Raw genomic sequence first — 110,835 nt, 5'->3', positions numbered from 1 at the left:
GCAGGTGCTTTTCGAGCGCGGCAAAGCCAAAGGTGGCGGCGTTGTCATGCTCGAACAGCGAGGCGCTGTTGACCACCGCATCCACGCCGCCAAAGTGCGCCACCACGCGGGGCAGCAGGTCACGCACGGCGGCCTCGTCCTCGAAATCAGCGTCAAAATGGGCGCTGGCGCTTGTCAGTTGTGTGCAAGCAGCTACGGTATCGATAGCATCCTGCTTGGATGAACGGTAGTGCACCGCCACCTGCCAGCCCCCCGCCGCCAGGGCCAGCGCAATGCTGCGGCCCAGGCGCTTGGCGGCGCCTGTGACCAGAACGGTGCGTGCGGGGGCGGGGTGGGACATGTGGGGTGGGAGACAATGCGGGCCGTGACCCAAAGACCCGACAGTTTAACGACCGCCCTGCACCAGCACATTGCCCAGGCCATTGCCGCCGAGGGTGGATGGCTGGGTTTTGACCGCTTCATGGCGCTGGCCCTGTACACCCCGGGCCTGGGCTATTACGCCAACGATTCCACCAAGTTCGGCGCCATGCCCGAGTCCGGCAGCGACTTCGTCACCGCACCTGAGATGACCCCGCTGTTCGGCCAGGCGCTGGCCGTGCAGGTGGGCGAGGCCCTGGCGCAGACTGGTACCTCCGAGGTGTGGGAGTTTGGCGCGGGCTCAGGCGCGCTGGCGCTGCAACTGCTGGATGCCCTGGGCGACCAGGTGCGGCGCTACACCATCGTCGATCTGTCGGGCAGCCTGCGGGCCCGCCAGCAGGCCAAGCTGGTGGCGCATGCCGACAAGCTGCGCTGGGTGGATGCACTGCCCGACCAATTCAGCGGCGTGGTGGTGGGCAACGAAGTGCTCGATGCCATGCCCGTGCAACTGCTCGCCCGCCACGGCGGCCAGCAGAATGGGGCGTGGCACGAGCGCGGCGTGGTGGTGCAGGCTGACGGCAGCTTTGCCTGGGCCGACCGCCCCACCGGCCTGCGCCCGCCCGTCGACATCGACGGCCCGCAGGATTACCTGACCGAGATCCACGCCCAGGGCGAGGGCTTCATCCGCACGCTGGCCGACCGGCTCACGCGCGGCGCGGCTTTCCTGCTGGACTACGGTTTTGGCGAGAGCGAGTACTACCACCCCCAGCGCCACATGGGCACCGTGATGTGCCACCAAGGCCACCAGGCCGATGGCGACCCGTTGGTGGAAGTGGGGCGCAAGGACATCACCGCCCATGTCAACTTCACCGCCATGGCCCTGGCCGCGCAGGAGGCCGGGTTGAACGTGCTGGGCTACACCACACAGGCGCACTTCCTCATCAACTGCGGGTTGCTGCAAAAAATGGAGCAACTACCGCAAGCACAGCGGGCGATAGCGGCCAAATTGATCATGGAACATGAAATGGGCGAGCTGTTCAAGGTGCTGGCCCTCGGCGCGGGCGAGGCGTGGGAGCCCGTGGGGTTCGTGCACGGGGACCGGTCGCACCGGCTGTAGTCAGGCCGTGGCGGGCCCGCCGGGCAACACCTTGCCTGTCGCGCTCCCCACCACCACGCCATCACTGCGGTCCTTCAGGCCCACGCCCGTCAGGGCCAGGTGCCGGGCCTCCTGGCACAGCCACCACAGGCGTGCTGCGGCAGCCGACGGCGCCAGCCCCTCGGCCCGCACGTTGGAGATGCAATTGCGCTCGGCATCGCTGCGGCCCACCTGCGGGTGCCAGGTGAGGTAGATGCCCAGGCTGTCGGGCGAGCTCAGGCCCGGGCGTTCGCCGATCAGCACCGCCACCAGGCGTGCGCCCAGCAGCGCGCCCACCTCGTCGCCCAGCGCCACGCGGCCCTGGGTGGCGACGACCACCGGGCCGATCCGCCAGCCCTGCGGCGCGGTGCGCACGATGGTTTCCACAAGGGGCACGGCGTTGCGCTCGACGGCCAGGGACGAGAGCCCGTCGGCCACGACCACAAGCAGGTCGCAGCGTGTGTGGCCGTCTCCCAGACCGCGCAGTCGCTCCGCATCCGCATCGCCAAGCCGCCGGCCGAGGTCGGGCCGCAGCAGGTAGGTGGCGCGGTCGGGCGCGGCGCTGGCCACTTGCAGCGTGCTGCAGCCCAACTCCCTGAGTTGCGCCGCCAACGTGTCCGCGTCGAGCTGCAGGTGCACGGCATCGCGCGCCTGGGCGTGGGCCAGGCCAAAGCTGAGCAGCTCGCGCGTGGGGACGGCCATGCCCGCGCGGCCCAGCGCCAGCCGCGCAGCGGTGTGGGCGCGCAGATCGTCCCAGGGGTCGGGCAGAGGGCCGGTGAGAGGGGCTGACTCGCTCATCTCTGCATCCCGATCTGCCGCAGGTGCGCGATGGCCGCATGCTGCTGCGCGGCGGGCAGCAGCCGGCCCGTGCCATCGGCCAGGTGCATGCGCTGCAGCCAGGCCTCGAACTCGGGCGCGCGTTTCAAACCCAGCACCTCGCGCAGGTACAGCGCGTCGTGGAAGGAAGTGCTCTGGTAGTTGAGCATGATGTCGTCGGCCCCCGGCACGCCCATGATGAAGGTCAGTCCCGCCACGCCCAGCAGCGTCATCAGCGTGTCCATGTCGTCCGAATCGGCCTCGGCATGGTTGGTGTAGCAGACGTCGCAGCCCAGCGGCACGCCCAGCAGCTTGCCGCAGAAATGGTCTTCCAGGCCGGCGCGGATGATCTGCTTGCCGTCGTACAGGTACTCTGGCCCGATGAAGCCGACCACCGTGTTGGTGAGCAGCGGCGAGAACGCACGCGCTACGCCGTAGGCCCGGGCCTCGCAGGTCTGCTGGTCCACGCCATGGTGGGCGTTGGCCGACAGCGCGCTGCCCTGGCCGGTCTCGAAATACATCACGTTGTTGCCCAGCGTGCCGCGCTTCAGGGACAGGGCGGCCTCGCGCGCCTCGTGCAACAAGGCCAGGTTCACGCCGAAGCCGGCGTTGGCTTTTTCGGTGCCGGCGATGGACTGGAACACCAGGTCCACCGGCGCGCCCTGCTCGATCATCTGCACCGTGTTCGTCACGTGCGTGAGCACACACGACTGCGTGGGGATCTGCAGCTTGGTGATGACTTCGTCCAGCATGTGCACCAGCCCCGTGAGGGCTGCAATGCTGTCCGTGGCCGGGTTGATGCCGATCACCGCGTCGCCCGCGCCGTACAGCAGGCCATCGACCATCGACGCCGCGATGCCGCGCAGGTCGTCCGTGGGGTGGTTGGGCTGCAGGCGCACGGCCAGGTGGCCGGGCAGACCGAGGGTGTTGCGAAAGCGCGTGACCACGCGGCACTTGCGCGCCACGGCGATCAGGTCCTGGTTGCGCATGAGCTTGCTCACGGCGGCCGCCATCTCGGGCGTCAGGCCCGGTGCCACGGCGGTCAGGGCGGCCGGGTCTGCGGCCAATAGCCAGTCACGCAGCCCGCCCACGGTGAGGTGGGCGATGGGGGCAAAAGCCGCCGCGTCGTGCGTGTCGATGATGAGGCGCGTGACCTCATCGACCTCGTAAGGCACCAGCGCTTCGTTCAGGAAGCGCGCCAGCGGCACGTCGGCCAGGCACATGCGCGCGGCCATGCGCTCCACCGCCGAGCCTGCGGCAATGCCGGCCAGCGTGTCGCCCGAGCGTGCGGGCGTGGCCTTGGCCATCACCTCGCGCAGGTCGCAGAACGACCAGCGCTGGCCGCTGACGGTGTGGTGGTAGGTCGCAGGCATCGGCAAGGATGGAAGTGGGCCCAGTGGCGATGATGGCATGTGCGTGCCGCAGAGCGCCATAGCGGGTGGGAGCCACAGGGCACGTTAGCTGTTTTGGTTGTTAACAACTGAGAAAACCTTCGTTCCCTGAATAAGCAACGCGGCCTAGAGTGCGGACGTCGGGGCACGCCTGTCCCCATTCCCCACGAGGCTCCCATGTCGGCTGTTCCGTCATTCCCATCCCTTTCCGCCACCGATGGCGACGCGCCACCGCAAGGTCTGGTGATCCGCACTGTGGCGGGTTCTGCCGGCCCGCTGGGGGCCGAGGTGCTGGGCCTGGACCTGTCGCGCCCGCTGGGCCGCGAGGACTTCGCGCGCATCCACCGCGCGCACCTGGACCACCATGTGCTGGTGTTCCGCGACCAGCGCATCACGCCGCAGCAGCACATCGACTTCAGCCGCCTGTTCGGGCCGCTGCAGATCCACGTGCTCAAGAACTTCCAGCTCGCGGACCACCCCGAGATCCTGATCGTCTCCAACATCAAGGATGCGGCCGGCCAGCCCATCGGCCTGGGCGATGCGGGCCACTACTGGCATTCGGACCTGTCGTACAAGGACAAGCCCAGCCTGGGCTCGCTGCTGCACGCGCAGGAGCTGCCGGGCGAGGGCGGTGACACCCTGTTCGCTGACCAGCATGCCGCCTACGATGCCTTGCCCGAGGCGCTCAAGGCGCGCATTGCACCGCTCGAGGCCGAGCACAGCTACCTGGCCAAGTACGAGGAATTGCGCGCGCGCAGCCCCTGGCGTCCCAAGCTCACCCAGGCGCAGATCGACGAGGTGGCGCCTTCCATCCACCCCGTGGTGCGCACCCACCCCGAGACGGGCCGCAAGGCCCTGTTCGTGAGCGAGCACTTCACCACGCGCATCGTCGGCCTGCCCGAGGACGAAAGCCAGGCCCTGCTGGCCGAGCTGTTCGCCGCCAGCGTGCGCCCCGAATTCACCTACCGCCACCCGTGGCAGCCGCACGACCTGGTGTTCTGGGACAACCGGTCTGTCATGCACCTGGCGGCGGGCACGCCAGACACCGAACGCCGCAAGCTGTACAGAACCACGATCGAAGGCGACCTGCCTTTCTGAGTTTGCTCTGTTTTTGATAGCTTTCAGCGCTTGTTGGATAAGCGCTGGGGCCATATTTTGTTTGATTTTTGATTTGAAGGACTTCCATGACCACCTCCACCCACCACCGTTTTGACCGCCGAAGCCTCGGCCGCAGGACCGCCGCGTGGCTCGCTGCCACGGGCCTGCTGCTGGCCGGTGGGTTGAGCGCCACGGCCCATGCAGCCGAAGGGCAATTGCGCATCGCACAGCAGTTCGGCATCGTCTACCTGCTGCTCAACGTGGCGCAGGAGAACAAGCTCATCGAGAAGCACGGCAAAGCCGCGGGCGTGGACATCAAGGTTGAGTTCCTGCAGCTGTCGGGCGGCTCGGCCGTCAACGATGCGCTGCTGTCGGGCAACATCGACATCGCCGGTGCCGGCGTGGGCCCGCTGTTCACGCTGTGGGACCGCACCAAGGGCCGCCAGAACGTCAAGGGCGTGGCCTCGCTGGGCAACTTCCCCTACTACCTGGTGAGCAACAACCCGGCCGTGAAGACCATTGCCGACTTCACCGACAAGGACCGCATCGCGCTGCCGGCCGTCGGTGTTTCGGTGCAGTCGCGCGTGCTGCAGATGGCCTCGGCCAAGCTCTGGGGCGACAAGGAGTTCAACCGCCTGGACAAGAACCAGGTGGCGCTGCCGCACCCCGATGCGGCGGCCGCCATCATCAAGGGCGGCACCGAGATCACCGGCCACTTCGGCAACCCGCCCTTCCAGGAGCAGGAACTGGCCGGCAACCCGAAGGCGAAGATCGTCCTCAACTCGTACGACGTGCTGGGCGGCCCGGCATCGGCCACCGTGCTCTACGCCACGGAGAAGTTCCGCGCCGAGAGCCCCAAGACCTACAAGGCTTTCGTCGATGCGCTCGACGAGGCCGCCAAGTTCGTCGCCGCCAACCCCGAGAAGGCGGCCGACATCTACCTCAAGGTGTCGGGCGGCAATACCGACCGGGGCCTGCTGCTCAAGATCATCCAGAACCCTGAGGTGCAGTTCAAGGTGCGTCCCGAGAACACGCTGGGCATGGGCCAGTTCCTGCACCGCGTGGGTGCCATCAAGAACCAGCCGACCGCGCTCAAGGACTATTTCTTCGAAGACGCGCACACGGCGTCGGGCAACTGAGTGGGCCTCCTGGCATGAGCGAGCACACCCTCCGCATGGGCCCCTTCTCGCCGCCGCTGCAGAGCGAACGCAATGCGCTGGAGGACGAGGCGCAGGCACTGGCACTGGGCTGGGCCATGGGCGAGGGCCGTGCCTCCGCCGCGCCCACCCGCCCCAACGCCGCCTTGCTGCAGGTGCAGGGCGTGAGCATCGACTACCGCACGCGCGAGCGCGTGGTGCGTGCCACGCACCGCGTGGGTTTCGACGTGTTTGCGGGCGACCGCTTCGTGCTGCTCGGTGCCTCGGGCTGCGGCAAGTCCACCTTGCTCAAGTCGATTGCCGGCTTCATCGCGCCCAGCGAGGGTCAGATCCTGCTCGGCGGCCGCGCGGTCACGCGGCCCGGCCCCGACCGGGTGGTGGTGTTCCAGGAGTTCGACCAGCTGCCGCCGTGGAAGACCGTGCGCGAGAACGTGATGTTCCCGCTGCTGGCCTCGCGCAGCGTGAGCCGCAAGGAGGCGGCCGAACGCGCGGCTTTGTACATCGACAAGGTGGGCCTGTCCAAGTTCGCCGACGTGCATCCGCACCAGCTCTCGGGCGGCATGAAGCAGCGCGTGGCCATTGCGCGCGCGCTGGCCATGCAGCCCCAGGTGCTGCTGATGGACGAACCCTTTGCCGCGCTCGACGCCCTCACGCGCCGGCGCATGCAGGAAGAACTGCTCTCGCTGTGGGACGAGTTCCGCTTCACGCTGATCTTCGTCACGCACTCCATCGAAGAGGCGCTGGTGGTGGGCAACCGCATCGCCATCCTCTCGCCGCATCCGGGGCGGCTGCGCGCCGAGGTCAACAGCCATCAATTCGGGCTGTACAGCCTGGGCGGCACCGAGTTCCAGGCCACGGCCCAGCGCATCCACCGGCTGCTGTTCGACGAACCCGCCGCCGGTGCCGTGCCGGGATCGGTGCAGGCCGATACCGAAGCTCTGGCACCTGGCCGCCGTGGTGGCGTGCCGCTCATTCCCCCACAGCGGCCTGCCGGTTCGCTGCCCTTCCAGATTTCCGTATGAGTGCCTCCCTGCTGACCCCTCCCGTGCGCCCCGAGTTCGAGCGCAGCCTGGAGCCGCTGGGCGGTATCGCGCCCGTGTTGCCCCTGCCCCTGGTCGCGCGCATCTGGCAGCAGGCGTGGGTGCGCAAGCTCGTGATCCTGGCGGTGCTGGCCGTGCTATGGGAGGTGGTGGCGCGCTGGCAGGACAACGACCTGCTGCTGCCCACCTTCCTGCAGACCGCCAAGGCGCTGGTGGAGGGCCTGGCCTCGGGCGAGCTGATCGGCAAGACGGCGATCTCCCTGTCGGTGCTGCTCAAGGGCTATCTCGCAGGCATCCTCGGGGCCTTCGTGCTCACCACGCTGGCCGTGTCCACCCAGTTCGGGCGCGACCTGCTGTCCACGCTGACCTCCATGTTCAACCCCTTGCCGGCCATCGCGCTGCTGCCGCTGGCGCTGCTGTGGTTCGGCCTGGGGCAGGGCAGCCTGGTGTTCGTGCTCATCCACTCGGTGCTGTGGCCGCTGGCGCTCAACACCTATGCGGGTTTCCAGTCCGTGCCCGAGACGCTGCGCATGGCGGGCCGAAACTACGGCCTGACCGGCATCCGCTACGTGCTGCAGATCCTGGTGCCGGCCGCGCTTCCCTCCATCCTGTCGGGCCTGAAGATCGGCTGGGCCTTCGCCTGGCGCACGCTGATCGCGGCCGAGCTGGTGTTCGGCGCGTCGTCGGGCAAGGGCGGGCTGGGCTGGTACATCTTCCAGAACCGCAACGAGCTCTACACCGACAAGGTGTTCGCGGGCCTGGTGCTGGTGATCCTGATCGGCCTGGCGGTGGAGAGCCTGGGTTTCCACACGCTGGAACGGTTGACGGTGCGGCGCTGGGGCGTGCAGCGCTGAAGGGGTCGGCGCCAGCCCGGCGCTCGTGGCGCGGGATGCCGTGAGGGCACGCCGCATGCCCGCGCCGGGGGGGGCGACCGGGCCTGCAGCCCTACACTGTGGGCATGATCCGCTGGCTTCTCGTCATCTTCCTGGCTCTGATGTTGCTGAGCTGGCTGTCGCCCCTGCTCAGGCGCATGGGGTTTGGCCGCCTGCCCGGCGACCTGCGCTTTCGCTGGCTGGGCCGGGACTGGGACGTGCCCTTGGCGTCGACGCTGCTCCTGAGCTTTGTGGTGAGCCTGCTCACGAAGTTGCTCTGACCCCCTGCGGCACGCGCACCGGGGCAGAATGTGCCGCCGCGCGTGGCGGCTTCAGTCGCCTGCCGCCTGGAGCGCCTGCAGGAACGACCTGCGCCACCAGTGCACGTCATGTTCGCGGATGCGGGCCATGAGCTTTTGGTGGCGAGCCTGGCGCTCGGCCAGCGGCATCTGCAGCGCCTGCTGGATGGTGTCGGCCATGCCCTGGGTGTCGTAGGGGTTCACCAGCAGCGCTTCCTTGAGCTGCTCGGCCGCTCCCGCGAAGCGGGACAGCACCAGCACCCCCGGGTCGTCCGGGTCTTGCGCCACCACGTATTCCTTGGCCACCAGGTTCATGCCGTCGCGCAGCGGCGTGACCAGGCCCACGGCGGCGGCGCGGCACAGGCCCGGCACCCGCTTGCGCGCCACCATGCGGTGGATGTAGCGCACCGGCATCCAGTCCAGCTCGCCATAGTCGCCGTTCACCGCGCCGCACAGCCCCTCCAGCTCCTGGCGCAGGTCGGCATAGGCATGCACGTCGTCGCGCGAGGGCGAGGCGATCATGATCATGGTGGCGCTGTTGCGGTTCTCGGGGTAGCGGTCGAGCAGTTCCCGGTAGGCGCGCACGCGGTGCGGTATGCCCTTGGAGTAGTCCAGCCGGTCGATGCCCAGCAGCAGGCGCCGGCGCGAGTACTCGTCGCGCATGTTCTCGTAGGTTTCCACCGCGTCGGGGGCCTGCGTGAGGCGCGTGAACTCGTCCACGTCGATGCCGATGGGAAAGGCCTTGACGTGCACCGTGGCGCCAAAGGCGCGCAGGCGCTGGGCATCCACCTCCTCGGCACTGCCTTCGTTGCGCACGTAGCGCGTGAAGTGCGACACGTCGGCTTCGCTCTGCAGGCCCACGAGGTCGTAGGCGAACAGCGAGCGCATCAGCCATTCGTGCTGCGGGATGGCTGCCATGATGAGCGGCGGCGGCATGGGGATGTGCAGGAAGAAGCCGATGCGCTGCCTGCAGCCCATAGCACGCAGCTCGGCGGCCAGCGGAATCAGGTGGTAGTCGTGCACCCAGATGATGTCGTCGTCGCGCAGCAGGGGCAGCAGCTTGCGCGCGAACATCTGGTTCACGCGCCGGTACCCCGCGATGTAGCGGGTGTTGAAGTCCGCCAGGTCCAGCCGGTAGTGGAACACCGGCCAGAGCACGCTGTTGCTGTAGCCGTGGTAGTACGTGTCATGGTCTTCGCGGCACAGGTCCACGGTGGCGAGCGTCACGGGGCCCGCCTGGCGGGTCTGGAGCTCGCCTTCGCCGGGCGTGCCCGCCTCCGCGATGTTGCCGCTCCAGCCAAACCACAGGCCGCCCGTGCGGTTGAGGGTGTCGCCCAGTGCCACGGCCAGACCTCCGGCTGCGGGTTTGCGGGGGTCTGCGATGCGGTTGGATACGACGACGAGGCGGCTCATCCCCCGATCATCGGCGGGGTTGGGGCGCGCCGCCTGTCGGACACGGCCTCAAATCACGCTGTCCCAGGGCGCGGACAGGCGCACGGCGGCGTTGATCACGCCCACCATCGAATAGGTCTGCGGGAAGTTGCCCCACATCTCGCGCGTTTCGGGGTGCGTGTCTTCGGACAGCAGGCCCAGCGGGTTGCGCGTGGCCAGCATGGTCTCGAAGATGGCGCGGGCCTCGGCCTTGCGGCCGATGCGCGCCAGCGCGTCGATGCGCCAGAAGGTGCAGATGTTGAAGGCGGTCTCGGGCTTGCCGAAATCGTCGGCCGCCTCGTAGCGGCGCATGTAGGGGCCGTCGCACAGGCTCTTTTCCATGGCCTCCACGGTGCTCACGAAGCGCGGGTCCCTGGGGTCGATGAGGCCGACCTCGGCCATCAGCAGCACGCTAGCATCGAGTTCATGGCCGCCAAAACTTTCGGCGAACGCCTGGCGCGCTTCGCACCAGGATTTGTCGAGGATCTCGGCGCGCATGCGGTCCGCATGCTGCTGCCAGTGGCTGGCGCGGTCTGCCAGTTGCAGGGTGGCGGCGATCTTGGCCAGCCGGTCGCAGGCCGCCCAGCTCATCAGCGCGGACGAGGTGTGCACCCGGGCGCGCGTGCGCAGCTCCCACATGCCCGCATCGGGCTGGCCATAGACGCGCACCGCGTTCTCGCCCACCTGTTCCAGCCGCGTGAATTCGGCCAGGCCCGCGCGGTGCAGCAGGCGGTGGTCGTGGAAGGCCTGGGCCGCGCCCAGCACGATGTTGCCGTACACGTCATGCTGAAAATGCTCGGCCGCCTGGTTGCCCACGCGCACGGGGCCCATGCCCCGGTAGCCCGCCAGCTGGGGCACGAGGCTTTCGGGCAGGTCGTGCTCCAGGCCAATGCCGTACAGCGGCTGGATGTGGCCGTCGCCGCCTTCCACCACCACGTTGCTGAGCCAGCGCAGGTAGTCCTCCATGGTGCCGACCTCGGAGATGCTGTTGAGCGCGCGCACCACGAAGAACGCGTCGCGCAGCCAGCAGAAGCGGTAGTCCCAGTTGCGCCCGCTGTAGGCGGATTCGGGGATGCTGGTGGTCATGGCGGCCACGATGGCGCCGGTGTCCTCGTACAGCGAGAGCTTGAGCGTGATGGCCGCGCGGATCACCGCGTCCTGCCACTCCAGCGGCACGGCCAGGGCGCGGGTCCAGTTGCGCCAGTACGAGGTGGTTTCCTGCTCGAACAGGCGGGCGGTGTCGGCGATGCCCTCCACCAGCGTCTCGTCGGCTCCCAGCAGGAAGTTGTGTTCGCGCGTGAGCACGAAGGCCTGGCCCGACAGCACGTGCGAGACCGGCGCATCGGTGGACAGGCGCAGCGTCATGCCCTCGCCCACATAGCGGATGTGGTTGCTGCCGCGCGTGATCCGGGGTTCCGTCTGCCCCCAGTCGTAGCGCACCTTGAGCGCCACGCGGATGCGCGGCGCGCCCTGGATGGGGCGCACCCGGCGTACCAGCGTCATGGGCCGGAAGTAGCGCGAGCGGCTGTAGAAGCGCGGTGCGAAGTCGGTGATCTCGATGCCGTGGCCGGCCTTGTCGAACAGCTGCGTGCGCAGGATCGCGGTGTTGGGCTCGTACCACTGGTGGGCCGAGGCCAGGTCTTCCAGTTCGACGGCGAAGTGGCTGCCCTCATCGCCGGGCTGCAGCAGGGCGTTGAAGACCGGGTCGCCGTCGAACCGGGGCAGGCAGCACCACACCATGCGGGCGTGGTCGTCGATCAGCGCGCTGATGGCGCAGTTGCCAATCATGCCCAGGTTCAAGGACCCGGGCTGGGGTTCGGTGGCTGGCGTGTTCATCGTTCGCGCTCCCAGGTGGTGCGTGCAGAAGACAGCCAGCCGCGCAGCGCGGCGGATGTCATGCAGCGGTGTTGTGCCATGGTCGGCCCCTCGCCGACCTTGATGCCCCATCCCCCCAGCGCCTGCACGGCGGCAAAGCCGGCCTCATCGGTGACGTCGTCGCCCACGAAGACCGGCGTGCGGCCCGCGAACGGCGGCTGGGTCATGAAGTCGACGATGGCCTGGCCCTTGTGGACGCCACGGGGCTTGACTTCAAAGACACATTTGCCGCGCAGCAGTTCCACGCCGTCCACATGCTGCATCGCGCGCACCAGGGTGTCGTGGCACAACGCTTCCAGCGGGGGGGCCAGGCGGTAGTGCAGGGCCACGCTGGCGCGCTTGGCCTCCACCAGCAGGCCGGGGTGCCGCGCCGCGAGGTTCCGCGCGGCCTGCAGGACGGGCGCCAGGTCCGGCGGCTCGATGGCGGGGTGGGAGGTGTCGCCCAGGCGGTATTGCGCCCCGTGTTCGCTGGCCAGCGGCAGGCGCAGCGGCGCGAGGAATCCATCGATGTCGGACTCGGGCCGCCCGGTCACGATGGCCAGCGCCCCCCCCAGATGGGCATGCAGGGACGCCAGTGTGGGAACCAGGCCGGAGGCTACGCGCACCGCCTCGGGGCGCGGTGCCAACTCGGTCAGCGTGCCGTCGAAATCGAGAAAAAGCGCATGGGCAGTTGTCAGTAACGGGAGCAGCTGCATGGGGCACGACCTTAGCAGATGGCGCTAAACCGCCTCCCGTGGAAGGGGGCTTTGGCCGTGGTAATCGTGCGTAACTTCCTGCCACTGGCCGTGCGCGGGTTTGCGCCAGGCGAAGAGTTGCCGGCCGCGGCTTGAAATGCCACGCCTTGGCCGCACTGTGCAGAAGGAAGCGATCCCCTTACCCCTCCACCCACCACGTCCACCGCATGACCGACGCCCTGCACATCGTCTGCCCGCACTGCCACACCACCAACCGCGTGCAAGGCGCCGACCTGGCCAGCGCGCCCGACTGCGGCAAATGCCACCAGCCCCTGTTCGCGGGCGCGCCGCTTGCGCTCGACGCCGACACTTTTGATCGCCATGTGGGCCGAAGCCACATCCCGGTGCTGGTCGATTTCTGGGCGCCGTGGTGCGGGCCATGCCGGCAAATGGCCCCGGCGTTCGCGCAGGCCGCCCGCGAGCTGGAGCCGCGCGTGCGCCTGGCCAAGCTCGACACCGAAGAGCACCAGGCGATCGCGGCGCGCTATGCGATCCGCAGCATTCCGACCATGATCCTCTTCCAGCAGGGGCGCGAGGTGGCGCGCATCTCGGGGGCGCTTGGCGCGGCGGACATCGTGCGCTGGGTGCGGACGGCGGTGGGCTAAAAAAAAGCCCACGCGTCAGCGAATTCCGAGCGCCCGGTCGAGCGACATCTTGCCCGCGCCGCGCCCCGCCAGGTACAGCAGCAACCCCGCCCATGACAGGTGCGTGGGCCAGGCATCGGGGTAGACAAACACCTGGATGACCAGCGTCATGCCGAGCAAGGCCAGTGCGGACAGGCGCGTGCACAGGCCCAGCACCAGAAGGACAGGGAACACGTGTTCGGCCACGGTGGCCATCTGCGCAGCCAGCTCCGGCGCGATCAGGGGCAGCCGGTACTCCTCGCGGAAGAGCGCATGGGCGCTGTCGGAGAGGGTGAACCAGCCCTCGACCTTGGTGCGCGCCGACCGCCAGAAGATGCCCGCCACCGCCACCCGGTTGACCAGGGCCAGCAGGCCGTGCGGGGTGAGGCGGGCGACGGCATCGGCCAGCCGTGCCAGCAGCACGCGGGGGCCTTTGGCGGGGGCGGTGGGGAGGTGGGTGGTTGTTGCCATGGGGGCTCCTCAGCCTGTGTGTGAAGGGGGCTGGACCAGGGCGCCCGCGTCCAGCAGGGCGCCCATCAGCGCGGCAAGATCGGTGGCGGGGTCGGTGGCCAGTGCGCAGGTGGCGGCAGCCTCCAGGGGCAGGCCCCCGGCACAGGCGTCCAGCAGGGCCATCCCCGCACGCGATAGGGGGCGCCATGCCACTTCGGCCCGGGGCCGGGTGAGCAGGCCGCCATCACCCACCCAGGCCAGGTGCGTGGGGATGTCCAGGCCATCGCGGTGCCTTTGCCACAGGGCGTAGGCGGGGTGTTCGTCGCACCAGGGCCAGCGCGCTGCGGGGTGCGGCCGCAGCCGCATGCCGGGCAGCGCACCGGGCGCTTGCCGGGCCCACCAGCCACGGTCCACGGCGGTGGCATCCGCCGCCAGGTGGCATTCGGTCCAGCAGCGGTCCAGGCGCGCCACCGCGGGCAGGTAGGGCAGCCCGGCGGCCGGTTCGAACCCGGCCAGAAAACCGCCAAACCCCGCGCCGTAGTCCATCAGCAGCCCGTCACGGGGCGGCCGCGCACGGGCATACACCCCCGCTGCCGCGCGGAACCAGTCTTCGCCCACCAGCTGGCACACCGTGGGGTAGCTGGCCTGCAGGGCGTCGATGCAGCCCTTGAGCACGGTGTTGCGGTACACGGCAAAGCCGGGCTGGGCCTCCAGGGCCGCTGACCACGCGGTGGCCGGGGCACGGCCGGTGCCGAGCAGGGCGGCCGAGAAACCGTCCTGAAATTCGGTCAGCTGCATGCGGCCTCCCCGGCGTGCGCGGCCATGAGTGCGTGGTGGGCCTGGTCGCGCTCGCCCAGCAGTTCACTGAAGCCGGGCAGGTTGCCATCGCGCTCGATGAGGGTGGGGATGGGACCTGTGCGCTCGATCACGCGTTGGTACAGCGCCCACACGGCGGGGGCCACCGGGGCGTCGTGGCTGTCGATGAGCAAGGCGTTGCCATGCACCGGGTCGGCGTGGTGGCCCGCCAGGTGGATCTCGGCCACGGCGTGCAGAGGGAACGCCTCCAGGTACGCCTGCGCGCAAAAGCCCAGGTTGCTCGCGCTGACATGGACGTTGTTCACGTCCAGCAGCAGGCCGCAGCCGGTGCGGCGCACCAGCTCGGCCAGGAATTCGGTTTCGGCCCAGTCGTGGCCGTCGATGTGCAGGTAGTGCGTGGGATTCTCGATGGCGATGGGCCGCTGCAGCACGTCCTGCGTGCGGGCGATGTTGCCGGCGATGCGGTGCAGCGCCGCGTGCGTGCGGGGAAACGGCAGCAGGTCGGGCAGGTACTGCCCGCGCCAGCGGGACCACGCCAGGTGTTCGGACACCAGGACGGGTTCAACGCGCCGCGCCAGTGCGGTCAGGCGGGCCAGGTGCGCTGTGTCGGGCGGTTCATCGGCAGCGAGCGACAGGGACACGCCATGCAGCGCCACGGGGTGGCGCGCGCGGATGGCTTCCAGCCAGGCCAGGCGCGGGCCGCCGTCGGCCAGGTAGTTCTCGGGGTGCACCTCCCACCACAGGCCGGGGGCGGTGCACCGCAGCGCCTCGTCGTAGTGCAGGGGCTTGAGGCCCAGGCCGGCGGTGGGAAGCGCCATGGCCTCAGGCCTTGGCGGGTGTCAGCGAACCCATGCCCTTGGGCGTCTTGATCGATGCGCAGGTGCCCGCGGGCACGAACTTCCAGGCGTTGCCCTGGTAGTCCATCTTCGAGGTGCCGGCGCAGGTGGTGCCGGGGCCGGCGGCGCAATCGTTCTTTCCGGCCATCGAGACGCCGTAGCACTTCTCCATAGCGGGCTTGGCGCCGTCCATCGGGGCGGTCTGGGCGATGGCGGCGCCAGAGGCCAGGGCGGCAAGGGCCAGGGCGCCGAGGCTGAGGGTGCGTGTGGTCATGGTGGGATCTCCAAGGGTTGAGGGTTGCATCCGACCGGGGCGCTGCACGAAGGTGGATTCCAGCTGCCCGATCTGCGTTGTAATTCGCGCAGTGCGGCGGGCCGGTTACGGCGCTGCGCAAAAAAATGCGGTGGCAGTGCAAGAAAATTTTTTGCGGTGCCTGTAACCCGTTGGCCCCGGCATACGAATTGCCTGCAGGGAGACGCCATGGAGATTGTGGAAGAGCGCCTGCGCGGTTTGCTGCTGCAGGGGCTGGATGCCGATGCAGCCGCTTACCAGCGCTTTCTGAAGGAGCTGAGCGCGCACCTGCGCGCCTTCCTGCGCCGCCGCCTGGCGCAGCGGCCCGATGAGGTGGAGGACCTGGTGCAGGAAACACTGCTGGCGGTGCACAACCAGCGCCACACCTACCGGCCCGAGATGCCGGTGACGGCCTGGGCGCATGCGATTGCGCGCTACAAGCTCATCGATTGGCTGCGTTCGCACGCCGTGAAGGAAGGGCGCAACGACCCGCTGGACGATGCCAGCGAGCTGTTTGCCAGCAGCGACAGCGAGGCCGCCGAAGCCCGGCGCGACCTGGGGCAGCTGCTGCGCACCTTGCCGGACAAGCAGCGCCTGCCGATCGAGTACGTGAAGCTGGAAGGTCTGTCGGTGGTCGAGACGGCGCGCCTCACGGGGCTGTCGGAGTCGGCCGTCAAGGTCGGCGTGCACCGGGGGCTCAAGGCCCTGGCCGCCAGGATCAGGGATATGACTCACGCAAAACAGGGCTTGCGCAAATCGCCCGCCACGGCCGACGGGTCGTTGGCGCGTCCTGATTTGCGCAAGTCCCAGGAGGAATGGCATGAAAACCGATGAATTGATCCACCTGCTGGCCGCTGATGGCGGACCGGTGCGGACCACCGCGATAGAGCAACGGTTTGCCGTGGCCGCCGCCGTGGGCATTGCCGGTGCCGGGGTGCTGATGCTGGGCCTGTTCGGCCTGCGCCCGGACCTGCCGGCGACCCTGGCGCAGCCCATGTTCTGGGGCAAGCTGGTGTTTGCCGCTGCACTGGCCGCCGCCGGGCTGGCGCTGTTGCGCCGCATGGCCCGGCCGGGCATGGCGGTGCGGCCTGCGGCGCTGCTGCTGGCGGTGCCGCCGCTGCTGCTGTGGGCCCTGGCCCTGCTGGCCCTGTCACAGGTGACGGCGGCGGAGCGGGTGCCGCTCATCCTGGGCAGCACCTGGCGCACCTGTCCGTTCAATATCGCCGCGCTGTCGGTGCCTGCGCTGGCCGCGGGCTTCTGGGCCCTCAGGGGTGCCGCACCCACGCGCCTGGCCTGGACGGGCGCGGGTGCCGGCCTGCTCGCGGGCGCGCTGGGCGCGCTGGTGTATGCCCTGCATTGCCCCGAGATGGCCGCGCCGTTCCTGGCGGTCTGGTACCTGGCGGGCATGGCCATCCCGACGGCGCTGGGGGCCGTGCTGGGGCCGCGCCTGCTGCGCTGGTAGCCGCTATCGGCGCAGGCCCGGCGGCGGGCCGCCGCTCAGGCCGCCACCCGCCTGTTGTAGGCGCGAAAGACCGTGTCCAGCGTCCACCCCAGCGATTCATACAGCGCCTGCGCGGCGGTGTTGGTGTGCGCCGTGGTCAGGTCCATGCGCACCTTGCCGTGGGCGCGGGCCGTGGCCTCGGCGGCCACCAGCAGGCTGCGCCCGGCGCCCGCCTTGCGCGCCGTGGGGGCCACGAACAGGTCGTACAGCGTGTAGATGGGCGCCGCCTCCACCGAGCAGAACGTGGGGTACAGCTGGCAAAAGCCCACTGCCGCCCGGGACGCGTCCTGCGCCAGCAGGATCACCGACTCTGCGCGCTCCAGCCGCTCCGCAATGAATGCCCGTGCTCCGGCGAGGTCCGGCGCCTGCTCGTAGAACTGCCGGTAGGCATCAAACAGCGGGGCGATGGTGTCGGTATCGGCCGGGGTGGCCAGGCGGATGTGCACAGTGGTCATGGAGGCGTGGAGAGGGCGGCGGGGCGCGAAAATGCGCCCCCGGGGCTGGCAAGAGGCGCACCCCGGAGGGGGTGCGAGCGGACGCGGATTGTAGGCAGGGTTCTGCCCGCGCTGTGGCGGCGTTTTGCGCGGGGTCAGTCAGCCTCGCTGCGGGGGTGTTGCCACCGCGCCACCGCCGCCACCCGCGCCTGGTGGATCAGCGTGCCCACCTGCGGGCCGCTCAGGCCCTTGGCCGCCGCCTGCGCGGCAATGTCGCGCGTGGCCACCGACTGCACGGCACCCAGCACGGCCAGGAGCCGGGGGCGTTGCGGGTAGGCCGATTCCTCGAACCCCAGGCGCCCGCGCGCATCGCATTCGCAGGCCAGCAGGATGTCGGCAAAGCGCGCAGGCTTGCGAATGGCGTCGCAGCGCTCCAGCAACCGCACCAGGGCGGCGGCCGACAGCTCGTTGCTGCGGTGGATGTGGCCGTGCTCGCGGGCCACTACCTCGGCCGTCTCGCGGCAGTCCACGGGCACGCGCAGACGCTCGGCCACGTCCTTGAGCAGCGCGGCGCTGCGCTCCTCGTGCCCGATGTGGCGCGGCAGCACGTCGGCGGGCGTAGTGCCCTTGCCCAGGTCGTGCGCCAGGCAGGCAAAGCGCACCGTCAACGGGGATTGCAGGCGGGCGGCCATGTCCAGCACCATCATCAGGTGCACGCCCGTGTCCACCTCGGGGTGGTACTCCGCCCGCTGGGGCACGCCCCACAGGCGCGCCACTTCGGGCAGCAGCACCTGCAGCGCGCCGCACTCGCGCAGCACCTCGAACATGCGCGACGGCTTTTCTTCCATCAGCCCGCGCGCCAGCTCCTGCCACACGCGCTCGGCCACCAGGTGGTCCGCCTCGCCATGCTGCACCATCTCGCGCATCAGCTGCATCGTCTCGGGCGCCACCGTGAAGTCGGTGAAGCGCGCCGCAAACCGCGCCACGCGTAGGATGCGCACCGGGTCTTCGCGAAAGGCATCCGTCACGTGGCGCAGCACCCGCGCCGCGATGTCTCTGGCACCAAGATAGGGGTCAAATAGGCCTGTGGCGCTTGTCCCATTGGCGCTGCTAGCTATCGCATTGATAGTAAGGTCGCGGCGCGACAGGTCTTCTTCCAGTGTCACGTCGGGCGAGCTTTGCACCACAAAACCCCGGTAGCCGCGCCCACTCTTGCGCTCGGTGCGGGCCAGCGCGTATTCCTCGCGTGTCTCGGGGTGCAAAAACACCGGGAAGTCTCGGCCCACTGGCAGGTAGCCCAGCTCCAGCATCTGCTCGGGCGTGGCACCCACCACCACCCAGTCGTGGTCATTCACCGGCCGGCCCAGCAGCTTGTCGCGGACCGCGCCGCCCACCATGTAGATTTGCATCGGTGTAGTTTAGGACGAGCACTCGGCCGTATATTCCAGCCCACCATGTCCCTATCGTCCGAACTCACCATTGCCCAGCTCAACCCCGACGGCAGCGTGCCCGTGCCCACGGCGCCCGACGCAGCGGCCAACGCCGCCGCCGAGGCCCTGCAGCGCGAGGCGCAGCTCGAAGCCTTGAAAGCCAAGGTGGACGACCTGCAGGAGATCCTGGCCAAGCCGCTGAACGAAATCCTGGCCGACCGCGACAAGTTCAAGGAAGCGATGGCCGCGTGGGATGCCTTTGGCGCGATGTGGATGCTGTCGCAGCGCGCCATGAAGCGCGTGGCGCTGGACCTGGCCGCGCAGCAGGGGGTGAGCGAGGAAGAGGTGGTGGCGCGTGCGCTGGCCTATGCCAACCAGGTGCTCAACGCGCAAGAGGAGGACCTGGGCGGCACCGTCGCCCCGGCGCAGTTGGCGCACATCGCGCGGCACAAGCCGTTTTTGCGCAAGCAGTTTCGGTAGCGGGGCCGGGCTGCCCGTGCCCGTTCAGCTGAACACCGGCCTGAAAAAACTCCGCTCGTAGCTCACGATGCACCCCGTCTCCTCGGCATAGCGAAACGCCGCCTGACATTCTGCATCCTGCATCGACTGCTGGCGGTACACCTCGTACGCCGCAAGGCTGTCAAAGGTGAACAATGCCAGTGCGATGTTGTTGGCGCCCTCGCTGGGCATGAAGTAGCCGTGGTGCTGGCCGCCGAACTTCTCGACCAGCGGTATCCACAGTTTTCCGTAGTGCTCAAACTCCTTGAGCTTGCTGGTGTTGAGCACGTAGCGCAGGTAGATGGTGACGGCCATGGCGGTGCTCAGCCTTCCGTGTGGCGCAGGCGGTAGGGCTCTTCGAAGTCCAGAAAGTCCTTCTCGGCCAGGGCGTCGTCGATCCAGGCCTTCACGCCGGGCAGGGCGCGCACGCGCTGCACATAGGCGGCGATGTGGGGTGGCACGGGCAGGGCGTAGGTGTGCAGGCGCATGCACACGGGGGCAAAGTAGGCGTCGGCCACGGTGAACTCGCCAAACAGCATAGGGCCGCCATGTTCCTGCAGCAGCGCGCTCCACATGTCCACCAGGCGCTGCACATCGGCGCGCACGCCGGCCTGGTCGCGCCAGATCAGGGCGCCGGTGTCGGCCAGGTTCGCCTCGATGTTCATGGGGCAGTGGCTGCGCAGGGCGGTGAAGCCGCTGTGCATCTCGGCGCAGATGCTGCGGGCGCGTGCACGGGCCTTGGCATCGGCGGGCCAGAGCTTTTGGACGGGGTGGGCTTCGGCCACGTACTCGGCAATCGCCAGGGTGTCCCACACCACCAGGTCGCCGTCGACCAGCACGGGCACCTTGCCCGTGGGGTTCACGGCGCCAATCGCGCGCTTGAATTCTGAATTGGCGTCGAAGCTGTCGAAGCGCACGCGCACTTCCTCGAACACGATGCCCGCCTGCTTGAGCAGCACCCAGGGGCGCATGGACCAGGATGAGTAGTTCTTGTTGCCGATATAGAGCTTGAGCATGGGGCACCTGCCGATGGAAATCAGAGAAAAGAAAGCCAGCCCGCCATGCTAGCGGCAGTGGCGCGCGCCAGCGATGCGAAAACGCGGCCTCACTGATGCGCGGCACGCATCACGGGCCGTGCGGGCCCTGTTGGCGGGTCAGACCGGCCAGACCACGCCGTTGTCGTTCAGGATGGCATCGAGCGGCAGGTCGAACGCTTCGGGCTCGAAGTCGTCCAGGTAGCCATGGGTGAAGCCCAGGCCCACGGTGAACGGCTTGGGCTGCAGCGTGGCCAGGGTGCGGTCGTAGAAGCCGCCGCCATAGCCCAGCCGGTAGCCGCCCGGCGCGTAGCCCACGCAGGGCACGAAGAGCAGGGTGGGCACGATGACCTCGGTGTCCTTGGGCTTGGGGATGCCGTAGGCGTCTTCCTCCATGGGGCAGCCAGGGTACCAGGCGTGGAAGGTGAGGGTCTTGTGCAGCTTGTTCACCACCGGCAGGCCGATGCGGCGCAGCTGGGGTTCATCGAGCAGCTCGCCGTCTTCCTTCCAGCGGTGCAGGGCGGGCAGGGGGTCGAATTCGCCCTTGATGGGCCAGTAGGCGCCGATCACGGTGTCGGGCCGGTTGACCAGCCAGATGCGCATCACCTGCTGTAACAGGTCGGCCCGCTGTAGGCGGTCGGGCAGGTTGAGGCGTTCTTCTATCAACGCGCGCCGAAGGGCTGCTTTGTCCATCAGATAATTCCCCCATGCAATTTCTCAGAGCGATTCTGACACCCCTTGTCGCGGCCAGCCTGCTGGCCGCCACCGCGCCCCTTGTCATGGCGCAAAACCGTGGTGACGATACCCTGCTCGAAATGCAGCAGGCCTTCCGCAAGGGAGACCGCAAGAAACTCGAGCAGCTCCTGCCCGCCGCACGCGGCCATGCGCTGGAGCCCTGGGCGGCCTATTGGGAGCTCAAGCTGCGCCTGGGCGAGGCGTCGCCATCGGAGATCCAGTCCTTCCTGCAGCGCTACGCGGGCAGCTACCAGGAAGACCGCCTGCGCAACGACTGGCTGCTGCTGCTGGGCCAGCGGCGCGACTGGGGCCAGTTCGCCGAGCAGCATCCTGGCTACCGCATGTCGGACGACCGCGAGGTGCGCTGCTACGCACTGCTGATCGACCAGATCAAGGGAACGGCCAGCCCCACGGTGGCCGAGGACGTGCGCAGCAACTGGTACGCCCAGCGCGATGGCGACGACGGCTGCACCCACGCGGCGCGGGAGCTGCATGGCTACAAGAAGCTGTCGGCCCTGGACATCTGGCGCAAGGCCCGCCTGGGCGTGGAGGCCAACCGCCCCCGCGTCGTGCGCACGGCGGTCGAGATCGTCTCGCCCGAATCGCTGCCGCAGGTCAAGGAGGTGCTCGACGCGCCCGCCAAGTACCTGCTCTCGCGCGCCACGGCCGCCGGCAAGGCCAGGCAGGAACTGGTGCTGCTCGCGCTCCTGAAGCTGGCCACCACCGACCCGGAAGGCGCTGCCCACCAGCTCGACAGCAAGTGGGGCGTGCACCTCTCGTCCGAGGAGCGCAACTGGGCCTGGGCCGTGATCGGCAAGACCGCCGCGCAGAAGCTGGCCAGCAACGCCCACGGCTACTTCGCCAACGTGACGCGCGACAGCGACCTGAACGACGACCTGCTGGGCTGGAAGGTGCGGGCCGCGCTGCGCGCCGGCCAGTGGAAGACAGTGGGCAAGGCCGTGGACGCCATGGGCCCCGAGGCGCGCCAGGAAAGCACCTGGGTGTACTGGAAGGCGCGCTCGCTCCTGGCGGGCCGCGTGACCGACGCGGAGCGCGCCGAGGCGCGCCAGCTGCTCGAAGGCATTGCCAGCACGCGCGGTTTCTACGAGCAGCTGGCGCTGGAAGAACTGGGCCAGCGCATCACCGTGCCGCCCGCGCCCGCGCCGCTCACGCCGGAAGAAAAGGCGGCAGCCCGCGCCAACCCGGGCCTGAACCGCGCGCTGTACGCCATCCTGCTCGGCCTGCGCAGCGAGGGCGTGCGCGAGTGGAACTACACCACCAACCTGCACCAGAGCGGCGGCATGGCCGACCGCGAGCTGCTGGCCGCCGCCGACTTCGCGTGCCAGCGCGAGGTGTGGGACCGCTGCATCAACACCAGCGAACGCACCAAGGCCGTCGTGGATACCACCCAGCGGTTCCCCACACCGTTTCGCAGCGCCGTGGTGGAGCGCGCCACCGGCATCGGGCTGGACCCGGCGTATGTCTACGGCCTGATCCGCCAGGAAAGCCGCTTCATCATGGATGCGCGCTCCCACGTGGGCGCCTCGGGCCTGATGCAGGTGATGCCCGCCACCGCGCGCTGGACGGCCAAGAAGATCGGCCTCGCCAACTTCACGCCCGACCAGATCAACGACCGCGACACCAACATCACCATCGGCACGGCCTACCTCAAGCTCGCGCTGGACGATTTCGCGGGCTCCATGCCCATGGCGGCGGCCGCCTACAACGCCGGCCCGGGGCGCCCGCGCAGCTGGCGCAACGGCCCGGTGCTGGACGCCGCCATCTGGGCCGAAAACGTGCCCTTTGCCGAAACGCGCGACTATGTGAAGAAGGTGCTGTCCAACACCACCAACTACGCCGCCATGCTCACAGGCCAGCCCCAGTCGCTCAAGAGCCGCCTGGGCACCATCGGCCCGCGCGATGCGTCCGCGCCCGAGGTGAACAAGGACCTTCCCTGACACGGGGAGGGGGTGGCTGCCGCATGGGATTGCTATAAAAACATGAGCTGCCGGCGCTTTGGTGAAAAGCGGTGGAGCCCATTGGAATCAAAAACTACGGAGGGAAGCGAGATGAGAGATGCCAAAAAGATGGCGGCCCGTGCCGCCATGGCGGTGGCGGTGATGGCCATGGTCCTGGGCACCGGTGCCCAGGCGCAGCCGGTCTACAAATGGGTGGATGCCGAGGGCAAGACCCACTATGGCTCCCAGCCGCCGCCGTCCAAGCAGGATGCCGAGCCGCTGAAGCTGCAGGGAACCAACGGAACCGGTGGCGCCGGTGCGAGCGGCAAAGGGGGCGGCAAGCCCGGCAGCGTCCAGTACAACGCGGACGGCACCAAGAAGATTCCCAAGGACGTGCAGGAGTTTGCCGAGGGGGCCACGAAGGCCCTGGGCACGGTCGACAGCAAGCAGGTGCCGCTGAACTGCCAGGCCGCCGTGGGCAACATCCACGACCAGGCCGACTCCATGCTGGAAGTGGGGCAGAAGAATGTGCGCGATGGCTACATGGCCCAGGCCGACTTCGACAAGACGGCGCCCAAGATCCGCGAGGCGAAGGGCAAGTACAGCGTGTCGGACTGCCAGGGCGCGTCGGGCAACAAGAAGTCGTTCTACCAGTGCATGTCCAGCAGCTACAACCACGTGATGGGGTGCGACAAGCAGTACAAGCATTGAGCCTGCCGTGAGGCGCCGCGCGCCTTCCCGCAGGGGGGGCCCGCGCTGGCCGGACGCCGCCGGGCCACGTGCGGTGGCGCGGCCGCCTGCAGCCGCCCCCGCGCTGCTTACACGTTGTGCAGCACCTCGCCCTGGCGCAGCGCGGCGCCGGAGCGCACCAGGTCATCGGCCAGGCTGCGCAGCCACTCGGCCTGCGTCTGCTCCGCGAAGTGGCGCTCGCGCAGCATCCCGAAATAGGGCGTGGCCTCGGCCCAGGCCGTGAGGTCGGCCATGCTGATCTGCTGCCACTCCAGCAGCTTGTACTTGAGCAGCACCTTCGCGGCGTAGAGCGCGTGCTTGGCCGGGTTGCGCACGAAGCCGTCCAGGCGCCGGCGCGCGCCGTCGATGGCGCGGGGCGCATCGGCAAACACCGGCCCGTGGCCGGGGATCACCACCTGGGGCGAGAGTTTCTCGATCACGTCCAGCGTGGCGCCCACCTCGGCAAAGGCATCGTCGCCTTCCAGCTCGGGAAACACCACGCCAAAGCCGCTTTCCCAGAGCGCATCGGCCGAAATCAGCACGCGGCCCTGGGGCTCGAACAGCACCACCGAATGCGGGTCGTGCCCCGGGGCGGCATGCACCTGCCAGGGCTTGTCGCCCAGCAGCACGCAGGAGCCGGGCGTGAGCAGCGTGTCGGCCCGAAAGGGCGGGCATTCCTGGCCCGTGGGGGTGTAGCTCAGCGCATAGGCGTCCCATTGGCGCACATGGTCCGCCTGGCCGGGCGGGATGGCCGTGAGCACGCCCGGCCAGGCCTTTTGCAGCGCGGCGTTGCCGCCGCAGTGGTCGCTGTGCAGGTGGGTGTTGAGCACGCGGTCCAGCGGGCGGCCGGCCAGCGCGTCACGCACCAGGGCGACGGTCTGCTCGGCATGGCTGCAGTAGCCCGTGTCCACCAGCGCGGTGTCGTGGTGGCCGATGAAGAGAATGTTGTTGGCCGACAGCCAGCCGCGTTCGAGGACGGTGATTTCGGGGGGCAGGAGGTCGTGGGGCGCGGTGGTGGGCATGGGGGCGGGAATTCGATGGCGTCGGTGGCGGGCATGCGTGCCGCGCCGTGGGCTGCTGCCCAGCGTACCGCAGGTCGTGCCTGCCCGAAGTCCTCCAAAACCCGCAGCTCGGCCTGCGATGGCTGCTGCGGCCGGGTGGCGGTAACTGGCAGCGCGTCGCTACTGCGGCAGGCTCACTTGTGATGCAGCATTGCGCGTGGTGAAGTACAGCTTCGAGTCGCGCACCGCGACGCCCACAGGCGTGTGGATCACTCCTGGGAGATCTCCGCCCACGAATCCTCTTTGCCCTGCTTGGCCCACCAAGGTCGTCACCTGGCCCTCTGCGGAGAGCTTGCGGATCACGCTATTGACGGGGTCGGTGAGGTACAAATGGCCCTTGGAGTCCACGGCAAGACTGGCCGTTGCGCCATCCTCCCCGTGGCTGGAGCCGAAGTCCTGGCCCAGGTAGACCCCGCCGGCCGTATAGGTGCTGTAACTGGCGACAGCAAAGCGTGCGCTACCGGCAGGGCCATCCGCCAGGCCCGCAGGCAGATCGGCTCGACCGGCGATGGTGCTCACCATGCCTGCCGGGGTGATCTTCCGGATGGTGGGGCCAATGCCGGTGAACGCGTCGTTGAGTCCATCCACCACATACAGGTTACCTGCCTGATCCAGAGTCATGTTCCCCAGGATGGCAAAGCGTGCGGTGCTCCCCGGCCCATCTACATGGCCCAAAGTGCCGGGACTGCCGGCCAGCACGCTGACCGAGCCCGCCGCAGTGATCTTGAGGATGACGCCATTGACGCCACTTGCGTACACGTTGCCAGCGTCGTCGGCAGCAATCCCATTGATGCCTGCAAAGTAACTGTAGGTCCGACCGCCCGATACAAAGGGGGCGATCCATGTGGACACATCTGCCAATACAGCGCCCTGGCCTGCGGGGGTGAACCGGTAAATGAGATTGGGCGAGTCCCGCATGCTGGCCGTCGACGCAACGTAGATGTTGTCTTGTCCGTCCACCGCCATGGCCCGCCAGGAAGGGGCTTCAGCGCCTACGGGCCACTGAAGCGCGCGGGTCCTCGTGGTGCCATCCGGGTTGACGATGCGCATCCGCGATTTGTCGTAGTCACTCACATACAAAGAGCCAGACTTCGCCAATGCCAGGGCCAGAGGTGCCCTGAACCGTGCATCCACGCCGGGTCCATCGGGCGGGGGGCCTTCGAGATCTGGTTGCGTCGGCCTACCGGCAAGGATGGTGCGGGTGCCGTCGCGCTGATACTTCTGGACCCACGTGGATAGGCCGTTGGAGAGGCTGGCAACGAAGTTGCCGCTGCGATCAATCACCAGGCTGGTGCCGCCCAGCGCCTCAGGAGCATTGGTCGCTACTGTGGATGCTGTTCCGTTCTTGGCGATGTGGCGAATGGTGGCGGAACGGAGTCCATCCAGCGCGTAGAGCTCGTTGGCAGCATCGATTGCCAGGTCCTGGAGGATGCCGAACCGGGCCGTTGTTGCATCACCATCGGTTGTTCCTTGGATGTCTTTGTCGCCGGAGATGTGGGTCAGTTCGCCAGTCGGGGCATATTTCTTGATGGAACTGCCATCCGTGACGTAGATGGTGCCGGAGGCATCCACGACGAAGCTGGAGCGTTCCGGTATCGGCAATGCAGCGTCCAGCGTACTCGTCAGACCCGCGGGCGTGATTTTGCGAATTTTCGGATAGGTGTAGGAGCTTTGGCCGACATAGAGATTTCCGGCGCTGTCCAGCTTCAGCCCCCGGGGGGCGCAGACTGTCGAGTCCTGTGGCGCACCGTCTGTATTGCCACACACCCCGGCCTTGCCCGCGAAGGTGGTGACTGCGCCTGTGTTGTCGATCTTGCGCACCAGGTGGTTGGCGGTGTCCGCCACGTAGGTATTGCCTGCTGCGTCCGACACGATCGCCGATGGATAGTAGAAGCGGGCTGTAGTACCCGGTCCATCAGCGTATTGCCCCTGTATGGACGGGGATGGTTCGGGGCTTTTGCCGCCAGCCACCGTGCTGACCATGCCGGAGGCCGTCAACTTGCGGATGGCGTGGTTGCCCGTGTCGGCCAGCAGCAAGTCGCCCGTGGAGGAGAGCGCCAGTGCAGGCGCACTGGCAAAAAGTGCGTCAGCAGCGGGGCCATCTAGATAGCCAGAGCCGCTGGTGGCCCCAGCGAGCAGGCTGAGCGAAGCCTTGACTGCGGGTGGTGTAACCGGCGTACCCTGATCGCTTCCGCCGCCGCACGAGATGATTAGAACGGACGCACCTAGAAGTAAGGCCAGCCAGGTACGGGCAGCCGGGCGCTTTCGCGACATGGTTTTCATGGGCGGATTCTCCCGATGCGTGTAAAAAAGCCGCACCAATGTGGTGCTTTGTCTGTGAAATGATTATGCGTAGACATTAAAAAAACGTGACCGCTGTTTCAATCCGTTGCAAGTCGACTCTGGCGCCTTGTGGGCCTTGGAGAACTGCAGACCTGAAAAAGCACCCCTCAGATCTTGTAGGCTGGTCGTCTATCACAGCCTGAGGTTGAGGCAGCGGGCATCAGAACGTCACGCCTGCCACCAGGATCACGTTGGCGTACGGCGTGCACTCCCCCGTGCGCACCATCACGCGGGCCTGCTGGGTCAGGCGCTTGAAGTCGTCGTGGGGCACGGCCTGCGGCTCCACCGGGAGCTGGCACCAGCCGGGCAGATGGCCTGCGCCGCGCTCCACGGCCTCGGTGGCGATCACGGCCTTTTCCACCTGCATCTCCGACAGCACCACGCGCAGCACGTCGGCCACGGCCGGGATGCCCGGGGTGAGTGCCAGGTCGATGCGGCGGGGGCCGGGCGGGATGGGCAGGCCCACGTCGCCGATCACCAGCATGTCGCCGTGGCCCAGGCTGGCGATGGCGTGGGAGAGTTCGGCGTGCAGCAGGGTGGTGCGTTTCACAGGGCGATCCAGTCGGGAGGCAGGGGGCTGTGCGCCACGGCGGCGCGGGTGGGGATGGAGGGCTGGGCGCCCGGCTGCGTCACGCACAGCGCGGCGGCGCGGATGCCGTCGCGCACGCCGGCATCCAGGGGCTCACCGCGCGCAAGCGCCACGGCCAGCGCGCCCAGGAAGGTGTCGCCCGCCGCCGTGGTGTCCACGGCCCGCACCACCCTGCCGGGGTGGTGGCGGCTGCCGGCAGCGTCGGCGGCCACGGCGCCTGCCGCGCCCAGCGTCACAACCACCTGGGCTGGGCCCTTGGCGCGCAGGGCTTGCGCGGCCTTGGCTGCTTCCACGGGCGTGGTCACGTTCTGGCCTGCCAGCGCCGTGGCTTCCAATTCGTTCACCACCAGCGTGTGCACCAGCGGCCACAGGGCTTCGGGCAGGGGCTGGATGGGCGAGGGGTTGAGCACCACAGGGCAACCAGCGGCATGCGCCATCTCGGCGGCGGCCAGGACCTGGGGCAGGGGCGTTTCAAACTGCAGCACCAGGCCGCCTGCGCCTTGCAGTGCGGTGCCCAGCGCGGCGGCATCCAGCACAAAGCGGCCATTGGCGCCCGGCACGACCACGATGCGGTTTTGCCCGCTGGCCTCCACGGTGATGGCGGCCACGCCGGTGGTGGTTTCTGTGTCGGTTTGCACGCCGCCGTGGTCGATGCCGTCGGCGTCAAGCCCCGCGCGCAGCGTGTGGCCGTAGCCATCGTCGCCCACGCGGCCAAACAAGGCCACCCGGGCGCCCTGGCGGGCGCAGGCCACGGCCTGGTTGCCGCCCTTGCCGCCGGGCACCAGGTGCAGGGCGTCGGCCAGCACGGTCTCGCCGGGGCCGGGGGCGTGTTGCACCTGCAGCACCAGGTCCATGTTCAGGCTGCCGACCACGGCGATGCGCGGCACGCGCGCGGCGGAGGCGCTCATGCGCGGGTCTCCAGGACGGGCGGCGCGGTGGAGGCGCGCACGCGCAGCTCGGGCTGCAGCATCACCTTGCGCGCGTCCTGGCGCTTGCCGTCGATGCGTTCGAGCAGCATGTCCACCGCCAGCGCGCCGATGCGCTGCTTGGGCTGGGCCACGGTGGTCAGCGGCGGGCTGGTGAAGGCGGCCAGCTCGATGTCGTCGAAGCCCACGATGGACAGCGCCTCGGGCACGCGCAGGCCCCGTTCATGCGCGGCGCACAGCGCGCCCATGGCCATGAGGTCGTTGCAGACGAAGACGGCGGTGGGCGGCGTGTCCGCGCGCAGCAGGGCGTGCATGGCGTCGTAGCCGCCCTGGCTGGTGAAGTGGCCGTTGCACAGCATGGGCGCCTCGCCGCGGGCATCCGCAGCCGCGGACAGGGCGGCGCGCCAGCCCGCGATGCGCTGCTCGCTCGGCACCAGGCCCTCGGGCCCGCTGATGCAGGCGATGCGGCGGTGCCCCAGGTCCAGCAGGTGCTGCGTGGCGAGCTGCCCGCCTTGCATGTGCGCGGTCTCGACGAGGTCGCAGGGCTGCTCGGCGATCTCGATCTCGCGGTCCACCAGCACGGTGGGGATGGACAGGCCCGCCAGCTGTGTGGGCAGGGTGGCGTCATGCCCGGTGGAGACGACGATGAGTCCGTCGATGCGCCGCTCGGCCAGCACCTGCAGGTAGGTGCCCTGGCGGTGCGCCTCGTCGTTGGTGTTGCACAGGATGAGGTTGTAGCCCGCGCCGAAGCAGCGGTCTTCCACGCTGTGCACGATCTCGGCGAAGTAGGGGTTGGAGCTGTTGGGGATCAGCATGCCCAGCGTGCGCGTGTTGTTGCTCTTGAGGCTGCGCGCGATGGCGCTGGGCACGTAGCCCAGCGCGCGGATGGCTTTTTCGACGCGCTCGCGCCCCTCGGGGCTCACGCGGCGCGTGCCGTTGACCACGTGCGACACCGTGGTGACCGACACGTCGGCGTGGCGCGCAACGTCCTTGATAGTGGCCATGGGAAGAAGAAAAAAATTGGGAGGGGAGGAAGTCGGTGGGCAAGGAGGGAGGGGTGTCAGGCGGCGGCGCGGCGCTGGCGCAGCGTGTCCACGATGACGGCCGCCACGATCACGAACCCCGTGATGATGCGCTTGCTGGGCTCGCTCGCGCCCACCTGGGCCAGGCCCGCCTCCAGCACCGCGATGATGAGCACGCCAAACGCGGTGTTCACCACCGAACCGCGCCCGCCCATGAGGCTGGTGCCGCCAATCACCACGGCGGCGATCACCTGCAGCTCCATGCCGGTGCCGGCGTTGGGGTCGGCGGCTTCGAGCCGGGCCGACTGCATCAGCCCCGCCAGCCCCGCGAGCAGGCCGGTCATGGCAAACACGATGACGCGGATGGGGCGCGGGTCCACGCCCGCCAGGCGCATGGCTTCCTCGTTGGTGCCGATGCCCACCACGCAGCGGCCGAACACGGTGCGCGACAGCACCAGCTGCGCCACCACCACCAGCACCACGGCCAGCAGAAACGCGAACGAAATGCCGCCAAAGAAGGGTGCCGACAACCACGAGATGGCGTCGCCCACGTACTGTGTGCGCGAATCGGTGACCACATAGGCGCTGCCGCGCACGGCTTCGAGCATGCCCAGCGACACGATGAACGAGGGCAGCCGCCAGGCCACCGAGATGGCGCCCGTGATGGTGCCGCACACCAAGCCGGTGGCCAGCGCCAGGGCTGCGGCGGCGGGCACCGTCCAGCCCCATTGCAGGATGGCGGCGGCCGAGGTGGCGGCGGCCAGCGCCATCACCGAGCCCACCGACAGGTCGATGCCCGCGATGATGAGCACGAAGGTCATGCCCACCGCCATCACGGCCAGGGCCGGGATCTCGTTGGCGATGGTGATGAAGGTCTCGGCGCTCCAGAAGTAGTCGGACAGCGACGAGAACAGCGCCACCATGCCCGCCAGCACGGCCAGCAGGCCCAGGTAGGTGCCCAGCTGGCTGCGCCAGACGGAGGAGGCGGAAGGTGCCGCCGCGGGGGCGGCAGAGTGTGCGGGGGCGTTCATGCGGTGACAGGAGAGGGGGTGGAAGGGGTGGTGCCGGTACGGCCGCCGGGCTCGGAAAACGCGGCCGCCAGCAGCGATTGCTCGGACCACTCGCCGCGCTCGAACACGGCCACCAGGCGGCCCGCGCTCATCACGCCGATGCGGTCGGCCATGGCCATGAGTTCGCGCAGGTCGGACGACACCATGAGCAGCGCGCGGCCTTCCGAGGCCATGCGGTCGAGTTCGCCATACAGCTCGGCGCGCGCGCCCACGTCCACGCCGCGCGTGGGTTCGTCGAGCAGCAGCACGCGGCCCTGGCGGTGCAGCCAGCGGGCGAACACCACCTTTTGCTGGTTGCCGCCCGACAGCTGCCCCACGGGTTGCTCGGGGCTGCGGCAGCGGATGCCCAGCGTGCGCACAAAGCCCTGCACCAGCCGGCTTTCGAGCCCGCGCAGCAGCCAGCCGCCGCGCGAGACGGCCGACAGGTCGGACAGCGTGGCGTTGATGCGGATGGGCTGCGCCAGCAGCAGGCCCTGCGATTTGCGGTCTTCGGTGACCAGGCCCACGCCGGCGGCGATGGCCTGCAGGGGGGATGCGAAGCCACGCGCAATGGTGCGTGGTGTGGCGAGGGGCGCCTTGGCCCCCTGGTTTGCTATGTTTTGTGTAGCTGCTTGCGCTTGTCCATCAAGCGCTGGGGGCTGTTTTTGCTCAAATTCCGGGTGCAGCGTGATGCTGCCCCGGTCTGCCCGGTCGGCGCCAAACAGCAACCGGACCAGCTCGGTGCGGCCGGAGCCGACCAGCCCGGCAATGCCCAAGATCTCGCCCGCGCGCAGTTCCAGGCTCACGTCCTGCACGGCGGTGCCCCGGCCCAGGCCCCGGGCGCCCATCACCACCGGGCCGGCGGGGCGGCGCGGGCGGTGCTCCAGGTCGCTCACCGACCGGCCCACCATGCGCTGCACCAAGTCGTCCTCGCTCATTCCGGCCATGGGGCGCGCGTCCACCAGGCGGCCGTCGCGCAGCACGGCCACGCGGTCGGCGATGCGCCGCAGCTCTTCGAGCCGGTGCGACACGTAGATGATGGCCACGCCGCGCGCGGTGAGGTGCGCGATCTGCTCGAACAGGTAGTTGGTCTCGCGCGGCGTGAGCATGGCCGTGGGCTCGTCGAGCACCAGGATGCGCGTGTCGTCCTGCAGGTTGCGCGCGATCTCCACCATCTGCTGCTGGCCGATGCCCAGCTGCGACACCGGCGTGGCGGGGTCGATGCCGCGCAGGCCAATCTTGTCCAGCTGCGCGCGCGCGGCCGTGTGCAGCGCATCGCGCCGCAGCCAGCCCAGGCGGTGCGGCAGGCGGCCCATCAGCAGATTCTCGGCCACGGTGAGCGTGGGCACCAGGCCCAGCTCCTGCATCACCATGCGCACGCCCTGGCGTTCGGCGTCGCGGCGGGAGCCGGGGGTGTAGGTCTGCCCCGCCAGGCGCATGCCGCCCCGCGTGGGCGACTCCAGCCCGCAGATGATCTTGGAGAGCGTGCTCTTGCCCGCGCCGTTCTCGCCCGTCAGCGCCAGCACCTCGCCCGCGTTCAGCGCCAGCGTCACGCCGTCCAGCACCGTGGCCGTGTAGTCCTTGCCCACGGCGTCGATCGTGAGCAGGGGAGTGGCCAGGGCGGGGGCGGCGGTCGTGCGGGGCATGGCGGGCGAAGCGGGTGCGGCTGGGGTCGGGGTGCGTCTTACTTGCTGCCCTTGGTCACGAGCACCACGTCGGTCTTCACCAGGGCGGGCAACTGCGCCTGGGGTGTCTTGGCGGCCAGGGCCTTCTGCGCCAGCTCGATGCCGAACACGGCCTGCTTGGCGGCGTACTGGTCGGCGGTGGCCAGCACGCGGCCGTCGGCCAGCATGGGCTTGATGGCGCCGATGTTGTCGTAGCCCACCACCTGCACCTTGCCGGTCTTGCCGGCGGCCTTCACGGCGGCCACGGCGCCCAGGGCCATGCTGTCGTTGCCGGCCAGCAGCGCCACCAGGTCGGGGTGCTCGCGCATCATGCCGGCGGCCACGGTGTTGCCCTTTTCAATTTCCCAGTTGCCGGACTGCACGCCCACCACGGTGATGTTGGCGGCCTTCATCGCGTCCTGGTAGCCCAGCGTGCGCTGCTGCGCATTGAAGGTGGTGGACACGCCTTCGATGATGCCCACCTTGTCGCCGGCCTTCAGTGTCTTGGCCAGGTGGTCGCCCACCAGCTTGGCGCCCGCGCGGTTGTCGGGGCCCACGAAGGGCACGGTGATGTTCTTTTCCTTCAGCGCGTCGGCATCGAGCTGGTTGTCGATGTTGACCACCAGGATGCCCTTGTCGATGGCGGACTTGACCACGGGCACCAGCGCCTTGGAGTCGGCCGGGGCCAGCACGATGGCGCTGACCTTCTGCGCCACGGCCTGCTCGATCATCTTGATCTGCGCGGCGGTGTCGGTCTCGTTCTTGATGCCGTTCGCCACCAGCGTGTACTCACTGGCGTGCGCCTTCTGGTGCGCCTTGGCGCCGTCTTCCATGGTGCGGAAGAACTCGTTGGCCAGCGACTTCATGACCAGGGCGATCTTGGGCTTGTCCTGCGCGAACGCAGGGCTGGCCAGCAGGCTGCCCACAACGGCAAGGGCGGCGGCGGTCTGAACGGAACGGCGGGTGAACTGCATGGTGTCTCCTGTTGGAATGGGGCTTCAAGCGCCAGCGGCGCCCACAAAAACGCTTCGGGCGACCCGCCAAAGCGATGCCGCGGCGCGAATCATATCTAAAGCAAACGTTTGCGCAAACGTTTGCTAGTTGGTGAAAACCCTGAAATAGCACGCAATGGCCTGCCGGGGAGAAAGCCGGGAACGGCTCTGCCGCCGTGCCGCCCTGCGCGGAGCCCGGCCCTGGCTTCGCGGCGCTTGGAGGGGGTGGATGGGAGGAGGGGCCCCGCAGAGAAGAGCAAGGGCCGGGCCGTGGCGCCAGGGCGTGGAAACCTGCGCGCTGCCTTGCCAGAAACACCGCGCAAGGCCCGCCCCGCCGCGCCGGTGTTGTGCCCTCTTTCCCTGGCGTGAAGCGCGTGAGGAGAAGGGGGAAAGGAAGGAGAAGAGGAAAGGGGGCGGAGCCGCTCAGGCGGCGGTTCTCAATTCCCGTCGCAGGATCTTGCCCACGTTGCTCTTGGGCAGCTCGTCGCGGAACTCGATGTACTTGGGCCGCTTGTAGCCGGTGAGGTTCTCCTGGCAGTAGCGGGCCACGTCTTCCTCGCTGAGCGTGGGGTCGTTCTTGATGATGAACACCTTGATCGCCTCGCCCTGCTTTTCGTCGGGGATGCCGATGGCCGCGCATTCCACCACGCCGGGGCACAGGCTGATGACCTGCTCCAGCTCGTTGGGGAACACGTTGAAGCCGCTCACCAGGATCATGTCCTTCTTGCGGTCGATGATGCGCGTGTAGCCCTCGCTGTCCATGATGCCGATGTCGCCCGTGCGCATGAATCCATCGGGCGTGAAAGCCTTGGCGTTCTCCTCGGGCTGGTTGTAGTAGCCCGTCATCACGTTGGGGCCGCGGATGCAGATCTCGCCCGGGTCGCCCTGGGGCACGCTGTGGCCGGCGTCGTCCTTGATGGCGATGTCGATGCCCGGCAGCGGCAGGCCGATGGTGCCGCTGAAGGTGGTGTTGTTCACCGGGTTGTTGGTGCCGATGGCGCAGGTCTCGCTCATGCCCCAGCCTTCGATCATGGTGCTGCCCGTGACCTTTTGCCACTGCTTGGCCGTGCCTTCGCTGGCGGCCATGCCGCCGGCCTGCGACACGCACAGGTGCGAGAAGTCGAGCGTGCGGAACTGCGGGTTCTGCAGCAGCGCGTTGAACAAGGTGTTCACGGCGGGCAGCATGTGGAAGGGGCGCTTCTTGAGCTCGGCCACGAACTTGGGAATGTCGCGCGGGTTGGGGATCAGCGTGAGGCTGGAGCCCTGGCGGATGGCCAGCAGGCACAGCGTGAGCGCGAAGATGTGGTACAGCGGCAGCGCGGCGATGGAGTTGGCCTTGCTGATGTCGCCCACCTTCGACAGCGCGGGCGTGAACCAGGCCTCGGCCTGCAGCGTGGCGGCCACGATGTTGCGGTGGGTGAGCACCGCGCCCTTGGACAGGCCCGTGGTGCCGCCCGTGTACTGCAGGAAGGCGATGGAGTCGAGCGTGGCCTGGCTCGGGGCCAGGGACTTGTGCTCGCCCAGCGACAGCGCCTTCTTGAAGGTGACGAGCTTGCGGCCGCCGGTCAGGGGCAGCTCGTAGGCCGGCACCATCTTGGCCAGGTGGCGCACCGCGAAGGTGATCCAGGCGCCGAACGCGGCGCCCAGCAGGTCGCCCATCGAGGTCATCACCACGTGCTGGATGGCGGTGCGGTCCACCACCTCGGCCAGCGTGTGCGCGAAGTTCTCCAGGATCACGATGGCCGTGGCGCCCGAGTCCTTGAGCTGGTGCTCCAGCTCGCGCGCCGTGTACAGCGGGTTCACGTTCACGCAGGTGTAGCCCGCGCGCAGCACGGCCGCCATGGTCACGCCGAACTGCGGGATGTTGGGCAGCATGATGGCCACGCGCGCGCCGGGGGCCAGGCCCAGGCTCTGCAGGTAGGCGCCCAGCGCGGCCGAGCGGCGCTCCAGTTCGCCATAGGTCATCCACCGGTCCATGCAGACCGAGAAGGGGCTCTTTGCGTGCTTGCGGAAGGATTCCTCCAGCAGGTGGGCCACGGAGCGGTATTGCTCGGGCTGCACATCGTGCGGTACGCCCGGGGGGTAGCTCTTGAGCCAGATCTTTTCCATGCGCTTGTTTCCTTGTGCTCGCCAGTGAAAGGGTGGGCACAGATTGTGGAAGCGCGGGCGTGCAGTCAGCTACCGGGCTTGTCCTAGGGTGCGCGCCAGTTGGGTCTCGCAGGTGACAGGATCGGCATCGAACAGCTGCGCCATCAGCGCGCCTTCGCGCTCCTGGATGGTGGCCAGGAACTGCTCGACCCCGCCGCGCTGGCGCGCGAGCTGGCCAAAGGTGTCGAAGCCCGCCTCCAGGAACCGCTGCAGCGCGCCCATGCCGGCCGCCTGGGCGGGCGCGCGCATCATGCGCAGCATCATGCGCAGGCCGGGGGTGCGGGTCAGGCGGGCGAGGTCGGTGCCCATGGCCAGCACGCGCTGCAGTTGCTGCTGGCGCGCATGGCGCTGCCCCACGGCGCGCCAGGCGGCGGTGTAGCGGGCGGCGTCCGGCATGCCGCCCCCGCCGGAGGCGTCGAGCCAGGCGCGGCCCATCTCCTGGTCGAGCCCCTCGGTCTGCGCATGCAGCACGGCCAGCGCCACGGCGGTGGCCACCACGGGCTGGGGGAACATGGTCTGCAGCGTGCCCGCGATGCGGCCGAACTGCAGGTCGCGCTCGGTGTAGTCGGTGTCGCTGTACAGCTCCTCGAGGAAGAACCGGGCCGCGGGGCCGAACGAGGGCGAGCCCATGAGGTCGGCATAGGTGCCCCTGAAGCGCCGTGCCTGCAGGGTCTTGACCTGGCCCACCGCCGCGCCCAGTGCGGCATCGCCGGTGCGGTGCAGGCGCAGGGCCGTGACGTCGGCGATGCAGTCGCGGATGGTCTGGGCGGCATCCATGGGGCGGGGTCCTTTCTACGTGCGGGGGGCGCCAGGGCAGGGCCCAGACCGCACAATGCGGCTGGTCAATTACAACATCTGCCCATCACCACCATGATCGCGCGCTGGCAACGAACCCTGCTCCTGTTCATCCTGCTGACCATGGCCGCCTGGCTGGTGTGGCAGTGGCCGCATTCGCCCTTGCGTGCCGTGCTGGGGGCGTTGCTGCCCCTGGGGATATACCTCGCGGTGATGGCGGTGGAGTTTGTGCTGATGCACCTCACCAACCGCCAGGACGCAGCGCCCCGTGCGCGCCTCTCCCAGGTGCTGGCCGCCTGGTGGGCCGAGGTGTGGGTGGCATTGATGGTCTTTGGCTGGCGCCAGCCGTTTCGCCACCAGTCATTGCCCGACTGGCTGCCTGCGCAGCCGACCGGAAAGCGCGGCGTGGTGCTGGTGCACGGCTTCATGTGCAACCGGGGCCTGTGGTTGCCGTGGTTCGTGCCATTGCAAGCCCGGGGCCATGCCCATGTGGCGGTGAACCTGGAGCCGGTGATGGGCTCGATTGACGAGTATGCCGACATCATCGAAGAGGCCGTGCGCAAGGTGACGGCGGCCACGGGCCAGGCGCCGGTGTTGCTGTGCCACAGCATGGGCGGGCTGGCGGTGCGGGCCTGGCTGCGCGCGCACCAGGCGGATGGGCGGGTGCACCGGGTGTTGACGCTGGGCACGCCCCACGGCGGCACGTGGCTCGGGCGCTTCAGCCGGGCGGTGAATGGGCGGCAGATGAGCCTGGCGGGGGACTGGGTGGTGGCGCTGCAGCGGGCCGAGCCGGCGGGGCGGGCGGCGTTGTTCACGTGCTGGTATTCGAACTGCGACAACATCGTGTTCCCGGCGAGCACCGCGGCGTTGCCAGGGGCGGACAACCGGTTGGTGGAGGGCGTCGCGCATGTGCAGATGGCGTTTGACCCTGGGGTGATGGAGGCTTGTCTGGAGGAGATAGGTCGAGGGTGATTCTGTGAGTTTTTTTGACTGCTTGCGCTTTTCTATAAAGCGTTGATAGCTATCAATTTTGTAGTTTTTGTTAGGTGTGCTGATTTGGCCGTATGCCTTTGCTGAGGGCGGGAGCCGGGTTGTCGCCCCGGCAGGCGAGTAACTTTCTTTTGCTTCGCCAAAAGAAAGTCACCAAAGAAAAGGCGACCCCCAGTCTGCGACCCCTGCGCTTTGCTCCGGGGCAAACCTGCGTCGTGTCGGTTGCGGGGTGCGCCGTGGAACTCGCTTTGCGCTGCGCGCGCCGCTCGGACAGCCACGGCGAGTCAGAGCACGAAGTATGGGCGCTGCGACGCCCATGCCACCCCGCAACCGCCCCGCCGCAGGCGCAGCCAGCAGGGGGTGGACAGCAGAACATCCAAACAACCGAACAGCCGGACATCCCTTCGGGCCATCGCTGCGCTCGGCCCAGTTTGCGCAGCGCGTGGCGCTTGCGCCCGCGAGAGGGGGCCGAGCGAAGCAATGGCCCGTGTGGATGTCCGTTTCTGGGTTCCCTTCTGCGCGTGCCGAGAAGCGCAGGGCAGGGGGTGCGTGCGTGTGCCGAAGGACACACGCACTTCGTGTACTGACTTGCCGCAGTTGTTTGAACGGAGCGCGTAGCGCGCAGTGAGTTCTGCGGCGCACCCCCTGTCCGAGCATCGCAGGTTGCCCGTAGCGTAGCGAAGGGACGCGCGCAGTAGGGTCGCCCTTTCTTTGGTGACTTTCTTTCGGCGACGCGAAAGAAAGTTACTCGCATGCCGGGCGACTCCGGCCTCCGCCCTCAACCCAGGCACAGAGACCGATACATCCACAACCTCCGACAGCCTCGGCCAAGTATTGCTGGGTGCAAAAGGGGTGCTATCAAAGACGTAGCTGTCAATGCATGATTCACTAGCGCTAGCAGCCAATATCACCAAAAATCAAGCCGCCACAGCCTCCCGCTCATCCGCCGCAAACTCCGGCAACCCCCGCAGCCGCTCATAGATCGGCGCAAAGTCCGCCGCCGTCATCTCGAACAGCTGCTCGAAACTGTCGATCACGAAATACGTCTGCTGGTACGTATCGATCTTGTAGCGCGTGCGCATGGTGCGCTCGAGCTGCAGCGCAATGCGCTGTGGCTCCGGGCTCTGCACGGAATACGCCAGTTCGCCCGAAGAACTCAGAATCCCCGCGCCGTACGCCCGCAACTGCCCCGCCTCGCGGATCAACCCGAACTCGATCGTGTACCAGTACAGGCGACTCAACATCTCGCACGACCCCAGCCCCTGCGCCTTCAGCCCGCCCTGGCCATAGCGCTGCACATAGTCCGCGAACACCGGGTTGAACAGCAGCGGCACGTGGCCGAACAGGTCGTGAAAAATGTCCGGCTCGACGATGTACTCGAACTCCTCGGGCTTGCGGATCCAGTCCGTCACCGGGAACTTGCGGTGGGCCAGCAGCGTGAAGAAGGGCACCTCGGGGATCAGGCCGGGCACGCCCACCAGCTCCCAGCCCGTGGCCTTGTAAAGGCGCTCGTTGACTTCCTCAAAACGCGGAATGCGGTCGCTGGCGCCCAGCGAGGGCAGGGCGTCGATGAACGCCTGGCTCGCCAGGCCCGGCAGCAGTGCGCGCTGGCGCTCGTACAGGCGGCGGTAGGTGTCGTGGTCTGCGGCGGTATAGGCCGCGTAGTCCTGCGGGCAGGTGTAGTCCTCGCTGGCGCGCGAGTAGTCGCCCCGGGGTGGGCGGGTGGATTGGCCATAGACGACGGGGGCTTGTCCCATTTTTTGCTCCTTGGCCGTCCTGGTGCGGCGCGCCGGGTGGCGCGCACCTGCCCGGGCGGCGGTTATTCGATCTTGATTTTTGCGGCCCGGATCAGGAACTCGTACTTGCTGTTTTCCGAGCGTACGAACTGCGCGAACCCGTCGAGCGTCAGCTCTTCGGGCGTGATGCCCATCTTCTTGAACTTCTCCTTGCCAGCGGGCGACTGCATGGCCGCCGAGAACGCGTTGGCGTAGCGGCGCGCGTCGGCGTCCGGCAGCGAGGCGGGCGCGAACAGGCCAAACCAGGTGGACACGTTGAAGCCCTGCACGCTGTCGTTGATGCTGGGCACGCTGGGCAGCGACTCGTTGCGGCTGAGCGTGGTCACGCCCAGCGCCAGCAGCTTGCCCGACTGGATCTGTGGCAGCGCCGAGGCCAGGTTGTCGAACACCATCAGCACCTGCCCCGACTCCAGCGCCGCCAGGGCGGGCTTGGAGCCCTGGAACGGCGTGTGGCCCATGCGGGTGTTGGTGAGCGACTTGAACATCTCGGCCGAGATGTGGCCGATGCTGCCGTTGCCGCCCGAGCCGTACTTGGCCTGGTCCGGGTTCTTCTTGAGGTACTGCACCAGGTCCGGCGTTGTCTTGATGCCCAGCCTGGCGGCCTGCTCCGCGTTCACCACCAGCACATTGGGCGTGCGCGCCACCAGCACGAGGGGCTTGAAATCCTTGAGCGGGTTGTACGGGAAGTTCTTCTTGTACAGCCAGGGGTTGACCGCATGCGTGGCCACCGCGCCCATCAGGATCTGGTTGCTGGTCTTGGGTGCCTTGGCCACCTGGTCGGCCCCGGTGCCCCCGCCGGCGCCAGGCTTGTTCTCCACGGTGATGGAGCCCAGCTGGGCTGCGGCGCCTTCGGCCACGATGCGTGCCGAGGTGTCCAGCGGGCCGCCGGCAGGGTAGGGGACCACGATGGTGAGGGGGGCGGACGGGTTCTGCGCCTGCGCCGCCGTGGCGGCGCAGAGCAGGACGAGAACAACACTGGACAAGGTGCTACGGAGCGACATCGGGATCCTTTTGAGTTCCGGGGAGCGCGCAGTATAGGCATCTGGTCAGGGTTAACCCGGGATGTCTGATGTCTTAGGTGTTGAGCACCCCACGGCGGATCTGGTCGCGCTCCAGCGATTCGAACAGTGCCTTGAAGTTGCCTTCGCCGAATCCGTCGCGGTAGTCGCCTTCGCGCTGGATGAACTCGAAGAACACCGGGCCCAGCATGGGCGTGGAGAAGATCTGCAGCAGCAGGCGCGGCGTGCCGTCGGCCGTGGTGCCGTCCAGCAGGATGCCGCGCGACTGCAGCTCGGGCACGGGCTGGCCGTGGCCGGGCAGGCGGGTGTCCAGCATCTCGTAGTAGACGTCGTTGGGCGCGGTGGCCAGCGAGACGCCGGCCATGCCCAGCTTGTCCACCACGTCCTGCAGGTTGTCGCAGATCAGCGCGATGTGCTGGATGCCTTCGCCGTTGAACTGCATCAGGAATTCCTCGATCTGGCCGCCGCCCTGCTTGGACTCTTCGTTCAGCGGGATGCGGATCTTGCCGTCGGGCGCGGTCATGGCCTTCGACGTCAGGCCCGTGTACTCGCCCTGGATGTCGAAGTAGCGGATCTCGCGGAAGTTGAACAGCTTCTCGTAGAAATTGGCCCAGAAGCCCATGCGGCCCCGGTACACGTTGTGCGTGAGGTGGTCGATCAGGTTCAGGCCGTGGCCCACGGGGCGGCGGTCCACGCCTTCGATGAATTCGAAGTCGATGTCGTAGATGGACTTGCCGTCCTCAAAGCGGTCGATCAAATACAGCGGCGCGCCGCCGATGCCCTTGATCGCGGGCAGGCGCAGCTCCATGGGGCCGGTGGGGATCTCGATGGGCTGGGCGCCCAGCTCCAGCGCGCGGTTGTAGGCCTTGTGCGCATCCTTCACGCGGAAGGCGAGGCCGCAGGCCGACGGGCCATGCTCGGCGCCGAAGTAGGCCGCCTGGCTGTGGGGCTCGCGGTTGAGGATGAAGTTGATGCCGTTCTGGCGGTACAGAACCACGTCCTTGGAGCGGTGCTTGGCCACCAGGGTGAAGCCCAGCTTCTCGAACACGGCTTCCAGCACGCCGGGCTGGGGCGAGGTGAATTCGACGAACTCGAACCCCATCAGGCCCATGGGGTTGTCCCAGGCTTCCAGCTGGGTGGCGGTTGTTGGGGGCAAGGCGGCGTTCATGGGGTGTCTCCGGCATTCGTTGAGGAATGCCATGGACTGTAGGCGTGCCCTGCCTCATGTTTCTGGCGAAATCAAGAGGCTTTGGCCTTTGATTTGCAGGAATGTTGCGAATGGTCAAAAAATGGCGCAGGACAGGCGCGCCACCCGGGCGCACCGTCGAATGGCACCGGCGCCCTGCGCTCAGGAGCCCGGCGTGGCCGGCGGGAGCTTTCGCAGCGCCAGGGCGGCATCGAGGCGCTGCTGCTCCTGCGGTGAGAACAGCTGCTGGCGCAGTGATTCCAGTGCCCTGCCGTCGCCCGGCTGGGCACGGGCCTGGCTGTATTGGTCCAGGCGCTGCTGCCAGCTTTGCTCCTCCCGGTCCAGCTGGGCCATGGCGTGGGCCGCGGCCTCGCCGTACTGCGCGCTGCGCGCGGCGTGGCGGGTGCGTTCGTCGGTGTTTTGTGCGTTGAACGCGGCGGTCTGGGCGGCCGCGCTCAGGTGTTCGGTGGCCGCTGCGCGCTCCGCGCGGCGCGCCTGGGGCAATTCGTTCTCTGCATCGCGCAAGGCCTGGGTGCGCTGTTCGGCGGTGAGCCGGGGGTTGCGCTCGATCTCCAGGCGCGCCAGCGTGTAGCGGTCCAGGTCCGCCTCGCGGGCGAACAGGGCGTCGTGCTCGGGGCCGTCAAAGAACTGCTGGCGCACCTTGTGGCGCGCCTCCAGCGCTTCGCGCAGCGCGCCGGGGTCGGTCGGGTCCGGGGGCGTGCGCAGCTGGCCCAGCGCCACGCGGTAGTCCACGTAGCGCTCGGCCAATGCCAGTGCCCGGGTGGCCAGTGCCGCCGGGAAGTGCTTGCCCACCAGGCCCGCCAGGCGCTGCTTGAGCGTGGCGGGGTCCGCCGCGCCGCCGTCCTGCGCCTCCATCAGCAGCGCCTCCAGCGTATCGCGCAGGCCGTGCACCAGCAGGGGGTCTTCGTGGCGGTCCGGGCCGGCGGCGCGGCGGGCGGCGAAGAAGCTGCTCTCCATGGGCCGTGCCGAGCCCGACGGGTTCTGGCGCGCGCTGCCGGCCTGCGGGCCGGCGCCGCCGGCGCCTGGATGCGGGTCCTCCGCGCCCTGCAGGCCGTGCGGGGCCGTCCACCAGACCACGGCGGCCGTGGCGGCGGCCAGGGCCACTGCGGCGGCGAAGGCGCGGGACCTTTTTTCCACGGCTTACAGGCCCTGCGTCTTGAGGCGGTTGGCGTGCTGGCGGTACAGCGTCACCGGGTCGGTGGAGAACCAGTCGCGCAGGCCCAGCAGCTGGTTCACTTCGTCCAGGTGGTTCTGCCGGTGGTCGCCCAGGTGTTTGCCCAGGCGCGACGAGCAGGCGGAGACCAGGCCGTCGTTGGCCTCGCCAAAGACCAGGCTGAGCACGCTCAGCAGGCCATCGCTGGCATCGAGCACGTTGGTCAGGGGCTGCGTGCCCGTCCAGGAGTAGTAGCGCACGCCGTTGGCCAGCTCCGCACCGCTGCCGCAGCCGCTGGGCAGGGCCTGCGGAAAGCGGCGGTTGAAGTCCGCGAGCCCGGCGGTGGTCAGCGAATCGAGCGCGGCGGTCGGCATCTGGGGCAGGGCCGAACCCCCGGACGTGAGGTTGATCAGGCTGACCAGCGCCCTGGCCGCGCCGCTGGCCACGGCCTCCGACACCGAACCGGCGGGGGCCACGCCCCGCAGGATGTCCGCCACGCGCGATCCCTTGTTGACCCCGCCCACCGAGGTGACCGACGCCACCAGCTGCGGCGCGACGCCCGCCACATAACGCGTGGTGGGTCCGCCATGGGAGTGACCCACGAGGTTGACCTTGGCCGCTCCGGTGATCGCCAGGATGGTCTTGACCTGCGCCAGCAGCTGCTCGCCCCGGACCTCGGTGCTGTTCGCGGCGGACACCTGCGCCACGTAGACCTTCGCGCCGCCCTGGCGCAAGGCGTCGGGAATGCCATAGAAGTAGTCGATGCCCAGGGCCGAGTCGAAGCCGAAAAGGCCGTGCACCAGCACGATGGGGTAGCGCGTCTGCGTGTAGCCGCTCTGGGCCTGGGCGCTGGCCCCCAGGAGCAAGAGCCCGGCGCTGGCCGCCAGCGCGAGGCGCCGCAGAAAGCGGCTGAGGAATCCGGTCATGTGGTTGTCTCCGTTGGATATGGTTTTTGTGCCTGCAAAAAACGAACGACCGTGCGTTTTTGCGGGATTCATTCTTCTGGTCCCGGCGTGGTGTCACTATCGGGACATACCCCAGCATGCAATCTGGCAAGCGAAAAATGCGCGGATTCCATAAAATCCTGCGCTATGCAAGCCTCAAGCGCACTCGACAAGCTGGACAGGGCCATATTGCGCCGTCTGCAAGAAAATGGCCGGGAGACGTATGACGTCATCGGTGAGCAGGTGGGCCTGTCGCCCAGCGCGGTGCTGCGCCGCGTCAAGCGCCTGGAGGAAAGCGGGGTGATCGACCGCTACGTGGCGCTGGTGCCCCCCGAGGCCGTGGGCCTGGGGCTGACCGCCTACCTCAATGTGCGACTGGAAAAGCACACCGAAAGCCACAAGCGCAACCCCATGGACCTGTTCCGCGCCAGCGTGCAGACGTGGCCCGAAGTGGTGGAATGCGCATCGCTCACGGGCGAGATGGACTACCTGCTGCGCGTGGTGGTGGCGGACATGGCGCACTACAGCCGCTTCATCATGGACACCCTGCTCAAGCACCCCAGCGTGCAGGACTGCAAGACCAGTTTCGTGCTCGACCGGGTCAAGGCCACCACCGCCGTGCCGGTGTGATGCCCTCGCGCCCCGGGACGCTTGCCGCGCGATGGCCGCCGCTATACCCTTGCGGGCGGCCGGCACCCGGCGCTGCGGGGGCCGGGATGGGTCGCGCAGAAGACATCCGTGGGCCCTGGCGCAAGGCAATTGCTATGGATTTGGTAGCTTCTCGCGCCCATGGACAAAGCGCCGAGAGCTATTTTCTGCCTTGATTTGAGGCATCTCACTACTTTGCTGCAATGCAGCAATTTGTACTGGAAATAATGAGGGAAAACCCTTATATTTACAGCCATGTTCGCAACGAAAGACTGGCTCAAGGCATCCTGGCACGCAGGCAGGGACATGCTGCGCCCGGTGACGGGCGGCCCGTCTCCCCATGACACCCACGCAAAGCAGGAGGTGCCCATGATGGTTCCCATCCGCGCCCTGGGCCCGTCCTACCGCGAGCGGATCACCCAGCATCTGCTGAAGCTCGAACCGGCGGACCGCTATCTGCGCTTCGGCTACGCGGCCAATGACGAGCAGATCCGCCGGTATGCCGAGCACCTCGATTTCAACCGCGACGAGATCTTCGGCATCTACAACCGCCGCCTGGAACTCATCGCGATGGCCCACCTGGCGTTCTCGGAGCATCCCGAGCACAAGCACTGCGCCGAGTTTGGCGTTTCCGTGCTCAAGCAGGCGCGGGGCCGTGGTTTTGGCGCACGCCTGTTCGAGCGCGCGGTGATGCATGCGCGCAATGAAGGCGTGAACATGGTCTTCATCCATGCGCTGTCCGAGAACACCGCGATGCTCAAGATTGCCCGCAAGGCGGGCGCCACCGTGCGCCGCGACGGCTCGGAGTCCGAGGCCTACCTCCAGATCCAGCCCGCCAGCCTGGACACGCGCATGGCCGAGATCGTGGAGCAGCAGTTTGCCGAGGTGGACTACCAGATCAAGAAGCAGGCCAAGCAGTTCTGGGATTTCCTGGCGGGCGTGCAGGAAGTGCGCAGCGGCGTGCAGCACGCGCGCCACCAGTCCGCCGAGTGACCAGCGGCGGGCCCGGGCCGCAAGGCGCGGGCGCCATGGCGCGCTGTCACAACAATCCGCTATCCTAGGGGCCTGATTCACTACCCGCACGTCCTCAGTGTCTGACCCGCACCCTGCGCACCCCGGGCGCTTGCCCGAGAGGGAAGACAAGCGCACCTTCCTGCAGAAAGTGGCCGAGTTCATCCATCCGGGGCCGGACTCCACGGAAGAGCTCATCGAAACCCTGGCCGAGGCCGAGGACAACGAGGTCATCGGGGCCGAATCGCGCGTGATGCTCGAGCGCGTCATCCGCATGGCCGACATGACGGCGGGCGACGTGATGGTGGCCGCGCCGCGCATGGACCTCGTCAACATCGACGCGCCGTTCGACGAGCTGCTGCACCTTGTCATCAACACCGCGCATTCGCGGTTTCCGGTGTACCAGGGCGAGCGCGAGAACATCATCGGCATCCTCATGGCCAAGGACCTGCTCAAGCTGCAGCGGGCGCCCGAGCTGAACATCCGCGCGCTGCTGCGCCCCGCCGTCTTCGTGCCCGAAAGCAAGGGCCTGAACGACCTGCTGCGCGAATTCCGCGGCAACCGCAACCACCTGGCGATCGTGATCGACGAGTTCGGCCGCGTGGCCGGGCTCATCACCATCGAGGACGTGCTCGAGCAGATCGTGGGCGAGATCGAGGACGAGTTCGACATTCCCGAGGACGACGGCGACATCTTCGGGCTGGCCGACCGCACCTACCGCGTGAGCGGCGACACCTCGGTCGAACGGGTTTCCGAGGCGTTCGACGTGCTGGTCCAGGGCAGCGACCCCGACGAAACCTTCGACACCATCGGTGGCCTGATCGCCCACGAAATGGGCCATGTGCCCAAGCGCGGCGAGCACCTGCAGCTGGGCGGGCTGCACTTCGTCGTGCTGCACACCAAGGGCGGCGCCGTGCGCTGGTTCAAGGTGTCGCGGGTCGAAGATGCCAGCGCCGGCGGCTGATGGCCCGCGCGCGCACGACGCCGGGGCTGCCGCTGGCCCTGCAGGCGCTGCTGGCCGTGGCTGCCGGCGTTGCGCAGGCGGCCTCGCTGGCCTGGCCGTGGAGCGGCGAGCCCCTGTGGTGGCTGCAGATCGCCTCCATGGCGGTGCTGGCCTGGCTGGTGCGCCCGCAGGCCACCGCGTCCGTGGCCTGGCGGCGCGGTGCCGCCATCGGCGGCCTGTTCGCCACGGCCTGGCTCGCGGGCACGTTCTGGTGGCTTTTCATCTCCATGCACACCTACGGCGGGCTGGCCGCGCCGCTGGCGGTGGCGGCGGTGCTGGGCCTCGCGGCGTTCCTGGGCAGCTACTACGCGGTGATGCTGGGGCTTTTTTGCCGCCTGGCGCTTGCCAACAGGGCGCTGACAGCTATTGTTTTCGGAGCGTTCTGGCTGCTGGCCGAACTGGCGCGCGGCACGCTGTGGACGGGTTTCCCGTGGGGCGCGGGCGGCTATGCCCACGTTGACGGGCCGCTGGCGGTGCTGGCGCGCATCCTGGGCGTGTACGGCATCGGGGCGGTGGCTGCGATGCTGGCGATGCTGGCCGTGCAATGGCGCCCGGGGGATCTGCGCCACTGGCGCCTGTGGGGGCTGGCCGGCGTTCTCGCGGCGGGCCTGGCGGGCGCCACGCTGGAGCGCCATTGCGCGGTGAACCTGTGCCACACGCCGTCGGCCCGCACGGCGCCGCCGATGACCCTGGAACTGTTGCAGGGGAACATCCCGCAGGACGAGAAGTTCCAGCAGGGCAGCGGCGTGCCGATGGCGCTCAAGTGGTATGCCGACGCGCTGCGCGACGCCAGGGCCGACCTGGTGGTGGCGCCCGAAACCGCCATCCCGCTGCTGCCCCAGCAGCTCATGCCGGGCTACCTGGAAGGCATCCAGCAGCGCTACGCGCAGGGCTCCCAGGCGGCGCTGCTGGGCATTCCGCTGGGCAGCGAAACGCTGGGCTACACCAATTCGGTGCTGGGCATGGGCCCCGGCCACCAGAAGACGCCGTACCGCTACGACAAGCACCACCTGGTGCCGTTCGGCGAATTCATCCCGCCGTTCTTCAGATGGTTCACGGCCATGATGGACATCCCGCTGGGCGATTTCAACCGCGGAACCGTGGGCCAGGCACCGTTTGCCTGGGCAGGCCAGCGCATCGCCCCCAACATCTGCTACGAAGACCTTTTTGGCGAGGAACTGGGCGCGCGGTTCGCCAACCCGGCGCAGGCGCCGACGGTGTTCGTCAATTTCAGCAACATCGGCTGGTTCGGCGACACCGTGGCCATCGACCAGCACCTGCACATCAGCCGCATGCGTTCGCTGGAATTCGAGCGCCCCATGGTGCGCGCGACCAACACGGGCGCCACCGCCATCATCGACCACCGGGGCGTGGTCACCCACCAGCTGGCGCGGCACACGCGGGGCGTGCTCAAGGGCGAGGTGTGGGGCCGGGGGATGGATGCCGCCAGTGGCTGGCACATCACGCCGTACGCGTGGTGGGTGTCGCGCTGGGGGCTGGTGCCCCTGTGGATCTTCGGGGGGCTGGCCCTGGTTTTTGCCCTGGTGGCGAGGCGGTGGCAGACGGTGCGCGGGAATTGATCCAGGTCATGTGCTGCCGGGGTGTCCCGGTGCCTTGCCGGGCCAAAACCGGGATGTGTCTTTCTCTGCCTTGATAATGGAGCCCCACAAGCGGGGGCTTGTGTTTGCATACAACGATGATTTGAAGCGGGCCCACCGCTGTTCTGGAGCACGACTGAAGATGGCTGATTCCTTTTCCTACGAACAACTGATCGCCTCGGGCGAGGGCCGGCTGTTCGGCGCTGACAGCGGGCGCCTGCCGCTGCCGCCCATGCTGATGTTTGACCGCATCACGCACATCGACAGCGATGGTGGCGCGCACGGGCTGGGAAAGATCCGCGCCGAACTTGACGTGCGCCCGGACCTCTGGTTCTTTGCCTGCCACTTCCAGGGCGACCCGGTCATGCCCGGCTGCCTGGGGCTGGACGCCATGTGGCAGCTCATCGGCTTTTACCTGACCTGGCTGCAATTGCCTGGCCGCGGCCGGGCGCTGGGCGCGGGCGAGGTCAAGTTCACCGGCGAAGTGGGCCCGGACGTGAAGCTCGTCACCTACGAAATCGACATCAAGCGCGTCATCAAGCGCAAGCTGGTCATGGCCATTGGCGATGCCCGGCTGCTGGCCGATGGCAAGGAAATCTACGTGGCCAACGACCTGCGTGTGGGCTTGTTCAAACGCGAGGAAGATGGCGCCGCACAAGGAGCCGCAGCATGAAACGCGTGGTGATCACGGGCGCGGGAATTGTCTCGTGCATCGGCAACGACATGGGCACCGTCACGCAGTCGCTGCGGGAGAGCCGCTCGGGCATCCGTGCCATGCCGCAGTTCACCGAGCTGGGCATGCGCAGCCAGGTGGCGGGCGTGCCGCAGATCAACCTCGAAGAGCTGATCGACCGCAAGCAGCTGCGCTTCATGGGCGATGCGGCAGCCTATGCGCACATCTCGCTGGCCAACGCGATCGCCGAATCGGGCCTCACGCCCGAACAGGTGTCGCACCCGCGCACCGGCCTCATCATGGGCTCGGGCGGCGGCTCGCCCGCCAACCAGATCGAGGCGGCGGACATCCTGCGCAGCAAGGGCATCCGCCGCGTGGGGCCCTACCAGGTCACGCGCTGCATGAGCTCCACCGTGTCCGCCTGCCTGTCGACCAACTTCGGCATCAAGGGCATCAACTACTCCATCACCTCGGCCTGCAGCACCTCGGCCCACTGCATCGGCGCGGCCGCCCAGCAGATCGCCTGGGGCATGCAGGACGTGATGTTCGCCGGCGGCGGCGAGGAGGTCACCTGGGGCATGGGCCTGCTGTTCGACGCCATGGGCGCCATGTCCAGCGCCTACAACGCCACGCCCGAGAAGGCCTCGCGCGCCTATGACGCCAACCGCGACGGCTTCGTGCTGTCGGGCGGCGGCGGCGCCGTGGTGCTGGAGAGCCTGGAGCATGCGCAGGCGCGCGGCGCCACCATCCTGGGCGAGGTCATCGGGTTCGGCGCCACGTCCGACGGCGCCGACATGGTGGCCCCTTCGGGCGACGGCGCGATCGCCTGCATGCGCCAGGCCATCTCCACCGTGAGCGAACCCATCGACTACATCAACACCCACGGCACCTCCACGCCCGTGGGCGACGTGCCGGAGCTGCGCGCCATCCGCGAGGTGTTCGGCGACGCGATTCCGCCGTTCTCGTCCACCAAGTCGCTCACCGGCCACTCGCTGGGTGCCACGGGCGTGCAGGAGGCGATCTACTGCCTGTTGATGCTGCGCCAGGGCTTCATCGCGGGCTCGGCCCACATCGAGACGCTGGAGCCCGCCGCCGAGGGCATGCCCCTGGTGCGCGAGACGCGCGATGCGCCCATCCGCACGGCACTGTCCAACAGCTTCGGCTTCGGCGGAACCAACGCCAGCCTGGTGCTGCGCCGCTGGGATAACTGAGCCGCGAGGTTTTCAGCGCAACCCGCCATCCTGCGAGGGATGGGCGGGTTTTTTCATACCGCCTTTGCCGAAAGGGCTCGGTGCAGCAGCCCCGGCAGCATGGCCAGCATGCGCGTGGCGGGCAGGCCCTGGGGCAGGGCGCGGGCGTGGTAGCTGTACAGCGACATGGGCGGCAGCTCGTGCAGCTCCAGCGCCACCATGGTCCCGGGGTCGAGCTGGGTGGCGGTGAGAAAGTCGATCACCGTCCAGCCCATGCCCCGGCGCACCAGGTCCAGCGCCAGGCGCGAGGTCTGCACCTGCAGGCCCGGCCCCGCGGGCGTGCCCAGGCGCTGTGCGAGGTCGTCGATGGACTGGCGCATGGGGTCGTCCCCCACCAGGCGGATCACCGGCACCTGCGCCAGCCGGGCGCTGGGCGCCACGGCGCGCGGCGCGCGCGTCCACACGGACTGCGCCACCGCCAGGTACATGCGCCCGCTGACCAGCAGATCGCTGCGGATCTGCGGGTGCGGGTGCTTGTAGAAGCCCAGGCAGAAATCCACGCTGCGAGTGAGCAGGGCCTGCGTCATCTGGTCCTGGTGGATGGTGCGCACTTCCACGCCCACCTGCGGGTAGCGCAGCGCATGCTCCTGCAGCACCAGGGGCAGGAACTCGTGCGTGATCGAGGGGATGGCCGCCAGGCGCACGTCGCCCGTGTCGCTGGTGCCCAGGTTGCGCGCCGTGCGGCGCAGGGCGTCGAGCTGGCGGTGGATGCCCGTGGACTCGGTGGCCAGCACCTGCGCCTCGGGCGTGGGCGTGAGGCCGGCCGGCGTGCGCACGAACAGCCGGTAGCCCAGCTGCAGCTCGGTGTGCGCCACGGCCTTGCTCACGGCCGAGGGCGTGATGCACAGCAGCCGTGCCGCGGCGCTCATGTTGCCGGTTTGCAGAACGGCCTGGAACACCTCGAGTTGCCGCAGGTTCATGGCCAGGGTCCGGTAGCAGGGGTATGAGTGAAATTCACAAGAAGAGGCTGATTATTCCCTAACGATGTGTGTGACTCTCTCATACGATCCGGCACCGCCAACGAGCGGCCGGGTTGTCAGCGCATTCCGCTGGCGGCCTCTTCATAACAACTGTCTGGAGATTTCTGTCATGCGCATTTCCCCCCCCGTGCACCGCTGGCTGGCCGGCCTGCTGCTGTCCGCCGCCTCGGCCGTGGCCATGGCCCAGGCCGCCAAGCCCCATGTCGTGGTGCTTGCCACGGGCGGCACCATCGCCGGTGCAGGCGCCTCGGCCGCCAACAGCGCCACCTACGCCGCGGCCAAGGTGCCGGTCGACAAGCTGCTGGCGGGCCTGCCGGAGCTGGCCAGCGTCGCCAAGGTCTCGGGCGAGCAGGTGTTCCAGATCGCCTCCGAGAGCTTCACCAACGAGCACCTGCTCAAGCTCGGCCAGCGTGTCTCGGCCCTGTCCAAGCAGGCCGACGTGGACGGCATCGTCATCACCCACGGCACCGACACCCTGGAAGAAACCGCGTACTTCCTGAACCTGGTCGTGCGCACGAACAAGCCCATCGTCGTAGTCGGCTCCATGCGCCCCGGCACGGCCCTGTCGGCCGATGGCGCGCTGAACCTGTACGACGCCGTGAGCGTGGCGGCCAGCAAGGACGCCGCCGGCAAGGGCGTGCTCGTCACCATGAACGACGAGATCCAGAGCGGCCGCGACGTGAGCAAGACCATCAACATCAAGACCGAGGCCTTCAAGAGCCAGTGGGGCCCGCTGGGCATGGTGGTGGAGGGCAAGAACTACTGGTTCCGCGCGCCCGTCAAGCGCCACACCGCCAATTCCGAGTTCAACATCGACGAGATCCAGGCCCTGCCCGCCGTGGACATCGTGTACGGCTACGGCAACATGAACACCACGGGCATCGAGGCCTACGGCAAGGCCGGCGTGAAGGCGCTGATCCACGCCGGCACGGGCAACGGCTCGGTGGCCGCGCAGGCGGTGGATTCGCTCAAGGCGCTGCGTGCGGCGGGCGTGCAGATCGTGCGCTCGGCCCGCGTGCCCGACGGTTTCGTGCTGCGCAACGCCGAGCAGCCCGACGACAAGTACGACTGGGTGGTGGCGCATGACCTGCGTCCACAAAAGGCCCGCATTCTTGCCATGGTGGCGCTCACCAAGACCAACGACAGCAAAGAGCTGCAACGCATCTTCTGGGAGTACTAGTCTCCCCCTGAGGCGCTGCGCGCCTTCCCCCTAAGGGGGGCGCACCTGGTGGACTGGCGGAGCCAGATCCACGGGTGCTCTCGCGATGGCCGCGCGTCCAGTTGGACGTTGGGTTGTGCGAGTCGAGCGACGGATTTTTATTGATTTGGCGTGCTGCTGTGCGCCGATGGTTGCCTGCAAGGGCGGCACCTGCACGCGGTGGCTTATGGGCGGCGCGGATGGGTTGGAAAGGCTGGGGCTCCACGAGGGCTCTGGCCTTTTTTCATGGGGCGGGCGGTTTCGACCTCTGGCTGCTGGCAGCGACTGGCGGTGGCGTCGCGTTGTTTGCAGGGCGGCCTTGCTGCGGCGCCGTAAAATGATCGGTTCGCGTGTGCGATGCCCGTCCGTGCTGCCTGGGGTGGTCGGCAGGCCTTGCGTCCACGCCTTGCATCGTTTTCTTTTCTCCTCCTACTTGCCCGGCCCTGGCTTGCCAGTGCCACAGACGCCATGTTGACATTCCAGCAAATCATCTTGAAGCTGCAGTCCTACTGGGACGCGCAGGGTTGCGCTCTTTTGCAGCCCTACGACATGGAAGTGGGTGCCGGCACCTCGCACACCGCCACCTTCCTGCGCGCCATCGGGCCCGAGCCCTGGAAGGCCGCCTATGTGCAGCCCAGCCGCCGGCCCAAGGATGGCCGCTATGGAGAGAACCCCAACCGGCTGCAGCACTACTACCAGTACCAGGTGGTGCTCAAGCCCGCGCCGGCCAACATTCTGGAACTGTACCTGGGCTCGCTTGAAGCCCTCGGTTTCGACCTCAAGAAGAACGACATCCGCTTTGTCGAAGACGACTGGGAGAACCCCACGCTGGGCGCCTGGGGCCTGGGCTGGGAGGTGTGGCTCAACGGCATGGAAGTCACGCAGTTCACCTACTTCCAGCAGGTGGGTGGCATCGACTGCAAGCCCGCCACGGGCGAGATCACCTACGGCCTGGAGCGCCTGGCCATGTACCTGCAGGGCGTCGACAACGTCTACAACCTGAAGTGGACCGACACGCTGAGCTACGGCGACGTGTACAAGCAAAACGAGGTGGAGCAGTCCACCTACAACTTCGAGCACAGCGACGCAGACTTCCTGTTCACCGCCTTCAATGCGCACGAGAAGCAGGCCAAGTACCTGATGGAGCAGCAGCTGGCGCTGCCCGCCTACGAGCAGGTGCTCAAGGCCGCGCACAGCTTCAACCTGCTGGATGCGCGCGGCGCCATCAGCGTGACCGAGCGCGCCGCGTACATCGGCCGCATCCGCAACCTGGCCCGTGCCGTGGCGCAGAGCTACTACGAGAGCCGCGAGCGCCTGGGCTTCCCCATGGCGCCGCGCGAGTGGGTGGAACAGATGACGAAGAAGGCTGCGTGAGAGAAATGACGATGACAACCCAAAACCTTCTCGTTGAACTGTTTGTCGAAGAGCTGCCGCCCAAGGCGCTGCAAAAGCTGGGCAATGCTTTCGCCAACGTACTTTTTGATCAGTTGAAAGTTCGTGGACTGACTGCAACCGATTCGGTCGTTACTTTTTTTGCTTCGCCTCGTAGATTGGCTGCGCATGTGACCAATGTGTTGGAGCGTGCAGCGGACAAAGACGTTTTGGTGAAGCTGATGCCAGTCTCTGTTGCCATTAAGGAGGGTAAGCCGACTGATGCCCTGAGGAAGAAGCTTGCGAATGAGGGGCGAGCACACTTGGCTGATCTGTGGCCGAACGCTGTGGATGGCCCCGACAGTCTGGTTGTGCAAAGCGACGGCAAAGCGGATGCGGTTTATCTGCGTGGCGTCGCAATTGGCGGGACACTGCAGGTTGGGCTTGAGTTCGCCTTGAATGAAGCGATCGCCAAGCTTCCAATTCCCAAGGTCATGAGCTACCAGCTCGAGACCGACTGCGAACTGCCCGGCTGGACCAGCGTGAACTTCGTGCGCCCCGCGCACGGCCTGGTCGCGCTGCACGGCAGCACCGTGGTGCCGGTGAAGGCGCTGGGCCTCACGGCGGGCAACAGCACGCAGGGCCACCGGTTTGAAGCCGCCGTGTCGCCGGTGGTGCTGCAGGACGCCGACAGCTACGCCGCCACGCTCAAGAAGGACGGCGCCGTGATCGCCTCCTTTGCCGAGCGCAAGGCCGAGATCGTCCGCCAACTGGCCGCAGCCGCCGCCCAGGTGGGCAACGGCGCGCGCCCCATCGAAGATGAGGCCCTGCTCGACGAAGTGACCGCGCTGGTCGAGCGGCCCAACGTGGTCACCTGCTCGTTCGAGACCGAGTTCCTCGATGTGCCGCAGGAATGCCTGATCCTCACGATGAAGGCCAACCAGAAGTACTTTCCGCTGCTGGACGCCGCGGGCAAGCTCACCCACAAGTTCCTGGTGGTGAGCAACATCAGCCCCGAAGACACGAGCTTCGTGACCGGCGGCAACGAGCGCGTGGTGCGCCCGCGCCTGGCCGACGCGAAGTTCTTCTTCGACCAGGACCGCAAGAAGACCCTGGCCTCGCGCGTCGAGGGCCTCTCCAAGGTGGTCTATCACAACAAGCTGGGCACACAGGGCGAGCGCGTGGAGCGCGTTAGGTCAATAGCCAAAGCCATTGCCACGCAATTGGGCGATGCTGCGCTGGTCGCTGATGCCGACAAAGCCGCGCAATTGGCCAAGACCGACCTCGTGACCGACATGGTGGGCGAGTTCCCCGAGCTGCAGGGCATCATGGGCGGCTACTACGCCCTGAACGACGGCCTGGGCGAGACGGTGGCCCACGCCATCGAAGACCACTACAAGCCCCGTTTTGCCGGTGATACGCTGCCGCGCAACACCGCCGGCGTGGTGGTGGCGCTGGCCGACAAGCTCGAAACCCTGGTGGGCATGTTCGGCATCGGCAACCTGCCCACCGGCGACCGCGATCCGTTCGCGCTGCGCCGCCATGCGCTGGGCGTGATCCGCATGCTGGTCGAAAAAGACCTGCCGCTGCAGCTCAACGACCTGCTCGCCGGTGCGGTGCCCGCCTTTGGCGACAAGATCACCGACGCATCCGCGCAACTTGCCGACTTCATCTACGACCGCCTCGCCGGCAGCCTGCGCGAGCAGGGCTACCGCGCGCAGGAGGTCGACGCCGTCATGGCCCTACGCCCGCAGCGCCTGGCCCTGGTCGAAAAGCAACTCGCAGCCGTGCGCGCCTTTGCCGCACTGCCCGAAAGCCCGGCCCTGGCCGCGGCCAACAAGCGCGTGGGCAACATCCTGAAAAAGGCCGAGGTCGAGGGCCCGGTGGATGCCCACGTGAACCCCGACCTGCTGCAGGAAAAGGCCGAGCAGGACCTGTACGCCGCGCTGCAGCGCTTCGTGCCCGAGGCCAACGCCCAGTTCGACGCGGGCGACTACACCGCCAGCCTGCAGACCCTGGCCGTGCTGCGCGCGCCGGTGGATGCGTTCTTCGACGACGTGATGGTCAACGCCGAGCAGCTGGATGTGCGGATGAACCGCCTGGGTCTGCTCAAGATGCTGCACAACGCGATGAACCGCGTGGCCGACCTCTCGCGCCTGGCCGTTTGACCGGATGGCCCAAGCTGATAGGCTGGCGATTCTCACAAGGTAACCAAGCCCCATGAAACTCGCCATCCTCGACCGCGACGGCACCCTCAACCCGCTGGGGGAGGACTACATCACCTCCGCCGACGAGTGGACCGCCGTGCCGGGCGCGCTCGAAGCCATCGCGCGCCTGAACCATGCCGGCTGGCATGTGGTGGTGGCGACCAACCAGCCGGGGCTGGGCCGGGGGCTGTTCGACGTGGTGGCCCTCAATGCCATCCATACCAAGATGCACCGGCAGGTGGCCGCCGTGGGGGGGCGCATCGACGCGGTGTTCTACTGCCCGCACGCGGCCGACGAGGAGTGCGCCTGCCGCAAGCCCGCCCCGGGCCTGCTGGAGCAGATCAGCGACCGCTATGGCGTGGAGCGGCAGGACGTGCGGGTGGTGGGCAGCTGTGCCGCCCATCTGCAGGCCGGCGCCGCGCTGGGCGCGCAGCTGCACCTGGTGTGCACGGGGCAGTCGGCCCAGGTGCACCCCGGCGGGCCGCTGCCGGCGGGCATTCCGGCGGGCACGCTGGTGCACGCCAGCCTGGGGGATTTCGTGGACCAGCTGCTGCCCGCGGTGCAGGTGCCGGCGGCAGCGCTGGCGGCCATTCCCCTGCCCCTGCACGGCAGTGCCCCATCGTCTTGATGCTATTAATTTAATAGCTGCCAGCGCTTGATGATCAAGCGCTGGCAGCCGAAAACTCCTAAAAATGGCTTTTATCCGTTCCGTCATTCACCTTCTCTGGATGGGCATCACCGTCGTGCCCTATGCGCTGGCCATCATGCTGGGCACCCTGCTGGGCGTGCGCGGAGGGCCGCTGTACCGCATCGCACGGGCATGGCTGTCGCTGTGCATCAGCGGTGCCCGGGTGATCCTGGGCGTCCGCGCCCATGTGACCGGCATGGAAAACCTCCCGCAGGGCGAGAACGCCGGGGCCGTGCTGCTGGTCAAGCACCAGTCCACGTACGAAACCTTCCTCATGCCCACGATCATGCCGCGCCCGCTGGCCTACGTGTTCAAGAAGGAGCTGCTCTACGTTCCCTTCTTTGGCTGGGCGATTGGTCGCCTGGACATGATCCACATCGACCGCAACCAGCGCACGCAGGCGTTCAACAAGGTGGTGCAGCAGGGCAAGGACCTGCTGGCCAAGGGCATCTGGATCATCATGTTCCCCGAGGGCACGCGCATCGAGCGCGGGCGCAAGGGCAACTACAAGACCGGGGGCACGCGCCTGGCCATCGACACCGGCGCGCCCGTGGTGCCCATCGCCGTGACCTCGGCCAAGGTCTGGCCGCGCAAGGCCTTCATCAAGCGGCCCGGCGTGGTGGACGTGTCCATCGGCAAACCCATTTCCAGCGTGGGCCGCCAGCCCGACGAGCTGATGCGCGAGGTCGAGGCCTGGATCGAGGCCGAGATGCGCCGCCTGGACCCCGAGGCCTATGAGAACACCCCCTGAGCTGCTCCTCCTGATGTGCCGCGCCGCGCGGGAGGGGGGGCGCCACCAGCGCATGCCGGCAAGGCGCCGCCAGCGTGGCGGGGCGGCCCTGGCGCGGCGGCTGCTGGCCTGGGCAGCGCCGGTGGCGGATGCCCTGGATGGCTGCTCGCCGCTGGGGAGCTATTGATTCCATGCACCGGCTTGTGCAATTGGCGCTCGACCTTTTCGACCCGCCGGCCGCACCGGTTGCGGCATCGGCGGCGCAGGCTTCAGGTTTCAAGCCTGGAGCGCCGCTGGCGCAGAATGATCAAGCGCCGGTAGCTCCTAGAACGATAGCAAGCAGGCCTGCGGCACCGGCGGTGCCCTTGCCGTCCCTGCTGTCCCCGGCCGAGTTCCGCCACCCGCAGGCCAGCCGCGAAGTGCTGCTGGGCGACGCCGTGGTCGCCTATGCGCTGCAGCGCGCACGGCGACGCACCATCGGCTTCACCGTGGGCGCGGATGGCCTGTCCGTGCGCGCGCCCAGCTGGGTAACCCTTTCGGCGGTGGACGCCGCGCTGCGCGACAAGTCGGACTGGGTCCTGCGCAAGCTGTCGGAGGCCCGCGAGCGCCAACAGCGCATGGAGGGCGGCCGCATCCTCTGGGCCCATGGCGCGGTGTTGCCGTACCTGGGCGAGCCGCTCACGGTGGTGCTGGACCCAAGCCATGGCTTTGCCGGCAGGGGCGGGGCGCTGGTGCCGTCCGCGCCGCCCTCGGCCGGGGAAGAGGGCATTGCCGTCACCCGCAGCCTGCACATCGGCCTGCCCCACAGTGCCAGCGCCGCCCAGATCCGCGACGCCGTGCAGGCCTGGCTCATGCGCGATGCACGCCGCCACTTCACCGCGCGGCTGGACCACTTCGCCCCGCTGCTGGGGGTGCGCTGGGCCAGCCTGCGCCTGTCTAGCGCGCAGACCCGCTGGGGCAGCGCCAAGGCCGACGGCTCCATCCGCCTGAACTGGCGCCTGCTGCACTACCGCCCGGCCATCATCGACTATGTGGTGGCCCACGAGCTGGCCCACCTGCGCGTGATGGACCACAGCCCGCGCTTCTGGGACACCGTGGCCACCGTGGTGCCCGACTACGCGGTGCTGCGCAGCCGCCTGCGCGATGAACCCGCTCCCCTGTGGGAGTGACGCATTCGCCCCTGTGGCGGGCCGTGGGCCCGTCCCGTGGACCGGTTAACCGAGATGAAAGGAGCTAGCTGATGACCATCCCGCAAACGATCACTCCCGCCGAAGGCTACGCGGGCGATGTCACGCCGCAGCAGGCCTGGCAGTGGATGCAGGCCGGCCAGGCCGTGCTGGTGGACGTGCGCAGCGACGCCGAACGCGAATGGGTGGGACAGGTGCCCGGGGGCGCCGCCGTGGCCTGGAAGCAGTGGCCAGGCATGGCCCTGAACGCCGGATTCGACACCCAGCTGCGCGCGGCCGCACCCGCCGGCGCCACGCTGGTGATGCTGTGCCGCAGCGGCGTGCGCTCCATCGCCGCGGCGCGACGCGCCACCGAACTGGGCTTCACGGCCTACAACATCCTGGAAGGTTTCGAGGGAGATGCCGACGCCCAGGGCCAGCGCGGCAGGAAGGGCGGCTGGCGCTTTCACGGGCTGCCCTGGCGGCAAAACTGAGAGACGACCCGCCGGTGCGCGCGATGGGCGCGCCCAAAAAAAAGCGGGCCTGGTGGCCCGCTTGCCCGTCAGGACGTCTTGCCCTGCTCAAAGCGGCGGAATGCGCAGCTTCTGGCCGGGGTAGATCTTGTCGGGATGGGTCAGCATGGGCTTGTTGGCCTCGAAGATCGCGGGGTACTTGTTGGCGTCGCCATAGAACTTCTTGGCGATGGCGCTGAGCGTGTCGCCGCGCACCACGTCGTGGTACTGGGCCTCGGGCTCGGGATTGGTCACCTCCATCAGGTTCTCGACGCTGGTCACGCTGGCCACGTTGCCGCAGCACAGGGTGACTTTTTCCTTGGCGCCTTGCGTGGGGGCGGTGCCCTTCACGGTGACCTTGCCCTGCGTGCCGTCGAACGCCACCTGCACGTTGCTGGCGCCCAGGTTCTGGGCCGCGATGTAGGTCTCGATGGCCTTGGCCGCCTTGGCATTGAGTTCATCCTGCGTGGGCGCAGCGGCCGTGGCTGCCTGGGCCTCCTTGCCGCCGAACAGCTTTTCGCCGGCTTCCTTGATGAAACTGAAAAGACCCATGTCGTACCTCCTAAAGTTGCAGAAACAGGAACGACCACTGTAGCGTGCAAAGCGTGGCGCTGGTGTGTCGCACAGGCGCGCGAAACGATTTTTGACATTCTTTCCGCGCCATCCCGCCGCCGGCGCCTGTCGCCGCGGGTACGCGGGGGCGCCGCAAAACTCGGGATAATCCCCCGCATGACATTTCTGGCCATCGACGTCGGCAACACCCGTCTCAAATGGGCGTTGTACGACGCTCCCCGCCCCGGGGCTGCGCTGCTGGCGCATGGCGCCGAGTTTCTGGACCACATCGACCGCCTGGCCGAGGGCAGCTGGGCGCCCTTGCCGCACCCCCAGCGCATGCTGGGGTGCGTGGTGGCGGGCGACGCCGTCAAGCGCCGGGTCGAGGAGCAGATGGAGATCTGGAACGTCGAGCCCTCGTGGGTGGTGTCGTCGGCGCAGGAGGCAGGCCTTGCCAACGGCTACGACCATCCCTCGCGCCTGGGCTCCGACCGGTGGGTCGCCATGGTCGGTGCGCGCCACCATGTGCTGCGCCAGGGCCCGGCGCGGCCGCTGGTGGTCGTCATGGTGGGCACGGCGGTCACGGTGGAGTGCATCGATACCGAGGGCCGGTTCATGGGCGGGCTCATCCTGCCGGGCCACGGCATCATGCTGCGCGCGCTGGAGTCCGGGACCGCCGGGCTGCACGTGCCCACGGGCGAGGTGCGCATGTTTCCCACCAACACCAGCGATGCCCTCACCAGCGGCGGCACCTATGCGATCGCGGGAGCCGTGGAGCGCATGGTGCAGCACGTCATCCAGCACTGCGGCGAGGAGCCGGCGTGCCTGATGACCGGCGGCGCGGGCTGGAAGATGGCGCCCAGCATGACGCGCCCTTTCGAACTGGTGGACAACCTGATCTTCGACGGCCTGCTGGAGATTGCCTTGCGCCGCTTTGCCGGCTGACCTGGAGCGCGCGGGCTTCGCGGCCCGGCCGCATTCCGCGGCGCCACGGGCGGTCCTGGATTTTCAGGACGGGCGCGGCCAGGCCAGGGGGTGTTCCGAATTCAATCTTCCAGTTCGGCGCGCGCCATCTCCACGTCCAGGCGCTCCATCGCATCGGCGGGTTCGCTGGCGGCGGCCTTTTCGTAGAACCCGGTGGCTTCCTTCATCTTCTTGTCGCCTTCGAGCATGACCAGGGCGTTGGCGTATTCGATCATGCAGATGGCCGAGCCGGGGTTGAGCTTGAGGGCCTCCTGGAACAGCTTGAGTCCGGTGTCCTTCTTCGCGCCGTAGGTCATGCCGCCAATCAGCGAGCCCACCTTGTCGATCACCTCGGCATGGAATGCGCCCAGCGCGATGCGTGCATCGGCGTGCTTGGGCGACAGCGCGATGGCCTTTTCCAGCGATTCCTTCACCTTGCCGCCCAGGCCCTGCGCCAGCGCCTTGGCCACGCTGATGCCCTGGCTGTAGCGGCCCAGGGCGTAGGCGTGCCAGTACCAGGCATTGGCGTTGCCGGGCTCCGCCGCGGCCTGCGCCTCGGCGCGCTCCGCCACCTGGGTGAAGAGGTCGAGCCGGGTCTTTTCCCTTTGCTCCAGGTAGTTGGCGTAGATGGAGGCAGCCTTGTTGGCCACCGTGATGCCAGGGCCGCCAGCCGCCAGGCCGGCCGCCGCTGCCTTCTCGAAGTCGCCGTTGTGGAACATCGCCCAGGCTTCGAGCACCGCGGTGTCCTTGGGGCAGGGCTCGGCATCGCCGCTGTGCAGCCGGGCCCAGTGCTTCTTGACGCTCGCGGCGTCGAACGCATAGTCGCCTGCGTGGGGGAAGGGGGTCCATTTGGCCATGGTGTGTGTCTCCTGAAGTTCTTGTGGGAGGGGGGGCCTGTCGTGCTGCCGTGAGGCGGGTGCTTGCTGCCTGCGCCTATCCCGGCGCAGCGGCGTAAGCGCCCACCAGCTCCAGCAGATGGGCCCGCTGGCTGCTTTCGAGGTAGGGCATGAGCAGGTTCAGCACATGGTGGGCGCCGCGCAGGAGCGCGGCCTGGGCGCTTTCGGGCTCCAGCGCGCGGCGCGGGTCGCGCACGTACTCGAAGCTCAGCCAATAGGTCAGCACCACCACCATGCTGGTGGCGGTGGCTTCCAGCTCGCGCGAGTCGATGTGCAGGCTGTCCGCGCGGCCCATGCCATCGAGCATGGCGCGCACGGCCCGGGTCTTGTTCTTGAGGATGGCCTGGAAGTGGGTTTCCAGGCGCCGGTTCTTGGACAGCAGGTCGTTCAGGTCGCGGTACAGGAAGCGGTACTGCCAGATCAGCTCGAACAGCGTGTGCATGAAGAACCAGGCATCCTCCACATTGCGCACGCCGTCACTGGCCGTGAGGAGTTCGGTGAGCGAGCGTTCGTAGCGGTCGAACAGCGCGTTGATCAGCTCATCCTTGGCGGGATAGTGGTAGTAGAGGTTGCCCGGGCTGATGCGCAGCTCGGCGGAAATCAGGGTGGTGGAGACGTTGGGTTCGCCGAACCGGTTGAACAGGTCCAGCGTCACTTCCAGAATGCGTTCTGCGGTGCGGCGTGGCGCTTTCTTCACCATGTGTGCGGGCCCCTTCGCGTCGTTTTGCGTCGTTGTTTCGATGTCTCTGGTGGTTACTCTAACCGACACAGAAATGCTGCACTGCGGCATCGCGTCTGCATATCAGCGCCGCTGTAGCCCTGCCGTGGGCGGCCTGGCGCGAAGGCGCGGGCTCCGGCCAAAAAAAGGCGGCCAACACGCTCTCGCGCATTGGCCGCCTTTTTTCAGGGGCGGCACGGTGGTGTTGCCTGCCGCCTGCCTGATGTGCAATCAGCTGCCCGACGGGGTGTTGGCGCCGGTGTCGGCTGCCGCGCGTGCGGCAGGCTTCTTGGCGGCGGCCTTCTTGGCCGGAGCGGCCTTGGCGGCGGGCTTTGCAGCCGCCTTGGCAGGGGCCGCCTTTTTCGCGGGGGCCTTCTTGGCCGGGGCCTTGGCGGCGGGTTTTGCGGCAGCTGCGGCCTTGGCGGGGGCTGCCTTGCCGCCCTTGGCCAGTGCATCCACGCGGGCGCTCAGTGCCTGCAGGTCGCGGGCCGATGGCACGCCCAGCTTGGACAGGGCCTTGGCGACGCGGTCTTCAAAGATGTTCTCGAGCTTGTCCCACTGGCCCTGGGCCTTGGAGCCGATGTCGCTGGCCATGGTGGTCACGCGGCTGGTGGCCTCGGTGATCTTTTCTTCGGCCACGGCCTGGGTCTTGCGCTGGATGGTCAGGCCTTCCTTGACCAGGGCTTCGAACACCCGGCCGCCTTCTTCCTGCGCCTTGGAGAAGGCGCCCAGGCCCGCCAGCCAGATCTGCTGGGCGGAGTCCTTGACGGTGCTGGACAGTTGGGCGTTGCTCTTTTTCTTGTCGGCGCTGAGTTTCTGCAGTTTCTTGACCATGGGGCCTCCGTTGTGCGGTTGGGTGGGTTTGCCAGGGCGGATTGCCTCTGACGCATGGCCGCACTGTACGCCGCGCGGCGCGCAAGGTGTAGGCGCGCGCTCCTAAAAATGTAGAGCGTGCCGTCTAGCCCGCCCCGGGCTGCGGGCCCTAGGATCGGCGCGGGTTTCTGCTGAATCGGTGCGCGCAGGCCTTGGGCAAGAATGAAGCTATCTCACAGGAGTTTTCCATGCAGTATTTCGTGACGGGGGCAACGGGTTTCATTGGCAAGCGGCTGGTCAAGAAGCTGCTGGAGCGCAAGGGCGCGGTGGTGCATTTCCTGCTTCGCAAGGAAAGCGCGGACAAGGTGGCCGACCTGCGCAGCTTCTGGGGCGTGGGTGCCACGCGCGCCATTCCCGTGTTTGGCGACCTCACCGCGAAGAAGCTGGGTGTGGCTGCGGAAGACGTCAAGAAGCTCAAGGGGCAGATCGACCACTTCTACCACCTGGCCGCCGTGTATGACCTCTCCGCCGACGAGGAAACCCAGGTCGCCGTGAACATCGAGGGCACGCGCAACACGGTCGATCTGGCCAAGGCCATCGATGCCGGGCACTTCCACCACGTCTCGTCCATCGCTGCCGCGGGCCTGTATGAAGGCGTGTTCCGCGAGGACATGTTCGAGGAGGCCGAGGGCCTGGACCACCCGTACTTCCAGACCAAGCACGAGAGCGAGAAGATCGTGCGCCAGGACTGCAAGGTGCCCTGGACGGTGTACCGCCCCGCCATGGTGGTGGGCGACAGCACGACCGGCGAGATGGACAAGATCGACGGCCCGTATTACTTCTTCAAGCTCATCCAGCGCCTGCGCCAGCTGCTGCCGCCCTGGATGCCCACCGTGGGCCTGGAGGGCGGGCGCGTGAATATCGTGCCGGTGGACTTCGTGGTGAACGCGCTCAACGTCATCAGCCACCAGAAGGACATCGGCAAGAAGTGCTTCCATCTGGTGGACCCGGTCGGCTACCGCGTGGGCGATGTGCTCGACATCTTCAGCCGCGCCGCGCATGCGCCGCGCATGAACCTGTTCGTCAACGCCGCGCTGCTCGGCTTCATCCCCAAGAGCATCAAGAAAAGCCTGATGGCCCTGGCGCCCGTGCGCCGCGTGCGCAATGCCGTCATGAAGGACCTGGGCCTGCCCGAGGACATGCTCACCTTCGTGAACTACCCCACGCGCTTTGACTGCCGCGAAACGCTGGCGGCGCTCAAGGGCTCGGGCGTGACCTGCCCCAACCTCAAGGACTACGCCTGGCGCCTGTGGGACTACTGGGAGCGCAATCTTGATCCCGAGCTGTTCATCGACCGCACGCTCAAGGGCACGGTGGCGGGCAAGGTCGTGCTGATCACCGGGGGGTCTTCGGGCATCGGCCTGGCGGCGGCGCACAAGTTCGCCGAGGCGGGTGCGACCACCATCATTTGCGGGCGTGACCAGGACAAGCTCGACGAGGCGTGCGCGGAGGCCAAGGTCAAGGGCTACGCCTTCATCGCGTATTCGGCCGACATCGCCGACATGACCGATTGCGACCGCTTCGTGCAGCTGCTGATCGACAACCACGGCGGCGTGGACTTCCTGATCAACAACGCAGGCCGCTCCATCCGCCGTGCCATCGAGTCGAGCTACGACCGCTTCCACGACTACGAGCGCACCATGCAGCTCAACTACTTCGGCTGCCTGCGCGTGACCATGGGCTTTCTGCCCGGCATGGTGGCCAAGCGCAAGGGCCATGTGGTCAACATCAGCTCCATCGGCGTGCTGACCAACGCGCCGCGCTTTTCGGCCTATGTGGCCAGCAAGGCGGCGCTGGATGCCTGGACACGCTGCGCATCGAGCGAGTTCGCCGACCAGGGCATCACCTTCACTACCATCAACATGCCGCTGGTGCGCACGCCCATGATCGCGCCCACCAAGATCTACAACAACGTGCCCACGCTGAGCCCCGAGGAGGCGGCCGACATGATCGCCCAGGCCTGCATCTTCAAGCCGGTGCGCATCGCCACGCGCCTGGGCATCACCGGCCAGCTGCTGCATGCGCTGGTGCCCCGCGTGGCGCAGATCACGATGAACACCAGCTTTCGCATGTTCCCGGATTCCACCGCCGCCGCCAAGGGTGACAAGGGCGCCAAGCCGCAGCTGTCGGCCGAGGCGGTGGCGCTGCAGCAGATGATGCGCGGCATCCACTTCTGACGACCGTCCGGCCCGCGCAGATGCCCATGCGTTGAACTCTGTTACCTGGTGGCCGGGCAGGGTGGGATAATCGCGGGTTCTGCCGAGCTGGCATTTCACACAGCCCTCCCTATGATTCTGGTTACTGGCGGCGCGGGTTTCATTGGCGCCAACTTCGTTCTTGACTGGCTTGCTGCCTCCAGCGAGCCCGTGGTCAACCTCGACAAGCTCACCTACGCTGGCAATCTGCACAACCTGGACAGTGTTCAGGGTGATGCGCGCCACATCTTCGTGCAGGGCGATATCGGCGACACCGCCCTGGTGGCCCGCCTGCTGGCCGAGCACAAGCCCCGCGCCGTGGTCAACTTCGCGGCCGAGTCGCATGTGGACCGTTCCATCCACGGGCCGGAAGACTTCATCCAGACCAACATCGTGGGATCGTTCCGCCTGCTGGAGGCCGTGCGCGCCCACTGGAGCGCGCTGCCCGAGTGCGAGCGCGCGGCGTTCCGCTTCCTGCATGTGTCCACCGACGAGGTGTACGGATCGCTGGCCCCCACCGACCCGGCCTTCGCCGAGACACGCGGCTTCGAGCCCAACAGCCCCTACAGCGCCAGCAAGGCCGCCAGCGACCACCTGGTGCGCGCCTGGCACCACACCTACGGCCTGCCGGTGCTCACCACCAACTGCAGCAACAACTACGGTCCCTATCACTTCCCCGAGAAGCTGATCCCGCTGATGATCGTCAACGCCCTGGCCGGCAAGAACCTGCCCGTGTATGGCGACGGCATGCAGGTGCGCGACTGGCTGTACGTGAAGGACCACTGCAGCGCCATCCGCCGCGTGCTCGAAGCCGGTGCGCCCGGCGAGACCTACAACGTGGGCGGCTGGAACGAGAAACCCAACATCGAGATCGTGAACATGGTGTGTGCGCTGCTCGACGAGCTGCGCCCCCGTGCCGACGGCCAGAGCTACCGCACCCAGATCACCTATGTGAAGGACCGCCCCGGCCACGACCGCCGCTACGCGATCGACGCGCGCAAGATCGAGCGCGAGCTGGGCTGGAAGCCTGCCGAAACCTTCGACACCGGCATCCGCAAGACGGTGCAGTGGTACCTGGAGCATGCCGACTGGGTGGCCAGCGTGCAGACCGGTGCCTACCGCGACTGGGTGCAGACCCAGTACGCGCAGGAGGCACCAGCCGCAGCCGTTGCGGACGCCAGCGCATGAACATCCTGCTCTTTGGCAAGGGCGGCCAGGTCGGGTGGGAGCTGCAGCGCAGCCTGTCCTTGCTGGGCACGGTAACGGCCCTGGACCATGACAGCACCGACCACTGCGGCGACTTTGCCAACCCGGCAGGGGTGGTCGACACGGTGCGCGCCCTGCGCCCCGACGTCATCGTCAATGCCGCGGCCCATACCGCCGTGGACAGGGCCGAGAGCGAGGCCGACTTTGCGCGCACGCTCAATGCCACCACTCCCGGCGCCATCGCGCAGGAGGCTGCGCGGCTGGGCGCCTGGCTGGTGCACTACAGCACCGACTATGTGTTCGACGGCAGCGGCCGCCGCCCCTGGGTGGAGACCGATGCGCCTGCCCCGTTGAGCGTCTACGGCCGCACCAAGCTCGAAGGCGAGCAGCTGATCGCAGAGGCCGGTGCCAAGCACCTGATCCTGCGCACCAGCTGGGTCTACGCCGCGCGCGGCGGCAACTTCGCCAAGACCATGCTGCGCCTGGCCCAGGAGCGCAATCGCCTGACCGTCATCGATGACCAGTGGGGAGCCCCCACCGGCGCGGACCTGCTGGCGGATGTGACCGCCCATGCACTGCGCCACCTGCAGCAGCGCCCGCAGGACGCCGGGCTCTACCACTGCGTGGCGGCCGGCGAGACGAACTGGAACGAATACGCAAAATACGTTCTTGCGCAAGCACAGCTTGTACAACCTGCTATTGAAATCAAAGCAAAAGAAGTGGCGCCAGTTCCGACAAGCGCATTCCCCACCCCTGCGGTGCGCCCTCACAACTCGCGCTTGAACACAGGCAAGCTGCAGGCCGCCTTTGGCCTGCAGATGCCGCCTTGGCAGTCTGGCGTGGCGCGCATGCTGGCTGAAACTCTCTGAACGGCACCTGACCATGACGCAACGCAAAGGCATCATCCTCGCCGGAGGCTCTGGCACCCGGCTGCACCCGGCCACCCTGGCCATCAGCAAGCAACTGCTGCCGGTCTACGACAAGCCCATGATCTACTACCCGCTGAGCACGCTGATGCTCGCGGGCATCCGTGACATCCTGGTCATCAGCACGCCGCAGGACACCCCGCGCTTCGAGCAACTGCTGGGCGATGGCAGCCAGTGGGGGCTGAACCTGCAATATGCCGTGCAGCCCAGCCCGGATGGCCTGGCCCAGGCCTTCATCATCGGTGAAGCATTCCTGGACGGCGCGCCCAGTGCCCTGGTGCTGGGGGACAACATCTTCTACGGCCATGATTTCCATGAGCTGCTCGGCAATGCACAGCAGCGCACGGTGGGTGCCAGCGTGTTTGCCTACCATGTGCACGACCCGGAACGCTATGGCGTGGCTGAATTCGACGCACAGGGCAAGGTGCTGTCCCTGGAGGAAAAGCCCGCCCAGCCCAAGAGCAGCTATGCCGTCACCGGCCTGTACTTCTATGACAGCCAGGTGGCACAGATGGCAAAGAGTCTCAAGCCGTCGCCACGGGGTGAACTTGAAATCACCGACCTGAACCGCCTGTACCTGGACCAGGGCCAGCTGAATGTCGAGATCATGGGCCGTGGCTACGCCTGGCTGGACACGGGCACCCACGAGAGCCTGCTGGAGGCCAGCCAGTTCATTGCCACGCTGGAGCACCGCCAGGGCCTCAAGATCGCGTGCCCTGAAGAAATCGCCTGGCGCTCGAACTGGATCGACAGTGCCCAGCTCGAGCGCCTGGCCCAGCCTCTGTCCAAGAACGGTTACGGCCAGTACCTTCAGCGCCTGCTGAACGACAAAGTTTATTGAACCGCCATGCATTCCATCCGCCAATCCATCCCTGATGTCGTACTGATCGAGCCCAAGGTGTTCGGCGACAGCCGGGGGTTCTTCTACGAGAGCTTCAACCAGCAGGCCTTCCAGGAGGCTACCGGCGTCCAGTGCGACTTCGTGCAGGACAACCACAGCCGAAGCAGCCAGGGCGTGCTGCGTGGCCTGCACTACCAGCTGCCTCCCAGGGCCCAGGGCAAGCTGGTGCGGGTGGTGCGGGGCGCGGCGTTTGATGTCGCCGTTGACATCCGCAAGGGATCGCCCACCTTTGGCCAGTGGGTCGGAGCGCTGCTGACGGAAGACAACCACCGGCAGCTCTGGGTGCCGCCGGGGCTTGCCCATGGTTTCCTGGTGGTGTCCGAATCGGCTGATTTCCTCTACAAGACCACCGATTACTACAGCCCTGAGCACGAACGCTGCATCCGCTGGGACGATCCACAGCTGGCCATCGCCTGGCCTGCCGTCGATGCCGCCATCCAGCTGTCCGCGAAGGACCAGGCGGGACGCTGGTTCGCCGAGGCGGACCTTTGAGCTTGGCACCGACGCAGGTGCTTGCGACCGGCGCCCGCACAAATCCGGCCGCGCTGCGGATCGCCATCCTCGGAGCCCGGGGCATTCCGGCGAGTTATGGGGGGTTCGAGACATTCGCCGAACAGCTCGCTACCCGCCTGGTGGCGCGGGGCCATGAGGTCACCGTGTATGCGGAAACCGGCGAGTCGTCGGTGCAGGACACTTTCTACCAGGGTGTTCGCGTGCGGCACAAGCGCCGTCCGCGGTGGGGGGCGGCATCGGTCCTGGCCTACGATTGTGCTTGCCTCTGGGATGCCTGCCGTGGCTACGACCTTGTCTACATGCTGGGCTATGGCGCTGCATGGGCCTGCTGGTGGCCCCGGGTGTTCGGTGTCCCGGTCTGGATCAACGTGGATGGGCTCGAATGGGCCCGCAGCAAATGGGGCCGGGGCGCGCGCCTGTATTTGCGTTGCATGGAATGGGTAACCACCAAGGCCGCGACGCGCCTCATCGCCGACGCCGAGGCCATTGCGCAGCGGTTCCGCCAGACCTATCCCCGGGGGGCGCCGTCGAGCTTCATCGCCTACGGCGCGGAACTGGTCGAGGGGCGGCAAGTGGACCCTGCCGTGCTTTCCCTCTGGGGCCTGCAAGCCCATCGGTACATGCTGGTGGTGGCGCGGCCCGAGCCAGAGAACCATATCCTCGAGATCATCCAGGGCCATGTGATGCACGGCGGAGACTGGCCACTCGTCATCGTGGGGGATGTCTCGGGTGCCACGGCCTACCAGCGGCAGTTGCAGCAGCACGCGAGTGAGCGCGTGCGGTTCATCGGGGGCATCTACGACGGCGGGCAGCTGGCGAGCCTGCGCGTGCATGCCGCCTGCTACCTGCATGGCCATTCGGTGGGGGGGACGAACCCTTCGCTTCTGGAGGCCCTGGCCTGTGGAAACTGGGTGATCGCGCACGACAACCCGTTCAACCGCGAGGTTGCGCGCGATGCGGCCGACTATTTTGCGACCCCCGAGCAGCTCGCGCGCAGTCTGGATCTGGTGGTGCGCGAGTCGGACGCCCTGCGGCCCCGGCGCGCCCAGCGCGCGCGGGGCATTGTGGCGGAGCACTACACCTGGGATGGCATCACGGATGCCTATGAGGCGCTGATGGATTCGGAATGCCGCCCTCGCAGCGCGGCGGTAGGCACGAGGGCGCCGTGATCTCCCACGCGGATGGGCCCATTTCCTTGCCCGCTGGATCCGGCGGGGCTGCCAGCACGGCGCTGCCGCTGGTGGATGTGCTGCTGGCAACCTACAACGGGGCCAAGTACCTCGAAGGCCAGCTCGACTCGATCTGGGCCCAGACCCACAGGAACTTCCGGCTCCTGGTCAGCGACGATGGCTCCTCGGATGCGACGCTGGCGATCCTGGCGCGCTACAAGGAGCGCTTTGGCGAGCGGCTTGTGGTGCTGCCCCATTCGTCGCGTGGCCATGGGGTTGTCCTCAATTTCGAGAATCTCATGGCAGCCAGCCTGCATGACGGGCTGGCGGAATGGGCCGTGTTCTCGGACCAGGACGATGTCTGGCTGCCCCGGAAAATAGAGGTTTCGTTGCAGGAGATGATGCGGATGGAGGAGGAAGGAGGGCGTGGCCTGCCCTGCCTGGTCCATGGCGATCTGACCGTGGTCGACGAGAGCCTGAATGTGATCTCCGATTCGTTCGCCGCGTACCAGAGGATGGATCCCCGGCAATGTTCCCCGCTCTCCCTGCTCAGCGTGAACGAGGTGACGGGATGCACGATGATGGTGAACCGCACCCTGCTGCAGATGGCCTTGCCCATGCCGCCCCATGCCATCATGCATGACTGGTGGTGTGCGCTGGTGAGCGGGAGTGGCCGTCGGAGCTTCCTTCGCACCCCGCAGATCCTGTACCGCCAGCATGGCGCCAATCAACTGGGCGCCAAGGACCGCAGCCTGGGGACGCGCTTGCTGCGCTTTTTCACCAACGGCCGCGGGGTCGTCAGGCGCGTCAGGTCGCTGGGAGAGGGCACCTATCTGCAGGCCCGGGCGCTGCAGCAGCGGTTGCGAGCCCTGGGGCTGGACGAGGGCTACGTGTCAAAATACCTGGCGTGGAGGGACGGGCCGCTTGTGGCGAGGATTGTGGGATATCGCCAATATTATGTGGGTCCCGAGCTGGATCGATTAAGCCGCTGTTTGTTGTGGTTCAAGTGATTCGCCCCTGCGGGTGATGCAAATCATGCCTGGGTATTTTGGTTGTTGAAAGAATGTTCAAAGGCGTCGGTAATGAAGCTCTCGGCTGAAGTAGGTGAAGTGGAAAGCGTTGATGTCGCTGCGCCCAGGCTCGGGGAGATGCTCCTTGCGGACCAGAAATTGTCGCGCAACGACCTGGAGAGGGCGCTGGAGGTCCAGCGCTCCATGGGCGGACGCCTGGGCCGCCTGCTCATCAGCCTGGGACTGGTTTCCGAGGTCGACGTGTACGCCGCACTATCCAGGCAGATTGACCTGCCTCTGGTGCGCCAGGACGCCTTCCCCAAGGAAAAGCCCGCCACGTCGCGGCTCAATACCAGCTTCTTGCTGGCCAACAACCTGCTTCCCCTGGGCAATGCGGAGGATGCGGAATCCGTGCCGGAGTTTGCATCGGTGGATCCCCGGAGCGCTGCGTTGCGCGATGCATTGCGCCTGGTGTTCGGGGATGTGCCGAAGATATTCTTTGGCCTTGAAACCGAAATATCCAGCCAGCTCAACGAGTGGTACGTCCAGGACCCCGAACAGAACGAAGAAACCGGGGGCGACCAGTTCGAGGCCTCCGAATTCATCGAGCACCTGCGGGACATGGCCTCGGAGGCCCCCATCATCCAGCGGGTGAGCCACATCCTTTCACAGGCAGTGGCAGCCCAGGCCTCGGACATCCATATCGAAACCTACGAAGAAAAATCGGTGGTCCGCATTCGGGTGGACGGCGAGCTGTATCCCATCGACGAGATCGACAACAAGGATGCCCCCGCGGTCGTGTCCCGCATCAAGATCCTCTCGCAACTGGACATTGCGGAACGCCGGATGCCCCAGGATGGCCGCACCAAGCTGCGCGTGCATGGAAAGGAAATGGACTCGCGCGTGTCCACCATCCCCACCATGTTCGGCGAATCCGTCGTCATGCGGTTGCTGGAAAAAAACTTCGACCTGCTTTCACTGGAAAGCCTGCATTTCACGCCGCCCACGCTGAAAACCATGCGCCAGCTTCTGAGCGTGCCGCATGGCATCTTTCTGGTGACAGGGCCCACGGGGTCGGGTAAATCCACTACGCTGTATGCCTCGATGCAGGAGCTGGAGGGCGAAAACCTCAAGATCCTGACGGTGGAAGACCCGGTGGAGTACCGGTTGCAGTGGCTCAACCAGGTGCAGGTGCAGCCCCAGATCGGACTGACCTTTGCCAAGGTGCTGCGCTCTTTCCTGCGCCAGGATCCGGACGTCATCATGATCGGCGAAATGCGCGATGGCGAAACTGCCGAAATCGCCGTGCAGGCCGCGCTGACGGGTCACCTGGTCATGTCCACGCTGCACACCAACAGTGCGCTCGGCGCCATCGTCCGCCTGATCAACATGGGGGTGGAGCCCTATCTGATCACGGCATCCGTGGTCGGCGTGCTGGCGCAACGCCTGGTGCGCAAGCTGTGCGAGGAGTGCAAGACCCCGCTTTTGCCGGACCAGGCGCAGGCCGCGGCGGCATCCCTGGGGGTGCCTTTGCAAGAGGGGCAGGTCATTTACAAATCCGTGGGTTGTGCCGCCTGCCGGGGCACGGGCTATCGGGGGCGGATCGCCGTCCATGAACTGCTGGTCCTCACGGAAGACGTCAAGAAGGTGGTCCTTGAAAGGGGCTCCAAGCTCAGCAGCGAAGACGGCGCCTATGCCGGGGGGAACTTGTTGCAGGATGGCGCCACCAAGGTCTTCAAGGGTCTGACAACGGCAGAAGAAGTCCTGCGCGTCGCTCGTCAAAATGATTGAATTTCAATACGATGGCATCACGTCCGACGGCAAGGCCTGCCAGGGGACCGTCCGCGCGCTGAATCTGGAAAGTGCGCGGCTGCGGCTTATCGGGCAGGGCGTGACACCGGTGCGCATCGCGGATGGATCGGGTGCGGTCTCCCAGGATGAGCCGCAAGGCCGGGGCGCAAAGCTCAAGCGCAGCGAAATACTGCTGTTCAGCCGTGAAATGGCACACCTCAAGCAGGCCAACATGCCGCTCGACAAGGCGCTGGTCATGCTCAAGGAGACGGCGAACACGGAGCGGCTGAAAGCATTCATTGCCAAGGTGGAGGAGGGGGTGCGGGGCGGGAAATCGCTGTACCAGTCTCTGCTGCCTTTCGAGCGGGACCTGGGGCGCCAGTATCTGGTCCTGATACGGGCCGGGGAAACCTCTGGTTCGCTGCATGTGGTCCTGAAGGAACTCACGGTCCAGCTCGAGGCCGAGGACAAGCTGCGCAACTACGTCATTTCTTCCATGACGTACCCGGTCATCTTGCTGGTGGTCGCTGTCTTGTCCGTCGTTCTCCTGCTGGCGTTCGTGGTTCCCCAGTTCCGGGAAATCTTCGACTCCATGGGCGACAAGCTGCCCTATTCGACCCGGCTGGTGGTCGACCTCAGCGATCTGATCCGCTCCCACTGGATGGCGATCCTGTTAGGCTTGGCGGTTGCGCTGTTCCTGGGCTCGCGATGGAGCGCAACGCCCACGGGGCGGTTGCGTCTCGACAGCGTGCTGCTGGACCTTCCCCTGTTCGGCAAGGTGTTGCGGAACCTGCAGTTCGCCATCTATTTCCGGACCTTCGGCATTTTGCTGCAGCGGGGCGTTCCGATGGTGGATGCCTTGCGCATTGCAGTGGATACGTTGACCAATACCGCGCTGCGCAAGGATATCGAGCCGCTGGTCGGTATCGTGAAAACCGGCAAGCGGCTTTCCACGGGTTTTTCGTCTCCGTACTTTGCAAAATCCAGCACTCCGCAGCTCATTCGCGTGGCAGAGGAAACCGGCCAACTGGATATTACGCTGCTGGGCTTGGCGGATCGCTACGAGGATGAGGGCCGCCGGACCATGGGGCGTGTCTTGGCGGCCATGGAGCCTTTGATAATTATTATTCTGGGGGCCTTGGTTGCATTCATCATTATTGCAATCCTGGGCGGTGTCTTGTCGATTAACGACACAATTTGATTTTGATTGTTTAAGAGATTTGATATGAATGTAAAGAATTCTGGCAGCAACGGAATGGCGCGGGCGAAGCGTTCGTCGGGCTTCACACTGATCGAATTGCTGGTGGTGCTGGTGATCCTCACGCTGCTTGCAGGGCTGGTGGGCCCGAAGGTGCTGGATCAGCTTGGCGGCGCCAAGTCCAAGACCGCCCGTATTCAGATTTCTGAAATCGAACAAAGCCTGGATCTCTTCAAACTGGATGTGGGCCGTTACCCCAACGACGCCGAGGGGCTGCGCGCCCTGGCGGACCGGCCCGCGACAGCGCCGGGCTGGAATGGGCCGTACCTGAAGAAGGGCTTGCCCTCTGACCCATGGGGTGCCGCCTATCTTTACAAGAACCCGGGCCGCAACGGGGGGCCGGACGTGTTTTCCCTGGGGGCCGATGCCAAGCAGGGCGGGGATGGCGAAAACTCGGACGTTTTTAACTGAGCCGCGTCCCCGTTTGCAGCACCGCTTGGTGGTTTCTTTCGCATGAGCCCTCTCTTGATGGCGCCATTGCGCCGCGTCCAGGGCTTCACTTTGCTGGAGATGCTGGTCGTGCTGGTGCTGGCCGCCATTACCGTGTCGGTGGTCGGCGCCGGGGGGCAGGCGTACATGGAGCGGTCTCGCTACAGCCAGGTGGTGCGGGACGTCTCCAGCCAGCTCAACAAGGCGCGCGCACTCAGTGTCCAGGAGGGCCGGCCGGTGACCGTGACCTACCAGCCGGAAATCCGCAGGCTTGTAGTGGACGGACGGTTGACTCTGGACGTGCCTGGACCATTGCTGGTTCAGTGGGAAGCCATCGAACGCAATCCCAAGTCCACCAAGGCTGCAGCCGCAGCGGGAGAGCCGATTTTTGTATTCAGTGCAGACGGTGGTGCTCGAGGCGGGCGGTTGGCGGTCCTGCGCGGTGGGCAAGGTGTCACTTTTCGCGTGAACTGGTTGCTCGGAACGGTGGAGCAAGCCACGACCGTGGCCCCGTCATGACGGTGAAGCGCTGCCTGCCCCCTTTTCTGAACCCGTTTTTTCAGCAATGCAGGCGAAAGCCTCGACCGCAGCGGGGGTTCAGCCTGCTGGAGGCGCTGGTTGCCATGGCCATCGCTTCCATTGCACTGGCAAGCCTCTATCGAAGCGTGGGGCAAAGCTCCAAGAATGTCATGGATGTGGAGGCTCGCGTGGAGGCCTCTTTGGTGGCCAAGTCAGCGCTGGCCGCCGGGGTTTATGCCGAAGATCTGATCAAGCAGGATTCCGGGCAGTCGGGCGTGTGGCGCTGGCGCATCCAGGTGGTGCCCGAGCAGGTTCCCATGATGGACGAAAGCGGTCGTCCTGCGCCAGGAGGGCCCGTGCGCGCGGCGAGGGTCACGGTGGAGGTCAGCAGAGATGGGGTGACCGCGGTGACGTGGACCACCTGGAAACCATACAGGTCTGCGTCATGAGCCAGGCCTTTCGCAAAACCTCTCGCGGGTTCACCTTGCTGGAGCTGCTGATCGCCCTGGCCGTCACGGCAGCCGTGGTGGCGCTGATGTTTGCGGGTGTCGGCGTGATAGGCCGCTCCGAGGAGCGCAACCAGCGGGTGATCGACCGGTCCGAGCGGATGATGGTGGTCAGCCAGTGGCTGGGGCGCAAGTTTGACACCCTGCGTTTGCTGATGCAGCGTACGAGCGAAAACAAGGTTGTGACATTTTTCAGCGGCAATGCGGCGGGTGCCATTTGGGTAGCCCCTTTGCCGGAGCGTGGCGATGCGGGAGGGCTGTATGTGTTCCGCACAACACCGTTGCGCCATGAGAATGGTCGTGTCGATCTGTCTGTCGAGGCTATCCCCTATGACGGGGCTCTGATGGCGTTGGATTGGAGTCGTGCCTTGCGAGAGACGCTTTTGCCGGACGTTCGAACACTCCAGTGGTACTACCAGGATGGTCAGACGGGGGAGTGGACGCAACAGTGGGACTCCACCAAAGCACAGTATCCTGCGCGGGTCAAGGTTGAGCTTGCCGATGCGCAGGGGGACTGGCCCATGCTGATTTTCCCTTTGACGAGGGCAAGATGATGGCCCGCAGTAAACGCCGTAGCAAAGGCGCAGCGTTGATTCTGGTGCTGTGGCTGGTGGCTTCCCTGTCATTGGTTGTGATGGCGAGTGCTCGGGGTGTTCGTCAGCAGACACAACGCGCGGCTCTGGATCTGGAGCGCATGCGTTCGGAGACCGTGCTGGATGCGGTCATCCAGCTGGCGGTGCAGCGGGTCATGTCGGAGAAGACTGCGGACAGTGGATACCGCATTCAGCGTTTGTCCCTGGGGGGCCATGAAGTTTGGGTGGAGATCACGCCCTCCGGCGGGCTGGTGGATGTGAATGTCGCAAGTGAAGCCTTGATGCAGGCCTTGTTCCAACGGGCGGGCGGCCTGACATCCGGCGAAGCCGCTATCCTGGCTTCGCGCGTGCGGGATTTCATCGATCCTGACGATACGCCTGGCGGTGTGGGGGGGGCCGAGTTGGCTCAGTACCGTGCGGCGGGCTGGCCCGCCAAGCCCCGCAATGCGGCCCTGGATGACCTCTCTGAGTTGAGATCGGTGCTGGGAATGACGTCGGAGCTCTATGAGATAATCGCGCCCCACTTGGGTATCAATGGGCAGCAACGCATCGAAACCGGTTCGGCTCCTCCAGCACTGATCGACGCCCTTTCGGGGCAGCCAGGCTTGGGGGCTCGCATTCACAATTCCTCTCCAGAAATGCGGGCTGCGGCGCTCCAAACAGGAGCCGCAGCCGACTTTTTCTCGCCTACCCGGGCAGGCGGTGGGCAAACAGTGCGTGTCAAGGCGTTTGTGCGGACTGAGGGTGATCGATGGTGGCAGCGTGAGGCATGGGTTGATCTCAGCGAGCGTCCAGGCAACTTGACGCCGTGGACAATGCTCTCGCTGGAGCCGACACGCCGCTTTAACAAGCCAGAACAGGAATTCAAGCCATGACAGGTTGGGGGCAACTATCTCTTCGTGCGCAAAAGGTGCTGGACCGAATGGCCTGGGGTTTTGGTGATCTGAAGCGAGTCCTGGTGGAGCATGGGGCTTGGCCCTCGATCGCGAATCCCGCCGTGGCTTCCGATGGCGGACGCTGGTCCATTTCAGGAACGCGTCTGCGCAAGCGCACCAACAACCGCAAGGCGGCCAGCCTGCTGGTGCCAGAAGCTGACTGCCTATGGGGCACGGTGCAGTTGCCGGACATGCCCCAGCGCTCCCTGGCCGGGGGGGTGGAGGAGGCCCTTTGGCGGGTTTCACCCATGCCTCCAGAGCAAATCGTGGCTGCCTGGCGTGCTGAGCCGAAGGCCCAGGGCGGATGGGTGGTCGAGTGGGGTATGTGCCGGCGCAGCTCCCTGGAGCAGCAACTGGCGCAGCACGGATTTGCGGGGAATGCACCGGTGTACATGGTCCGCCAAGGGCGCGCTCTCCCTGTCCATGGTGCGGCATGGCAAAAGCAGAGCAGCCGCCAGCACTGGATAGATGGAGCCGCCGCAGCATTTTTGTTGCTGTTGCTGGTCGCTTTGTCGCTGCCCGCATTGATGCCACTCGTACTAAAACGGCAGGCGGTGGTCCGCGCTGTGCAGCATGTCGGCATGCTTGAGCCCAAGGCGGCTCCTCTGCGCCAGAAGATGGATGAACTGCGCAGTCAGGCTGGAATGGCGGAAGAGTTGCGCAAGAGCATCGCCATCGACATGCCTCTGGCCAGCGTGATTGACGGGCTCTCATCTGCGATCCCGGCCGACACCTGGCTCGATCGTCTCGAAGTCAATGGATCCGAGATAAAGATCACTGGCCTGACTGCCAATGCCACCGAACTCATTGGGCACCTCGGACGGCAACCGGGATTTGCCGATGTCCGGGCAACTGCTGCGAACGTGCGCGATGGCGCGTTGAACAAGGAGCGCTTCACGATCGAATTGCGCTGGCGAGGTGAGGGGGCAAAGCCATGAAGATGAATGTTTGGCGGCGTCATTCGATCGTTTTGCTGCTAGTGCTGTGCATTGGTGCGCTGGCATGTGCTGCATTGGTCTATAGAGCACTCTGGGTACGCTACGAAGGTGCGCTGCATCAGTTGGAGCCTCGCAGCGAGCGGCTGGAGGGCGTGGTCAACGCGGGCTCTGAAATCGAGACGCTGCTCAGCTCCGCGAGCAATACCGTTGCCCCTTTGCTTCACCCCGCCGGTGAGGCTGCGCAGAACGATATCCAGCAGAAGATCCGCCAGTTGATCATGGCCTCTGGGAGCACGCTGGTTTCCTCCCAGGTTGCGTTGGAGCCAGGGGGGGAGGGCAAGCTGGCGCGCATCCGCCTGACGGCCACCGTCAGTGGCGAATGGGCCAAACTCGTGAATTTCATGGAAAGCTTGCAAACGCAACGTGCGCCGTTCTGGGTGCGCACGGCCAACATCATGCGCGAGGGGGGGAGCTCCGGGCCCGGTCCCCAGACTGCCCGTCTTACGCTGCAATTGGAGGCTCCCTTGGCACCAGAAAAGGTCAAGCCATGATCAAACCTTGGCATCTTGGCCCGGTACTGGCGGTTGCCGCATTGGCGGCCAGTGCTTACTGGTGGCATAACGAAAAAGATCGATGGAGTCCACCGCCGCCGCGCAAGCCTGACCTCCCCAAGGTCGAACCCATGCCCGAGCCAATAAGCGTCCGCGCTAAGCAGGCCGTAGAGCGTCCATTGTTCTGGACGTCTCGGCGCCCGGTGGTTGTGGATGAAAAGAAGACCAGCTTGGTTACGGAATTGACGCAGTCACGCCTCACGGCCGTACTGGAATCCGGCCTGCAGCGCGTAGCTATCCTTCAGCGTGCGGATGGCACCACACTCAAGATCACCGGGGAAACAAAACCGTGGCGGATAGAGTCATTTGATGGCCGCAACGCGGTGTTTCTATCTGCGGACGATCAACGCGTAGAACGCCCGCTGGAAGCGGGAAGCGCTGCGGCGCCCAAAGCCGGTCCTATTGGCGATCGCCTGCGCAGGCCCACCATAAATCAGTAAGCCACTGCGGCATACCCCCATATTGGAGCTATATCTCTATGAACATTCGGCCATCCATCCTTTTGCTGGCGTTGCTGGCTGCGGGTTGCGCCAGCACACAGGGCGGGCCTGCCGCGGCTCCTTCGCCCGAGCAAACGGTGGCGGCAGCATCCGATGTTGCTGCAAGCCCGTCGCCTAAGGCGGCTGCGCCTGTGCCAATTGCCCCTGTGGCACCCAATACTGCGGAGGCTGCGAAGGGGGCCAAGGTCCCGGAGCAAAAGAGTGCGCCTTCCAGCACCCGCCTTTTTCCTGGAAATGACCAGTTCTTCAAGCGTGACGTTGCGCCGCAAGTAGACCCCGTCCTCGCCAAAGGAGACAAGGTCGCACTCAACTTCGAGAATGTCACGGTCAGCAATCTGGCGGTGGCGTTGCTGGGTGACTTGCTCAAGCTCAACTACACCATTGACGCCGGCGGCGAAACGGTGGTGAGCCTGCATACCCGCCAGCCGCTGCTGCGCAGCCAAGTCCTGGACGTGCTGGACGCTGTGCTCCTTCCCCATGACCTGGCGATCGTCCGCGACAACGCAGGCGTTTACCACGTTACCAAGCGCACCGTCACCTTGGGAGCTCGCCCGGTAGTGGGCGCGTCGCGTTTCAAGGATTTGTCGGGGGCCGGGACCGTCATCGTTCCGTTGAACCACATCGCTGCGGCCGAAATGGCCAAGATACTGGCGCCCATCGCACCGCGCGAAGCCATCGTCTACGTGGATGCCATGCGCAACCTGCTGGTGCTGCAAGGAAGCAAGGCCCAGTTGGGTGGCTGGCTGGAGATGGTCGAAGCCTTTGACGTGGATTTCCTTTCCGGAATGTCGCTGGGAGTGTTCGTGCTGGAGAATGCCAACGTCAATGTAGTGCGTGATGCGCTGCAGGCGATGTTGGGTGCGGACAGCGGCACCGGTGCGGCGCCACCAGGAGGCGCGGCACCAGCACCAGCGGGAGTGGGTGGATTGCCAAATGCGGGTGGCGGAGCGAGCGCTGGAGGCGGCGGAGCATCCGCGCAGGTGACCACTCCCTTGGGCGGGCTCATTCGGGTGTTCCCGGTTGAACGTCTCAATGCCCTGGTCGTGGTCACTCCGCGAAGCCACCTGCTGGCCCAGGTGGAAACCTGGATTCGGCGCCTGGATCGCCCGACCGATACGTTGGAGGCCAGTCTGTTTGTCTATCCGGTGCAAAACGGCTCGGCTTTGCAACTGGCTGAAATGCTCAATGGCCTGTTCGGTGGGGGGCAATCCGGGCAAGGCAGATCCGGCGGTGTGGCATCGGGCTCTGCTCCCACGCAGTTTTCCCAGGGCGCGGGTCTGGGTGGGGGGGGATTTGGTGCTGGCTCCGGTCTTTCAAGCAGCAGTTCCAGCCCCTTTGGCAGCACGGGCAGCACGGGCGGCATGGGCAGCGGTTCCCTGGGGGGTGCCCTCGGTGCCGGCGGGAATAGAACAACATCTCCCAACAACACATCGCTCACTTCGACCAGCCAGTTGGATGGCAATGTGCGGGTTGTAGCTGATGAAAAACGCAATGCCCTCCTGATCCGCGCCCCACGAACCGAGTACCGCCGCATTGAGCAGGCGTTGCGGGAGCTTGACAAGGCGCCGATGCAAGTGCTGATTGAGGCCAGCATCGTGGAAGTGAGCCTAACGGGAAATCTGGAGTACGGCGTTGAGTGGTATCTGCAGAATGGCCTCAGTGGCGGCCGTGAAGGGCAGGCGTCGCTGAACATGAACACGAGCGGGGGAATAGGGCCAAAGCAACCGGGTTTTTCGTACAGCATCGTGAACTTGAGCAAGGCCAATCTGGTGCGCGCCACGCTTAACGCACTCGCCGAAAAGTCGCAGGTGCGCTTGCTGTCCAGCCCCTCCGTGCTGGTACTGAATAACCACAACGCCACCATCCAAGTGGGCCAGCAGCAGCCTATCAAGAGTTCTACCGCGGTCACGACAGGCAATTTGGTGACCGAATCCATCACCTACAAGGACACGGGGGTGATGCTTTCAGTGACGCCTTCTGTCAATGCGGGGGGATTGATCAGCATGGATATCTCCCAGCAGGTCACAGACGTTGGTGAGCAAGACATCGCGACGACTCAACGGGTGTTCCAGACCCGCCAGATTCAGACGCGCGTTGCCGTGCGTTCGGGTGAGCCTATCGTGCTGGGTGGGCTGATTCGTGAAAACGACAGCGGAAGTCGCAGCGGTATTCCAGGCCTGGCGGATATCCCGGTGTTGGGCTCATTGTTCTCCACCACGTCCAACAAGCGCAATCGCACCGAATTGCTGGTGCTGATGACGCCGCGTGCCCTGGAGGATGACGACCAATTGCGTTCGGCCAGCGCTGAAATGCGCGAGCGCATGCGTTCGCTGTCCTTGCAGGCGCAGCCTTTCAACATTCGTCCCGCCGATGTGCCGCTTCAGCCATGGCGCTGAGCTGTCTCTGTGACAGAGTCAGTATCAGTAGCGTTAAGCCCACGTCCGACCCCTAGACATCAGGAGATTCTTTACATGACGCAATCTTTTACCCGCCGCCACTTGTTCAGGAACCTTGCAGCTCCGGCTGCCGCCATGCTTGTACTGGCGGGGTGTGCTACCACTGGTGGGGCGGTGTCGCCCGAGGCGGACAAGGCTGCTTTGCTGAAACGTGCCCAAGCCTATTGGGCATTGTTGCGCGCCAATGACAGCTTGGGGGCATGGCCCTATGAGGAAGCGTCCAAGGACCCGAAAGCAACGGTGGAGGAATACCTCAAGCGCGGCGGAGTGGCCTATGACGCGGTGGAGGTGCGAGGCGTGCGTAGCATCGAAGGCGACCGTGCTGTGGTGAACTTGTGGATGCGCTATTCGCTCCCGCTGCTGCGCCTCAAAAATCAGGAAACAGCAGTAGAAGATGAATGGCGCCGCATTGATGGCGTATGGCACCACGTTCTTCGCCGCAGCGTGATGTTCACCAAAGACAAGGAGTGAGCGTCGTTGTTTGAGTGCAACAAACGCACAGGGAGCGAGTTTCTGGTGGAAATAGGTTGAAAAAATTAAAGGTATCAGTATAAGATTGCATCAACCCAAACGGAGTACGGATGGGTTGCAGATCCCGCACAGGGTGGGAAAGCTTCCTTCAATTATCTAAGGACTGAGAAGATGAAAAAATTTGCAATGGCAGCCGTTGCAGCCGTTGCAGCCGCTGCGCTGAGTGCTGGTGTGGCGCAGGCGTACACCGTGGGTACGTACAGCAATGGCGTGGTGGTTCCTAACGTGATCCACAACGGCGCAGCAGACACGACCGCAGTTGGCCTGATCAACCAATCCGGCGGCACCCGTGCTGTGTATTGGACGTTCTTCGACCAGAACTCCAACCACATCACCGACGGTTGCTTCCCCATGACCAACCGGGACTACCAGTCCTTCATCTGGGCTAACGAATCGGGCGGCAGCCTGACCAACGTGCGTGGCTACCTGGTGTTCGCGCTGGGTGCAACCACCGCTGGTGGCGCTGCTCAAACTGCTTGCTCTGGCGCCGCTGTGCTGGCTACCGGTACGGACGCTGTTGGCATTTCTGCCAACGCATTCCAAGTGAACGCTGTTGCCAAGGACGTCGCTTTCACGCCCGTGATCGATGGCCCTCTGTTGATCGGTTCGGCCGTTGACATCACCAAGATGGATGCCAACAGCCTGGTCGCTGTGGCCGGCGCTGCTCAGACCTTTGGTGCAGTTGCTCCTACGTTCAGCATGCGTTACGCCATCGACCAAGCCCAACTCGGCCTGGACACGGCTGTTGTTGTCTGGTCCACGGGTGACCACCGCGGCACGCACACCGTCAACATCTATGACGATAAGCAAAACCGCAAGTCTGTCAACTTCGCTCTGAAGAAGGCTGAGCTGGACTGGTTCGATCCAGAAACCATCCTGGGCCTGCCCGCAACCTTCACCGATGGCTTCATCGAGTGGACGCCGAACGTGGTTCCTGGTGACTTCGCTGCTCTGGGCGGCACGCCCGGTACGGCTCTGGCTCAGCAGACCCAAGGTTCCGTGTTCACGTACTCGTCGATCAGCTCGACGGCCTTCGGTGCAGTGCAAACCCTGCTGGGCGCGCACACCGTTGTCGCTCCTTAATAGGACAGCCTGATATTGCGAGTGCTACGGCACTTGCTTATTAGGATTCGCCTGATCGTTGCCGTTCTCAAGAGGGCGGCATGCAGATGGCAATAAAAATAGCGCCGCAAGGCGCTATTTTTTTTGCGTTGTAAGGGGGTGTGGGTTATGGCATTGAAGTCTCGATTTGTGTCTTGCTGCGCATTGGTTTTTGTGGCCGCAGGGATTCTGGCGGGCTGTCAGACGGCTGGCGTACAAGAGGATTCTGCGGGAGGGCGTGGCGCCGAGCCCGCTCCAGTCTCACGGCAGCTTTCGATCCCGGTTCCTGTTTCCTGGGGGGGGGAGTTGCGGTGTGGTACGGGGGGGTGTTTGCTCGTGGCGGTGGAGCACGAAAACAATATGGTTGCATTGCATCGCGTAGACGGTCGCAAATCCGTGCAACTCGACCGCCAGCCCGTGGCATACCATCCCGATTCAGCCGTGTGGCTGGCGGATGACTTGCTCGTGGCCGCGGTGGAGGCCACGGCCAGTCTGGACGTCTTTCGCGTCAAAGGTTCGAAGCTCGAGCGTCTGCAGCAAATCCCTGTGGGTTTTCCGCCGCGTGACGTGATGGTGGCAAAAGCGGAGCGGGGCCGGTACACATTGTTGGCTACTCCTTATAGTGGTAAAGAGGTTGCATGGGTGATGGACTGGTCTGTCGATGATCGCCAGGCACCCACTGTCAAGAAGGTGGGCTGGTGCGAAGCACCTTGGCATCCGGTCAGGCTGAGCCGTGCGCGCGGCATCACCGGGCCAGCCATCGCCGTGGCGTGTTTGGATGGCAAGCGCCTGGTTGCGGTTCCCGAATCCAGCGTGCTGTCATCGCCGGTCGTTCTGGCATCCTTCCCTGTCATTTCGCGCAATGCCGCGCCTTCCCCGTCGGGCGACTGGGTGTATGTTTCGCTGGAAACGGGTGCTCGCAATGCCCGCGTCCATATGGAAACCGGGGAACTCCAATGGATTCAATCCCCTCTGACCGGCAGCGTGTCAGTTGCACCCCTTGAAGACGATCTTGTCATGTGGGGAGAGGACCAGGAGCTCTATCTGCAGCGTTTGGGCGCCAAGGGCGAGGTTCTTGAAACCCGTTGGCAGAACGTCAGCGGCTTCGCAACGCGTCTGCAGATTCTGGATGTGGACCAGGACGGTGAGCGCGATGTGGTCGTTTTCAATTCTGGTGGCGAGGTAATTGATGTCGTGTACGGCCCTCTTTGGGATGGCGCCAAGGTGCAACGTGTGCCGCGGAAACGCGCACGCTGATGGAGTTGTAAAAAAGATGAGTAAATGTTTTGGTGGTTACCGCAGTGTTCTGGGCGCGTCCTTGTTGTTGCTGGCGAGTATTTGGGGTGTACCGGCCGGGGCCGCTGACTTGGTCAAGTTCGCGGATGGTGAAGTCATCACCTCGTCAGATCTGTCGCAGTACCTGGACCGCCGAGTGGATCTGCGGGCCAGCGTTCGCAACAAATGGGGCGTGGAGAAAGTCCTCCGTGAGATGGCGATTGCGCGTGCCCTCACACAGGAGGGTACGCGCATGGGCGAACCGCGTCCGTCCGGTAAGGAGTCTGAGCGCTTTGACGATGCTTATGCCTTTGCCATTTTCAAAAAGCTGGCTCCGGCTTGCAGTCCGCCGGCAGATAGCGCAGCTGCGCGAAAATTCTACGACGAGAATCCCAAGGCATTCCTCGTGCCCCCCATGGCACGTGTGAGCCGGGTGATGTTGCCAGCGGGGGAAACGATCGAGTCGCAGGACGCAATGGCGTGGCTGATGGCGCAGGCGCAGGCCATTGCAGCAGGGGGCAAGACTTTCGACGACCTCGTCAAGAAGGCCGACACCCTTTACCGCCTAGATCCCCAAGGTGACGTCGGCTGGGTGGCGCTTGTGAATGAAAACACTATTTTGCGCACGCTGGCATCGGCCAAGGCGGGAGACATGGTGGGGCCCGTGCGAGAAGGGGACTTTGTGTACTTTTTCGCGATGGTCGAGAAGCGCGAGGGGCGTCAGCTTGCCTGGGACGAGGTGGCCGTTTCGGTTCCTGCGCGGGCGGTAAGCTATTGCCGCCAGGTCGGCACACAGAAGCTCGAAGCTGATCTGCTTGCCAAGTACGGCGTGGTCATGGATCCCGCGGCTATCAACAGCTTGTTTGACAAGCCAAAGTCCAAATAGAGCTGTCGAAGCGGTGTGTTGGCTCGGTTACAAGTGGCCTTGCCTCGCAAGAGGTGAACAGTACAATACTAGGTTGCCCGGAACGGAGCGCTTTGCCATGCCAAACGTTCTGCAGCCTTCGGGCTAGTCAAGCCTTCCCTTTGAGCGACTGCAACAGCAGCCCTATTGAATGACCGATGTCCGCGCTTCCGTATTAATCCCTGTCAAAAACGGCGGCCCCCTGCTCGGTGAAGTGCTGGACACCATTCTGAAGCAGCAAACCCCTTGGCCTTTTGAAGTCATTGTGGTGGATTCGGGGTCCAGGGACGGATCTGTGGAACTGGTCCGGGGACGCGGCGTGCGGTGCGAAGTCATCCCACCAGAAGAGTTCGGTCATGGCCGCACGCGGAATTTTCTTGCGTCTCTGGCCAAGGGGGAATTCCTAGTTTTTCTGACCCAGGACGCCAAACCTGCGAGTGCGCATTGGCTGCGTCATATGGTGGAGGCATGCAGCACAGAAGAGTCCGTGGCTGGGGCGTTTGGCCCCCACAGAGCGCATCCCCATGCTAGGCATGTCACGCACTGCGAACTGAGTCTGCACTTCGCGGGATTTGGGGACAAACTCTCGGTGGTTCGCCTGGAGGACAAGAACCGTTTTGCGGTCGATCCGGGCTACCGCCAGTGGCTGCATTTTTTCTCCAGCAACAATTCTTGTATCCGCCGGTCGGTGTGGGAGCGGCTTCCGCTGCCGGACGTGGCTTTTGCAGAGGACCAGACCTGGGCCTTGCGAGCGATCGAGGCGGGCTACGGCAAGGCCTACGCGCCTGAGGCCATGGTGTACCACTCGCACGACTTTGGTGTCTGGGAGACACTGCAGCGCAATTTTGACGAAGCGCGCTCCTTCAACCTCTATTTTGGCTACCGCATTCAGGACAGCCTGGTGCAGGCCTTGAAGTCCGGCGTGCACCTTGCAAAGCGTGATCTGGGCTGGCTGCGCAGCGGCGGGTTGCGCGGCTGGCGGCTCTTCAAGAACGCGGGCTACATGAGCCTCGTGGAAATGGCGCGGGTCGCAGGGCAGTACCTGGGCACCCGGCACGACCGCTTGCCGGCATGGCTATTGCGCTCGGTGTCGCGCGATGAGCAATTGCAGCGCGCGGGGGCGGCCTGACCATGGCGTTGAACCTGTCAAAGAAGCTCTGGCGCGTGAAGGAGATGGCGCGCAAGGAAGGGGTGTTCGCCGCCTTGCGGGCCGTGGTGCGCCGCCTGCGCCAGGGGCCTGGGCGGTATGTCGATGTCTTTCGGCACTACGGCTTTGCGTTGCCCTATGTCCTGCCGGCCCAGCCGGGCGAGCCCGCAAAGGGGTCGCTGCTGTGGTTCATCCCGGACTTCAATCTCGGCTCCGGCGGTCATCTGAATATTTTCCGCACCATCTGGCATCTGGAGCAGATGGGGTACACGTCCAGCATCGTGATCGGTGCGCCCGTCATGCACCAGGATGCGCAAGAGGCCCGCGATGCCATTCGCGAGCATTTCTTTCCCCTGCAGGCGCAGGTGCTTCTGGGGCTGGAGAACTTGCCGCCATGCGAATTTGCGGTTGCCACAGGCTGGGACACGGCGTACGCGGTCCGCGCATTCACCGGTGCCACGCACAAGCTGTATTTTGTGCAGGATTACGAGCCGCATTTCTACCCGGTGGGGTCGGAGTCGGTGCTGGCGCAGAATACCTACCACTTCGGTTTCTTCGGCATCACGGCAGGGGGCTGGCTGGCCACCAAGCTGGCGCAGGAGTATGGGATGGTCACACATCCTGTGGGGTTCGGCGTGGAACTGGAGCGCTACCGGCGCCTGCCGCGCAGGGAGCCCGAGATACGCCGGGTTTTCTTCTATGCGCGCCCGCCCACGCCCCGGCGGGCATTTGAAATTGGCCTGCTGGTGCTGAATGCCGTGTGGGAGCGCATGCCCGACACGCAGTTCGTGCTCGCAGGCTGGGACACCGCCGGCTACCATATTCCGTTCCCCCACCTTGCCTGCGGCACCGTGGCGCTGGATGACTTGCCCGATCTGTACAGCCAGTGCGACGTGGCGCTGGTGCTCTCGCTGACGAATGCCTCGTTGCTGCCCCTGGAGCTGATGGCCTCCGGCTGCGCCGTGGTGTCCAACCGGGGCCCCAATGTGGAATGGCTGCTCAACGACGACGTAGCCATGCTCGCCGATTCTTCTCCGGAGGGCTTGACCAATGCGGTTTGCGCGCTGCTGCAGGACGATGCGCGGCGCCATGCCCTGAGCGAGCGCGCCGAAGTGTTTGCCCGGGCGCAGACCTGGGACATGGTGGCGAAGGACTTCGAGTCGGCCCTGTTGCATGCCCGGGCCCAGAATCCGCGGGGCGAATCCTGATGCGTTGCGCGATTCTCGGAGGGGCGGGTTTCCTGGGGCGCCACATTGGCCGGGCCATGGCGGCCGAAGGAGCACATGTGTGGTCGGTCGACCGCGCATTGCCCGCGCCGGGCAGCGCCCCCTGGTTGGCTGGCGCAGTGCAGGCGGACTGTTTTGACTTGCCCTCCTGGTGGGATGCGGTGGGAGGGGCGGACGTCATCGTTCACCTTGCTTCCTCCACGGTGCCAGCCACGGCCAGTCAAGATCCGATCCAGGACGTGCAGACCAATCTGGTGGGCACCTTGCGCCTGCTGCAGGCGCTGCGTCAGAAGGCTGCACGTCCCAGGTTGCTGTTCGCATCCTCGGGAGGCGCCGTCTATGGCCGGCCGCAGTCGGTACCTCTGGCAGAGACACACCCCACCATGCCCATGGGCGCCTATGGGGCCACCAAGCTGGCGATCGAGCACCATTTGCGCATCGAGGAGGCGCAACACGGCCTGCCGTGCCGGATACTGCGTTTGAGCAATCCGTATGGGGAATGGCAACAGCCCCACGGCGTCCAGGGGGTGATCGCTGTTTTTGCGCACCGCGCGCTCAAGGCCCTGCCTGTGGATGTATGGGGGGATGGTTCCGTGGTGCGCGACTTTGTCTATGCCGCCGATGTGGGGCGGGCTTTCGTGGCCGCCTCGCGCCATGAGGGGGAGGCCCGGGTCTTCAACATTGGTGGCGGCGCGGGGCACAGTGTCAATGACATCGTGCGCACGCTGGAACAATTGATCGGGCACCCTGTGGAACGGCGTGTATTCCCGGCACGCCCGTTTGATCCGCCCGTCAATGTGCTGGACATTCAGCGCGCCCAGGAAGAACTGCACTGGAAGCCGGCCATGGCTTTCGATGAAGGGGTGTCCAAGTCGGTCGAATGGCTGCGGACGGTGGCATGACGCGTCCTGTATCTTCTTCGTCCACCGTGTCTTCGGCCGCGCCACGCAATCCGCGCCAGTTGTGGGTGCTGTGGCGGTACTGGATGATGCGCGAGTTCAAGACCCGCTATGCGGGCTCGGTACTGGGCTTTGCGTGGGCGTTCGTCCAACCCCTTGCCACCCTGGCCATCTTCTACGTCCTGTTTGGTCTGGTTCTGGCCGTGCGCGTTCCGGGACTGGACGTGGGCAATGGCTACCTGCTGCACTTGCTCGCCGGGCTGGCCGTTTGGCTCCCCTTCACCGATGCGATTGGACGGGGCGTGGGAAGCCTGGCCGCCTATGAGGATTTTCTGCGCAAGCAGCCCATGCCGGCCGAAATCCTGCCCGCGGTATCGGTGGGCGGGAGCCTGCTGGTTCTCGGGATCGGCTATGGGTTGCTGCTGGTGCTGTCCGTGGCGCAGGGCGTGGGGCCCTACGCATCGATGGCGTGGCTGCCTGTACTGGTGCTGGCACAGATTGCCCTGACCTTTGGCCTTACCCTGTTGTTGAGCATGGCCCACTTTCTCTGGCGTGATGTGGGTTCGATGGTGGCTTTCGCGTTGCAACTTTGGTTCTATGTGACGCCCATTGTTTACCCGCTGTCCCAGGTGCCCGAGAAGTTCCATGGCTGGTTCCTCTTCAATCCCTTGGCATGCCTGGTGCTGATGGTGCAAAGCACGGTGCTGCACATGCCTGTCCCGCCGGGAACTCCGGTGGCCCTGGCCGTCTGGGTCGTGCTGCTGGCGGGGGGCGGATGGTGGTTTTTCCGTTCCATGAAGTCGGCATTGGGCGAGGCCTTGTAACGCCATGACCATACGCTTTGAGGGCATAGAAAAAACCTACATGGTGTACGGCCGCCCCCAGGACAGGCTGTGGGAGTGGGTGACCCGCAGGCAGCGCCACCGCGTGCACGTGGCGCTGACCGGCGTGGACTTTGAAGTCCAGGCAGGAGAAACGTTTGGGCTGATCGGTGAAAACGGCGCGGGCAAGAGCACCTTGCTGAAGATTGCCGCGGGCACCATTCGGCCTACCCATGGCCAGGTGTCGGAGGAAGGCCGTGTTGCCGCGCTGCTGGAACTGGGTGCCGGATTCCACCCGGAGGAGTCGGGCTACGACAATATCCGCTTCATGGCTGCCCTGCATGGCCTGGAAGGCGGTGCCATGGAGGATTTCATCATCCGGGCCACCGCGTTCTCCGAGTTGACCGGGGAGACACTCGAACGGCCGGTGAAGACCTACTCTTCAGGCATGTTCATGCGGCTTGCATTTGCCGCAGCGACGGCCATCGATCCCGATGTGCTGATCGTGGACGAGGCCTTGTCGGTGGGGGATCTGCATTTTCAGAAGAAGAGCCTGAACCGCATCCTGGAGCTGCGCGAGCGTGGCGCCACCGTGCTTTTCTGTTCCCACAACCTGTACCAGGTGCGCAGCCTGTGTCAGCGGGCGGCGTGGATTCACGGTGGCCGCATACAGGCCATCGGTGCCACCGAGGGTGTAGTGACTGCCTACGAAGCCCACGAGCGGCGCCGGTACGCCCATTTGCGGACGGATGCAGTGGCCGATGCTCCCCCGAATGTCGCGTCTCCCGCGCCCGCGGTGGGAATCACCACGGCCCCGCTTGTCAAAATCACACACCTGATTACGGAAACAAGCGATGGTACCAATCCGGCGCAAGTCGACTCGTTCCAGGACCTGACGGTAGAAATACAGGTTGAATCCTATTGCGATGCCAAATTTCACATAGGCTTCTCCATAGTCCGGCCGGACAAGGACAACGTGTTTGGAACCAGCACGCAGTTTCACAATCCTCCGCGCCCTCTGTGCGGAGCAGGAACGCATCGGCTGCGTGTCCGATTTCCTCGTCTGCCCTTGCTCTCTGGCGAGTATCTCTGGAATGTCTACACCTTGGACGATACGGGCCTTCAGGTGTTGGACATGGCCGAGCTGATTCAGCCGTTCACGGTGTTGAATCAGAAGAATCGCGAAGTGGGTCTTGTGTGGCTGGATCACGAATGGCTGCCGAGCGAATGATCAATGAGTGGCGCCTGCGGTTTGCGTTCCCTGCTCTGAGCAGAATGCCCACCACCCTTCCGTGGCACCTTGCCTCGGTCATCGGGCGCGACCCTTCTTCGGCACGTCGTCTGACAGAGCAATTTCTAGTGGCGCGTTTTGAGCAGGTATTCCCTGAATCCACGGCGGTGGCTCATCGTCAGTGGGCGCGTGCGCATTTGGCGATGCTGGCTCAGGAAATCATGGATGCGTCCGCGCTGCACCGTTTGGGACAGCCCAATGGTCCTGCCATTGAGGTCACAGGATGGGAGCATGTGGATGCCCTGATTAGAAGAAAGCAAGGCTTTGTTCTGGTATTGAATCATTTCGACCGTTTGCTGACATCGGCAGTCGCATTGGCTCTGAGAGGGCTGTCGCTGAACACGCTGACAATGCCGATTCTCGAAAATCCTGGTCTGGGAGTTGTCCAGCGTGACTTTCTGATTCGGAAGGTGCGTTCATTCACGCAGATCGCCCGGGGCCAGTGGCGGACCTCCACCGAGGGAATGCGCCCGGTGTATGAGAGCTTGAGGGCGGGGCAGGCGTGGGGAATTCTTGCGGATGCATGGGCTCCAGGGTTCACCCGATTGCGCAGCCACCCTTTCCTCGGAGGACAGTTGCACCTGCCTACAGGGATCGAGCGCCTTGCGGAAGCAGCCAAGGTCCCTTTGTTGCACGCGGTGACATATTCGGAGCGACCTGATCGGCTTCGGGTGGTGGTGGAGACTTTGCCAGAGAATCCACGCCAGGCCATTGATGCGGTGATTCAACGGTTGGAGCAGGATGTACGGGAGCGTCCATGGGCTTGGTGGCACTGGGGGCAGTGGGAGCAGATGTGGACACCGTCCGCATCGGAGGCAACGCATGACCAATATTGAGCGATACGACTACGCATTCGACCCGGACGGCAAGGAGTGGGCGGCCCGGTTGCTGCGCCGTATTCCGTCCGACGGAGGCTCGGTGCTGGAGCTGGGGCCCGGGCCCGGCGCCATGACCCGCGTCCTGCTGGCGCGGGGCCATCGCGTCACGGTGGTTGAAAACGACCCCGAGGCACTGGAGGTGCTCAAGACGCTGGGCGTAGAGGTCATTCCCGGAAATCTGGATGGCACGGACTGGCTGGATGCGATCGCGGGCAGGCGGTTTGATGCGGTGATGGCCTGCGATGTGCTGGAGCACCTCAGAAAACCGGAGGACGTGCTGCAGCGGTTGAGCGAATTTGTGGCCCCCATGGGCCGCCTGCTGATCTCCGTCCCGAACATTGCCTATGCCGGGGTGCTGGCGGCGATGCGCAATGGCATCTTCGACTACTCGGACAAGGGCCAGCTGGACAGGACCCATGTCCGGTTCTTTACCAAGCGCAGCATTGAAAAAGTACTGCTGGACTGCGGGTGGGCTCCCCGGATCTGGGAGGCCAACAGGGTGCCTGTCGAATGCAGCGAATTCGCCTGGTACTGGAGCGCTCTGCCCGGCGAGCAGCGCCAGGCCTTGCTGGCGGGGTGGCAGGATTTCGATGTGTACCAGTGGATGGTGGTGGTCACGCCCTCCATCGACGCTTCCGCCTGGGAGTTGGCCGAGGCACGTGGCACAGCGGACAGGCTGCGCGACGAGTTGCAGGCCCTCACGGTGGTGCACCAGCGTGAGCGTGCATCGTTGCTGGAGCACCAGAAAGCCTTTTCGGAAGCCAAGGAAATCATCGCGAAGATGCAGCTGGAGATCAAGGATCTGCGCGCTGACATGGAGCTGCTGCGGACGGAAAAGACCGCGGTGGAGGCCGAACTCTCCGCGCTGCAAGCGCAGCCCCAGCCCGAACCTCCTCCTCCGGCAGGCCCATGGCTGCGGCTGCAGCGCAGACTCCTGGGCCGCGCGGACGGCGCGTGACGGATTGCGGAACGGACATGTTGCTCGGGGTTCCTGATTTCACGGCATCGCATGACGGCGTGGACAGCATCGGTGCGGATTGTCGGATCGATCCGTCCGTTTCCGTCATGCGGTTTGGGCAGCGCCCTGGCGTGCTGTGCCTGTCGGACGGGGTCAGCATCTACGCGCAGACAAGGCTGGTGCTGGGGGATGTGGTCGCGGACCCTTGCGTGGGAATCCGCATCGGCGCCCGCACCATTGTCAACGTGGGCGGCTATCTGTCTGGCGAAGGGGGCCTGGAGATTGGCGAGGACGTTTTGATCGGCCCCCACGTCAAGTTGCTGTCGGCCGGCCACGCCATAGACGAAGGGGATGCGGTCATCGCGCGCAACCGCATCACCCGCGCAAAGATCGTCGTGGAGGACGGCGCCTGGATAGGGGCCGGAGCCATCGTGCTCGAGGGGGTTACCATCGGGCGCGGCGCGGTGGTGGCCGCCGGTGCGCTTGTGCGGCAGGATGTCCCCGCGGGGATGGTGGCGGCGGGAATGCCCGCTCGGCTGCTGCGCTCGCGCCGTGGGGATGCCTGGCCGGCGGCACAGGCCCCCGTGCCATCCCCCTGGTTTGAACGGGTCGGGGTCCGGCTGAAGAGCTTCTTGTACCAGGGACGCGGTGCCAAATGACAAGCAAGAGTGAATTTCGCAGAAGCTCCGACGGGCGCGGATGGGGATCGAACATGGTGGACAGCCTGCGCAGGGCGGCGCTCACAGTGATCTTCCTGATGGGACTCCCTGCGTCTTCCTGGGCTGACCAGGTGTGGGAGTTCGTGGACAAGGATGGAGTGACCCACATTGGCAACGTGGCACCGGGCGCGGCCGCGTCGCGGGGGCTGGTCTGGCTCCAACGTGTGCCTCCTGCCTCCGTGATGAGGAGCAAGGAGCGCGGCACCTCCGCACTGCAGTTTCCTGGCTACGACGATGTCAAGCAGCACCTGGAGGCGGCGGCGGAGGCGCAGTCGCTGGATCCGGCATTCGTGATCGCCGTTGCCGCTGCGGAATCGGCCTTTAATGTGAAGGCCGTTTCGCGCAAGGGCGCCCTGGGCCTGATGCAGGTGATGCCCGCGACGGCCGAGCGCTATGGGGTCGCGGCCCGTCCGCCTTCAGAGGGAGAACATGCCGCCATGGAGCCCAAGGTGAATGCGCAGATCGGCACCCGTTACCTGGCGGACCTGCTGCGCATGTTCGATGGCGACAAGGAGCTGGCACTGGCGGCCTACAACGCCGGGGAAGGAGCCGTGATCAAGCACGGCCGCCGGATTCCGCCGTATCCCGAAACACAGCAATACGTGGAAAAGGTGATGCGCTTTTACCGCGGCATGGCGCGGTAGTGGCCCTGGACCCTGCAGCGTGGGCTTTTTCGTGAACCGTCTGCGCCGGCGCTGGCCTGGGTTGACCCTGTGTCCAGGCAGCCGAGGCGCCACTGCCGACTTCCTGCGGTGGGCGGCCGTATTTCACGCCAACGGCGCGGGGATGCCGTCGCGGGCAGCGCCAGCTAGCGCTTTCTTACAGGCATCCGCGCAGAGTACGGGTACCATCGGCCGCTCATGATCTGGTTATCTGTGGTGGCATTCATCGTTGCAGCGTTGGCGGCAGGGTTCATCGTGCGGTGGATGCGCAGCCACGCTTCCGTGTATGGCAGCGCCATGCCACAGCGTTTTCACCTCGGGGATATTCCCCGCCTGGGCGGAGGGGCGCTGCTGTTGGGTATCGGGTGCAGCTGGAGCCTGGGCATGCTGCAGTCGTCCCATTGGGGAGATCCTGGTTCCCTCAGGTTGGGGGCATGGGTCGGCGGCTGGCTGGTGGTCATGCTGCCGGCTGCTCTGGGGGGGATCGCGGAGGACATGACCCAGCGCCTGTCCGTCCGGTATCGGTTAAGCCTGACGGGCGCATCCGGTGCCCTGGCGGTGGTCTTGCTGGACCTGTCCCTGCCCCGCATGGGGTGGCCCTGGCTGGACTCCGTGCTGGCCGCTGCCCCGTGGCTGGGCATCGCCATCGTTGTACTTGCCGTTGCGGGGCTGCCCCACGCGTTCAACATCATCGACGGCTACAACGGCCTGGCGGGCATGGTCGCACTGATCGTGTGCCTGGCCTTGGCGCACGTGGCATTGCAGGTGGGGGATCGCGCCCTGGCGGCGCTGCTGGTGTCCACCGCCGCCGCCACCGGGGGATTCCTGGTGTGGAACTACCCGCGGGGAATGCTGTTTGCCGGCGATGGCGGGGCGTATATCTGGGGCGTGGTCATCGCCCTGGCCAGCATTTCGCTGGTGCAGCGCAACGCCGACGTGTCGCCGTGGTTCCCCATGCTTTTGCTGATCTACCCCGTCTGGGAAACGATCTTCTCGATCTATCGCAAGACGGTGCGGGGCGTGTCCCCCGGCGTGGCCGATGCACTGCATTTTCACCAGCTGATCTACCGGCGCATCGTGCGGGGCGTTTTCCACGACGACGAATCCCGCAGGGTGCTGATGCGCAACAACCGCACGTCGCCCTACCTCTGGGGCTTCACCTTGCTCACGGTGGTGCCGGCGGTGCTGTTCTGGAGCAATACCCCGCTGCTGATGGCGTTTTGCGGCTTGTTCGTCATCAGCTATGTGATGGCGTACCTTGCCATCGTGCGGTTCAAGGTGCCGCACTGGCTGCGCCACTGAGGGCTGTTGCGCAGGCCACCCCAGCGTGCCGCGCGAATGCGGCACAATTTGCGCCTCACCGTTTTCTCTGGATGGCCCGCCTCCATGACCGACCTTCTTTCGATTGCTCCGCGCGACAAGGCTGAAATCCTGGCCCAGGCGCTGCCCTACATCCGCAAGTTCCATGGCAAGACCATGGTCATCAAATACGGTGGCAACGCCATGACGGACCCTGCGCTGCAGGCCGACTTTGCCGAAGACGTGGTGCTGCTCAAGCTCGTGGGGATGAACCCCGTGGTGGTCCACGGCGGCGGCCCGCAGATCGAGACGGCCCTGAACCGCCTGGGCAAGAAGGGCGAGTTCATCCAGGGCATGCGCGTGACGGACGCCGAGACCATGGAAGTGGTCGAGTGGGTGCTGGCCGGCGAGGTGCAGCAGGACATCGTGGGCCTGATCAACCAGGCCGGCGGCAAGGCCGTGGGGCTCACGGGCCGCGACGGCGGCATGATCCGCGCGCAGAAGCTCAAGATGGTGGACAACAAGAACCCGAGCATCGAGCACGACGTGGGCCAGGTGGGGGACATCGTGGCCATCGACCCGAGCGTGGTCAAGGCGCTGCAGGACGATGCCTTCATCCCCGTCATCAGCCCCATCGGCTTCGGCGAAAACAACGAGAGCTACAACATCAACGCCGACGTGGTGGCCAGCAAGCTGGCCACGGTGCTGCAAGCTGAAAAACTCATGCTCCTGACCAACACGCCCGGCGTGCTGGACAAGGCGGGCAACCTGCTCACCGACCTCACGGCCCGCGAGATCGACGCGTTGTTCGCCGATGGCACCATCTCCGGCGGCATGCTGCCCAAGATCGCGGGCGCGCTCGATGCCGCCAAGGCCGGCGTGCACGCCGTGCACATCATCGATGGCCGTGTGCCGCATGCCATGCTGCTCGAAATCCTGACCGACCAGGCCTACGGGACCATGATCCGCTCGCACTGACCCTTTTCGTAGCCTGCTATGCGCCTGCTGTTGGTTGAAGACGATGTCATGGTGGCCAGCGGCATCAAGTTGGGCCTGACCGACGCCGGATACGCCGTGGATTGGGTCGGCAGCGGGGAGCGCGCCGAAGAGGTGCTGCGCACGGAGTCTTTCGACGCGGCCATCATCGACATCGGCCTGCCCGCCATGGATGGGCTGGAGCTCACCCGCCGCCTGCGCCGTCCCGACATGATCAGCCCCGCCATGCCCGTGCTGATCCTGACCGCGCGCGATGCCCTGCATGACCGCGTGCAGGGGCTGGACCTGGGGGCGGACGACTACATGGTCAAGCCCTTCGAGCTGCCCGAGCTGCTGGCCCGCCTGCGGGCCCTGCTGCGCCGCTCGCAGGCCGCCACGACGGCGGTGCTCAGCTTCGGGCCGCTGGAGCTGGACACGGCAGGCCGCCGCGCGAGCATCCGCACCGGCGAAGGGGAGCAGGTGATCGAACTGGGTCCCCGTGAATGGACCGTGCTCGAATACCTGCTCATCAACGCCCCCAAGCCTGCGAGCAAGGACAAGCTCCTGCAGGCCCTGACGGGGTGGGACAAGGAGATCACGCCCAATGCGGTGGAGGTCTACGTCTCGCGCCTGCGCGGCAAGCTCGAGCCGCATGGCGTGGCGCTGCGCTCGATCCGCGGGTTCGGCTACCGTCTGGAACTCCAGGCCGCCTGAGCGGAATCGGTCTGGCTCAGCGCCCGCGCCGGTGAAGACCCACCATGACGATGCCGGACCGGGCCCCTCCTTCCCAGCGGCTTGGCCTGCGCGCCATGACCTCCGACCTGCGCAACCGGCTGCTGCTTTTGCTGGTGCTGCCCTTGTGCCTGCTCGCGCTCGCGGGCGTGTGGCTGGACTACCGCTCGGCCGATGAGGCCGCCGGACGGCATGACCAGCGCCTGCTGCGGCTGCTTCCGGCGCTGGCCGATTCGGTACTGGCACCCGCGATCCGTGACAACGAGCCGCCCCTGCTGCTGCTGGCGCCGCCGGTCGAGGACTTCCTGCGCCAGAACGCCGGGTTTGCCGGGTACAGCGTGCGCGACGCCTCCGGCCGCCTGCTGCTGGGGGACGACTGGGTGCACAGCGCCGTGCCGACCACGCAGGCCCCCGAATTCCACAGCGTCGAATTTGGCGGCGTGACCTACCGGGTGGCCGTGCAGCGCGGCCGCACGGGGGCCGGCGAGCTGGTGGTGGCTCTGGCCGACGGGTCGGACCCGCGCCAGCAGTGGGCGCAGCAGCTTCTGCTGCGCGTGCTGCTGCCCAACCTGGTGCTCGTGGCCGCCGCCGCGCTGGCCATCCACTGGGCCGTGGGGCGTGCGTTCAAGCCGCTGGTGGATCTGGCCGAAGCGGTGGAACACCGCTCGCCGCGCGATCTCAGCCCCATCGACGAGGCCTCGTCGCCCGCCGAGGTGCGCCCGCTCGTGCATTCGCTCAACCGGCTGTTCGCGTTGGTCAATGCGCAGGCGGAAGGGCAGCGCCGCTTCGTGGCCGACGCGGCGCACCAGCTGCGCACCCCGCTGGCGGGACTGCAGGCGCAGGTCGAGGCCTGGGCGATGATGGCCAAGGCCGCCGGCCCGCGGGTATCGCTGCCGGACTTTGATCGACAAATGCCGCTGGCGCAGGATGGTCAAGCGAAAGGCGCTATTGTTTTAGGAGTTGATCAGATCGAGAAGCTGCGCAATGCCACGCGCCGGACCTCACAGCTCGCGCACCAGCTGCTGGCCCTGTCGCGCGCCGACGCGCGCAGCCTGGATGCGCAGCCGCCGCAGCGCGTGGACCTGAAGGACCTGTGCGAGGCGCTGCTCGAGACCTTTCTCGATCCGGCCACCGGCAAGGGGCTGGACCTGGGGCTCGACGTGCAGCCCGTGCATGTCACCGGCCATGGCTGGCTGCTGCGCGAACTGCTGTCCAACCTGGTGGACAACGCCATCAAGTACACGCCGGCGGGGGGCATTGTCACCATCCGCTGCGGCATGCGCCAGGGGCGCACCGGGCCGCCCCGCGTGTACCTGGAGGTCGAGGACGACGGCCCGGGCGTGCCCGAGGCGGAGCGCGCCCGCGTCATGCAGCGGTTTTACCGCGTGCCTGGCACGGTGGGGGAGGGCACGGGCCTGGGGCTGGCCATCGCCGACGAGATCGCGCGCGTGCACCGCGCCTCCCTGACGCTCGGGACGGGCCCCCAGGGGCACGGGCTGCTGGTGGCTGTGGTGTTTCCGCTGTAGATCCGCCCCCCGCGCGCTCCTTGCGCGTGTCCGTGCGCGGGCCGGGCAAAAGCCTGTGCGAGAATCATTTCCATACATGATTTACGCCTGCCGCTGGCCCGTGCATGCCCATCCGGCATGTGAACCGGGCGCCGGGTGCCACTGGCCGCATGGCCCTACCAGAGCCCCTGTCCTGCATGTCCGAACTTTCTCCCCTTCCAGAGCCCGCCAGTACCGACGACGCGGGTGAAACGCCGGCTGCGCGCAAGCGGCCCAAGCCGGGCGAGCGCCGCGTGCAGATCCTGCAGGCGCTGGCGGCCATGCTGGAGCAGCCGGGCGCGGAGCGCATCACCACCGCCGCGCTGGCGGCGCGCCTGTCGGTGAGCGAGGCGGCGCTGTACCGCCACTTCGCGAGCAAGGCGCAGATGTTCGAGGGGCTGATCGACTTCATCGAGCAGTCCGTGTTCACCCTCGTGCAGCAGATCACCGGCCGCGAGGTGCCCGACCCCGCCCAGCCGCCCGACGTGGGCCAGCGGCAGGCGGCGCGCATCGTGGCTGTGCTGCTGCAGTTTGGCGAGCGCAACCCCGGCATGGTGCGGGTGATGGTGGGAGACGCCCTGGTGTTCGAGCACGAGCGCCTGCAGCAGCGCATGAACCAGTTCTTTGACCGCATCGAGTCCACCCTGCGCCAGTGCCTGCGCCCGGCCGCGGCGGGCTCCGCGACGCCCACGGTCGATGCCCAGGTGGCGGCCAGCGTGCTCACGGCGTTTGCGGTGGGTCGCCTGCAGCGCTATGCGCGCTCGGGTTTCAAGCGCCCGCCTTCAGAGCACCTGGAAGCCAGCCTCGCGCTGATCCTCTAGCACCGCCACGCTGGCGGTGCCGCCGGCGGGGCCCCGGCACGCTGGAGAGCGGGCCCGCCAGGCGGTGGCGCCGCCGCAACGGGTGATTTGGGGGCCGCTCCCTATTTTTTCCCGGGGTTTTGGCCGGTCGCTGAATTTGCTGCAGAATAGAACGAACGTTCGTTTTTATTTGCCAGCATGTCCGCCACCTCTTCATCCAGCCAGGTCACCCGCATCCCGCGCGCCCGCAGCGGTACCGGCCGCGCCCTGCAAAAGGGCCAGCAAACCAAGGCGGCCATTGTCGAGGCGGCGCTGGGCCTGGCCACGCACATCGGGCTGGAAGGCCTGTCCATCGGGGCGCTGGCCGATGTCACGGGCATGAGCAAGTCGGGCGTGTTCGCCCACTTCGGCTCGCGCGAAGAGCTGCAGATCTCCGTCATCCGCGAATACCACACCCGCTTCGAGCAGGAGGTGTTCTACCCCGCGATGTCCGCGCCGCGCGGCGTAGCGCGCCTGTCGGCCATGTTCGACAACTGGATGAAGCGCACCTCCATCGAAATCGACTCGGGCTGCATCTACATCAGCGGCGCGGTCGAGTTCGACGACCGCACCGGCCCCGTGCGCGACGCGCTGGCCAGCTCGGTGCTGACCTGGCACGCCGCCATGCGCCGCGCCATCGAGCAGTGCAAGGGCCTCGCAGAGCTGCGCGCGGACACCAATGCCGAGCAGATGCTCTTCGAGATCCACGGCCTCATCCTCGCGCTGCATTACGAAGCGCGCTTCCTGCAGACCCCCGGCTCCATGGGCCGGGCCGTGCAGGGCTTTCACAACATCCTGGCGCGCTACAGCGCCGATACGCCGGCCGCCGCCGCGCCAGCCACCCCTGCTGCCGCCAAGCGCCGCAAAGTTTCCAACCAAACCACCACCTCCAAGGAGTAAACCCATGCCTACCTACACGCCGCCCCTGCGCGACATGCAATTCGTCATGCACGAAGTGCTCAAGGTCAGCGATGAATTCAAGGCAATGCCGCCCCACGCCGAGGTGGATGTGGACACCATCAATGCCGTGCTGGAAGAAGCCGGCAAGTTCGCCGCCGAAGTGACCTTCCCGCTCAACATCAGCGGCGATACCGAAGGCTGCGTGCTGGACAAGGCCACGCACGAAGTCAAGCCCCCGTCGGGCTTCAAGGACGCCTACGCCAAGTACGTCGAAGGCGGCTGGGCGGCGCTGTCGTGCGACCCCGCCTATGGCGGCCAGGGTCTGCCCTTCGTGCTGAACCAGTGCCTGTACGAAATGATGAACTCGGCCAACCAGGCGTGGACCATGTACCCCGGCCTGTCGCACGGCGCGTACGAAGCCCTGCACGCCCACGGCACCGACGAGCAAAAGAAGATCTACCTGCCCAAGCTCACCAGCGGCGAGTGGACCGGCACCATGTGCCTGACCGAACCCCATTGCGGCACCGACCTGGGCCTGTTGCGCACCAAGGCCGAACCGCAGGCCGACGGCACCTACAAGATCACCGGCAACAAGATCTTCATCAGCGCCGGCGAGCACGACATGACCGCCAACATCGTGCACCTGGTGCTGGCCCGCCTGCCCGATGCGCCCAAGGGCAGCAAGGGCATCAGCCTCTTCGTCGTGCCCAAGTTCAACGTGAAGGCCGACGGCTCGCTGGGCGAGCGCAACCCCATCTACTGCACGGGCCTGGAGCACAAGATGGGCATCCACGGCAACGCCACCGCGCAGATCGCCATCGACGGCGCCATCGGCACCCTGGTGGGCCAGCCCAACAAAGGCCTGGCCGCCATGTTCGTGATGATGAACGCTGCCCGCCTGGGCGTGGGCAACCAGTCGCTGGGCCTGACCGAAGTGGCTTACCAGAACGCACTGGCCTACGCCAAGGACCGCATCCAGATGCGCAGCCTGTCGGGCGTGAAGGCCAAGGACAAGGATGCCGACCCCATCATCGTGCACCCCGACGTGCGCAAGATGCTGCTCACCGCCAAGGCGTACGCCGAAGGCGGCCGCGCGCTGCAGATCTTCTGCACGCTGCTGCTGGACAAGGTGCACAGCCACCCCGATGAAAAGGTGCGTGCCGAATCCGAAGAGATGGTGGCGCTGCTCACCCCCATCGTGAAGGCCTTCATCACCGACAACGGCCACATCAGCACCAACGCCTGCATGCAGGTCTTCGGCGGCCACGGCTTCATCAAGGAATGGGGCATGGAGCAGTACGTGCGCGACAACCGCATCAACATGATCTACGAAGGCACGAACACCGTGCAGTCGCTGGACCTGCTGGGCCGCAAGATCCTGGGCAACAACGGCGCCACGCTCAAGAAGCTGGGCAAGCTGATCGGCAAGCTGGTGGAAGAAGAAGGCGTGAACGAGAAGATGGCCGAGTTCATCAACCCCGTCGCGATGCTGGGTGACCAGATGACCAAGTTCACCACCGAAATCGGCTTCAAGGGCATGCAGAACCCCGACGAAGTGGGCGCCGCCGCCGTGGACTACCTGCGCGTGGCCGGCCACCTGGTGTTTGGCTACCTGTTCGCCCGCATGGCCCAGGTCGCGCTGCGCGAGATCGCCGCCGGCAACACCGACCCGTTCTACGGCGCCAAGCTGCAGACCGCGCGTTTCTACTTCGCCAAGCTGTTCCCTGAAACGGCGACGCTGATGCGCACGGCCCGTGCCGGCAGCAAGGTGCTGATGGACACCGATCTGGCCCTGGCCTGATCGGTGCATCGTGCGGATTTCAAGCCTTTTTGCCACGGAGCGCTTATGTACAAAGCGGTAGCAGCTATTGTTTTGGTAGCGGGTGCGTTGCCGGCCTGGGCGCAGATGACGCCTGAAGGCCTGTGGCGCAACATCGACGACAAGACCGGCGAGGCCAAGGCGGAGATCCGCATCCGCGACATCGGCGGCGGCGTGCTGCACGGGGCGCTGGAAAAGCGCCTGTCCAAGGACGCCAAGCCCGACGATGTCTGCGACGAATGCTCGGACGACCGCAAGGGCAAGCCCCTCCTGGGGCTGGAGATCATCCGTGGCGCCAAGAAGGCCGAGGGCAAGGAAGTGTGGGAAGGCGGCAAGATCCTCGACCCCGAGAACGGCCGCAACTACACCCTGCGCATGACCCCCATCGACGGCGGCAAGAAGCTCGAAGTGCGGGGCTCCATCGGCCCCTTCGGCCGCTCGCAGACCTGGATCCGCGTCCAGTAAACCCAACGCCCGTGGCCTGCCTGCCCGTCTGCCTGCGCCGTGCCCGGCGCGCGGCGGCGCCAGGCCACCAACAAGGAACCAACCCATGTCCCGATTTCAAGTGAAGAAAGTCGCCGTGCTCGGCGCAGGCGTGATGGGCGCGCAGATTGCCGCCCACCTCGTCAACGTGAAGGTGCCCGTGGTGCTGTTCGACCTGCCCGCCAAGGAAGGCCCGAAGAACGGCATCGTCACCAAGGCCGTCGAAGGCCTCAAGAAGCTCAAGCCCTCGCCCCTGGGCGTGGCCGACGACGCGGCGCTGATCCAGCAGGCCAACTACGAAGAGCACATGCACCTGCTCAAGGAATGCGACCTCGTGATCGAGGCCATTGCCGAGCGCATGGACTGGAAGCTCGACCTCTACACCAAGATCGCGCCCCACGTGGCCAAGCACGCCATCCTGGCGTCCAACACCTCGGGCCTGTCGATCACCAAGCTCTCCGAAGTGCTGCCCGAGAGCATCAAGCCGCGTTTCTGCGGCATCCACTTCTTCAACCCCCCGCGCTACATGACGCTGGTGGAGCTGATCAACACGCCCACCACCCAGCCTGAAGTGCTCGACCAGCTCGAAGCCTTCGTCACCAGCGGCCTGGGCAAGGGCGTGGTGCGTGCGCACGACACGCCCAACTTCGTGGCGAACCGCGTGGGTATCGCGGGCATGCTGGCCACGATGAAGGAGGTCGAGAACTTCGGCCTGACCTTCGACGTGGTGGACGACCTCACGGGCAAGAAGCTCGGCCGCGCATCGAGCGGCACCTTTCGCACCGCCGACGTGGTGGGCCTGGACACCATGGCCCATGTGATCAAGACGCTGCAGGACAACCTGAGCATCGAGACCGACCCCTTCTACGAAAGCTTTGGCACGCCCGCGGTGCTGAAGAAGCTGCTGGAGCTGGGCAACCTGGGCCAGAAGGCCAAGGCCGGTTTCTTCAAGAAGGTCGGCCGCGACGTGATGCGCTTCGAGCTGGACAGCGAAGAGTACGTGCCCGCCGGCCAGAAGGCCGACGAGGTGTACGCCCGCATGCTCAAGAAGCCCGCCGCCGAACGCCTGCGCCTGCTGCGCAACGCCGAAGGCGCGCCCGGCCAGTTCCTCTGGGCCATCCTGCGCAACGGCTTCCACTACGCCGCCGTGCACCTGGGCACCATCGCCGACAACGCGCGCGACGTGGACCAGGCCATGCGCTGGGGCTTCGGCATGAAGCAGGGCCCCTTCGAGCTGTGGCAGGAAGCCGGCTGGCTCGACGTGGCGAAGATGATCCAGGAAGACATCGACGCGGGTAAAGCGCTGTGCAAGGCACCGCTGCCCGAGTGGGTCTTCAAGGGCCCCGTGGCCGAAGCCGGTGGCGTGCACACCGCGCAAGGCTCGTGGAGCGCATCGCAGAACAAGTTCGTGCCGCGCCGCCAGCTGCCCGTGTACGAGCGCCAGATCTTCCCCGAGACGCTGCTGGGCGAGACCAACCTGCCCGACTGGCGCACCGCCGGCACGACCATTGCAGAGTCCAAAGCCCTGCGCACGTGGACGCTGGATGGCCAGGTACTCATCGCCAGCATCAAGAACAAGATGCACGCCATCAGCCCCGAAGTGATGGAAGGCTTGATGGAAGCGTTGGAGCTGGCCGAGGCCGAGTACCAGGGCATGGTCATCTGGTCCGGCGACGCCCCGTTCAGCGTGGGCGCTGACCTGGAAGCCACCATGCCCGCCTTCATGGTCGGCGGCGCCGATGCGGTCGAAAGCATCGAGCAGGAACTGCAGAACCTGATGATGCGCATCCGCTACGCGCAGGTGCCTGTCGTCGCGGCCATCCACGGCATGGCGCTGGGCGGCGGCTGCGAGCTGGCGGTGTATTCCGCCAAGCGCGTGGCCCACATGGAAAGCTACATCGGCCTGGTCGAAGTGGGCGTGGGCCTGGTGCCCGGCGCGGGCGGCCTGACCTACATCGCCCGCCGCGCGGCCGAGAACATGGCGGCATCCACCGGCAAGGACATCCTGCCCTTCCTGACCGAAGGCTTCACCGCCGCCGCGATGGCCAAGGTGGGCACCAGCGCGCTCGAATCGCGCAAGCTCGGCTACCTGCTGGAGTCCGACGTCATCGTCCCGCACAAGGACGAACTGCTGTTCGTGGCCATCAACGAGGCCAGGTCCATGGCCGCCAGCGGCTGGCGCGCGCCGCACAAGCGCCTGTTCCCCGTGGCGGGCCGCAGCGGCCTGGCCACCATCAAGGCGCAGCTGGTGAACATGCGCGACGGCGGCTTCATCAGCGCCTACGACTTCAAGGTCAGCACCATGATCGCCGAGGTGGTCTGTGGCGGCGATGTGGATGCGGGTGCGATGGTGAGCGAGGAATATTTGCTCACGCTGGAGCGCAAGGTGTTCTGCCACCTGATCGCCCAGCCCAAGACGCACGAGCGCATCCTGGGCATGCTCTCCACGGGCAAGCCTGTTCGCAACTGACCGGCATCACCATGACGAGCCAAGCCCCCAACAAACTCCAGCGCTCGCTGATGCGCCTGGACGAGGCCCCCGCCTTCCTGCGCGGCTTCGTGCAGAACATCATCTTGCGCCGGGCCGTGCCTTTCACCGGCACGGCCGGGGTGAAGTTCGTGTCGCTCACGCCCGAGCGTGTGGAAGTGCGCCTGCCCAATGAGCACCGCGTGCAGAACCACATCGGCGGCGTGCACGCCTCGGCCATGAACCTGTTGGCCGAGACGGCCACCGGCATGGTGGTGGGCATGAACGTGCGCGATGACTGCATACCGCTGGCCAAGGAGCTCTCCATGGCGTTCAAGAAGCGCGCCACGGGTGGCTTGAAGGCCGTGGCCACGCTCACCGCCGAGCAGCGCGCCGCCATGTTGGCCAGCGACAAGGGCGAGGTGCAGGTCACCGTCACCGTGACCGACGAAGCCGGCGTGGAGCCGGTCGAATGTGTATTTACGTGGGCCTGGATTCCTTCCAGCCGCCCCGCCAAGCATTGAAGGAGTTTCAACACCATGGCTCAAAAACAAGTCCAGGACGCCTACATCGTTGCCGCCACGCGCACGCCCATCGGGCGCTCGGGCCGCGGCTATTTCAAGAACACCCGCCCCGATGACCTGCTGGTCGCCGCCATCAAGAGCGCCATGCTGCAGGTCCCCACGCTGGACCCCAAGGCGATCGAGGACGCCATCATCGGCTGCTCCTTCCCCGAGGGTGAGCAGGGCATGAACATGGCACGCATTGCCGTGGGCCTGGCGTTCGACCACCCCGTGGGCGGCGTGACCGTGAACCGCTTTTGCGCATCGGGCATCACCGCGCTGCAGATGGCCGCCGACCGCATCCGCGTGGGCGAGGCCGACGTGCTGATCGCCGGCGGCGCCGAGTCCATGAGTCTCGTGCCCATGGGCGGCAACAAGCCATCGTTCAACGCAGAGATCTTCGCGCGCGACGAGAACGTGGGCATCGCCTACGGCATGGGCCTCACGGCCGAGAAGGTCGCGCAGCAGTGGAAGATCAGCCGCGAGGCGCAGGACGCCTTCGCGCTCGAATCGCACCTGCGCGCCATCAAGGCGCAGAAGGCCGGTGAGTTCAGCGACGAAATCACGCCCTTCGAGGTCGTGGAGCGTTCGCCCAACCTCGCTACCGGCGAAGTGGTGGAAAAGCGCCGCACCGTGAACCTGGACGAAGGCCCTCGGCCCGACACGTCCCTCGAAGGTCTGGCCAAGCTCAAGCCCGTGTTCGCCGCGCGCGGCAGCGTCACGGCGGGCAACAGCTCGCAGACCAGCGATGGCGCCGGTGCGCTGATCGTGGCCAGCGAAAAGGCAGTGAAGCAATTCGGCCTGACGCCCCTGGCCCGCTTTGTGAGCTACGCAGCGCGTGGCGTGCCGCCGGAGATCATGGGCATTGGTCCCATCGAGGCGATTCCTGCGGCGCTGCGGTATGCAGGCCTGAAGCACGAAGACATCGGCTGGTTCGAGCTGAACGAAGCCTTTGCCGCGCAGTCGCTTGCCGTGATCAATACGCTGGGGCTGGACCCGAGCCGGGTGAACCCGATGGGCGGCGCGATCGCACTGGGACACCCGCTGGGCGCCACGGGTGCGATCCGGGCGGCGACGGTGGTGCATGCGCTGCGCCGGCACAAGCTGAAGTACGGCATGGTCACCATGTGCGTAGGTACCGGCCAAGGTGCAGCTGGAATTATTGAAGCGTTGTAACTGGCTACTGCGCGGGTCATCTGCGTCGTCGGGCGGTGCTCGCCATCCTCACGTACCTTGAGTACGTTCCGGTGGCTCCGCTCCGTCCGCCTAGCAGCTGATCCCGCTCGCTGCGCCCTGGAAGGTGGGGTGTGAAGGCAGGGGAACCGGGGCAGGTATTTGGATGGTCTCGTCCCGACCCTTACCCGACCCCGCCCGTTCGGGCTGAGCCTGTCGAAGCCAGGGTTCTGCCCTCAGCGATAGTTTTCTTTTCAAGCCGGCGCAGATCGGTTTCGAACCAAGGAGACAGACATGGACAAGCAAACTTTGCAGGTCAACGGGGCAGTGTCATTGGCGCTGCGTGTCTACCAACCCGAGGGCGCTCCGCGCGCCAGTGTCGTGATCGGCGGCGCGATGGGGGTGCGGCAGTCGTTCTACGAGGCCTTTGCGCTGTGGATGGCGCAGCAAGGGTTTCGGGTCACCACGTTCGACTACCGGGGCCATGGCGATTCGTTGCAGGGCGCCATGCGCGATGTGAAGGCGGATCTGTTCGACTGGGCGCAGGACTACGAGGCGGTGATCACAGCCGCCAAGGCCGCGCTGCCGTCGCAGCCGCTGTACTTGCTGGGCCACAGCCTGGGGGCGCAGTTGCCGGGCCTGTTGAAAAAGCCCGAGCAGGTGGATGGCTTGCTGAGCGTGGCCGCGGGCAGCGGCTACTGGCGCGACAACGCGCCGCAGCTCAAGCGCATCGTTCCGTATTTCTGGTGGGTGCTGGTGCCGCTGGCCACGCGGCTGTGCGGGTACTTTCCGGGGCGCACGCTCAAGAAGGTGGGCGACCTGCCTGCGGGCGTGATCCTGCAGTGGCGCCGCTGGTGCCTGCACCCGGCCTACAGCGTGGGGGCCGAGGGGCCTGCCGTGGCGCAGAGCTACGGCGCGGTGCGTTTTCCGGTGCTGGCCTTGTCGATGGCCGACGACGAGCTGATGACCTTGCGGGGCACGCACAACCTGGTGAATCTGTACGCCAACACCGAGCGCCGCGTGGAGAGCATCACGCCGGCCGATCTGCAGGTGCGCCGCATCGGGCACTTCGGTTTCTTTCGCGACCAGTTTCGCCAGAGCCTGTGGCCGCGCGCGGCGGCTGCGCTGGCCGCCCTGGGTGGCGGCGTGCACCACGGCGAAGTCTCCGGTACGACGGCCTGAGCGGTCGTTTCGCGGCACACTCGCAGCATGACTTCCTCTTCATCCACTTCTTCGTCCTCCGCAGCCCACCCGCTGGACGAGGCGCTGCAACTGACGGCCTCGTCCGCTCCGACCGGCCAGTACGAAGGGCAAACCCACCCCGGCTACTGGAACATGGTGGGCCCGTTTGGTGGCATCACCGCCGCCACGCTGCTACAGGCCATCCTGCAGCACCCTGACCGGCTCGGCGACCCGTTGTCGCTCACCGTCAACTACGCGGGCGCACTGACAGCCGGTGTGTTCACCGTGCAGGCAACGCCCGTGCGCACCAACCGCTCTACCCAGCACTGGACGCTGTCGATCCTGCAGGCCGGTGCTGACGGCGCGCAGGTGGTCACCACCACCGCCACGGCCGTCACGGCGGTGCGCCGCGAGACCTGGAGCGTGGGCGATGTGCCCATGCCCGAGGTGCCTCCCCCCGCGGAGCACAAGGCCATCGTCGCGCCCAAGGGGGCGGTGGAATGGCTCAGCCGCTATGAGATGCGCCCCATCGCGGGATTCATCCCGCGCACCTGGGACGGCAGCGGCGACCACAGCCTCACGCAGCTGTGGATGCGCGACGCGCCGCCGCGCCCGCTCGACTTCACCTCGCTGGCGGCACTGGCCGACGTGTTCTTCCCCCGCGTGTGGCTGCGCCGTGCGCGCCAGGTGCCTGCGGGCACGGTGTCCATCACCGTGTACTTCCATGCCACGGCAGAGCAGTTGCAGGCCACGGGCTCCGGCTACCTGCTCGGCCAGGCGCGCGGGCAGGAGTTTCGCAACGGTTTCTTCGACCAGACCGTGCAGCTGTGGAACGAGGCTGGCACCATGCTGGCCACGAGCCACCAGATCGTCTACTACAAGGAATAGGAAGTCGGCCTGTTGCTCTGCACCGTGCATTCCTCCCGTCCTCATCCATCCGACCCCGGAACCTTCACCACCATGACCGACGCCACCCAAGACATCCTCGTCCACACCGAAGCCGGTGTGGCCACCATCACCTTCAACCGTGTGGACAAGAAGAACTCCATCACCACCACCATGTATGCCGCCATGGCCGATGCCCTGGCCGCTGCCGAGGCCGATGCCAGCGTGCGCGTGGTGGTGTTCCAGGGCGACGTGGCGATCTTCAGCGCGGGCAATGACATCGGCGACTTTTTGAAGCAGCCGCCCGCCACGCAGGATTCGCCCGTGTTCCGCTTCCTGCACGGCATCGCGGCCTTTCCCAAGCCCATCATCGCCTCGGTGTGTGGCCCCGCCGTGGGCATCGGCACGACCATGCTGTTCCATTGCGACCTGGTCTATGCGGGCGACAACGCGGCGTTCTCCATGCCCTTCGTGAACCTGGGGCTGTGCCCCGAGGCCGCATCGAGCCTGCTGGTGCCGCAGATGCTGGGCTATCACCGCGCGGCCGAGGCGCTGCTGCTGGGCGAGCCCTTCATGGCCGAGGCCGCCCTGGAGGTGGGCCTGGTCAACCGCGTGGTGCCGCCGACCGAGTGCAATGGCGTGGCGCAGGCGCAGGCGCGCAAGCTGGCGGCCAAGCCGCTGTCGGCGCTGATCGAGACCAAGCGGCTGATGAAGGGGGGGCAGACGGGGAAGGTGCTGGCGGTGATGGCGGAAGAGGGCGCGAGCTTTGGTCGCATGCTGCGCGAGCCGGCAGCGCGGGAAGCGTTCTCGGCGTTTATGGAAAAGAGAAAGCCAGATTTCAGCAAGAGCTGAAATCTGGCCGCCGCGATAGCGGTGCAGACCGCGTAGCGGGCTGAACGATCTTTTGGTAAAAGCGCCGACTGGATTTCGGCGCACTCTGGGTCCCCGGTTCGTGGTCATTTTGGCTGCTAGAGCTTTTCTATCAAGCGCTAGCAGCTATCGTTTTTATAGTTATCGAGTTTCTGCCTACCGTTCGGGCTGAGCCCATCGATGCCAGGGCGTGCTGGTTTGAAAAGCATGCTTGGTTTGAGGGCAGAGGCCGGGAGTCGCCCGGCATGCGAGTAACTTTCTTTCGCGTCGCCAAGAGAAAGTCACCAAAGAAAGGGCGCCCCCCAGTCTGCGACCCCTTCGCAGTGCGAAGGGGCCACCTGCGTCGGGGCGGTTGCTGGGTGCGCCTTGGAACTCGCTTTGCTGCTGCGCAGCGCCGCTCGGACAACCACGGCGAGTCAGAGCACGAGGCATGGGCGCTGCGACGCCCATGCTCACCCCGCAACCGCCCCGCCGCAGGCGCAGCCAGCAGGGGGGGTGGACCGCCAAACATCCAGACAGCCGAATAGCCACACGGGCCTTTGCTTCGCTCGGCCCCATCTCGCGGGCGCAAGCGCCAAGCGCCACGCGCTGCGCAGGCTGGGCCGAGCGCAGCGACGGCCCGAATGGATGTCCGGCTGCGGGTTCCCTTCTGGATGCGCCAACGGCGCGCAGCGAGTTCTGCGGTGCACCCCGTGACCGAGCACCCCAGGTTGCCCCGTAGCGCAGCGAAGGGGTCGCAGACGGCAGGGTCGCCTTCTCCTTGGTGACTTTCTCTTGGCGACCCAAGAGAAAGTTACTGCGCCGCCGGGCGCACACCCCGGCCTCCGCCCTTCGTTCAGGCACGCTGCATACTATAAAAACAATAGCTTCTAGCGCTTGATGGATAAGCGCTAAAGGCAAAAAAACATCCAAAATCCCGCCAGGCAAAACAACCCGCAATCGCAGCACCTATTTTTACCAAGCACTTGCTTGCTAAAAATAAACAGTTTTGCTATCGTGCCTGCATGGACTCACCCGTGCCGCGCGCCCGCGCCATCACCCCCCCGCAAAAGAAAACCCCGGCCCGCCCCCGTGGCAAGGCCGCAGCGTCCCTCGTCGCCAACCCCATCCCCACAGAAACCACGGCAGCCGAAGACCCCCCACGCCGCCCCCGCGGCCGCCCGCGCAAGACCGCCGAAGAACTCGACGACGGCAACCGCCGCCGCAAGCTCATGGACGGCGCCGCCAAACTGTTCCGCACGCAGGGCTTCGCGGCCACCAGCACGCGCGATATTGCCGCCGCCGCAGGCATGCACAGCGGCTCGCCCTTCTACCACTTCGAAAGCAAAAGCGCGCTGCTTTACGCCGTGATGAGCGAGGGCATGACCATGGCCACGCAGAGCCAGCAGCAGGCGCTGGAGGCCCTGCCTGCTGGCGCAGCGCCACGCGCGCAGCTGCGCACGCTGATCCGCCACCACTTCGAGATCCTGCTCGGCCCGCGCAGCAGCTTCATCCCGGTGATGCTCTACGAATGGCGCTCGCTCACGCCCGCGCAGCGCAAGGGCATTGCGCGCATCAAGGACAGCTACGAGGCCGCGTGGATGCCCGCGCTCGATGCCCTCGCGCAGCAGGGCGCGCTGCAGGCAAATCCTGGCGTGGCGCGGCTGTTCATCTTTGGCGCGCTCAACTGGGCCGTGCAGTGGTTCTCGCCCAAGAAGGGCAAGTCGCTCGATGCGCTGACCGACGAGGCCCTGGCCCTTTTCATCCGCGCATAAACAAAAAAATACAAAAAAGGCTGGACCACCATGGCCCCCACGGTTCCGAGTGTTTATCAGTCTGTGTTTGCCCCGGGCCTGTTCGCCGGCCAGGTGGTCGTCGTCACGGGCGGCGGCTCGGGCATCGGCCGCTGCACCGCGCACGAGCTGGCGCGCCTGGGCGCGCAGGTGGTGCTGGTGGGCCGCAAGCCAGAGAAGCTGCAGGC

General features: G+C 66.3%; 110 protein-coding genes (2 of these 110 cut by a window edge). 75 read left to right on the top strand and 35 right to left on the bottom strand.

Going from position 1 to position 110,835, the window contains the following annotated elements; all coding sequences use genetic code 11:
• Positions 1-340 carry the start of an SDR family oxidoreductase gene (locus AC07OD_RS09370; protein ID WP_494596286.1) on the bottom strand. The gene continues 446 nt to the left of window position 1, outside the view, so 340 of the gene's 786 nt are visible here — the first part of the coding sequence; its start codon is at positions 338-340; its stop codon lies off the left edge, out of view.
• 15 nt (positions 341-355) lie between these two features.
• Between AC07OD_RS09370 and AC07OD_RS09365 the strand changes: the two genes are divergently transcribed.
• The gene (locus AC07OD_RS09365) at positions 356-1,474 is read left to right on the top strand and encodes a class I SAM-dependent methyltransferase (protein WP_218293120.1); all 1,119 of its coding nucleotides are present in this window, start codon (positions 356-358) and stop codon (positions 1,472-1,474) included.
• Here the strand turns inward: AC07OD_RS09365 and eutC are convergent, their stop codons facing one another.
• Together eutC and AC07OD_RS09355 are read right to left on the bottom strand one after the other, a co-directional pair.
• On the bottom strand, positions 1,475-2,290 hold the full coding sequence (eutC, locus tag AC07OD_RS09360; protein ID WP_494596285.1) for an ethanolamine ammonia-lyase subunit EutC: 816 nt from the start codon (positions 2,288-2,290) through the stop codon (positions 1,475-1,477).
• Positions 2,287-3,681, bottom strand: a complete 1,395-nt coding sequence (locus AC07OD_RS09355; protein WP_494596284.1) for an ethanolamine ammonia-lyase subunit EutB — start codon at positions 3,679-3,681, stop codon at positions 2,287-2,289. The genes eutC and AC07OD_RS09355 overlap by 4 nt, the downstream gene beginning before the upstream one ends.
• Before the next feature lie 195 nt (positions 3,682-3,876).
• On the opposite strand from AC07OD_RS09355, the gene AC07OD_RS09350 reads away from it, so the two are divergent.
• The 5 genes from AC07OD_RS09350 to AC07OD_RS09330 all read left to right on the top strand — a co-directional run bounded on the left by AC07OD_RS09350 (position 3,877) and on the right by AC07OD_RS09330 (position 8,147).
• Positions 3,877-4,797, top strand: coding sequence for a TauD/TfdA dioxygenase family protein (locus AC07OD_RS09350; protein WP_494596282.1), 921 nt, complete (start codon positions 3,877-3,879; stop codon positions 4,795-4,797).
• Between the two features lie 86 nt (positions 4,798-4,883).
• Positions 4,884-5,936 carry an ABC transporter substrate-binding protein gene (locus AC07OD_RS09345; RefSeq protein ID WP_494596280.1) on the top strand — a complete coding sequence of 351 codons (1,053 nt, stop codon included), beginning with the start codon at positions 4,884-4,886 and terminating at the stop codon, positions 5,934-5,936.
• A 14-nt stretch (positions 5,937-5,950) separates the two neighbouring features.
• A complete protein-coding gene (locus AC07OD_RS09340; RefSeq protein ID WP_494596278.1) occupies positions 5,951-6,976 on the top strand; it encodes an ABC transporter ATP-binding protein in 1,026 nt (341 codons plus the stop codon).
• Positions 6,973-7,848 carry an ABC transporter permease gene (locus AC07OD_RS09335; protein WP_494596276.1) on the top strand — a complete coding sequence of 292 codons (876 nt, stop codon included), beginning with the start codon at positions 6,973-6,975 and terminating at the stop codon, positions 7,846-7,848. Before AC07OD_RS09340 ends, AC07OD_RS09335 begins: the two co-directional genes overlap by 4 nt.
• A 104-nt stretch (positions 7,849-7,952) precedes the next feature.
• Positions 7,953-8,147, top strand: a complete 195-nt coding sequence (locus tag AC07OD_RS09330; RefSeq protein WP_056164478.1) for a DUF2905 domain-containing protein — start codon at positions 7,953-7,955, stop codon at positions 8,145-8,147.
• A gap of 51 nt (positions 8,148-8,198) precedes the next feature.
• Here AC07OD_RS09330 and otsA read toward each other — a convergent pair whose 3' ends face one another.
• Genes otsA through otsB form a run of 3 tightly spaced genes read right to left on the bottom strand, consistent with a single transcriptional unit; the run spans position 8,199 to position 12,166 of the window.
• Positions 8,199-9,578, bottom strand: a complete 1,380-nt coding sequence (gene otsA / locus AC07OD_RS09325; protein WP_218293127.1) for an alpha,alpha-trehalose-phosphate synthase (UDP-forming) — start codon at positions 9,576-9,578, stop codon at positions 8,199-8,201.
• A gap of 48 nt (positions 9,579-9,626) precedes the next feature.
• On the bottom strand, positions 9,627-11,432 hold the full coding sequence (locus AC07OD_RS09320; protein ID WP_494596273.1) for a glycoside hydrolase family 15 protein: 1,806 nt from the start codon (positions 11,430-11,432) through the stop codon (positions 9,627-9,629).
• The gene (gene otsB / locus AC07OD_RS09315; protein ID WP_369641323.1) at positions 11,429-12,166 is read right to left on the bottom strand and encodes a trehalose-phosphatase; all 738 of its coding nucleotides are present in this window, start codon (positions 12,164-12,166) and stop codon (positions 11,429-11,431) included. Before otsB ends, AC07OD_RS09320 begins: the two co-directional genes overlap by 4 nt.
• Before the next feature lie 206 nt (positions 12,167-12,372).
• On the opposite strand from otsB, the gene trxC reads away from it, so the two are divergent.
• The gene (trxC, locus tag AC07OD_RS09310; RefSeq protein WP_492254557.1) at positions 12,373-12,810 is read left to right on the top strand and encodes a thioredoxin TrxC; all 438 of its coding nucleotides are present in this window, start codon (positions 12,373-12,375) and stop codon (positions 12,808-12,810) included.
• 15 nt (positions 12,811-12,825) lie between these two features.
• On the opposite strand, the gene AC07OD_RS09305 is transcribed toward trxC, so the two are convergent.
• From AC07OD_RS09305 to AC07OD_RS09290, 4 genes are read right to left on the bottom strand one after another with little or no spacing between them, the layout of a single operon-like run.
• On the bottom strand, positions 12,826-13,299 hold the full coding sequence (locus tag AC07OD_RS09305; protein WP_494596270.1) for a DoxX family protein: 474 nt from the start codon (positions 13,297-13,299) through the stop codon (positions 12,826-12,828).
• A 9-nt stretch (positions 13,300-13,308) separates the two neighbouring features.
• Positions 13,309-14,076 (bottom strand): HvfC/BufC N-terminal domain-containing protein, encoded by a 768-nt coding sequence (locus AC07OD_RS09300; protein ID WP_494596268.1) that lies wholly within the window; start codon positions 14,074-14,076, stop codon positions 13,309-13,311.
• Complete coding sequence (gene bufB / locus AC07OD_RS09295) at positions 14,067-14,912, bottom strand: MNIO family bufferin maturase (protein ID WP_494596266.1); 846 nt, start codon at positions 14,910-14,912, stop codon at positions 14,067-14,069. Before bufB ends, AC07OD_RS09300 begins: the two co-directional genes overlap by 10 nt.
• 4 nt (positions 14,913-14,916) lie before the next feature.
• Positions 14,917-15,204 (bottom strand): BufA1 family periplasmic bufferin-type metallophore, encoded by a 288-nt coding sequence (locus AC07OD_RS09290; RefSeq protein WP_218293134.1) that lies wholly within the window; start codon positions 15,202-15,204, stop codon positions 14,917-14,919.
• Between the two features lie 207 nt (positions 15,205-15,411).
• Here AC07OD_RS09290 and AC07OD_RS09285 point away from each other — a divergent pair, with 207 nt between their 5' ends.
• Complete coding sequence (locus AC07OD_RS09285) at positions 15,412-16,056, top strand: sigma-70 family RNA polymerase sigma factor (RefSeq protein WP_218340541.1); 645 nt, start codon at positions 15,412-15,414, stop codon at positions 16,054-16,056.
• Positions 16,043-16,684, top strand: coding sequence for an NrsF family protein (locus AC07OD_RS09280; RefSeq protein ID WP_218293136.1), 642 nt, complete (start codon positions 16,043-16,045; stop codon positions 16,682-16,684). Before AC07OD_RS09285 ends, AC07OD_RS09280 begins: the two co-directional genes overlap by 14 nt.
• A 35-nt stretch (positions 16,685-16,719) precedes the next feature.
• Here the strand turns inward: AC07OD_RS09280 and AC07OD_RS09275 are convergent, their stop codons facing one another.
• Both AC07OD_RS09275 and AC07OD_RS09270 read right to left on the bottom strand, forming a co-directional pair.
• Positions 16,720-17,178, bottom strand: coding sequence for a GNAT family N-acetyltransferase (locus AC07OD_RS09275; RefSeq protein ID WP_218293137.1), 459 nt, complete (start codon positions 17,176-17,178; stop codon positions 16,720-16,722).
• A gap of 134 nt (positions 17,179-17,312) precedes the next feature.
• Positions 17,313-18,566, bottom strand: coding sequence for a multifunctional CCA addition/repair protein (locus AC07OD_RS09270; protein ID WP_494596263.1), 1,254 nt, complete (start codon positions 18,564-18,566; stop codon positions 17,313-17,315).
• A gap of 45 nt (positions 18,567-18,611) precedes the next feature.
• Here AC07OD_RS09270 and AC07OD_RS09265 point away from each other — a divergent pair, with 45 nt between their 5' ends.
• The gene (locus AC07OD_RS09265) at positions 18,612-19,067 is read left to right on the top strand and encodes a hypothetical protein (RefSeq protein ID WP_494596261.1); all 456 of its coding nucleotides are present in this window, start codon (positions 18,612-18,614) and stop codon (positions 19,065-19,067) included.
• Positions 19,068-19,091: 24 nt separating this feature from the next.
• Here AC07OD_RS09265 and AC07OD_RS09260 read toward each other — a convergent pair whose 3' ends face one another.
• From AC07OD_RS09260 to AC07OD_RS09250, 3 genes are all read right to left on the bottom strand, one after another.
• Positions 19,092-19,400 carry an NIPSNAP family protein gene (locus AC07OD_RS09260; protein ID WP_494596260.1) on the bottom strand — a complete coding sequence of 103 codons (309 nt, stop codon included), beginning with the start codon at positions 19,398-19,400 and terminating at the stop codon, positions 19,092-19,094.
• Between the two features lie 8 nt (positions 19,401-19,408).
• Complete coding sequence (locus tag AC07OD_RS09255) at positions 19,409-20,101, bottom strand: glutathione S-transferase family protein (RefSeq protein ID WP_494596258.1); 693 nt, start codon at positions 20,099-20,101, stop codon at positions 19,409-19,411.
• A gap of 138 nt (positions 20,102-20,239) precedes the next feature.
• Positions 20,240-20,812, bottom strand: a complete 573-nt coding sequence (locus AC07OD_RS09250) for a 5-formyltetrahydrofolate cyclo-ligase (RefSeq protein WP_218293142.1) — start codon at positions 20,810-20,812, stop codon at positions 20,240-20,242.
• 14 nt (positions 20,813-20,826) lie between these two features.
• Here AC07OD_RS09250 and AC07OD_RS09245 point away from each other — a divergent pair, with 14 nt between their 5' ends.
• Positions 20,827-22,812, top strand: a complete 1,986-nt coding sequence (locus AC07OD_RS09245) for a lytic transglycosylase domain-containing protein (RefSeq protein WP_369641329.1) — start codon at positions 20,827-20,829, stop codon at positions 22,810-22,812.
• A gap of 111 nt (positions 22,813-22,923) precedes the next feature.
• A complete protein-coding gene (locus tag AC07OD_RS09240; RefSeq protein ID WP_492805695.1) occupies positions 22,924-23,523 on the top strand; it encodes a DUF4124 domain-containing protein in 600 nt (199 codons plus the stop codon).
• A 107-nt stretch (positions 23,524-23,630) separates the two neighbouring features.
• On the opposite strand, the gene AC07OD_RS09235 is transcribed toward AC07OD_RS09240, so the two are convergent.
• The 10 genes from AC07OD_RS09235 to AC07OD_RS09190 form a co-directional block, all read right to left on the bottom strand.
• Positions 23,631-24,563 (bottom strand): MBL fold metallo-hydrolase, encoded by a 933-nt coding sequence (locus AC07OD_RS09235; protein WP_369641330.1) that lies wholly within the window; start codon positions 24,561-24,563, stop codon positions 23,631-23,633.
• Positions 24,564-24,722: 159 nt separating this feature from the next.
• Positions 24,723-26,885: an NHL repeat-containing protein gene (locus AC07OD_RS09230; protein ID WP_494596254.1), complete on the bottom strand. Its 2,163-nt coding sequence runs from the start codon at positions 26,883-26,885 to the stop codon at positions 24,723-24,725.
• A gap of 220 nt (positions 26,886-27,105) precedes the next feature.
• Complete coding sequence (gene rbsD / locus AC07OD_RS09225) at positions 27,106-27,495, bottom strand: D-ribose pyranase (RefSeq protein WP_218293147.1); 390 nt, start codon at positions 27,493-27,495, stop codon at positions 27,106-27,108.
• A complete protein-coding gene (rbsK, locus tag AC07OD_RS09220) occupies positions 27,492-28,442 on the bottom strand; it encodes a ribokinase (protein WP_218293148.1) in 951 nt (316 codons plus the stop codon). Before rbsK ends, rbsD begins: the two co-directional genes overlap by 4 nt.
• Positions 28,439-29,464 (bottom strand): LacI family DNA-binding transcriptional regulator, encoded by a 1,026-nt coding sequence (locus AC07OD_RS09215; protein WP_494596251.1) that lies wholly within the window; start codon positions 29,462-29,464, stop codon positions 28,439-28,441. Before AC07OD_RS09215 ends, rbsK begins: the two co-directional genes overlap by 4 nt.
• A 56-nt stretch (positions 29,465-29,520) precedes the next feature.
• Entirely contained in the window at positions 29,521-30,513 is a 993-nt protein-coding gene (locus AC07OD_RS09210) for an ABC transporter permease (RefSeq protein ID WP_218293150.1), read from the bottom strand.
• Entirely contained in the window at positions 30,510-32,177 is a 1,668-nt protein-coding gene (locus AC07OD_RS09205; protein ID WP_218340528.1) for a sugar ABC transporter ATP-binding protein, read from the bottom strand. Before AC07OD_RS09205 ends, AC07OD_RS09210 begins: the two co-directional genes overlap by 4 nt.
• Positions 32,178-32,215: 38 nt before the next feature.
• On the bottom strand, positions 32,216-33,169 hold the full coding sequence (locus AC07OD_RS09200) for a sugar ABC transporter substrate-binding protein (protein ID WP_218293152.1): 954 nt from the start codon (positions 33,167-33,169) through the stop codon (positions 32,216-32,218).
• A gap of 441 nt (positions 33,170-33,610) precedes the next feature.
• Positions 33,611-35,296, bottom strand: a complete 1,686-nt coding sequence (locus tag AC07OD_RS09195; protein WP_218340527.1) for an AMP-binding protein — start codon at positions 35,294-35,296, stop codon at positions 33,611-33,613.
• Positions 35,297-35,365: 69 nt separating this feature from the next.
• Complete coding sequence (locus tag AC07OD_RS09190) at positions 35,366-36,112, bottom strand: FFLEELY motif protein (protein ID WP_218293154.1); 747 nt, start codon at positions 36,110-36,112, stop codon at positions 35,366-35,368.
• A gap of 93 nt (positions 36,113-36,205) precedes the next feature.
• Here AC07OD_RS09190 and AC07OD_RS09185 point away from each other — a divergent pair, with 93 nt between their 5' ends.
• The gene (locus tag AC07OD_RS09185) at positions 36,206-37,102 is read left to right on the top strand and encodes an esterase/lipase family protein (RefSeq protein WP_494596248.1); all 897 of its coding nucleotides are present in this window, start codon (positions 36,206-36,208) and stop codon (positions 37,100-37,102) included.
• Between the two features lie 935 nt (positions 37,103-38,037).
• On the opposite strand, the gene phhA is transcribed toward AC07OD_RS09185, so the two are convergent.
• From phhA to AC07OD_RS09160, 5 genes are all read right to left on the bottom strand, one after another.
• On the bottom strand, positions 38,038-38,877 hold the full coding sequence (gene phhA, locus AC07OD_RS09180) for a phenylalanine 4-monooxygenase (RefSeq protein WP_218340525.1): 840 nt from the start codon (positions 38,875-38,877) through the stop codon (positions 38,038-38,040).
• Positions 38,878-38,939: 62 nt separating this feature from the next.
• The gene (locus AC07OD_RS09175; RefSeq protein ID WP_218293157.1) at positions 38,940-39,917 is read right to left on the bottom strand and encodes a Bug family tripartite tricarboxylate transporter substrate binding protein; all 978 of its coding nucleotides are present in this window, start codon (positions 39,915-39,917) and stop codon (positions 38,940-38,942) included.
• Positions 39,918-39,990: 73 nt separating this feature from the next.
• A complete protein-coding gene (gene hppD / locus AC07OD_RS09170) occupies positions 39,991-41,103 on the bottom strand; it encodes a 4-hydroxyphenylpyruvate dioxygenase (protein WP_494596245.1) in 1,113 nt (370 codons plus the stop codon).
• Positions 41,104-41,283: 180 nt separating this feature from the next.
• The gene (locus tag AC07OD_RS09165) at positions 41,284-42,279 is read right to left on the bottom strand and encodes a lipase secretion chaperone (RefSeq protein ID WP_218293159.1); all 996 of its coding nucleotides are present in this window, start codon (positions 42,277-42,279) and stop codon (positions 41,284-41,286) included.
• Positions 42,280-42,282: 3 nt separating this feature from the next.
• The gene (locus AC07OD_RS09160; protein ID WP_218340522.1) at positions 42,283-43,221 is read right to left on the bottom strand and encodes a lipase family alpha/beta hydrolase; all 939 of its coding nucleotides are present in this window, start codon (positions 43,219-43,221) and stop codon (positions 42,283-42,285) included.
• 165 nt (positions 43,222-43,386) lie between these two features.
• On the opposite strand from AC07OD_RS09160, the gene AC07OD_RS09155 reads away from it, so the two are divergent.
• The 6 genes from AC07OD_RS09155 to fabB all read left to right on the top strand — a co-directional run bounded on the left by AC07OD_RS09155 (position 43,387) and on the right by fabB (position 49,383).
• Complete coding sequence (locus AC07OD_RS09155) at positions 43,387-43,869, top strand: Lrp/AsnC family transcriptional regulator (RefSeq protein ID WP_218293161.1); 483 nt, start codon at positions 43,387-43,389, stop codon at positions 43,867-43,869.
• 273 nt (positions 43,870-44,142) lie between these two features.
• On the top strand, positions 44,143-44,880 hold the full coding sequence (locus AC07OD_RS09150; RefSeq protein ID WP_218293162.1) for a GNAT family N-acetyltransferase: 738 nt from the start codon (positions 44,143-44,145) through the stop codon (positions 44,878-44,880).
• A 97-nt stretch (positions 44,881-44,977) separates the two neighbouring features.
• A complete protein-coding gene (locus tag AC07OD_RS09145; protein ID WP_218293163.1) occupies positions 44,978-45,862 on the top strand; it encodes a CorC family transporter in 885 nt (294 codons plus the stop codon).
• Positions 45,862-47,481, top strand: a complete 1,620-nt coding sequence (gene lnt, locus AC07OD_RS09140; protein WP_218293164.1) for an apolipoprotein N-acyltransferase — start codon at positions 45,862-45,864, stop codon at positions 47,479-47,481. Before AC07OD_RS09145 ends, lnt begins: the two co-directional genes overlap by 1 nt.
• A 160-nt stretch (positions 47,482-47,641) precedes the next feature.
• Positions 47,642-48,172, top strand: a complete 531-nt coding sequence (gene fabA / locus AC07OD_RS09135; RefSeq protein ID WP_218293165.1) for a 3-hydroxyacyl-[acyl-carrier-protein] dehydratase FabA — start codon at positions 47,642-47,644, stop codon at positions 48,170-48,172.
• A complete protein-coding gene (gene fabB, locus AC07OD_RS09130) occupies positions 48,169-49,383 on the top strand; it encodes a beta-ketoacyl-ACP synthase I (protein WP_218293166.1) in 1,215 nt (404 codons plus the stop codon). The genes fabA and fabB overlap by 4 nt, the downstream gene beginning before the upstream one ends.
• 53 nt (positions 49,384-49,436) lie before the next feature.
• On the opposite strand, the gene AC07OD_RS09125 is transcribed toward fabB, so the two are convergent.
• The gene (locus AC07OD_RS09125) at positions 49,437-50,342 is read right to left on the bottom strand and encodes a LysR family transcriptional regulator (RefSeq protein ID WP_218293167.1); all 906 of its coding nucleotides are present in this window, start codon (positions 50,340-50,342) and stop codon (positions 49,437-49,439) included.
• 169 nt (positions 50,343-50,511) lie between these two features.
• On the opposite strand from AC07OD_RS09125, the gene AC07OD_RS09120 reads away from it, so the two are divergent.
• The 8 genes from AC07OD_RS09120 to AC07OD_RS09085 all read left to right on the top strand — a co-directional run bounded on the left by AC07OD_RS09120 (position 50,512) and on the right by AC07OD_RS09085 (position 58,256).
• Entirely contained in the window at positions 50,512-51,582 is a 1,071-nt protein-coding gene (locus AC07OD_RS09120; RefSeq protein WP_218293168.1) for a type II asparaginase, read from the top strand.
• 486 nt (positions 51,583-52,068) lie between these two features.
• The gene (gene glyQ / locus AC07OD_RS09115; RefSeq protein WP_010462637.1) at positions 52,069-52,974 is read left to right on the top strand and encodes a glycine--tRNA ligase subunit alpha; all 906 of its coding nucleotides are present in this window, start codon (positions 52,069-52,071) and stop codon (positions 52,972-52,974) included.
• Positions 52,975-52,985: 11 nt separating this feature from the next.
• Positions 52,986-55,139 carry a glycine--tRNA ligase subunit beta gene (gene glyS / locus AC07OD_RS09110; protein WP_494596238.1) on the top strand — a complete coding sequence of 718 codons (2,154 nt, stop codon included), beginning with the start codon at positions 52,986-52,988 and terminating at the stop codon, positions 55,137-55,139.
• A 52-nt stretch (positions 55,140-55,191) separates the two neighbouring features.
• The gene (gmhB, locus tag AC07OD_RS09105) at positions 55,192-55,806 is read left to right on the top strand and encodes a D-glycero-beta-D-manno-heptose 1,7-bisphosphate 7-phosphatase (protein WP_218293170.1); all 615 of its coding nucleotides are present in this window, start codon (positions 55,192-55,194) and stop codon (positions 55,804-55,806) included.
• A 64-nt stretch (positions 55,807-55,870) separates the two neighbouring features.
• Positions 55,871-56,617 carry a lysophospholipid acyltransferase family protein gene (locus tag AC07OD_RS09100; protein WP_218293171.1) on the top strand — a complete coding sequence of 249 codons (747 nt, stop codon included), beginning with the start codon at positions 55,871-55,873 and terminating at the stop codon, positions 56,615-56,617.
• Entirely contained in the window at positions 56,601-56,783 is a 183-nt protein-coding gene (locus tag AC07OD_RS09095; RefSeq protein WP_494596236.1) for a hypothetical protein, read from the top strand. The genes AC07OD_RS09100 and AC07OD_RS09095 overlap by 17 nt, the downstream gene beginning before the upstream one ends.
• 4 nt (positions 56,784-56,787) lie before the next feature.
• On the top strand, positions 56,788-57,765 hold the full coding sequence (locus tag AC07OD_RS09090) for a M48 family metallopeptidase (RefSeq protein WP_494596234.1): 978 nt from the start codon (positions 56,788-56,790) through the stop codon (positions 57,763-57,765).
• Between the two features lie 71 nt (positions 57,766-57,836).
• Positions 57,837-58,256, top strand: a complete 420-nt coding sequence (locus AC07OD_RS09085; protein WP_218293173.1) for a rhodanese-like domain-containing protein — start codon at positions 57,837-57,839, stop codon at positions 58,254-58,256.
• 87 nt (positions 58,257-58,343) lie between these two features.
• Here the strand turns inward: AC07OD_RS09085 and lysM are convergent, their stop codons facing one another.
• Positions 58,344-58,826 (bottom strand): peptidoglycan-binding protein LysM, encoded by a 483-nt coding sequence (gene lysM, locus AC07OD_RS09080; protein ID WP_218293174.1) that lies wholly within the window; start codon positions 58,824-58,826, stop codon positions 58,344-58,346.
• 177 nt (positions 58,827-59,003) lie between these two features.
• Here lysM and AC07OD_RS09075 point away from each other — a divergent pair, with 177 nt between their 5' ends.
• Positions 59,004-59,771 carry a type III pantothenate kinase gene (locus AC07OD_RS09075; RefSeq protein ID WP_218293175.1) on the top strand — a complete coding sequence of 256 codons (768 nt, stop codon included), beginning with the start codon at positions 59,004-59,006 and terminating at the stop codon, positions 59,769-59,771.
• A gap of 101 nt (positions 59,772-59,872) precedes the next feature.
• Here AC07OD_RS09075 and AC07OD_RS09070 read toward each other — a convergent pair whose 3' ends face one another.
• From AC07OD_RS09070 to AC07OD_RS09060, 3 genes are all read right to left on the bottom strand, one after another.
• On the bottom strand, positions 59,873-60,646 hold the full coding sequence (locus AC07OD_RS09070; protein WP_218293176.1) for a tetratricopeptide repeat protein: 774 nt from the start codon (positions 60,644-60,646) through the stop codon (positions 59,873-59,875).
• A gap of 76 nt (positions 60,647-60,722) precedes the next feature.
• Entirely contained in the window at positions 60,723-61,385 is a 663-nt protein-coding gene (locus AC07OD_RS09065) for a TetR/AcrR family transcriptional regulator (RefSeq protein ID WP_218293177.1), read from the bottom strand.
• A 249-nt stretch (positions 61,386-61,634) separates the two neighbouring features.
• Positions 61,635-62,237 (bottom strand): phasin family protein, encoded by a 603-nt coding sequence (locus AC07OD_RS09060; protein WP_218293178.1) that lies wholly within the window; start codon positions 62,235-62,237, stop codon positions 61,635-61,637.
• A 227-nt stretch (positions 62,238-62,464) separates the two neighbouring features.
• Between AC07OD_RS09060 and AC07OD_RS09055 the strand changes: the two genes are divergently transcribed.
• The 47 genes from AC07OD_RS09055 to AC07OD_RS08825 all read left to right on the top strand — a co-directional run.
• Entirely contained in the window at positions 62,465-64,453 is a 1,989-nt protein-coding gene (locus tag AC07OD_RS09055) for an SDR family oxidoreductase (RefSeq protein ID WP_494596229.1), read from the top strand.
• Positions 64,454-64,564: 111 nt separating this feature from the next.
• The gene (rfbB, locus tag AC07OD_RS09050) at positions 64,565-65,659 is read left to right on the top strand and encodes a dTDP-glucose 4,6-dehydratase (protein WP_369641345.1); all 1,095 of its coding nucleotides are present in this window, start codon (positions 64,565-64,567) and stop codon (positions 65,657-65,659) included.
• Positions 65,656-66,546 (top strand): dTDP-4-dehydrorhamnose reductase, encoded by an 891-nt coding sequence (gene rfbD / locus AC07OD_RS09045; protein ID WP_369641346.1) that lies wholly within the window; start codon positions 65,656-65,658, stop codon positions 66,544-66,546. Before rfbB ends, rfbD begins: the two co-directional genes overlap by 4 nt.
• 13 nt (positions 66,547-66,559) lie before the next feature.
• Complete coding sequence (gene rfbA, locus AC07OD_RS09040; RefSeq protein ID WP_218293182.1) at positions 66,560-67,444, top strand: glucose-1-phosphate thymidylyltransferase RfbA; 885 nt, start codon at positions 66,560-66,562, stop codon at positions 67,442-67,444.
• A 6-nt stretch (positions 67,445-67,450) separates the two neighbouring features.
• The gene (rfbC, locus tag AC07OD_RS09035; protein WP_218293183.1) at positions 67,451-67,996 is read left to right on the top strand and encodes a dTDP-4-dehydrorhamnose 3,5-epimerase; all 546 of its coding nucleotides are present in this window, start codon (positions 67,451-67,453) and stop codon (positions 67,994-67,996) included.
• A 2-nt stretch (positions 67,997-67,998) separates the two neighbouring features.
• Complete coding sequence (locus AC07OD_RS09030; protein WP_255594472.1) at positions 67,999-69,186, top strand: DUF1972 domain-containing protein; 1,188 nt, start codon at positions 67,999-68,001, stop codon at positions 69,184-69,186.
• Positions 69,183-70,196, top strand: coding sequence for a glycosyltransferase family 2 protein (locus AC07OD_RS09025; RefSeq protein ID WP_370628416.1), 1,014 nt, complete (start codon positions 69,183-69,185; stop codon positions 70,194-70,196). Before AC07OD_RS09030 ends, AC07OD_RS09025 begins: the two co-directional genes overlap by 4 nt.
• 72 nt (positions 70,197-70,268) lie before the next feature.
• Positions 70,269-71,987 (top strand): GspE/PulE family protein, encoded by a 1,719-nt coding sequence (locus AC07OD_RS09020; protein ID WP_494596225.1) that lies wholly within the window; start codon positions 70,269-70,271, stop codon positions 71,985-71,987.
• Positions 71,980-73,188, top strand: a complete 1,209-nt coding sequence (locus AC07OD_RS09015) for a type II secretion system F family protein (RefSeq protein WP_218293185.1) — start codon at positions 71,980-71,982, stop codon at positions 73,186-73,188. The genes AC07OD_RS09020 and AC07OD_RS09015 overlap by 8 nt, the downstream gene beginning before the upstream one ends.
• 24 nt (positions 73,189-73,212) lie before the next feature.
• On the top strand, positions 73,213-73,656 hold the full coding sequence (gene gspG, locus AC07OD_RS09010; protein ID WP_255591270.1) for a type II secretion system major pseudopilin GspG: 444 nt from the start codon (positions 73,213-73,215) through the stop codon (positions 73,654-73,656).
• Between the two features lie 42 nt (positions 73,657-73,698).
• A complete protein-coding gene (locus tag AC07OD_RS09005; protein ID WP_255594473.1) occupies positions 73,699-74,193 on the top strand; it encodes a GspH/FimT family pseudopilin in 495 nt (164 codons plus the stop codon).
• Entirely contained in the window at positions 74,190-74,642 is a 453-nt protein-coding gene (locus AC07OD_RS09000) for a prepilin-type N-terminal cleavage/methylation domain-containing protein (protein WP_218293186.1), read from the top strand. The genes AC07OD_RS09005 and AC07OD_RS09000 overlap by 4 nt, the downstream gene beginning before the upstream one ends.
• The gene (locus tag AC07OD_RS08995; RefSeq protein WP_218293187.1) at positions 74,639-75,253 is read left to right on the top strand and encodes a prepilin-type N-terminal cleavage/methylation domain-containing protein; all 615 of its coding nucleotides are present in this window, start codon (positions 74,639-74,641) and stop codon (positions 75,251-75,253) included. The genes AC07OD_RS09000 and AC07OD_RS08995 overlap by 4 nt, the downstream gene beginning before the upstream one ends.
• Positions 75,253-76,167: a type II secretion system minor pseudopilin gene (locus AC07OD_RS08990; RefSeq protein ID WP_494596221.1), complete on the top strand. Its 915-nt coding sequence runs from the start codon at positions 75,253-75,255 to the stop codon at positions 76,165-76,167. The genes AC07OD_RS08995 and AC07OD_RS08990 overlap by 1 nt, the downstream gene beginning before the upstream one ends.
• Positions 76,168-76,214: 47 nt before the next feature.
• Entirely contained in the window at positions 76,215-77,165 is a 951-nt protein-coding gene (locus AC07OD_RS08985; protein WP_494596219.1) for a PilN domain-containing protein, read from the top strand.
• Entirely contained in the window at positions 77,162-77,716 is a 555-nt protein-coding gene (locus tag AC07OD_RS08980; RefSeq protein ID WP_218293190.1) for a GspMb/PilO family protein, read from the top strand. Before AC07OD_RS08985 ends, AC07OD_RS08980 begins: the two co-directional genes overlap by 4 nt.
• Positions 77,713-78,216 (top strand): hypothetical protein, encoded by a 504-nt coding sequence (locus tag AC07OD_RS08975; protein WP_255591266.1) that lies wholly within the window; start codon positions 77,713-77,715, stop codon positions 78,214-78,216. Before AC07OD_RS08980 ends, AC07OD_RS08975 begins: the two co-directional genes overlap by 4 nt.
• 206 nt (positions 78,217-78,422) lie before the next feature.
• Positions 78,423-80,672, top strand: coding sequence for a type II secretion system secretin GspD (gspD, locus tag AC07OD_RS08970; protein WP_494596216.1), 2,250 nt, complete (start codon positions 78,423-78,425; stop codon positions 80,670-80,672).
• 75 nt (positions 80,673-80,747) lie between these two features.
• Entirely contained in the window at positions 80,748-81,203 is a 456-nt protein-coding gene (locus AC07OD_RS08965; protein ID WP_218293192.1) for a hypothetical protein, read from the top strand.
• 171 nt (positions 81,204-81,374) lie between these two features.
• The gene (locus AC07OD_RS08960; RefSeq protein ID WP_494596213.1) at positions 81,375-82,346 is read left to right on the top strand and encodes a hypothetical protein; all 972 of its coding nucleotides are present in this window, start codon (positions 81,375-81,377) and stop codon (positions 82,344-82,346) included.
• A gap of 378 nt (positions 82,347-82,724) precedes the next feature.
• A complete protein-coding gene (locus AC07OD_RS08955; RefSeq protein ID WP_494596211.1) occupies positions 82,725-83,621 on the top strand; it encodes a hypothetical protein in 897 nt (298 codons plus the stop codon).
• Positions 83,622-83,637: 16 nt separating this feature from the next.
• On the top strand, positions 83,638-84,525 hold the full coding sequence (locus tag AC07OD_RS08950; protein ID WP_494596209.1) for a peptidyl-prolyl cis-trans isomerase: 888 nt from the start codon (positions 83,638-83,640) through the stop codon (positions 84,523-84,525).
• A 169-nt stretch (positions 84,526-84,694) separates the two neighbouring features.
• A complete protein-coding gene (locus AC07OD_RS08945; protein ID WP_218293196.1) occupies positions 84,695-85,672 on the top strand; it encodes a glycosyltransferase family 2 protein in 978 nt (325 codons plus the stop codon).
• A gap of 2 nt (positions 85,673-85,674) precedes the next feature.
• Entirely contained in the window at positions 85,675-86,898 is a 1,224-nt protein-coding gene (locus AC07OD_RS08940) for a glycosyltransferase family 4 protein (RefSeq protein ID WP_492254583.1), read from the top strand.
• On the top strand, positions 86,898-87,818 hold the full coding sequence (locus AC07OD_RS08935) for an NAD-dependent epimerase/dehydratase family protein (protein WP_494596206.1): 921 nt from the start codon (positions 86,898-86,900) through the stop codon (positions 87,816-87,818). Before AC07OD_RS08940 ends, AC07OD_RS08935 begins: the two co-directional genes overlap by 1 nt.
• A complete protein-coding gene (locus tag AC07OD_RS08930; RefSeq protein WP_255594477.1) occupies positions 87,815-88,639 on the top strand; it encodes an ABC transporter permease in 825 nt (274 codons plus the stop codon). The genes AC07OD_RS08935 and AC07OD_RS08930 overlap by 4 nt, the downstream gene beginning before the upstream one ends.
• Positions 88,640-88,643: 4 nt before the next feature.
• On the top strand, positions 88,644-89,867 hold the full coding sequence (locus AC07OD_RS08925) for an ABC transporter ATP-binding protein (RefSeq protein WP_494596204.1): 1,224 nt from the start codon (positions 88,644-88,646) through the stop codon (positions 89,865-89,867).
• A 44-nt stretch (positions 89,868-89,911) separates the two neighbouring features.
• Positions 89,912-90,763, top strand: coding sequence for a lysophospholipid acyltransferase family protein (locus tag AC07OD_RS08920; RefSeq protein ID WP_492254587.1), 852 nt, complete (start codon positions 89,912-89,914; stop codon positions 90,761-90,763).
• Positions 90,750-91,763 (top strand): class I SAM-dependent methyltransferase, encoded by a 1,014-nt coding sequence (locus tag AC07OD_RS08915; RefSeq protein WP_492254588.1) that lies wholly within the window; start codon positions 90,750-90,752, stop codon positions 91,761-91,763. The genes AC07OD_RS08920 and AC07OD_RS08915 overlap by 14 nt, the downstream gene beginning before the upstream one ends.
• A gap of 17 nt (positions 91,764-91,780) precedes the next feature.
• Entirely contained in the window at positions 91,781-92,422 is a 642-nt protein-coding gene (locus AC07OD_RS08910; protein ID WP_218293201.1) for an acyltransferase, read from the top strand.
• A gap of 53 nt (positions 92,423-92,475) precedes the next feature.
• Positions 92,476-93,126, top strand: coding sequence for a lytic transglycosylase domain-containing protein (locus tag AC07OD_RS08905; RefSeq protein ID WP_255594479.1), 651 nt, complete (start codon positions 92,476-92,478; stop codon positions 93,124-93,126).
• A 216-nt stretch (positions 93,127-93,342) separates the two neighbouring features.
• Positions 93,343-94,446, top strand: a complete 1,104-nt coding sequence (locus AC07OD_RS08900) for an MraY family glycosyltransferase (protein WP_218293203.1) — start codon at positions 93,343-93,345, stop codon at positions 94,444-94,446.
• An 84-nt stretch (positions 94,447-94,530) separates the two neighbouring features.
• Entirely contained in the window at positions 94,531-95,421 is an 891-nt protein-coding gene (argB, locus tag AC07OD_RS08895) for an acetylglutamate kinase (protein WP_218293204.1), read from the top strand.
• A gap of 18 nt (positions 95,422-95,439) precedes the next feature.
• Positions 95,440-96,132 carry a response regulator transcription factor gene (locus AC07OD_RS08890; RefSeq protein ID WP_218293205.1) on the top strand — a complete coding sequence of 231 codons (693 nt, stop codon included), beginning with the start codon at positions 95,440-95,442 and terminating at the stop codon, positions 96,130-96,132.
• A 95-nt stretch (positions 96,133-96,227) separates the two neighbouring features.
• Positions 96,228-97,676 (top strand): sensor histidine kinase, encoded by a 1,449-nt coding sequence (locus AC07OD_RS08885; protein ID WP_218294383.1) that lies wholly within the window; start codon positions 96,228-96,230, stop codon positions 97,674-97,676.
• 176 nt (positions 97,677-97,852) lie between these two features.
• Positions 97,853-98,515, top strand: coding sequence for a nucleoid occlusion factor SlmA (gene slmA, locus AC07OD_RS08880; RefSeq protein WP_492244294.1), 663 nt, complete (start codon positions 97,853-97,855; stop codon positions 98,513-98,515).
• Positions 98,516-98,692: 177 nt separating this feature from the next.
• Positions 98,693-99,433, top strand: coding sequence for a TetR/AcrR family transcriptional regulator (locus AC07OD_RS08875; RefSeq protein WP_218293207.1), 741 nt, complete (start codon positions 98,693-98,695; stop codon positions 99,431-99,433).
• A gap of 4 nt (positions 99,434-99,437) precedes the next feature.
• Entirely contained in the window at positions 99,438-101,234 is a 1,797-nt protein-coding gene (locus AC07OD_RS08870) for an acyl-CoA dehydrogenase C-terminal domain-containing protein (protein ID WP_218293208.1), read from the top strand.
• Between the two features lie 45 nt (positions 101,235-101,279).
• On the top strand, positions 101,280-101,717 hold the full coding sequence (locus AC07OD_RS08865; protein WP_218340494.1) for a DUF2147 domain-containing protein: 438 nt from the start codon (positions 101,280-101,282) through the stop codon (positions 101,715-101,717).
• Positions 101,718-101,802: 85 nt separating this feature from the next.
• Entirely contained in the window at positions 101,803-104,205 is a 2,403-nt protein-coding gene (locus tag AC07OD_RS08860; RefSeq protein ID WP_494596198.1) for a 3-hydroxyacyl-CoA dehydrogenase/enoyl-CoA hydratase family protein, read from the top strand.
• An 11-nt stretch (positions 104,206-104,216) separates the two neighbouring features.
• A complete protein-coding gene (locus tag AC07OD_RS08855) occupies positions 104,217-104,726 on the top strand; it encodes a DUF4442 domain-containing protein (protein WP_492254592.1) in 510 nt (169 codons plus the stop codon).
• 15 nt (positions 104,727-104,741) lie between these two features.
• Complete coding sequence (locus tag AC07OD_RS08850; protein ID WP_492254593.1) at positions 104,742-105,941, top strand: acetyl-CoA C-acyltransferase; 1,200 nt, start codon at positions 104,742-104,744, stop codon at positions 105,939-105,941.
• A gap of 291 nt (positions 105,942-106,232) precedes the next feature.
• A complete protein-coding gene (locus tag AC07OD_RS08845; protein WP_218293213.1) occupies positions 106,233-107,120 on the top strand; it encodes an alpha/beta hydrolase family protein in 888 nt (295 codons plus the stop codon).
• Positions 107,121-107,147: 27 nt separating this feature from the next.
• The gene (locus tag AC07OD_RS08840; protein ID WP_218340493.1) at positions 107,148-108,008 is read left to right on the top strand and encodes an acyl-CoA thioesterase; all 861 of its coding nucleotides are present in this window, start codon (positions 107,148-107,150) and stop codon (positions 108,006-108,008) included.
• Positions 108,009-108,080: 72 nt separating this feature from the next.
• Complete coding sequence (locus tag AC07OD_RS08835; protein ID WP_218293215.1) at positions 108,081-108,857, top strand: enoyl-CoA hydratase; 777 nt, start codon at positions 108,081-108,083, stop codon at positions 108,855-108,857.
• 1,022 nt (positions 108,858-109,879) lie between these two features.
• A complete protein-coding gene (locus AC07OD_RS08830) occupies positions 109,880-110,629 on the top strand; it encodes a TetR/AcrR family transcriptional regulator (RefSeq protein WP_218293216.1) in 750 nt (249 codons plus the stop codon).
• A 30-nt stretch (positions 110,630-110,659) separates the two neighbouring features.
• On the top strand, positions 110,660-110,835 hold the beginning of the coding sequence (locus AC07OD_RS08825; protein WP_218293217.1) for an SDR family oxidoreductase. The gene runs 766 nt beyond the window's last position; the window shows 176 of its 942 coding nt (coding positions 1-176); its start codon is at positions 110,660-110,662; its stop codon lies beyond the right edge, outside the window.

The sequence above is a fragment of the Acidovorax sp. GW821-FHT10E03 genome (assembly GCF_059415205.1).
The sequence above is the reverse complement of the archived record's forward strand: the minus strand, read 5'-3'. Positions and strand labels throughout refer to the sequence as shown.

Coding starts and splice junctions, on each gene's coding strand:
- AC07OD_RS09070 (WP_218293176.1), bottom strand. CDS start 60,646: ATGGCCAAATGGACCCCCTTCCCCCACGCAGGCGACTATGCGTTCGAC.
- AC07OD_RS08920 (WP_492254587.1), top strand. CDS start 89,912: ATGCCCACCACCCTTCCGTGGCACCTTGCCTCGGTCATCGGGCGCGAC.
- AC07OD_RS08950 (WP_494596209.1), top strand. CDS start 83,638: ATGAGTAAATGTTTTGGTGGTTACCGCAGTGTTCTGGGCGCGTCCTTG.
- AC07OD_RS09215 (WP_494596251.1), bottom strand. CDS start 29,464: ATGGCCACTATCAAGGACGTTGCGCGCCACGCCGACGTGTCGGTCACC.
- AC07OD_RS09120 (WP_218293168.1), top strand. CDS start 50,512: ATGCGCATTTCCCCCCCCGTGCACCGCTGGCTGGCCGGCCTGCTGCTG.
- AC07OD_RS09365 (WP_218293120.1), top strand. CDS start 356: ATGCGGGCCGTGACCCAAAGACCCGACAGTTTAACGACCGCCCTGCAC.
- AC07OD_RS09230 (WP_494596254.1), bottom strand. CDS start 26,885: ATGAAAACCATGTCGCGAAAGCGCCCGGCTGCCCGTACCTGGCTGGCC.
- AC07OD_RS08990 (WP_494596221.1), top strand. CDS start 75,253: ATGGCCCGCAGTAAACGCCGTAGCAAAGGCGCAGCGTTGATTCTGGTG.
- AC07OD_RS08875 (WP_218293207.1), top strand. CDS start 98,693: ATGTCCGCCACCTCTTCATCCAGCCAGGTCACCCGCATCCCGCGCGCC.
- AC07OD_RS09260 (WP_494596260.1), bottom strand. CDS start 19,400: ATGGCCGTCACCATCTACCTGCGCTACGTGCTCAACACCAGCAAGCTC.
- AC07OD_RS08890 (WP_218293205.1), top strand. CDS start 95,440: ATGCGCCTGCTGTTGGTTGAAGACGATGTCATGGTGGCCAGCGGCATC.
- rfbB (WP_369641345.1), top strand. CDS start 64,565: ATGATTCTGGTTACTGGCGGCGCGGGTTTCATTGGCGCCAACTTCGTT.
- glyQ (WP_010462637.1), top strand. CDS start 52,069: ATGTTGACATTCCAGCAAATCATCTTGAAGCTGCAGTCCTACTGGGAC.
- AC07OD_RS09200 (WP_218293152.1), bottom strand. CDS start 33,169: ATGCAGTTCACCCGCCGTTCCGTTCAGACCGCCGCCGCCCTTGCCGTT.
- AC07OD_RS08855 (WP_492254592.1), top strand. CDS start 104,217: ATGACGAGCCAAGCCCCCAACAAACTCCAGCGCTCGCTGATGCGCCTG.
- AC07OD_RS08905 (WP_255594479.1), top strand. CDS start 92,476: ATGGTGGACAGCCTGCGCAGGGCGGCGCTCACAGTGATCTTCCTGATG.
- AC07OD_RS09210 (WP_218293150.1), bottom strand. CDS start 30,513: ATGAACGCCCCCGCACACTCTGCCGCCCCCGCGGCGGCACCTTCCGCC.
- otsA (WP_218293127.1), bottom strand. CDS start 9,578: ATGAGCCGCCTCGTCGTCGTATCCAACCGCATCGCAGACCCCCGCAAA.
- AC07OD_RS09185 (WP_494596248.1), top strand. CDS start 36,206: ATGATCGCGCGCTGGCAACGAACCCTGCTCCTGTTCATCCTGCTGACC.
- AC07OD_RS08955 (WP_494596211.1), top strand. CDS start 82,725: ATGGTTGCATTGCATCGCGTAGACGGTCGCAAATCCGTGCAACTCGAC.
- AC07OD_RS08860 (WP_494596198.1), top strand. CDS start 101,803: ATGTCCCGATTTCAAGTGAAGAAAGTCGCCGTGCTCGGCGCAGGCGTG.
- AC07OD_RS09300 (WP_494596268.1), bottom strand. CDS start 14,076: ATGCAGCTGACCGAATTTCAGGACGGTTTCTCGGCCGCCCTGCTCGGC.
- AC07OD_RS09235 (WP_369641330.1), bottom strand. CDS start 24,563: ATGCCCACCACCGCGCCCCACGACCTCCTGCCCCCCGAAATCACCGTC.
- AC07OD_RS09270 (WP_494596263.1), bottom strand. CDS start 18,566: ATGCAAATCTACATGGTGGGCGGCGCGGTCCGCGACAAGCTGCTGGGC.
- rfbD (WP_369641346.1), top strand. CDS start 65,656: ATGAACATCCTGCTCTTTGGCAAGGGCGGCCAGGTCGGGTGGGAGCTG.
- AC07OD_RS09100 (WP_218293171.1), top strand. CDS start 55,871: ATGGCTTTTATCCGTTCCGTCATTCACCTTCTCTGGATGGGCATCACC.
- AC07OD_RS08975 (WP_255591266.1), top strand. CDS start 77,713: ATGATCAAACCTTGGCATCTTGGCCCGGTACTGGCGGTTGCCGCATTG.
- AC07OD_RS09065 (WP_218293177.1), bottom strand. CDS start 61,385: ATGGTGAAGAAAGCGCCACGCCGCACCGCAGAACGCATTCTGGAAGTG.
- AC07OD_RS08985 (WP_494596219.1), top strand. CDS start 76,215: ATGGCCTGGGGTTTTGGTGATCTGAAGCGAGTCCTGGTGGAGCATGGG.
- hppD (WP_494596245.1), bottom strand. CDS start 41,103: ATGAACGCCGCCTTGCCCCCAACAACCGCCACCCAGCTGGAAGCCTGG.
- AC07OD_RS08910 (WP_218293201.1), top strand. CDS start 91,781: ATGTTGCTCGGGGTTCCTGATTTCACGGCATCGCATGACGGCGTGGAC.
- AC07OD_RS09245 (WP_369641329.1), top strand. CDS start 20,827: ATGCAATTTCTCAGAGCGATTCTGACACCCCTTGTCGCGGCCAGCCTG.
- AC07OD_RS09340 (WP_494596278.1), top strand. CDS start 5,951: ATGAGCGAGCACACCCTCCGCATGGGCCCCTTCTCGCCGCCGCTGCAG.
- AC07OD_RS09155 (WP_218293161.1), top strand. CDS start 43,387: ATGCAAGCCTCAAGCGCACTCGACAAGCTGGACAGGGCCATATTGCGC.
- AC07OD_RS08980 (WP_218293190.1), top strand. CDS start 77,162: ATGAAGATGAATGTTTGGCGGCGTCATTCGATCGTTTTGCTGCTAGTG.
- AC07OD_RS09075 (WP_218293175.1), top strand. CDS start 59,004: ATGACATTTCTGGCCATCGACGTCGGCAACACCCGTCTCAAATGGGCG.
- AC07OD_RS09055 (WP_494596229.1), top strand. CDS start 62,465: ATGCAGTATTTCGTGACGGGGGCAACGGGTTTCATTGGCAAGCGGCTG.
- AC07OD_RS09290 (WP_218293134.1), bottom strand. CDS start 15,204: ATGACCACACGCACCCTCAGCCTCGGCGCCCTGGCCCTTGCCGCCCTG.
- AC07OD_RS09090 (WP_494596234.1), top strand. CDS start 56,788: ATGCACCGGCTTGTGCAATTGGCGCTCGACCTTTTCGACCCGCCGGCC.
- AC07OD_RS09150 (WP_218293162.1), top strand. CDS start 44,143: ATGTTCGCAACGAAAGACTGGCTCAAGGCATCCTGGCACGCAGGCAGG.
- bufB (WP_494596266.1), bottom strand. CDS start 14,912: ATGGCGCTTCCCACCGCCGGCCTGGGCCTCAAGCCCCTGCACTACGAC.
- AC07OD_RS08850 (WP_492254593.1), top strand. CDS start 104,742: ATGGCTCAAAAACAAGTCCAGGACGCCTACATCGTTGCCGCCACGCGC.
- AC07OD_RS09350 (WP_494596282.1), top strand. CDS start 3,877: ATGTCGGCTGTTCCGTCATTCCCATCCCTTTCCGCCACCGATGGCGAC.
- AC07OD_RS09005 (WP_255594473.1), top strand. CDS start 73,699: ATGAGCCCTCTCTTGATGGCGCCATTGCGCCGCGTCCAGGGCTTCACT.
- otsB (WP_369641323.1), bottom strand. CDS start 12,166: ATGCAGCTGCTCCCGTTACTGACAACTGCCCATGCGCTTTTTCTCGAT.
- AC07OD_RS09285 (WP_218340541.1), top strand. CDS start 15,412: ATGGAGATTGTGGAAGAGCGCCTGCGCGGTTTGCTGCTGCAGGGGCTG.
- AC07OD_RS08930 (WP_255594477.1), top strand. CDS start 87,815: ATGACGCGTCCTGTATCTTCTTCGTCCACCGTGTCTTCGGCCGCGCCA.
- AC07OD_RS08885 (WP_218294383.1), top strand. CDS start 96,228: ATGACCTCCGACCTGCGCAACCGGCTGCTGCTTTTGCTGGTGCTGCCC.
- AC07OD_RS09345 (WP_494596280.1), top strand. CDS start 4,884: ATGACCACCTCCACCCACCACCGTTTTGACCGCCGAAGCCTCGGCCGC.
- AC07OD_RS08900 (WP_218293203.1), top strand. CDS start 93,343: ATGATCTGGTTATCTGTGGTGGCATTCATCGTTGCAGCGTTGGCGGCA.
- AC07OD_RS09265 (WP_494596261.1), top strand. CDS start 18,612: ATGTCCCTATCGTCCGAACTCACCATTGCCCAGCTCAACCCCGACGGC.
- lysM (WP_218293174.1), bottom strand. CDS start 58,826: ATGGGTCTTTTCAGTTTCATCAAGGAAGCCGGCGAAAAGCTGTTCGGC.
- gmhB (WP_218293170.1), top strand. CDS start 55,192: ATGAAACTCGCCATCCTCGACCGCGACGGCACCCTCAACCCGCTGGGG.
- rbsK (WP_218293148.1), bottom strand. CDS start 28,442: ATGAGCGCCTCCGCCGCGCGCGTGCCGCGCATCGCCGTGGTCGGCAGC.
- AC07OD_RS08940 (WP_492254583.1), top strand. CDS start 85,675: ATGGCGTTGAACCTGTCAAAGAAGCTCTGGCGCGTGAAGGAGATGGCG.
- AC07OD_RS09095 (WP_494596236.1), top strand. CDS start 56,601: ATGAGAACACCCCCTGAGCTGCTCCTCCTGATGTGCCGCGCCGCGCGG.
- AC07OD_RS08915 (WP_492254588.1), top strand. CDS start 90,750: ATGACCAATATTGAGCGATACGACTACGCATTCGACCCGGACGGCAAG.
- AC07OD_RS08965 (WP_218293192.1), top strand. CDS start 80,748: ATGACGCAATCTTTTACCCGCCGCCACTTGTTCAGGAACCTTGCAGCT.
- rfbA (WP_218293182.1), top strand. CDS start 66,560: ATGACGCAACGCAAAGGCATCATCCTCGCCGGAGGCTCTGGCACCCGG.
- AC07OD_RS09255 (WP_494596258.1), bottom strand. CDS start 20,101: ATGCTCAAGCTCTATATCGGCAACAAGAACTACTCATCCTGGTCCATG.
- AC07OD_RS09085 (WP_218293173.1), top strand. CDS start 57,837: ATGACCATCCCGCAAACGATCACTCCCGCCGAAGGCTACGCGGGCGAT.
- AC07OD_RS08830 (WP_218293216.1), top strand. CDS start 109,880: ATGGACTCACCCGTGCCGCGCGCCCGCGCCATCACCCCCCCGCAAAAG.
- AC07OD_RS08995 (WP_218293187.1), top strand. CDS start 74,639: ATGAGCCAGGCCTTTCGCAAAACCTCTCGCGGGTTCACCTTGCTGGAG.
- AC07OD_RS09355 (WP_494596284.1), bottom strand. CDS start 3,681: ATGCCTGCGACCTACCACCACACCGTCAGCGGCCAGCGCTGGTCGTTC.
- AC07OD_RS08845 (WP_218293213.1), top strand. CDS start 106,233: ATGGACAAGCAAACTTTGCAGGTCAACGGGGCAGTGTCATTGGCGCTG.
- fabA (WP_218293165.1), top strand. CDS start 47,642: ATGGCTGATTCCTTTTCCTACGAACAACTGATCGCCTCGGGCGAGGGC.
- rfbC (WP_218293183.1), top strand. CDS start 67,451: ATGCATTCCATCCGCCAATCCATCCCTGATGTCGTACTGATCGAGCCC.
- AC07OD_RS08945 (WP_218293196.1), top strand. CDS start 84,695: ATGACCGATGTCCGCGCTTCCGTATTAATCCCTGTCAAAAACGGCGGC.
- gspG (WP_255591270.1), top strand. CDS start 73,213: ATGAATGTAAAGAATTCTGGCAGCAACGGAATGGCGCGGGCGAAGCGT.
- AC07OD_RS09020 (WP_494596225.1), top strand. CDS start 70,269: ATGAAGCTCTCGGCTGAAGTAGGTGAAGTGGAAAGCGTTGATGTCGCT.
- AC07OD_RS08960 (WP_494596213.1), top strand. CDS start 81,375: ATGAAAAAATTTGCAATGGCAGCCGTTGCAGCCGTTGCAGCCGCTGCG.
- AC07OD_RS09275 (WP_218293137.1), bottom strand. CDS start 17,178: ATGACCACTGTGCACATCCGCCTGGCCACCCCGGCCGATACCGACACC.
- AC07OD_RS09335 (WP_494596276.1), top strand. CDS start 6,973: ATGAGTGCCTCCCTGCTGACCCCTCCCGTGCGCCCCGAGTTCGAGCGC.
- AC07OD_RS08865 (WP_218340494.1), top strand. CDS start 101,280: ATGTACAAAGCGGTAGCAGCTATTGTTTTGGTAGCGGGTGCGTTGCCG.
- AC07OD_RS09160 (WP_218340522.1), bottom strand. CDS start 43,221: ATGACCGGATTCCTCAGCCGCTTTCTGCGGCGCCTCGCGCTGGCGGCC.
- AC07OD_RS09175 (WP_218293157.1), bottom strand. CDS start 39,917: ATGTCGCTCCGTAGCACCTTGTCCAGTGTTGTTCTCGTCCTGCTCTGC.
- AC07OD_RS09125 (WP_218293167.1), bottom strand. CDS start 50,342: ATGAACCTGCGGCAACTCGAGGTGTTCCAGGCCGTTCTGCAAACCGGC.
- lnt (WP_218293164.1), top strand. CDS start 45,862: ATGGCCCGCGCGCGCACGACGCCGGGGCTGCCGCTGGCCCTGCAGGCG.
- trxC (WP_492254557.1), top strand. CDS start 12,373: ATGACCGACGCCCTGCACATCGTCTGCCCGCACTGCCACACCACCAAC.
- AC07OD_RS08835 (WP_218293215.1), top strand. CDS start 108,081: ATGACCGACGCCACCCAAGACATCCTCGTCCACACCGAAGCCGGTGTG.
- glyS (WP_494596238.1), top strand. CDS start 52,986: ATGACAACCCAAAACCTTCTCGTTGAACTGTTTGTCGAAGAGCTGCCG.
- AC07OD_RS09060 (WP_218293178.1), bottom strand. CDS start 62,237: ATGGTCAAGAAACTGCAGAAACTCAGCGCCGACAAGAAAAAGAGCAAC.
- AC07OD_RS09195 (WP_218340527.1), bottom strand. CDS start 35,296: ATGGAAAAGATCTGGCTCAAGAGCTACCCCCCGGGCGTACCGCACGAT.
- slmA (WP_492244294.1), top strand. CDS start 97,853: ATGTCCGAACTTTCTCCCCTTCCAGAGCCCGCCAGTACCGACGACGCG.
- AC07OD_RS09330 (WP_056164478.1), top strand. CDS start 7,953: ATGATCCGCTGGCTTCTCGTCATCTTCCTGGCTCTGATGTTGCTGAGC.
- phhA (WP_218340525.1), bottom strand. CDS start 38,877: ATGGGACAAGCCCCCGTCGTCTATGGCCAATCCACCCGCCCACCCCGG.
- argB (WP_218293204.1), top strand. CDS start 94,531: ATGACCGACCTTCTTTCGATTGCTCCGCGCGACAAGGCTGAAATCCTG.
- AC07OD_RS08935 (WP_494596206.1), top strand. CDS start 86,898: ATGCGTTGCGCGATTCTCGGAGGGGCGGGTTTCCTGGGGCGCCACATT.
- AC07OD_RS09000 (WP_218293186.1), top strand. CDS start 74,190: ATGACGGTGAAGCGCTGCCTGCCCCCTTTTCTGAACCCGTTTTTTCAG.
- eutC (WP_494596285.1), bottom strand. CDS start 2,290: ATGAGCGAGTCAGCCCCTCTCACCGGCCCTCTGCCCGACCCCTGGGAC.
- AC07OD_RS09240 (WP_492805695.1), top strand. CDS start 22,924: ATGAGAGATGCCAAAAAGATGGCGGCCCGTGCCGCCATGGCGGTGGCG.
- AC07OD_RS09015 (WP_218293185.1), top strand. CDS start 71,980: ATGATTGAATTTCAATACGATGGCATCACGTCCGACGGCAAGGCCTGC.
- AC07OD_RS09190 (WP_218293154.1), bottom strand. CDS start 36,112: ATGGATGCCGCCCAGACCATCCGCGACTGCATCGCCGACGTCACGGCC.
- fabB (WP_218293166.1), top strand. CDS start 48,169: ATGAAACGCGTGGTGATCACGGGCGCGGGAATTGTCTCGTGCATCGGC.
- AC07OD_RS09280 (WP_218293136.1), top strand. CDS start 16,043: ATGAAAACCGATGAATTGATCCACCTGCTGGCCGCTGATGGCGGACCG.
- AC07OD_RS09320 (WP_494596273.1), bottom strand. CDS start 11,432: ATGAACACGCCAGCCACCGAACCCCAGCCCGGGTCCTTGAACCTGGGC.
- AC07OD_RS08870 (WP_218293208.1), top strand. CDS start 99,438: ATGCCTACCTACACGCCGCCCCTGCGCGACATGCAATTCGTCATGCAC.
- AC07OD_RS09305 (WP_494596270.1), bottom strand. CDS start 13,299: ATGGCAACAACCACCCACCTCCCCACCGCCCCCGCCAAAGGCCCCCGC.
- AC07OD_RS08925 (WP_494596204.1), top strand. CDS start 88,644: ATGACCATACGCTTTGAGGGCATAGAAAAAACCTACATGGTGTACGGC.
- AC07OD_RS08840 (WP_218340493.1), top strand. CDS start 107,148: ATGACTTCCTCTTCATCCACTTCTTCGTCCTCCGCAGCCCACCCGCTG.
- AC07OD_RS09250 (WP_218293142.1), bottom strand. CDS start 20,812: ATGGACAAAGCAGCCCTTCGGCGCGCGTTGATAGAAGAACGCCTCAAC.
- AC07OD_RS09205 (WP_218340528.1), bottom strand. CDS start 32,177: ATGCCCCGCACGACCGCCGCCCCCGCCCTGGCCACTCCCCTGCTCACG.